At 63.4% G+C, this 110,145-nt stretch carries 112 protein-coding genes (1 of these 112 running past the window's edge); 56 read left to right on the forward strand and 56 right to left on the reverse strand.

Annotated features, from left to right (window positions below; genetic code table 11):
• From AC0QUY_RS23945 to AC0QUY_RS23955, 3 genes are all read right to left on the reverse strand, one after another.
• Positions 1-854: the 5' portion of a 4-(cytidine 5'-diphospho)-2-C-methyl-D-erythritol kinase gene (locus tag AC0QUY_RS23945; protein WP_475388686.1), read on the reverse strand. The gene continues 31 nt to the left of window position 1, outside the view; only the first 854 of its 885 coding nucleotides appear in the window; the start codon lies at positions 852-854; its stop codon lies off the left edge, out of view.
• 26 nt (positions 855-880) lie between these two features.
• Positions 881-2,662, reverse strand: coding sequence for a tetratricopeptide repeat protein (locus AC0QUY_RS23950; RefSeq protein ID WP_475388687.1), 1,782 nt, complete (start codon positions 2,660-2,662; stop codon positions 881-883).
• A 265-nt stretch (positions 2,663-2,927) separates the two neighbouring features.
• Positions 2,928-4,586, reverse strand: a complete 1,659-nt coding sequence (locus AC0QUY_RS23955) for an electron transfer flavoprotein-ubiquinone oxidoreductase (protein ID WP_475388688.1) — start codon at positions 4,584-4,586, stop codon at positions 2,928-2,930.
• A 128-nt stretch (positions 4,587-4,714) separates the two neighbouring features.
• Between AC0QUY_RS23955 and AC0QUY_RS23960 the strand changes: the two genes are divergently transcribed.
• Positions 4,715-5,542 (forward strand): uracil-DNA glycosylase, encoded by an 828-nt coding sequence (locus AC0QUY_RS23960; protein ID WP_475388690.1) that lies wholly within the window; start codon positions 4,715-4,717, stop codon positions 5,540-5,542.
• A gap of 104 nt (positions 5,543-5,646) precedes the next feature.
• Here the strand turns inward: AC0QUY_RS23960 and AC0QUY_RS23965 are convergent, their stop codons facing one another.
• The 5 genes from AC0QUY_RS23965 to AC0QUY_RS23985 all read right to left on the reverse strand — a co-directional run bounded on the left by AC0QUY_RS23965 (position 5,647) and on the right by AC0QUY_RS23985 (position 10,475).
• Positions 5,647-7,155, reverse strand: a complete 1,509-nt coding sequence (locus tag AC0QUY_RS23965) for a glycosyltransferase family 39 protein (RefSeq protein WP_475388691.1) — start codon at positions 7,153-7,155, stop codon at positions 5,647-5,649.
• 81 nt (positions 7,156-7,236) lie between these two features.
• Positions 7,237-8,010, reverse strand: coding sequence for a ribonuclease HII (locus tag AC0QUY_RS23970; protein ID WP_161852416.1), 774 nt, complete (start codon positions 8,008-8,010; stop codon positions 7,237-7,239).
• A gap of 59 nt (positions 8,011-8,069) precedes the next feature.
• The gene (locus tag AC0QUY_RS23975) at positions 8,070-8,693 is read right to left on the reverse strand and encodes a GNAT family N-acetyltransferase (protein WP_474416832.1); all 624 of its coding nucleotides are present in this window, start codon (positions 8,691-8,693) and stop codon (positions 8,070-8,072) included.
• Positions 8,694-8,705: 12 nt separating this feature from the next.
• Positions 8,706-9,161 (reverse strand): VOC family protein, encoded by a 456-nt coding sequence (locus tag AC0QUY_RS23980; protein ID WP_475388693.1) that lies wholly within the window; start codon positions 9,159-9,161, stop codon positions 8,706-8,708.
• A gap of 153 nt (positions 9,162-9,314) precedes the next feature.
• The gene (locus tag AC0QUY_RS23985) at positions 9,315-10,475 is read right to left on the reverse strand and encodes a PA0069 family radical SAM protein (RefSeq protein WP_475388694.1); all 1,161 of its coding nucleotides are present in this window, start codon (positions 10,473-10,475) and stop codon (positions 9,315-9,317) included.
• Between the two features lie 192 nt (positions 10,476-10,667).
• Between AC0QUY_RS23985 and AC0QUY_RS23990 the strand changes: the two genes are divergently transcribed.
• Together AC0QUY_RS23990 and AC0QUY_RS23995 are read left to right on the forward strand one after the other, a co-directional pair.
• Entirely contained in the window at positions 10,668-11,240 is a 573-nt protein-coding gene (locus AC0QUY_RS23990; protein ID WP_475388695.1) for a glycosyltransferase family protein, read from the forward strand.
• A 105-nt stretch (positions 11,241-11,345) separates the two neighbouring features.
• Complete coding sequence (locus AC0QUY_RS23995; protein WP_161852412.1) at positions 11,346-12,281, forward strand: bifunctional helix-turn-helix transcriptional regulator/GNAT family N-acetyltransferase; 936 nt, start codon at positions 11,346-11,348, stop codon at positions 12,279-12,281.
• A 126-nt stretch (positions 12,282-12,407) separates the two neighbouring features.
• Here AC0QUY_RS23995 and moaB read toward each other — a convergent pair whose 3' ends face one another.
• Both moaB and ypfJ read right to left on the reverse strand, forming a co-directional pair.
• Positions 12,408-12,971: a molybdenum cofactor biosynthesis protein B gene (gene moaB, locus AC0QUY_RS24000; RefSeq protein ID WP_475388697.1), complete on the reverse strand. Its 564-nt coding sequence runs from the start codon at positions 12,969-12,971 to the stop codon at positions 12,408-12,410.
• A 153-nt stretch (positions 12,972-13,124) separates the two neighbouring features.
• The gene (gene ypfJ / locus AC0QUY_RS24005; protein ID WP_475388698.1) at positions 13,125-14,063 is read right to left on the reverse strand and encodes a KPN_02809 family neutral zinc metallopeptidase; all 939 of its coding nucleotides are present in this window, start codon (positions 14,061-14,063) and stop codon (positions 13,125-13,127) included.
• Positions 14,064-14,342: 279 nt separating this feature from the next.
• Here ypfJ and AC0QUY_RS24010 point away from each other — a divergent pair, with 279 nt between their 5' ends.
• The 3 genes from AC0QUY_RS24010 (at position 14,343) to AC0QUY_RS24020 (ending at position 16,810) form a co-directional block, all read left to right on the forward strand.
• Positions 14,343-15,476: a DNA methyltransferase gene (locus AC0QUY_RS24010; RefSeq protein WP_475388699.1), complete on the forward strand. Its 1,134-nt coding sequence runs from the start codon at positions 14,343-14,345 to the stop codon at positions 15,474-15,476.
• Positions 15,477-15,655: 179 nt separating this feature from the next.
• Positions 15,656-15,982, forward strand: a complete 327-nt coding sequence (locus AC0QUY_RS24015; RefSeq protein ID WP_161852408.1) for a hypothetical protein — start codon at positions 15,656-15,658, stop codon at positions 15,980-15,982.
• A gap of 135 nt (positions 15,983-16,117) precedes the next feature.
• Entirely contained in the window at positions 16,118-16,810 is a 693-nt protein-coding gene (locus AC0QUY_RS24020) for a glutathione S-transferase family protein (RefSeq protein ID WP_475388700.1), read from the forward strand.
• A gap of 163 nt (positions 16,811-16,973) precedes the next feature.
• On the opposite strand, the gene AC0QUY_RS24025 is transcribed toward AC0QUY_RS24020, so the two are convergent.
• Positions 16,974-17,408, reverse strand: coding sequence for a nuclear transport factor 2 family protein (locus AC0QUY_RS24025; RefSeq protein ID WP_475388702.1), 435 nt, complete (start codon positions 17,406-17,408; stop codon positions 16,974-16,976).
• Positions 17,409-17,440: 32 nt separating this feature from the next.
• A complete protein-coding gene (locus AC0QUY_RS24030; RefSeq protein WP_475388703.1) occupies positions 17,441-17,998 on the reverse strand; it encodes a carboxymuconolactone decarboxylase family protein in 558 nt (185 codons plus the stop codon).
• Between the two features lie 90 nt (positions 17,999-18,088).
• On the opposite strand from AC0QUY_RS24030, the gene AC0QUY_RS24035 reads away from it, so the two are divergent.
• Positions 18,089-19,009, forward strand: coding sequence for a LysR family transcriptional regulator (locus tag AC0QUY_RS24035; RefSeq protein ID WP_475388704.1), 921 nt, complete (start codon positions 18,089-18,091; stop codon positions 19,007-19,009).
• Positions 19,010-19,142: 133 nt separating this feature from the next.
• On the opposite strand, the gene AC0QUY_RS24040 is transcribed toward AC0QUY_RS24035, so the two are convergent.
• From AC0QUY_RS24040 to AC0QUY_RS24050, 3 genes are all read right to left on the reverse strand, one after another.
• On the reverse strand, positions 19,143-19,760 hold the full coding sequence (locus tag AC0QUY_RS24040; protein WP_161852403.1) for a glutathione S-transferase family protein: 618 nt from the start codon (positions 19,758-19,760) through the stop codon (positions 19,143-19,145).
• An 83-nt stretch (positions 19,761-19,843) separates the two neighbouring features.
• A complete protein-coding gene (locus tag AC0QUY_RS24045; protein WP_161852402.1) occupies positions 19,844-20,320 on the reverse strand; it encodes a nuclear transport factor 2 family protein in 477 nt (158 codons plus the stop codon).
• 18 nt (positions 20,321-20,338) lie between these two features.
• Positions 20,339-21,163 (reverse strand): helix-turn-helix domain-containing protein, encoded by an 825-nt coding sequence (locus tag AC0QUY_RS24050; RefSeq protein ID WP_161852401.1) that lies wholly within the window; start codon positions 21,161-21,163, stop codon positions 20,339-20,341.
• Between the two features lie 114 nt (positions 21,164-21,277).
• On the opposite strand from AC0QUY_RS24050, the gene AC0QUY_RS24055 reads away from it, so the two are divergent.
• On the forward strand, positions 21,278-21,652 hold the full coding sequence (locus AC0QUY_RS24055) for a nuclear transport factor 2 family protein (protein ID WP_475388705.1): 375 nt from the start codon (positions 21,278-21,280) through the stop codon (positions 21,650-21,652).
• Positions 21,653-21,809: 157 nt separating this feature from the next.
• Here the strand turns inward: AC0QUY_RS24055 and AC0QUY_RS24060 are convergent, their stop codons facing one another.
• A complete protein-coding gene (locus AC0QUY_RS24060; RefSeq protein WP_475388707.1) occupies positions 21,810-22,223 on the reverse strand; it encodes a hypothetical protein in 414 nt (137 codons plus the stop codon).
• A 372-nt stretch (positions 22,224-22,595) separates the two neighbouring features.
• On the opposite strand from AC0QUY_RS24060, the gene AC0QUY_RS24065 reads away from it, so the two are divergent.
• The gene (locus tag AC0QUY_RS24065; protein WP_475388709.1) at positions 22,596-23,882 is read left to right on the forward strand and encodes a flavin-dependent oxidoreductase; all 1,287 of its coding nucleotides are present in this window, start codon (positions 22,596-22,598) and stop codon (positions 23,880-23,882) included.
• Here AC0QUY_RS24065 and AC0QUY_RS24070 read toward each other — a convergent pair.
• A complete protein-coding gene (locus AC0QUY_RS24070; RefSeq protein ID WP_475388710.1) occupies positions 23,851-24,303 on the reverse strand; it encodes a PaaI family thioesterase in 453 nt (150 codons plus the stop codon). The genes AC0QUY_RS24065 and AC0QUY_RS24070 overlap by 32 nt on opposite strands.
• 283 nt (positions 24,304-24,586) lie before the next feature.
• On the opposite strand from AC0QUY_RS24070, the gene AC0QUY_RS24075 reads away from it, so the two are divergent.
• Positions 24,587-24,856: a DUF2798 domain-containing protein gene (locus AC0QUY_RS24075; RefSeq protein ID WP_475388711.1), complete on the forward strand. Its 270-nt coding sequence runs from the start codon at positions 24,587-24,589 to the stop codon at positions 24,854-24,856.
• A gap of 39 nt (positions 24,857-24,895) precedes the next feature.
• Here the strand turns inward: AC0QUY_RS24075 and mutY are convergent, their stop codons facing one another.
• Positions 24,896-25,990 carry an A/G-specific adenine glycosylase gene (gene mutY, locus AC0QUY_RS24080; protein ID WP_475388713.1) on the reverse strand — a complete coding sequence of 365 codons (1,095 nt, stop codon included), beginning with the start codon at positions 25,988-25,990 and terminating at the stop codon, positions 24,896-24,898.
• Between the two features lie 170 nt (positions 25,991-26,160).
• Here mutY and AC0QUY_RS24085 point away from each other — a divergent pair, with 170 nt between their 5' ends.
• The 9 genes from AC0QUY_RS24085 to AC0QUY_RS24125 all read left to right on the forward strand — a co-directional run bounded on the left by AC0QUY_RS24085 (position 26,161) and on the right by AC0QUY_RS24125 (position 36,309).
• Entirely contained in the window at positions 26,161-26,640 is a 480-nt protein-coding gene (locus tag AC0QUY_RS24085) for a DUF721 domain-containing protein (protein WP_161852394.1), read from the forward strand.
• A 119-nt stretch (positions 26,641-26,759) separates the two neighbouring features.
• Positions 26,760-27,416 carry a DsbA family protein gene (locus AC0QUY_RS24090; protein WP_475388714.1) on the forward strand — a complete coding sequence of 219 codons (657 nt, stop codon included), beginning with the start codon at positions 26,760-26,762 and terminating at the stop codon, positions 27,414-27,416.
• Positions 27,417-27,646: 230 nt separating this feature from the next.
• Complete coding sequence (gene smc, locus AC0QUY_RS24095; RefSeq protein ID WP_475388715.1) at positions 27,647-31,111, forward strand: chromosome segregation protein SMC; 3,465 nt, start codon at positions 27,647-27,649, stop codon at positions 31,109-31,111.
• Between the two features lie 93 nt (positions 31,112-31,204).
• On the forward strand, positions 31,205-32,176 hold the full coding sequence (locus AC0QUY_RS24100; protein WP_475388716.1) for a small ribosomal subunit Rsm22 family protein: 972 nt from the start codon (positions 31,205-31,207) through the stop codon (positions 32,174-32,176).
• Positions 32,177-32,355: 179 nt separating this feature from the next.
• The gene (locus AC0QUY_RS24105) at positions 32,356-32,916 is read left to right on the forward strand and encodes a LemA family protein (RefSeq protein ID WP_161852390.1); all 561 of its coding nucleotides are present in this window, start codon (positions 32,356-32,358) and stop codon (positions 32,914-32,916) included.
• A 117-nt stretch (positions 32,917-33,033) separates the two neighbouring features.
• Complete coding sequence (locus AC0QUY_RS24110; protein ID WP_475388717.1) at positions 33,034-34,230, forward strand: M48 family metallopeptidase; 1,197 nt, start codon at positions 33,034-33,036, stop codon at positions 34,228-34,230.
• A gap of 166 nt (positions 34,231-34,396) precedes the next feature.
• Positions 34,397-35,146: a P-loop NTPase family protein gene (locus tag AC0QUY_RS24115; RefSeq protein ID WP_161852388.1), complete on the forward strand. Its 750-nt coding sequence runs from the start codon at positions 34,397-34,399 to the stop codon at positions 35,144-35,146.
• Between the two features lie 59 nt (positions 35,147-35,205).
• Complete coding sequence (locus AC0QUY_RS24120; protein WP_161852387.1) at positions 35,206-35,874, forward strand: P-loop NTPase family protein; 669 nt, start codon at positions 35,206-35,208, stop codon at positions 35,872-35,874.
• A 102-nt stretch (positions 35,875-35,976) separates the two neighbouring features.
• Complete coding sequence (locus tag AC0QUY_RS24125) at positions 35,977-36,309, forward strand: GIY-YIG nuclease family protein (protein ID WP_161852386.1); 333 nt, start codon at positions 35,977-35,979, stop codon at positions 36,307-36,309.
• A 163-nt stretch (positions 36,310-36,472) separates the two neighbouring features.
• Here the strand turns inward: AC0QUY_RS24125 and AC0QUY_RS24130 are convergent, their stop codons facing one another.
• Together AC0QUY_RS24130 and AC0QUY_RS24135 are read right to left on the reverse strand one after the other, a co-directional pair.
• A complete protein-coding gene (locus tag AC0QUY_RS24130; protein ID WP_065751573.1) occupies positions 36,473-37,012 on the reverse strand; it encodes an adenine phosphoribosyltransferase in 540 nt (179 codons plus the stop codon).
• 119 nt (positions 37,013-37,131) lie between these two features.
• The gene (locus AC0QUY_RS24135; protein ID WP_475388718.1) at positions 37,132-39,294 is read right to left on the reverse strand and encodes an anthranilate synthase component I; all 2,163 of its coding nucleotides are present in this window, start codon (positions 39,292-39,294) and stop codon (positions 37,132-37,134) included.
• A gap of 329 nt (positions 39,295-39,623) precedes the next feature.
• Between AC0QUY_RS24135 and AC0QUY_RS24140 the strand changes: the two genes are divergently transcribed.
• On the forward strand, positions 39,624-40,625 hold the full coding sequence (locus tag AC0QUY_RS24140; RefSeq protein ID WP_475388719.1) for a VOC family protein: 1,002 nt from the start codon (positions 39,624-39,626) through the stop codon (positions 40,623-40,625).
• A 61-nt stretch (positions 40,626-40,686) separates the two neighbouring features.
• On the opposite strand, the gene AC0QUY_RS24145 is transcribed toward AC0QUY_RS24140, so the two are convergent.
• The 4 genes from AC0QUY_RS24145 to petA all read right to left on the reverse strand — a co-directional run bounded on the left by AC0QUY_RS24145 (position 40,687) and on the right by petA (position 45,248).
• Entirely contained in the window at positions 40,687-41,586 is a 900-nt protein-coding gene (locus AC0QUY_RS24145; protein ID WP_475388720.1) for an NAD-dependent epimerase/dehydratase family protein, read from the reverse strand.
• A gap of 166 nt (positions 41,587-41,752) precedes the next feature.
• Entirely contained in the window at positions 41,753-42,427 is a 675-nt protein-coding gene (locus AC0QUY_RS24150; protein ID WP_475388721.1) for a dienelactone hydrolase family protein, read from the reverse strand.
• A 153-nt stretch (positions 42,428-42,580) separates the two neighbouring features.
• On the reverse strand, positions 42,581-44,653 hold the full coding sequence (locus tag AC0QUY_RS24155) for a cytochrome c1 (RefSeq protein ID WP_161852380.1): 2,073 nt from the start codon (positions 44,651-44,653) through the stop codon (positions 42,581-42,583).
• A 64-nt stretch (positions 44,654-44,717) separates the two neighbouring features.
• Positions 44,718-45,248, reverse strand: a complete 531-nt coding sequence (gene petA, locus AC0QUY_RS24160) for a ubiquinol-cytochrome c reductase iron-sulfur subunit (RefSeq protein ID WP_475388722.1) — start codon at positions 45,246-45,248, stop codon at positions 44,718-44,720.
• A 278-nt stretch (positions 45,249-45,526) separates the two neighbouring features.
• Between petA and AC0QUY_RS24165 the strand changes: the two genes are divergently transcribed.
• From AC0QUY_RS24165 to AC0QUY_RS24195, 7 genes are all read left to right on the forward strand, one after another.
• Positions 45,527-46,012: a tRNA (cytidine(34)-2'-O)-methyltransferase gene (locus tag AC0QUY_RS24165; RefSeq protein ID WP_475388784.1), complete on the forward strand. Its 486-nt coding sequence runs from the start codon at positions 45,527-45,529 to the stop codon at positions 46,010-46,012.
• Positions 46,009-46,641 (forward strand): 7-carboxy-7-deazaguanine synthase, encoded by a 633-nt coding sequence (gene queE / locus AC0QUY_RS24170; protein ID WP_161852378.1) that lies wholly within the window; start codon positions 46,009-46,011, stop codon positions 46,639-46,641. The genes AC0QUY_RS24165 and queE overlap by 4 nt, the downstream gene beginning before the upstream one ends.
• A 16-nt stretch (positions 46,642-46,657) precedes the next feature.
• A complete protein-coding gene (locus AC0QUY_RS24175; RefSeq protein ID WP_161852377.1) occupies positions 46,658-47,023 on the forward strand; it encodes a 6-pyruvoyl trahydropterin synthase family protein in 366 nt (121 codons plus the stop codon).
• Positions 47,024-47,170: 147 nt separating this feature from the next.
• Entirely contained in the window at positions 47,171-48,058 is an 888-nt protein-coding gene (gene hemF, locus AC0QUY_RS24180) for an oxygen-dependent coproporphyrinogen oxidase (protein ID WP_161852376.1), read from the forward strand.
• Between the two features lie 67 nt (positions 48,059-48,125).
• Positions 48,126-48,380, forward strand: coding sequence for a YodC family protein (locus AC0QUY_RS24185; protein ID WP_475388723.1), 255 nt, complete (start codon positions 48,126-48,128; stop codon positions 48,378-48,380).
• Between the two features lie 146 nt (positions 48,381-48,526).
• Positions 48,527-49,255, forward strand: coding sequence for an HAD family hydrolase (locus AC0QUY_RS24190; RefSeq protein ID WP_246738597.1), 729 nt, complete (start codon positions 48,527-48,529; stop codon positions 49,253-49,255).
• A gap of 137 nt (positions 49,256-49,392) precedes the next feature.
• Positions 49,393-50,454 carry a hypothetical protein gene (locus AC0QUY_RS24195; protein ID WP_475388724.1) on the forward strand — a complete coding sequence of 354 codons (1,062 nt, stop codon included), beginning with the start codon at positions 49,393-49,395 and terminating at the stop codon, positions 50,452-50,454.
• 5 nt (positions 50,455-50,459) lie between these two features.
• Here the strand turns inward: AC0QUY_RS24195 and AC0QUY_RS24200 are convergent, their stop codons facing one another.
• The 5 genes from AC0QUY_RS24200 to AC0QUY_RS24220 are packed head-to-tail and all read right to left on the reverse strand — an operon-like array spanning position 50,460 to position 54,046.
• On the reverse strand, positions 50,460-51,221 hold the full coding sequence (locus AC0QUY_RS24200) for a TSUP family transporter (protein WP_475388725.1): 762 nt from the start codon (positions 51,219-51,221) through the stop codon (positions 50,460-50,462).
• Positions 51,218-52,477: a CCA tRNA nucleotidyltransferase gene (locus tag AC0QUY_RS24205; RefSeq protein ID WP_475388726.1), complete on the reverse strand. Its 1,260-nt coding sequence runs from the start codon at positions 52,475-52,477 to the stop codon at positions 51,218-51,220. Before AC0QUY_RS24205 ends, AC0QUY_RS24200 begins: the two co-directional genes overlap by 4 nt.
• Positions 52,474-52,737 carry a DUF6111 family protein gene (locus tag AC0QUY_RS24210; protein ID WP_161852370.1) on the reverse strand — a complete coding sequence of 88 codons (264 nt, stop codon included), beginning with the start codon at positions 52,735-52,737 and terminating at the stop codon, positions 52,474-52,476. Before AC0QUY_RS24210 ends, AC0QUY_RS24205 begins: the two co-directional genes overlap by 4 nt.
• Positions 52,734-53,396, reverse strand: coding sequence for a CoA pyrophosphatase (locus AC0QUY_RS24215; RefSeq protein WP_371419428.1), 663 nt, complete (start codon positions 53,394-53,396; stop codon positions 52,734-52,736). The genes AC0QUY_RS24210 and AC0QUY_RS24215 overlap by 4 nt, the downstream gene beginning before the upstream one ends.
• 8 nt (positions 53,397-53,404) lie before the next feature.
• Positions 53,405-54,046, reverse strand: a complete 642-nt coding sequence (locus tag AC0QUY_RS24220) for a DUF1285 domain-containing protein (protein ID WP_161852368.1) — start codon at positions 54,044-54,046, stop codon at positions 53,405-53,407.
• Positions 54,047-54,349: 303 nt separating this feature from the next.
• Between AC0QUY_RS24220 and AC0QUY_RS24225 the strand changes: the two genes are divergently transcribed.
• The 5 genes from AC0QUY_RS24225 (at position 54,350) to AC0QUY_RS24245 (ending at position 62,083) form a co-directional block, all read left to right on the forward strand.
• Positions 54,350-55,351: an AAA family ATPase gene (locus AC0QUY_RS24225; RefSeq protein ID WP_161852367.1), complete on the forward strand. Its 1,002-nt coding sequence runs from the start codon at positions 54,350-54,352 to the stop codon at positions 55,349-55,351.
• Positions 55,351-56,295 carry a DUF58 domain-containing protein gene (locus AC0QUY_RS24230; RefSeq protein WP_161852366.1) on the forward strand — a complete coding sequence of 315 codons (945 nt, stop codon included), beginning with the start codon at positions 55,351-55,353 and terminating at the stop codon, positions 56,293-56,295. The genes AC0QUY_RS24225 and AC0QUY_RS24230 overlap by 1 nt, the downstream gene beginning before the upstream one ends.
• Complete coding sequence (locus tag AC0QUY_RS24235) at positions 56,295-59,105, forward strand: DUF4159 domain-containing protein (protein WP_475388786.1); 2,811 nt, start codon at positions 56,295-56,297, stop codon at positions 59,103-59,105. Before AC0QUY_RS24230 ends, AC0QUY_RS24235 begins: the two co-directional genes overlap by 1 nt.
• A 3-nt stretch (positions 59,106-59,108) precedes the next feature.
• The gene (locus AC0QUY_RS24240; protein ID WP_475388727.1) at positions 59,109-61,172 is read left to right on the forward strand and encodes a hypothetical protein; all 2,064 of its coding nucleotides are present in this window, start codon (positions 59,109-59,111) and stop codon (positions 61,170-61,172) included.
• A gap of 191 nt (positions 61,173-61,363) precedes the next feature.
• Complete coding sequence (locus AC0QUY_RS24245) at positions 61,364-62,083, forward strand: hypothetical protein (RefSeq protein WP_475388728.1); 720 nt, start codon at positions 61,364-61,366, stop codon at positions 62,081-62,083.
• A 97-nt stretch (positions 62,084-62,180) separates the two neighbouring features.
• On the opposite strand, the gene zigA is transcribed toward AC0QUY_RS24245, so the two are convergent.
• Complete coding sequence (zigA, locus tag AC0QUY_RS24250; RefSeq protein WP_475388729.1) at positions 62,181-63,386, reverse strand: zinc metallochaperone GTPase ZigA; 1,206 nt, start codon at positions 63,384-63,386, stop codon at positions 62,181-62,183.
• A 298-nt stretch (positions 63,387-63,684) separates the two neighbouring features.
• Between zigA and AC0QUY_RS24255 the strand changes: the two genes are divergently transcribed.
• The 3 genes from AC0QUY_RS24255 (at position 63,685) to AC0QUY_RS24265 (ending at position 68,540) form a co-directional block, all read left to right on the forward strand.
• The gene (locus AC0QUY_RS24255) at positions 63,685-64,107 is read left to right on the forward strand and encodes a DUF2946 family protein (protein ID WP_475388731.1); all 423 of its coding nucleotides are present in this window, start codon (positions 63,685-63,687) and stop codon (positions 64,105-64,107) included.
• A gap of 110 nt (positions 64,108-64,217) precedes the next feature.
• Complete coding sequence (locus tag AC0QUY_RS24260; protein WP_475388732.1) at positions 64,218-66,602, forward strand: TonB-dependent receptor; 2,385 nt, start codon at positions 64,218-64,220, stop codon at positions 66,600-66,602.
• A gap of 138 nt (positions 66,603-66,740) precedes the next feature.
• On the forward strand, positions 66,741-68,540 hold the full coding sequence (locus tag AC0QUY_RS24265) for a cation:proton antiporter domain-containing protein (RefSeq protein ID WP_161852361.1): 1,800 nt from the start codon (positions 66,741-66,743) through the stop codon (positions 68,538-68,540).
• 38 nt (positions 68,541-68,578) lie between these two features.
• On the opposite strand, the gene AC0QUY_RS24270 is transcribed toward AC0QUY_RS24265, so the two are convergent.
• The 4 genes from AC0QUY_RS24270 to AC0QUY_RS24285 all read right to left on the reverse strand — a co-directional run bounded on the left by AC0QUY_RS24270 (position 68,579) and on the right by AC0QUY_RS24285 (position 71,844).
• A complete protein-coding gene (locus tag AC0QUY_RS24270; RefSeq protein WP_161852360.1) occupies positions 68,579-69,091 on the reverse strand; it encodes a GNAT family N-acetyltransferase in 513 nt (170 codons plus the stop codon).
• A 67-nt stretch (positions 69,092-69,158) separates the two neighbouring features.
• The gene (locus AC0QUY_RS24275; protein ID WP_161852359.1) at positions 69,159-70,094 is read right to left on the reverse strand and encodes a glycosyltransferase family 2 protein; all 936 of its coding nucleotides are present in this window, start codon (positions 70,092-70,094) and stop codon (positions 69,159-69,161) included.
• Positions 70,095-70,141: 47 nt separating this feature from the next.
• A complete protein-coding gene (locus AC0QUY_RS24280) occupies positions 70,142-71,284 on the reverse strand; it encodes a hypothetical protein (RefSeq protein WP_475388734.1) in 1,143 nt (380 codons plus the stop codon).
• 71 nt (positions 71,285-71,355) lie between these two features.
• The gene (locus AC0QUY_RS24285; RefSeq protein WP_161852358.1) at positions 71,356-71,844 is read right to left on the reverse strand and encodes an NUDIX domain-containing protein; all 489 of its coding nucleotides are present in this window, start codon (positions 71,842-71,844) and stop codon (positions 71,356-71,358) included.
• A 95-nt stretch (positions 71,845-71,939) separates the two neighbouring features.
• On the opposite strand from AC0QUY_RS24285, the gene AC0QUY_RS24290 reads away from it, so the two are divergent.
• The gene (locus tag AC0QUY_RS24290) at positions 71,940-72,830 is read left to right on the forward strand and encodes a metallophosphoesterase family protein (RefSeq protein ID WP_475388735.1); all 891 of its coding nucleotides are present in this window, start codon (positions 71,940-71,942) and stop codon (positions 72,828-72,830) included.
• A 20-nt stretch (positions 72,831-72,850) separates the two neighbouring features.
• Here the strand turns inward: AC0QUY_RS24290 and AC0QUY_RS24295 are convergent, their stop codons facing one another.
• The 4 genes from AC0QUY_RS24295 to AC0QUY_RS24310 all read right to left on the reverse strand — a co-directional run bounded on the left by AC0QUY_RS24295 (position 72,851) and on the right by AC0QUY_RS24310 (position 76,288).
• The gene (locus tag AC0QUY_RS24295; protein WP_475388737.1) at positions 72,851-73,546 is read right to left on the reverse strand and encodes a glycine-rich domain-containing protein; all 696 of its coding nucleotides are present in this window, start codon (positions 73,544-73,546) and stop codon (positions 72,851-72,853) included.
• A 33-nt stretch (positions 73,547-73,579) separates the two neighbouring features.
• Positions 73,580-74,137 (reverse strand): hypothetical protein, encoded by a 558-nt coding sequence (locus AC0QUY_RS24300; protein ID WP_475388739.1) that lies wholly within the window; start codon positions 74,135-74,137, stop codon positions 73,580-73,582.
• 268 nt (positions 74,138-74,405) lie between these two features.
• Positions 74,406-74,615, reverse strand: a complete 210-nt coding sequence (locus tag AC0QUY_RS24305; protein ID WP_057838336.1) for a DUF4170 domain-containing protein — start codon at positions 74,613-74,615, stop codon at positions 74,406-74,408.
• Between the two features lie 41 nt (positions 74,616-74,656).
• Positions 74,657-76,288: an isocitrate lyase gene (locus AC0QUY_RS24310; RefSeq protein WP_475388742.1), complete on the reverse strand. Its 1,632-nt coding sequence runs from the start codon at positions 76,286-76,288 to the stop codon at positions 74,657-74,659.
• 337 nt (positions 76,289-76,625) lie between these two features.
• Here AC0QUY_RS24310 and AC0QUY_RS24315 point away from each other — a divergent pair, with 337 nt between their 5' ends.
• The 3 genes from AC0QUY_RS24315 (at position 76,626) to AC0QUY_RS24325 (ending at position 79,967) form a co-directional block, all read left to right on the forward strand.
• The gene (locus AC0QUY_RS24315; protein ID WP_475388743.1) at positions 76,626-78,071 is read left to right on the forward strand and encodes a helix-turn-helix domain-containing protein; all 1,446 of its coding nucleotides are present in this window, start codon (positions 76,626-76,628) and stop codon (positions 78,069-78,071) included.
• Positions 78,072-79,162: 1,091 nt separating this feature from the next.
• Positions 79,163-79,417, forward strand: a complete 255-nt coding sequence (locus AC0QUY_RS24320) for a hypothetical protein (protein ID WP_202639268.1) — start codon at positions 79,163-79,165, stop codon at positions 79,415-79,417.
• 268 nt (positions 79,418-79,685) lie between these two features.
• Positions 79,686-79,967, forward strand: coding sequence for a hypothetical protein (locus AC0QUY_RS24325; protein WP_161852352.1), 282 nt, complete (start codon positions 79,686-79,688; stop codon positions 79,965-79,967).
• Between the two features lie 120 nt (positions 79,968-80,087).
• On the opposite strand, the gene AC0QUY_RS24330 is transcribed toward AC0QUY_RS24325, so the two are convergent.
• Complete coding sequence (locus tag AC0QUY_RS24330) at positions 80,088-80,495, reverse strand: VOC family protein (protein WP_475388744.1); 408 nt, start codon at positions 80,493-80,495, stop codon at positions 80,088-80,090.
• Positions 80,496-81,141: 646 nt separating this feature from the next.
• Here AC0QUY_RS24330 and AC0QUY_RS24335 point away from each other — a divergent pair.
• Together AC0QUY_RS24335 and AC0QUY_RS24340 are read left to right on the forward strand one after the other, a co-directional pair.
• The gene (locus AC0QUY_RS24335; RefSeq protein ID WP_475388745.1) at positions 81,142-82,380 is read left to right on the forward strand and encodes a glycosyltransferase; all 1,239 of its coding nucleotides are present in this window, start codon (positions 81,142-81,144) and stop codon (positions 82,378-82,380) included.
• A gap of 109 nt (positions 82,381-82,489) precedes the next feature.
• On the forward strand, positions 82,490-83,548 hold the full coding sequence (locus AC0QUY_RS24340) for a glycosyltransferase family 4 protein (RefSeq protein WP_475388746.1): 1,059 nt from the start codon (positions 82,490-82,492) through the stop codon (positions 83,546-83,548).
• Between the two features lie 153 nt (positions 83,549-83,701).
• Here AC0QUY_RS24340 and AC0QUY_RS24345 read toward each other — a convergent pair whose 3' ends face one another.
• The 4 genes from AC0QUY_RS24345 to AC0QUY_RS24360 form a co-directional block, all read right to left on the reverse strand.
• Positions 83,702-84,265 carry a DinB family protein gene (locus AC0QUY_RS24345; protein WP_475388748.1) on the reverse strand — a complete coding sequence of 188 codons (564 nt, stop codon included), beginning with the start codon at positions 84,263-84,265 and terminating at the stop codon, positions 83,702-83,704.
• Between the two features lie 231 nt (positions 84,266-84,496).
• Entirely contained in the window at positions 84,497-86,770 is a 2,274-nt protein-coding gene (locus tag AC0QUY_RS24350) for a xanthine dehydrogenase family protein molybdopterin-binding subunit (protein WP_475388749.1), read from the reverse strand.
• Between the two features lie 18 nt (positions 86,771-86,788).
• The gene (locus AC0QUY_RS24355; RefSeq protein ID WP_161852347.1) at positions 86,789-87,265 is read right to left on the reverse strand and encodes a (2Fe-2S)-binding protein; all 477 of its coding nucleotides are present in this window, start codon (positions 87,263-87,265) and stop codon (positions 86,789-86,791) included.
• A gap of 17 nt (positions 87,266-87,282) precedes the next feature.
• Complete coding sequence (locus tag AC0QUY_RS24360) at positions 87,283-88,155, reverse strand: FAD binding domain-containing protein (RefSeq protein ID WP_475388750.1); 873 nt, start codon at positions 88,153-88,155, stop codon at positions 87,283-87,285.
• A 362-nt stretch (positions 88,156-88,517) separates the two neighbouring features.
• Here AC0QUY_RS24360 and AC0QUY_RS24365 point away from each other — a divergent pair, with 362 nt between their 5' ends.
• Both AC0QUY_RS24365 and AC0QUY_RS24370 read left to right on the forward strand, forming a co-directional pair.
• Entirely contained in the window at positions 88,518-89,867 is a 1,350-nt protein-coding gene (locus AC0QUY_RS24365) for a lytic murein transglycosylase (RefSeq protein WP_475388753.1), read from the forward strand.
• A 222-nt stretch (positions 89,868-90,089) separates the two neighbouring features.
• Positions 90,090-90,593 (forward strand): DUF1993 domain-containing protein, encoded by a 504-nt coding sequence (locus AC0QUY_RS24370; RefSeq protein WP_475388755.1) that lies wholly within the window; start codon positions 90,090-90,092, stop codon positions 90,591-90,593.
• Between the two features lie 3 nt (positions 90,594-90,596).
• On the opposite strand, the gene AC0QUY_RS24375 is transcribed toward AC0QUY_RS24370, so the two are convergent.
• Both AC0QUY_RS24375 and AC0QUY_RS24380 read right to left on the reverse strand, forming a co-directional pair.
• Entirely contained in the window at positions 90,597-91,142 is a 546-nt protein-coding gene (locus tag AC0QUY_RS24375; RefSeq protein WP_475388756.1) for an HD domain-containing protein, read from the reverse strand.
• A 145-nt stretch (positions 91,143-91,287) separates the two neighbouring features.
• Complete coding sequence (locus tag AC0QUY_RS24380; protein WP_161852342.1) at positions 91,288-91,728, reverse strand: hypothetical protein; 441 nt, start codon at positions 91,726-91,728, stop codon at positions 91,288-91,290.
• A 377-nt stretch (positions 91,729-92,105) separates the two neighbouring features.
• Here AC0QUY_RS24380 and AC0QUY_RS24385 point away from each other — a divergent pair, with 377 nt between their 5' ends.
• Positions 92,106-92,495: a RidA family protein gene (locus AC0QUY_RS24385; protein WP_161852341.1), complete on the forward strand. Its 390-nt coding sequence runs from the start codon at positions 92,106-92,108 to the stop codon at positions 92,493-92,495.
• Positions 92,496-92,498: 3 nt separating this feature from the next.
• Positions 92,499-93,191, forward strand: coding sequence for a glutathione S-transferase family protein (locus AC0QUY_RS24390; RefSeq protein ID WP_475388757.1), 693 nt, complete (start codon positions 92,499-92,501; stop codon positions 93,189-93,191).
• A 127-nt stretch (positions 93,192-93,318) separates the two neighbouring features.
• On the opposite strand, the gene AC0QUY_RS24395 is transcribed toward AC0QUY_RS24390, so the two are convergent.
• Complete coding sequence (locus AC0QUY_RS24395) at positions 93,319-93,858, reverse strand: DUF2380 domain-containing protein (RefSeq protein ID WP_475388760.1); 540 nt, start codon at positions 93,856-93,858, stop codon at positions 93,319-93,321.
• Positions 93,859-94,035: 177 nt separating this feature from the next.
• On the opposite strand from AC0QUY_RS24395, the gene AC0QUY_RS24400 reads away from it, so the two are divergent.
• The 4 genes from AC0QUY_RS24400 to AC0QUY_RS24415 all read left to right on the forward strand — a co-directional run bounded on the left by AC0QUY_RS24400 (position 94,036) and on the right by AC0QUY_RS24415 (position 97,111).
• Positions 94,036-94,290 (forward strand): hypothetical protein, encoded by a 255-nt coding sequence (locus tag AC0QUY_RS24400; RefSeq protein ID WP_475388762.1) that lies wholly within the window; start codon positions 94,036-94,038, stop codon positions 94,288-94,290.
• A gap of 266 nt (positions 94,291-94,556) precedes the next feature.
• Positions 94,557-94,808 carry a hypothetical protein gene (locus AC0QUY_RS24405; RefSeq protein WP_161852337.1) on the forward strand — a complete coding sequence of 84 codons (252 nt, stop codon included), beginning with the start codon at positions 94,557-94,559 and terminating at the stop codon, positions 94,806-94,808.
• Between the two features lie 185 nt (positions 94,809-94,993).
• Positions 94,994-95,752 (forward strand): SDR family NAD(P)-dependent oxidoreductase, encoded by a 759-nt coding sequence (locus AC0QUY_RS24410; protein WP_161852336.1) that lies wholly within the window; start codon positions 94,994-94,996, stop codon positions 95,750-95,752.
• A gap of 186 nt (positions 95,753-95,938) precedes the next feature.
• A complete protein-coding gene (locus AC0QUY_RS24415; RefSeq protein WP_475388764.1) occupies positions 95,939-97,111 on the forward strand; it encodes a cytochrome P450 in 1,173 nt (390 codons plus the stop codon).
• A 16-nt stretch (positions 97,112-97,127) separates the two neighbouring features.
• Here the strand turns inward: AC0QUY_RS24415 and AC0QUY_RS24420 are convergent, their stop codons facing one another.
• On the reverse strand, positions 97,128-97,355 hold the full coding sequence (locus tag AC0QUY_RS24420; RefSeq protein ID WP_475388765.1) for a hypothetical protein: 228 nt from the start codon (positions 97,353-97,355) through the stop codon (positions 97,128-97,130).
• Positions 97,356-97,445: 90 nt separating this feature from the next.
• A complete protein-coding gene (locus tag AC0QUY_RS24425; RefSeq protein WP_475388766.1) occupies positions 97,446-97,712 on the reverse strand; it encodes a DUF2277 domain-containing protein in 267 nt (88 codons plus the stop codon).
• Between the two features lie 130 nt (positions 97,713-97,842).
• Here AC0QUY_RS24425 and AC0QUY_RS24430 point away from each other — a divergent pair, with 130 nt between their 5' ends.
• Complete coding sequence (locus AC0QUY_RS24430) at positions 97,843-98,082, forward strand: DUF2188 domain-containing protein (RefSeq protein WP_057839295.1); 240 nt, start codon at positions 97,843-97,845, stop codon at positions 98,080-98,082.
• Positions 98,083-98,203: 121 nt separating this feature from the next.
• Positions 98,204-99,268 carry an alpha/beta fold hydrolase gene (locus tag AC0QUY_RS24435; RefSeq protein ID WP_475388768.1) on the forward strand — a complete coding sequence of 355 codons (1,065 nt, stop codon included), beginning with the start codon at positions 98,204-98,206 and terminating at the stop codon, positions 99,266-99,268.
• Positions 99,269-99,344: 76 nt separating this feature from the next.
• On the opposite strand, the gene AC0QUY_RS24440 is transcribed toward AC0QUY_RS24435, so the two are convergent.
• Positions 99,345-99,995, reverse strand: a complete 651-nt coding sequence (locus AC0QUY_RS24440; protein WP_475388769.1) for a hypothetical protein — start codon at positions 99,993-99,995, stop codon at positions 99,345-99,347.
• 257 nt (positions 99,996-100,252) lie between these two features.
• On the opposite strand from AC0QUY_RS24440, the gene AC0QUY_RS24445 reads away from it, so the two are divergent.
• Positions 100,253-100,855 carry an MSMEG_1061 family FMN-dependent PPOX-type flavoprotein gene (locus AC0QUY_RS24445; RefSeq protein ID WP_475388770.1) on the forward strand — a complete coding sequence of 201 codons (603 nt, stop codon included), beginning with the start codon at positions 100,253-100,255 and terminating at the stop codon, positions 100,853-100,855.
• Between the two features lie 164 nt (positions 100,856-101,019).
• Here the strand turns inward: AC0QUY_RS24445 and bfr are convergent, their stop codons facing one another.
• From bfr to AC0QUY_RS24460, 3 genes are all read right to left on the reverse strand, one after another.
• Positions 101,020-101,505, reverse strand: a complete 486-nt coding sequence (gene bfr / locus AC0QUY_RS24450) for a bacterioferritin (protein ID WP_475388772.1) — start codon at positions 101,503-101,505, stop codon at positions 101,020-101,022.
• A gap of 136 nt (positions 101,506-101,641) precedes the next feature.
• Positions 101,642-101,917 (reverse strand): (2Fe-2S)-binding protein, encoded by a 276-nt coding sequence (locus AC0QUY_RS24455; protein ID WP_475388773.1) that lies wholly within the window; start codon positions 101,915-101,917, stop codon positions 101,642-101,644.
• A 180-nt stretch (positions 101,918-102,097) separates the two neighbouring features.
• Entirely contained in the window at positions 102,098-102,364 is a 267-nt protein-coding gene (locus tag AC0QUY_RS24460; protein WP_475388775.1) for a hypothetical protein, read from the reverse strand.
• A gap of 181 nt (positions 102,365-102,545) precedes the next feature.
• Between AC0QUY_RS24460 and AC0QUY_RS24465 the strand changes: the two genes are divergently transcribed.
• Positions 102,546-102,863 carry a hypothetical protein gene (locus AC0QUY_RS24465; RefSeq protein WP_161852327.1) on the forward strand — a complete coding sequence of 106 codons (318 nt, stop codon included), beginning with the start codon at positions 102,546-102,548 and terminating at the stop codon, positions 102,861-102,863.
• A 230-nt stretch (positions 102,864-103,093) separates the two neighbouring features.
• Positions 103,094-103,366, forward strand: a complete 273-nt coding sequence (locus tag AC0QUY_RS24470; protein ID WP_065744450.1) for a hypothetical protein — start codon at positions 103,094-103,096, stop codon at positions 103,364-103,366.
• A 115-nt stretch (positions 103,367-103,481) separates the two neighbouring features.
• Here AC0QUY_RS24470 and AC0QUY_RS24475 read toward each other — a convergent pair whose 3' ends face one another.
• From AC0QUY_RS24475 to ettA, 3 genes are all read right to left on the reverse strand, one after another.
• Complete coding sequence (locus AC0QUY_RS24475) at positions 103,482-104,675, reverse strand: lytic murein transglycosylase (protein WP_475388776.1); 1,194 nt, start codon at positions 104,673-104,675, stop codon at positions 103,482-103,484.
• A 72-nt stretch (positions 104,676-104,747) separates the two neighbouring features.
• Positions 104,748-105,338, reverse strand: coding sequence for a TIGR00645 family protein (locus AC0QUY_RS24480; protein WP_161852325.1), 591 nt, complete (start codon positions 105,336-105,338; stop codon positions 104,748-104,750).
• A gap of 342 nt (positions 105,339-105,680) precedes the next feature.
• Positions 105,681-107,330 (reverse strand): energy-dependent translational throttle protein EttA, encoded by a 1,650-nt coding sequence (gene ettA, locus AC0QUY_RS24485; RefSeq protein WP_475388778.1) that lies wholly within the window; start codon positions 107,328-107,330, stop codon positions 105,681-105,683.
• Positions 107,331-107,560: 230 nt separating this feature from the next.
• Here ettA and AC0QUY_RS24490 point away from each other — a divergent pair, with 230 nt between their 5' ends.
• Together AC0QUY_RS24490 and AC0QUY_RS24495 are read left to right on the forward strand one after the other, a co-directional pair.
• Entirely contained in the window at positions 107,561-107,755 is a 195-nt protein-coding gene (locus tag AC0QUY_RS24490; protein ID WP_475388779.1) for a hypothetical protein, read from the forward strand.
• A 126-nt stretch (positions 107,756-107,881) separates the two neighbouring features.
• On the forward strand, positions 107,882-108,841 hold the full coding sequence (locus AC0QUY_RS24495) for a D-2-hydroxyacid dehydrogenase family protein (RefSeq protein ID WP_475388780.1): 960 nt from the start codon (positions 107,882-107,884) through the stop codon (positions 108,839-108,841).
• An 11-nt stretch (positions 108,842-108,852) separates the two neighbouring features.
• Here AC0QUY_RS24495 and AC0QUY_RS24500 read toward each other — a convergent pair whose 3' ends face one another.
• On the reverse strand, positions 108,853-109,821 hold the full coding sequence (locus AC0QUY_RS24500) for an NAD-dependent epimerase/dehydratase family protein (RefSeq protein WP_475388782.1): 969 nt from the start codon (positions 109,819-109,821) through the stop codon (positions 108,853-108,855).
• Positions 109,822-110,145: the final 324 nt, after the last annotated feature.

A 110,145-nucleotide genomic window follows, 5' to 3' on the forward strand; every position in this document is an offset into this window, starting at 1 on the left:
CCCGGGTGATCGCGGCGGATCTTCTCTGCCGCACGGCCGGCTTCGGCGGTGTTCTCGTAGATCGCAAAGCAGGTGGCGCCCGATCCGGACATCCGCGCCAGCCAGGCGCCGTTGGTGGCGTTGAGCGCCGCGATGACGTCGCCGATCACGGGCTGGACGCGCATGGCCGGCGCCTCCAGATCGTTGGAGTTGGCGGCGAGCGCTTCGACCCATTCTTCCAGCGACGCCTTGTCGTCGGGCCAGCGGTCCCGCAGCAGCACGTCGGTGACGCCGACCAATAGTTCGCCATTGCGTAAGCCCAGCGCGTTGAACACGTCGCGGGTCGCAACGGGAACGCCGGGATTGACCATCACGCAGGGCATTTTCGGCAGGCTGAGCGGCTGCAGCGCTTCGCCGACGCCGGTCATGACGCAGCCGCGCGAGTTGACGCAGACCGGCACGTCGGCGCCGGTCAGTTGCGCGACCTCGATGATGCGGGGATCTTCGAGCGAGAGCCCGTTCACCTGCGCAAGCAGCCGCAGCGCTGCCGCGGCATCGGCCGAACCGCCGCCGATGCCAGCCGCTACCGGCAGGACCTTGTCGAGCGTGAAGCTGCCCGCCTTCATGCCGGGCACGCGTTCAGCCAACAGACGCGCGGCCTTGATTACCAGATTGTCCGAGGTGTCGCCGCAGGCCTGCGCTAGCGGTCCGGACATCTTCAAATCCAGATCGGAGCCCGGCGACAGCGTCAGGCGGTCGGCGCAATCGGCGAATGCCACCACGCTTTCGAGATCGTGATAGCCGTCGGCGCGGCGTCCATTCACCCGCAAGGTCAGGTTGACCTTGGCGCGTCCCTCGTCACTCAATAGCGGCATTGCCGAACAGCCCCCAAACTCTTCCGTCAGCCGCCCTTGCCGTCTTCTTTCTTCTTGTCGGCAGAAGCCGCAGAAGAAGTGTCTTCGGGCAGGCCATTGGCAATCTTGGCTTCGATCTTCGGCAGCTCTTCCGCCTCGGGCTTGAGGTCGCGGGCATGGGCCCACTGGAATTTTGCTTCCAGCGTCCGGCCGACGCGCCAATAGGCATCGCCGAGATGGTCGTTGATAGTCGGATCCTCGGGCTTGAGATCGATCGCGCGCTCGAGATGCTTCACCGCGTCTTCGAAATTGCCGATCCGGTAGAACGCCCAGCCCAGCGAATCGACGATGTAGCCGTCATCCGGGCGCTGATCGACGGCGCGGCGGATCATCTTCATGCCTTCGTCGAGATTGATGCCCTGGTCGATCCAGGAATAGCCGAGATAGTTCAGGACATGCGGCTGCTCGGGCTGCAGTTCGAGCGCCTTGCGCATGTCGGCCTCGGCCTTGTTCCACTGCTTGGAACGCTCCTCGCAGATGCCGCGATAATAGTAGGTGACCCAGGTATTCTTGTCGGTCACGCCGGGCTGCGCGTCGATCGCCAGCGAATAGGTGTTGGCGCAATCGTTGAATTTCTTGCGGCCGCGCTCAATATTGCCGAGCGCCATGATCGCCTCGATGTCCTTCGGAGCCTCTGCGGTGACGCCCTTCAGGATCTTGATCGCCTCGTCGCTGCGGTCGGCGGCGTCGAGATTGGTGGCAAGCTGGATCTGCGCGTTGCGCTTGAGCGGCGAAGTGGCCGGCATGCGCTCGTAGACCTTGATCGCCATCTTCGGCTTCTTGACCGATTCATAGAGATCGGCGAGCGAGAGCAGCGCCAGCGGATGATTGGGCTGCAGGTAGAGCGCGAGCTGCAGATAGACCAGCGCCAGATCCTCGCCGCCGCGGCGGGTCAGCGTGGCGCCGATGCCGTAGAGCGCCTCGGCCGCGCCGGCTTGCGCCGAATCCACCAGCGGCGGCAGTTTCTTGCCGGCCCGGGTGTCGCGCAGGCCTTCCTGCACCAGCGGGTGCCGCGGCAATTTCTTGTCGAAGGCTTCGTAGATGCCGGCCGCCGCCGCACCATCCTTGTTGCGCGACAGCCAACGCGCATAAGCGTCGGAAACGCGCAGCATCGAATCGTCGAGCTTGTAGGCGCGCTCGAACCGCGTGCCGGCTTCCTTGTCCTTGCCCGAGATCTCCATGATCATGCCGGTGTGGAGATCCTTGAAGATCGGATACCATTCGGGGCCGGTCAGCTTGTCGATGTTGGCAACCGCGGCCTTGGCGTCGCCGGCGCCGTAGCTCGCCCATCCCGACAGCAACGTCGCCACCAGGTCCGTGATCGGTCCGCGGATCGACTGGTTGATGTTGAGCTGCGCGGCCGGATATTTCTTCTGCTTGAGGTCGCGGACGCCGACCACCAGCCGCGCGACGCGGTTGGCCTTGTCCATCGTCAGGATGCGATCGGCAAGCTTGACCGCTTCGTCGATGTCGCCATCGGCGAGCGAGGAAATGAAGGCGCGATCCAAGAGCTCGTTATTCTTCGGATCGGTGCGCAGTGCGGAGCGATAGAATGCCGCAGCCGAGGCCGCGTCGCGCTCGACACTGGCATGCCGCGCGGCAAGATAGCTACCTGCCGTGGTCAGCGATTTCAGGTCGGCCTTGGTGGGAAATTGCGCAGCGCTATCGGCCGGATGGTCGGGCGTCTGCGCCGAGACCGCAGCCGGTGCGGCCAGTGCGGCGAAAGTGATTGCGGCGATGGTCCAACGATTCATACGGGTGGAAAGCATCACGGTTCGCCTAGCTCCAGGATGATGGCGGGATCGTTACGATCGGTCTCGAATGCGAGCCCAAGCGGCGGCATCTCGGGCAGCGACAATGCCGCGTTTGGCCCTCAACCGCAAGGATACGGGCTGGCGAATCGATTGGCAGATGAGGCCCTTAGGGCTCCGATTTCGCCAGCCTAACCCGGAAACGCTCTTACTGTGGCGGTATCGTGGCTGGAGGCGGTATCACCCTCCTCCATCTCACGCAATCGTGGTTGATCCGGGCTCTCTACATGCCCTGGTAGTTGGGCCCGCCGCCACCTTCCGGCGGAACCCAGGTGATATTTCCGTTCGGGTCTTTCACGTCGCAGGTTTTGCAGTGGACGCAGTTCTGGGCGTTGATCTGGAAGCGCGGACCGGAGGTCTCCTCGACCCATTCATAGACGCCGGCCGGGCAATAGCGGTTCGACGGACCGGCATAGACGTCGTGCTCCGACGTCTTCTGCAGGTTCATGTCGGCGACCTTGAGATGAACCGGCTGGTCCTCTTCGTGGTTGGTGTTGGAAAGGAACACCGAGGACAGTTTGTCGAAGGTCAGCTTGCCATCCGGCTTCGGGTAGGCGATCGGGGTGTGCGCCTTCGCCGCATCCAGCGTCTTGCGGTCGGGCTTGGCGTGCGACTGGGTTCCGAACAGTGAGAAGCCCAGCGTGTTGCACCACATGTCGAAGCCGCCGAGCGCCACTCCGATGATGGTGCCAAACTTCGACCACAGCGGCTTGACGTTGCGTACCCGGTGCAAATCCTTGCCGACGGCGGAATCACGCCAAGCGTTTTCGTAACTGACCAGTTCGTCATTGGCGCGGCCCGCGCCGAGCGCTTCCGCGACATGTTCGGCCGCGAGCATGCCGCTGCCCATCGCGTTGTGCACGCCCTTGATACGCGGCACGTTCACAAAACCCGCCGCGCAGCCGATCAGCGCGCCGCCCGGGAAACTCAGGCGCGGCACCGACTGATAGCCGCCCTCGGTGATGGCGCGCGCGCCATAGGAGATGCGCTTACCGCCTTCGAACACGGTGCGAATGGCGGGATGCGTCTTGAAGCGCTGGAATTCGTCAAACGGCGACAGATACGGATCGTCGTAATTGAGATGCACGACGAAACCTACCGCCACCTTGTTGTCGTCGTAATGGTAGAGGAACGAGCCGCCGCCGGTCTTATTGTTCAGCGGCCAGCCGAACGAGTGCTGGATCAGCCCCTTCTGGTGTTTGGCGGGATCGATCTCCCAGACTTCCTTGAGCCCGATGCCGAATTTCGACGGCTCGCTGTTGGCATCGAGCGAGTATTTCGCGATCAATTGCTTGCTCAGGCTGCCGCGCGCGCCTTCAGCAAACAGCGTGTACTTGCCGAGCAGCTCCATGCCGCGCGTGAAAGAATCCTTGAGGCTGCCATCCCTGGCGATGCCCATGTCGCCGGTCGCGATACCCCGCACCGCGCCCTTGTCGTCATAAAGTACCTCGGCGGCAGCAAAGCCCGGATAGATTTCGACGCCGAGCGCCTCCGCCTTCGGCCCCAGCCAGCGGCAGACATCGCCGAGCGAGCCGATATAGCAGTGATGATTGTCCATCAGCGGCGGCATCGCGAAGTTCGGCAGCCGGATCGCGCTGGTCGCGGTGGTCCAGTAGAAACGGTCGTCCTTGACCTGCGTCTTCAGCGGACAATCGGCGTCCTCACGCCAATCCGGGATCAGTTTGTCGAGCGACACCGGGTCGATCACCGCGCCCGACAGGATGTGCGCGCCAACCTCGGAACCCTTCTCCACCACCACGATGCTGAGGTCGGCATTGAGCTGCTTCAGCCGGATCGCCGCGGCGAGGCCGGACGGCCCGGCGCCGACGATCACGACGTCGAATTCCATGGATTCGCGGGGAGGGAGTTCTTCTGCGCTCATGATCTGATCTCAGCCCAATTGAGAACGGCTCTAAGGCGTCCTTGTTTACGATTTTTGGAGGGAGGACAACCATGGAAATGCAATGTGAGGCGGTTTCCCATCCGCCCGATCCATCCTAGATTGGCATAATGGATTTCATCCCCGAACCTGCACCGAATGTCAGGCAATTGCTGGCCTTTTATCTGGAGGCCGGGGTCGATTGCACACTGGCGGAGGATCCGGTCGACCGCCTTGCCGAAGCGGATGCGCCCGCCCCCGCGGTCGTGGCGCGTGAGACTGCGCCACCTCCTCCGGTCCGGGAAATGCCGGCGGCGATGCCGGCTGTTCCGCGCAGCGAAATCGCGCCCGCTCCGGAAGTCGCGATTGCTTCCGCCCGCGAAGCGGCACGAAGCGCGCCGACGCTGGAAGCGCTGCGCGCGCTCCTGGAAAAATTCGAAGGCTGCGCGCTGAGGAACACCGCGACGCGGCTGGTATTTGCCGACGGCAATCCCAAGGCGCGGATCATGTTCGTCGGCGAGGCGCCCGGGCGCGACGAGGACATCGAGGGCCTGCCATTCGTCGGCCGCTCGGGAAAATTGCTCGACCGGATGATCGCGGCGATCGGGCTCGACCGCAGCAAGGCCTACATCGCCAACGTGATCCCCTGGCGTCCGCCGGGCAACCGAACGCCGACGCCGCAGGAAACCCAAATCTGCCTGCCCTTCATCCAGCGGCAGATCGAGCTGGTGAATCCCGACGTGCTGGTGACGCTCGGCAATCCCTCGACGCAGACGCTGCTGTCGACCCGCGAGGGCATCATGAGAACCCGCGGAAAATGGTTCGATTACGACACCGGCACCCGCACCATCCGCGCCATGGCGACGTTCCATCCGGCCTATCTGCTGCGCTCGCCATCCTACAAGCGAATGTCGTGGCAAGATTTGCGCATGATCGCGAAGGTGTTGGAGGCTTCGTAGCCTCGTAGGGTAGGCAAAGGCGCGAACGCGCCGTGCCCCCGCTCCCATCGGTACCGTGATGGTGGGCACGCTTCGCTGTGCCCACCCTTGTCACCGCAGAGACGCTACGGCGTCTTCGGCCGCACGATCGCCCAGCCGACCCGCAGCAAAGGCTGGCGACCGTTCACCATCCACTCGAAGACGCGCGGCACTTCCGGCACCAGGCCGGGAAAGCGTTGGGCGATGTCGGGCGGCGGCGTGCCTGACGTGTCGGAGGCGCGCCAGACCACGACGCCGCCGGTTTCGTTGAATTTCGCAACCGACAGCCACGGGGTTTTTTCCGGCGTGGCATCGAGCAACAGATGCGGACGTCCGCGGTTCATGGCGATGAAGCTCGCCAGTTGCGGATCGCCGGCCACCGCGCGCAGGCGCTGGTTGGTGCGCCGCTCGAAGCTGTCGCCGAAGAAACTCGCGATCGCCTTCGCCGGCAGCGCGGTCGGCACTTCGTTGTCCCCGGTCCAGGGCAGGAACAGGCTCGTCGCAATCGTCGCCACAGCCGGCGCGATAACCGCCGCTGCCCATACCGTTCGCAACAGGCGCTGGCGCCGCAGATGAAGCAGATCGCCGGTCGCCACGATCACGGCCAGTCCGGACATCAGCAGGGCGACGCCGGCCCCGCCCACCACATGATCGAGGTTGAAGATACCCGCAATCAGGCTTCCGAGCAGCGCGGGCGCCAATGCGAAGAAATAGACGAAGTCGCGCGCCAACGGATCGACCGGCGGCCGGTAGATGATCGGCGCCTCCTCGGCGTGACGGGCGAACCAGCCGGAGTTGAGGAGCGCCAGCAGCACGATGGCGGACATTGCGAGCACCAGGCCGACGAGCAGCCAGCCCCATTGCATCACGCGCGCGCCAAGGTCGGAGAACGCCGGCCATGGCGGCATCGCGAGCGCATCGGCGCGGATCAGCCAGATCAGATAGGGCAAGACCAGGACGGCGATCACGAGCAGCGCATAGAGCGGATCGAGCGACATCAAGACGCGCCGCCTCCGCTCCGTGGCCACGGCAAATCCGGCGAGCAGCAGCAATAATCCGAGCGCCGCCGGCGTCGTCAGCAGCAACAGCCCGGCCTCGATCGACCAGGCGAACCAGGCGTTGCGCCGGTTCTGGCCGATCAATTGCCAGGAATGGAGGAGCAGCAGTGCCCATAGCGGACGCGCCAGCACCATGGGCCCGAATTCGACGCCGGGCGAGCTGAAGGCCACGACCGTCATCGACAGCAGCACCGCGAGCACCGCCTGCTGCCCGCCGACCATCGAGCGCGCCAGTTGATAGTAGATCCAGAAAGTGACGACCGCGCAGACCTGCGCCAGGAGATAGACGCCGAACATGCTGTTGCCGGCGGCGCGAAAGGCGATGTCGGCGAGCCAGAACGCCAGCGGCGGACCGAGCGAGGTTCCGACCTGATATTCCCGGCCGAAGGCCAGCACGGTCGCGAGGTCGCCCGGCGGGCTGCGATAGAGCAGCATCGGCAGGAACAACCAGAGTCCGGCCTGGACCAGCACCACGAGCAAGACCACCAGCCGCGGCCGGGCGCGGATCAGTTCGACAACGAGCGAGGTGAAACGCATGAAACGTCCGAATGCCCGGGCCTGGCGGCCCTGTCCCCCAAGACGTTTGATAGAGCGCAGGACGCGCCGAAGCAACCGATCTTAGATCGTGATGGAGATATCGGAAGCGATCTCCCCATCCACCGTGAAAAGATCGGGCTCGACTTCGACCGTCTCCGGAAAATGCTTCTGCCGCGCGGCAATGACCGGGGCGAAAAAGCGGCGGTGATGGATGCTCGGACCGAGCCGGTCCAGCGCCTCGCGATGCTCCGGCACGGCGTAGCCCTTGTGGGTCTCGAAGCCGTAGCCCGGGCAATCCAGCGCCAAGGCGCTCATCAGGCGGTCGCGCGTCACCTTGGCGATGATCGAGGCGGCTGCGATCGACATCACGATGCCGTCGCCGCCGATCACGGCGTCACAGTCGCAGGGCGCATCGATCTTGTCGCGGCCATCGACGAATACGTGCTTCGGCAGTTCCGGCAACGCGCGCACGGAGCGCGCCAGCGCCCAGAGCGAGGCGCGCAGGATATTGTCGCGATCGATCCGCGCCGGCGAAGCGAAGGCAACCGCGAAGGACGAGGTCGCGCAGATCTCCTCGAACAGCTCCTCGCGGCGCTCCGCCGTCAGCCGCTTGGAATCGTCGATGCCTTTGGGGATTCGCTTGGGATCGAGGATGACGGCGGCGGCCACCACCGGGCCCGCCAGCGGCCCGCGTCCGGCCTCGTCGCAGCCGGCGACCGGCCAGACCCCGCGCTTGATCAGTGCCCGCTCCCGGCGAAAGCTCGGCGGCGCGACCGCGATCACGCCCTTGGGGAGCTCGGCCTGTTCCTTGCCGGCTTTCTTGTCAGTTTTCTTGGCGGACTTGTCCCGAATCATGGCCGGGATCCTGCGAAAGCGTGCGCCCGCGCGCAACCGGGAACCGTGCACAATACCCGTTATTCAGCGCGCCGTCGCCGCCATTCCCCAACCTCAATCACATAAACGCTCCGGCTTCCGCGCTTGGGGTCGGCTATCGTCTCCAGATAGCACATTCCGAGCTTCTGGAGCGCGTGAATGGACGGTGCATTTCGCGGATCGACAAGCCCGAGCAATCTGCCGCATTTGAGTTGCTCGAACCCGAAAGCGAGCTGCGCCTCGCCGATTTCGGTGGCTATCCCCCTCCCCCACGCCCGGCGCGCAAGGACAAACCCGATCTCAAAATCGTCGGCTCCCAGCGCGTCACATGGCGACAAGCCGGCAAAGCCGATAACTTCGAGGGTGGGCTTTTCGGTCAGAACCGCAATCCCCGTGAGGCTTCCGCCGAAGGTGAATGATCTCCGGATGAAGTCTTCGGCGGCGTCCTCTGCCATCGGCGCTCCGGAAAATGCAAAGCGCATCACGTCGCTGTCGCCAAGGATAAGATTCTGCAGAATCGATATATCCTCGTCGGCCGCAGCGCGCAGAACGAGACGCGGCGTCGTCAAAATGACGAGCGGCTGCTTCTCCGATGCTGGCGTGGGCTTCCGGTCCATCGAGCCGCAATACGGCAATTCGCCGCCAGAGAGAAGCGGCGCCGCCATAACACCACCGGTTTAATCAGGCAGATGAACCCGCCGGTCGTCGCCGACCTCGATGCCGGGCGCGACCACGACTTCCCAGGCGTGGTTGTCGGGGTCGCCGAAATAGCCGGAGTAACCGCCATATTCGGTCTTGTGCGCAGGCTTCAATAGCGATGCGCCGCAGGCAATTGCGAAATCCAGCACTGCGTCGACCTCCTCGGCGGAGCCGCAATTCCAGGCGAGAGTCGTTCCGCGAAAGGTTTTCGACCGCGGCTGGTCCGGCAGCGTGGCGTCGCGCGCGAGTTGATCCCATGGGAAAAGCGCGATGACAGTGCCGCCGGTGTCGAAGAAAGCGACCGCCTCGCCGGTCTCGCTCATTTTTCGGGCAAAGCCGAGCGCTTCATAAAAGGCGATGCTGGCGCGCATGTCCGTTACGCCGAGCGTGATGACTGTGAACCGGGGGACGGGTTTCGGGGATTTTCCGTTCATCTTACTCTCCAACGTCATTGCCTGCGACAAACGCGAAGCGTTTGCGCAAGGCGTAAGCGACGAAGCAATCCATTGTTCCATGGCGAGGATTGGCTTCCGCCTTCACTCTTCGAGCTACGGCGGACAAGTCACTTGCGCTCGCAAGGCCGGTTCTCAGAACAAACTCAGTTGCTGCCCGCTGCGCTTCGGTTTGACGAAATGATCGGTCGTCAGTTTGGAGCGCCGCTTGTTGAGGCCGAGCTTCTCGCAGGCGATTTCGAAGCGGCGTCCGATCATCCAGGCCATCGGGCCTGTTCCCTTCATCCGCGTTCCCCATTGCGAATCGTAGTCGCGCCCGCCGCGCATGTCGCGGATCAGGGTGAAGACGTGGCGGTGGCGGTCGGGGTAGTTCGCCATCAGCCATTCGCAAAAGAGGTCGCGCACCTCCAGCGGCAGCCGCAGCAGCACGTAGCTCGCTTCCTTGACACCGGCATGGGCCGCGGCATCGAGAATGCGCTCGATCTCGGAATCGTTCAGCGCTGGGATGACCGGCGCGACCATCACGGTCGCGGGGATTCCGGCATCCGACAATTGCCGCAGCGCCTCCAGCCGCTTCGGCGGCGTTGAGGCGCGCGGCTCCATGGTGCGGGCGAGCTTGGGATCGAGCGTGGTCACTGAAATCGCGACCTTGGCCAGGTTGCGCTTCGCCATCCGCTGCAGAATGTCGATGTCGCGCGTTACCAGCGCCGATTTGGTGACGATGCCGACGGGATGGCCGGCGCGATCCAGCACTTCGAGAATGCCGCGCATGATTTTGTGCTCGCGCTCGATCGGCTGATACGGATCGGTATTGGTGCCGATCGCGATCATGCGCGGCTCGTAGCCTGGTGCGGCCAACTCCTTTTCGAGCAGCTCCGGCGCGTCGGGCTTGGCGAGCAGTTTGGATTCGAAATCGAGCCCGGGCGAAAGGCCGAGAAAGGCGTGGGTCGGCCGCGCGAAGCAATAGACACAGCCATGCTCACAGCCGCGATAGGGATTGATCGAGCGATCGAAGCCGATGTCGGGCGAGTCGTTGCGGGTAATGACCTTGCGCGAGGTATCGATCGACACCGTCGTCTTGAATGGCGGCAGATCGTCGAGGCTCTGCCAGCCATCGTCGAAGGCAACCCGCGCCTCGGCCTCAAATCGGCCGCTCTGGTTCGACTGCGCGCCGCGGCCGCGCCGCCGCTGGCGTTCGATGCCGACCGCAAGCTCAGAAAAAGGTGTCGCACCCGCCGGCTCGGAGGGCGGCGTGCCCGGCGGGTGCTTGAGGGCATGAGAGGATGCTCGGCTCATAAAGCGAACATAGCACGAGATAAGAACAAATCAAGAACATCATCGACAACAATTCGCAGTGATGCCCGTGTGCCGGAAAGGACACCAGCGCCGCATGCCTTAAAAAAACTGCACGCAAACGGCTGTTTTGATTGTGACAAGGTGATAACAGTGCGGCGTTTTTCACCGTTTGAGCCAGCGAAGCCTCATCCCATGTTGAGCGTGATCGTTCCGACCGAAGGAATAGAACAGCCGGCCGTCGCAACGCTGGCGGCGCTGGTGCCGGGCGCCGCAGCCGGCGTCATCAGCGAGGTGCTGCTGGTCGACGGGGCCGGCAATGGCGTGATCGAGCGGGTGGCCGACGTAGCCGGTTGCCGCTTTCTGAAGTTCGAGGGAACACGCGCCGCGGCGCTGGCCGCCGGCGCGCGCGCGGCGCGTTCGCCATGGCTGATGTTCCTGCACGCCGGCGCGGTGCTCGACAGCGGCTGGATCGACGAGACCACACAGTTCATCCAGACCGTATCGGCCAGCGGCCGACCGCGCGCCGGGGTCTTTCGCTATGCCCGCTCGCCCTATTCGGACGCGCGGCTGCGCGACGGCTTCAAATTCGTCGCCCGCATGATTGCCGGCCCGTCGGCAGAACAGGGGCTCCTGATCGCGCGCGATCATTACGAGCGGCTTGGCGGCTACCGGCCGGATTCCCGCCGCTCCGAGACAAGGCTGTTGCGCCAGCTCGGCCGCTCGGCACGCACCCAGTTGCGCAGCCGGATCATGGTCGTCGCCTGACGGCCTGAGTCAGACGGCCTGAGTCGATCGACCTGCAACAAAAAGGGGCCCAAGCGACGCCGCAACGGGCTTGCAATTTACTTGATTCCGTCAAATAATAATTTGATGAAATCAAATAACGCCCTGGACGGCCAGATCGACGCTATCCGCGGATTCAGCCGCTTCTATACCCGAAAGCTCGGAATCATCGAGCCGAAGCTCCTGCACAGCGCCTTCACGCTGCAGGAAGCGCGCGTCATTTACGAGATCGCGCATCGCCCGACCTGCACCGCCACCGACCTCGCCCGCGACCTCGGCCTCGATCCCGGCTTCCTGAGCCGGACCTTGCAGGCGCTGCAACGCCGCCAGATCCTGACGCGAAAGCCGTCAAAGGACGATGGCCGCATCAACGAGCTCTCGCTGACCGCCAAAGGCCGTGCCACCTCTGTCGAGCTTGAGCGCCGCGCGCGCGAGGAGGTCGGAAGCCTGCTCGTCTCGCTCGAAGACAGTCAGCGCGCCGCCGTCGTGCAGGCGATGACGACGATCGAGCAGGCGCTGGAACGGCCTACGGAGAAGAAGCCGGCCGCTTTTCTCTTGCGCAGCCACCGTCCCGGCGACATCGGCTGGGTGATCTCGAGCCAGGCAAAAGCCTATGCCGCGGAGTATGGCTGGGACATCAGCTACGAGGCATTGGTCGCCGAGATCTGCGCGGAGTTCATCAAGAACTATGACGCCTCGCGCGAGCATTGCTGGATTGCGGAAGCAGGCGGCGAGCCGCTCGGCTCGATCTTTCTGGTGAAGGGGAGTGACGACGTCGCAAAGCTGCGGCTGTTGCTGGTGGAGAAAAAAGCGCGCGGGCTCGGCGTCGGCCACGCACTCGTCGAGCAATGCATCCGCGCGGCGCGTGAGAAAGGCTACAAGAAAATGACGCTCTGGACCCAGAGCATCCTCGTCGCCGCCCGCAAGATCTATCAGGAAGCCGGCTTCAAGCTGGTCGCCACCGAGCCACACCGCAGTTTCGGCCAAAGCCTGATCGGCGAAACCTGGGAAATGGAACTGTGAAGCCCGGGCGTCGCGACAGTACGCGGCGCATCACGCCAGAACTCCTCGACTTCCATATCGGGCGCGCGCATCAATTGCGCATTGAGGCCTGGCGCAACATGTGGCGTGGGCTGTGGACGCTGCTGGTCAGGCTGAAGCGCCTTGTGCTTTAGGCCGCCGCAGGTGCTCGTCCAGCCGTGGCATGATCTCGACGAAATTGCAGGGGCGTGTGCGGTAGTCGAGCTGGGCGGCGAGAATACCGTCCCAGGCGTCGCGGCAGGCGCCCGGCGATCCCGGCAGGCAGAAGATAAATGTCGCGCCCGCTACGCCCGCGGTGGCGCGGCTTTGCACTGTCGAGGTTCCGATCTTGGCGTGGCTCAGCATGTGGAAGGCGATGGAAAAACCATCCATCCGCTTTTCGAACAGCGGCTCGATCGCTTCCGGTGTGACGTCGCGGCCGGTGAAGCCGGTGCCGCCGGTAGTGATGATCGCATCGATGCCCTCGTCGGCGATCCACCGCTTGATGATGACGCGGATCGCATCGACGTCGTCGACGATAATCTCGCGCGCGGCAAGATGATGACCCGCCGCCGTCAGCCGGTCCGCCAGCGTGGCGCCGGATTTGTCGTCGGCCAGCGAACGGGTATCCGAGACCGTCAGCACCGCGATGTTGAGCGGCACGAATTGTTTTGACTCGTCGATGGAGGACATGACTGCTTCTTCCCCTCATGCCCCGGCAAAAGCGCGAAGCGCTTCTTCGCGCAGATGTCCCGGGCATCCACGTCTTCGAACTCACTTGAAAGTATAGACGTGGATGGCCGGGACAAGCCCGGCCATGACGGCAAAATACTTCCTGGCTTCAATTCACAATGCGCCGGCGGCAAACGTGTTGCAGGCCTGCACCGTGCCCTGCTGGTAGCCGGTCATGAACCATTGCTTGCGCTGCGCCGCGGAGCCGTGGGTGAAGCTGTCGGGCACCACCCTGCCCGTCGACTGCCGCTGCAGCGTGTCGTCGCCAATCGCCGTCGCCGTCCTCAGTGCTGCATCGATGTCGCCGGGTTCGATGAAGCCCGGACGTTTCTTCTCCTCGCGGTTGACCCAGACGCCCGAAAGACAATCCGCCTGCAGCTCGACCTTGACCTGCAGCGCGTTGGCTTCCGCCTTGCTGCCGGCCTGCTGTTGCAGCCGCTGCACGCGCGGCAGGATGCCGAGCAGGTTCTGGATGTGATGCCCCGCTTCATGCGCGATGATATAGGCCGTCGTGAATTTGCAGGCACTGCCCGAGCAGCCGCGAAACCGCGTTTCGACTTCGCGGAAGAAAGAAGTGTCGAGGAAGATCTGCTTATCCGGCGGACAGTAGAACGGTCCCATCGCCGACTGCGCCATGCCGCAGCGGCCGCCATTGGTGGCGTTGCGGAACAGCACGATGCGCGGCCCGGTGTAATTCTGACCGCTGGATTGGAAGATCTCGCTCCAGCGATCGTCGATCTCGCCAAGGATGCCGGCGATCATGCTGCCGACTTCGTCCTTCGGCGCACCGGTCTTGGCCGGGCCTGAGCGGCGATCGGTCTGGTAGGTCGGCGCCTGCTGGCCGCCGGTCAGGATTTCGGCGCCGCCGATCAGGATGCGCGGATCAATGCCAAAGGCGTAGCCGACGAGGCCGAGCACGATGATGGTGCCGATGCCGAGCCCACCACCGCCCATCGGCAGGCCAAAACCACCGCCGCCGCCACCCATTCCGCCGCCGCCGTCGTCGCGACGGTCGTCGATACTATCGCTGCGGCGGAAATCATCGTAACGCATGGCGCTGCTTCCTCATCCCCGGCTGTTGGCCCGAATTACCCAACGCGGCAATCACGTAAAATTTCCATTCCATTAATCAATAGCCCGCCCGGCAAAAATTGCCTAGTGCGCAAGCGGCCGCAATCTCTGCTGGCAATGTTGCCGATGAACTCTCTTCGCATTCTGCGTCGATAACATTCTTGGTTAAGTCGATTTTTACTTTGGCGGGTCAATGTATCGCCAGTCGGTTGTTTAGTCCCGCGTCGCCGACAGCGTCGCCTGAGTCAGAGTAATTGAGTCATGGTTGTGTCGCGTCGCGGGGCGTCTGTAAGGGCGCCCCGCACTAAATTTGAGTCTGATTCCAGCGTGCGTATCGTCGTCGGCGATTGCGTCGCCGAGATGTCGAAGCTACCGGCCGGTTCGGTCGATCTGGTGTTCGCAGACCCTCCATATAACCTGCAGCTCAAGGGCGATCTCAAGCGCCCTGACGAATCCCATGTCGATGCCGTCAACAACGACTGGGACAAGTTTTCATCGTTCGCTGCGTACGACGATTTCACCCGCGCCTGGCTGCTTGCCTGCCGCCGCGTCATGAAACCGTCGGCCACGCTATGGGTGATCGGATCCTATCACAACATCTTCCGCGTCGGCGCGATCATGCAGGACCTCGGCTTCTGGGTCCTCAATGATATTGTGTGGCGCAAGACCAATCCAATGCCGAATTTCCGCGGCCGCCGCTTCACCAATGCGCATGAAACCATGATCTGGGCGGCGCGCGACGAGAAGGCCAAGGGCTATACGTTCAATTACGATGCCCTGAAGGCCGCCAACGAGGACGTGCAGGCGCGTTCCGACTGGCTGATCCCGCTTTGCACCGGTGACGAGCGCCTCAAGGGCGCTGACGGCAAGAAGGTTCACCCGACCCAGAAGCCGGAAGGGCTGCTGGCGCGCGTGCTGCTGTCGTCGTCAAAGCCCGGCGACCTCGTGATCGATCCCTTCAACGGCACCGGCACGACGGGCGCCGTGGCAAAACGTCTCGGCCGCCGCTACATCGGCTTCGAGCGCGACAAGACCTATGCGGCTGCGGCGGAAGCGCGCATCTCCGCGGTTGAGCCGCTGCCCGAGGCGACGCTGGCGCCGTTCATGACCGCGCGCGACGCTCCGCGTGTGGCATTCTCCGAACTGATCGAGCGTGGCATGATTCCGCCCGGCACCAAGCTGGTCGACTCCAAAAAACGTCACGGCGCCCTTGTCCGCGCTGACGGCGCCATCATGCTCGGCGACAAGGTCGGCTCGATCCACCGCATCGGCGCGGTGGCGCAGGGCTCCGGCGCCTGCAACGGCTGGACCTTCTGGCATGTCGAGACCAAGCACGGCCTCAAGCTGATCGACGAGCTGCGCGCCGAAATCCGCTCGGAAATGGCGGCGGGCTAAGAGGCAGCTTACCTCAGCACGAGAAGTCCGGACTGCGCGGGCTTTCTGGCCGCCGCAACGCACGACAGCGTGCGTATGCGGCATGGCAGCCGTGTCAGGCGCGCGGGTTGTCGTGCGACTTTTGGTCCATATCTCAGCGAATACTTGCTACATTCATTATCCCATATGAGACTAGTGCCATGCGCACCCGAGGCTCCGAGTCCTTCATTGTGCTGCCACTGCTGCCGATCTTCCTGATCGGCATATTTCCGATGCTGCTGTTGAGTCTGCTGGGCCCCGCCGGACTGATCATCCTCGGCATCCTGGTCGCCTGCGCAGGGCTGACCGACATTCTCGATGCCAGCGGCACCTTCAGCGAGCAGATCATCGTCCACGGCTACGCGAAAGGATCGGAACGTGCGGGACAGCGCACGGCGCTGCGTACGGAAATGCGTTTCGCATCCGTCATGATCGCTGCCGGTGCGGGCCTGGCGGTCGCCGGCATCGGCGGTCTGGCCCTGTCGTAAGCGCCTCCCGGACCGGTCACAAACTCGTCCCTTGTGCATCCGGCAAAAATTTGAGCATGGACGTGGCACCCGGTGGCAATGCCGCCGCGTGCCGCAACAGTTTCCTTGCAAGAAAGCAATGGGGAGAATTCCAAAATGCTCAAATTCTACTTCAACGGATCGCCCAACCCGACCAAGGTCGCCCTCTTCCTCGAGGAAGCCGGCATCGCCTACGAGCCGGTCGCGGTCGATACCCGCAAGGGCGACCAGTTCAAGCCGGAATATCTCGCCATCAATCCGAACGCCAAGGTGCCCGCGATCGACGATGACGGCGTCACCGTGTTCGACAGCAACGCCATCCTGCTCTATCTCGCCGAAAAGACCGGCAAGTTTCTCCCGGCGAACACGCCGCAAAATCGCGCGCAGATGCTGTCCTGGCTGATGTTCGTGGCGACCGGCATCGGGCCATATTCGGGACAGGCGGTGCACTTCAAACATTTCGCGCCGAAGGACCAGAACCACGACTATTCCAATAACCGCTATCAGTTCGAGGCGCAGCGCCACTACACCGTCCTCAACGATCATCTCGCCGGTCGCAAATATATGGTGGGCGACACCTACACCATCGTCGACATGGGGCTGTGGGGCTGGGCGCGGATGGCCGCGTTCGTGATGAGCGAGGACGCCGCCACCAAATATCCCAACGTCAAGCGGCTGGTCGACGAGATCTCGGCCCGTCCCGCGGCCGCCAAGGCGATCGCGCTGAAGGATAACTTCAAGTTCAAAGCCGAAATGGACGACGAAGCCCGCAGCAACATGTTCAAGCACATGTCGGTGAAGGCCGCCTGACCAACATTCCGCAGTTCTCGTCATGGCCGGGCTTGTCCCGGCCATCCACGCCTTAATGCTCCTCAGCACGTAACAAAGACGTGGATGCCCGGCACAAGGCGCCGGGCATGACGGTTTCCATCAGCGCGTCCCGAGACATCCCCGCTCCAAGACTGCCCTTTTCCTAAACTGCGGCCGCCAACTTCAGTTCGGCGGGAAACGGCCCGAGCACGCGCTCGACCAGCGCGGAGTCGCAATATTCCTTGATCTCCTTGATCTTGCCGTTCTCGATGCGCCAGACCATGCAGTATTGGTTATCGTAGCGGTCTCCGGTCTTCGTCACATTGTCGCCGCGCCCTTCGACGACGACGTAGTCGCCTTCCGCGATAAAATTGAACGCGAGCGTGCGCGGGCGCCCGGAGGCGAGGAGCGAGCGCAAGTGACCCATCAGCCCATTGTTGATCGCCTCGCGGCCCTTGAATTCACCGGACCATGAATACTGGCCGGTAACGACCCAGGTCACATCCTCCGCTATGTTGTCGAGGAAGGTCGTCCCGCTCCGGTTGGCGGAATCGGCATAGACCTGTTGCACGAGTTTCTTGTTCGCTGCTGCGCTCATGGCGGCTTCTCCTTTGATAAGCACTCTGTTGATCAAGCTTTGGGAAACGGTCGGCCCACTTCGGGTTCGAGAGGCAGTCGCAAGGCATTCGCCACGTAGCCGACCGTCCGGTAGTAGCCGGCCATCACCAGCAGTTCGACAATCGTCTCATCGTCGAACACGGGACGCAGCGCGCTCCATAGGTCGTCGCTGACGTCGCAACGCTCATGCAATTCGTCGGCAAGCCGGATCAGGAGGGCGTCAGCCGCATCCCAGCACGCGCTCGCGGCGTTGCCCTGCACGGTGGCGCTGACTTGCGCCTCGGTCAGCCGCGCCTCCTCGGCAAAGTAATGCACGCGCATGCCCCATTCGTACTCGCAGCCGCACCGCGCCGTGACCCGCTGCAGGAAGACTTCCCGTTGCCTTAAGCTGACGTGCGAATCCCTGAGATAGGCAGGCGCGCCATTGATGAAGCGCTCGAGCAGCGTCGGATGACGTGCCAGCGTCGTGAACAGCCGGAACGGTGGCATCCAGGATCGCGGCAAGCGGTCGAAGATGGCCTGCACTCGTGCGTCGTAGGGTTCGGTGGCAGGCTTCAGGCGATCGATCATACAGGTCCAGCTTCGTTGTTTGCTGGATCAAATCTCGCGCATCCATCGCCATTCTTCCAATCGATGGAGAATATGATATATATTCACTGAATGAATTTGAATTCGCTTGACCTCAACCTGCTGGTCGCACTCGACGCACTGCTGAAGGAAACCAGCGTCAGCCGCGCCGCGATGCGGATCGGGTTGTCGCAGCCGGCGGCGAGCCACGCGCTGCAGCGCCTGCGCGATTTGATCGGCGATCCCCTGCTGGTGCGAACCGGGGCGCGCATGGAGCTGACGCCGCGGGCGCAAGCCTTGCGCGCGCCGCTGGCGCAGGCGCTCGACCAGGTACGCTCGCTGTTCGTCGCCGACGAGTTCGATGCTGCGAGAAGCGAACGTCAATTTCGCCTGATGATGCCGGACCTGGCGGTCGAACTCTTGATGCCGCCGCTGATGGAGAGGATCACGAAAGCCGCGCCGAACGTCCGGATCGACGTTGTGCCATGGCGGGGTCCGGCGATCTTCACCGCCGAATTCGCCCGCACCATCGATCTCGTGATCTCGATCGGCAACGCTTTCACCGGATTCCACCGGCAACGGCTTTACACCGACAGCGATGCGCTAGCCGTCCGCCGCGGCCACCCCGCCGGCACGCGGCTGAAGCGGATAGAAACCTTTCTCGATGCGCGCCACGTCGCGGTCGTGATCCGCGGCCAGAGCGAGGACCTGATCGACATGTGGTTGCGCCCCAGGGGCATCGAGCGGCGGATCGCGCTGGTCGTGCCCGGCTATATCGAGGCGCTGCACGTTGCTGCGCGCACCGATCTCGTCGCCTTCGTGCCGCGGCGGCTTATCGGCGCGCTGTCGAAGCAATTGTCGCTTTCGACCGTCACGCCGCCGCTCGATCCCGGGATCGACGAGCAGTTCATGTTCTATCCGACCCGCGCCCAGATGGATCCCGGCTCGATCTGGCTGCGCAACATCATGCTCGGCATCGGCCGCGAGATGGAGCGCGGCAAAAAGGCTGCGTAGGGTGGGCAAAGGCGCGTTTGCGCCGTGCCCACCATCTATCCACAAACTCATCGTGAATGGTGGGCACGCGGAGCCTGTCATCGGGCGCGCGTACGCGCGACCCGTTGGCTTTGCCCCCTACGCGTTTTGAATCCTACGCCTTGTGGTCGACCATGACCTTCTGCACGGCCGGCCGCTCCGACATCCGCTGGCGGTGAGCCGCCACCTTGGGCAGCGTCGCGAGATCGACGCCGTCGGCTTCGAGCCAGAGCCCGATCGTGTAGAGATAGGAATCGCAGACCGTGTACTGCTCACCCATCACCCACGGCCCCTTCAGCATGTCGCGCTCGATCAGCGCAAAACTCGCGGCCATGGTTTCCGGCACCTTGCGCTTCATGTCGGCGAACGAGGACTCCTCGACGGCCCAGCGATAGCCGCGCATCTTGTGGGCATGATTGATGTGCACCGTCGAGCAGAGATAGCTGTTGAAGGACTGCGCCTGCGCGAACGCGAAGGGGTCTTCCGGCACGAGCTTCGCTTTCGGAAAGCTGCTCGCGACGAAGGCGAGGATCGCCGGCGTCTCGGTCAAGGTGCCGCGGTCCGTCACCAGCGCGGGCACGCGCCCCTTCGGGTTGATGGCGAGATATTCCGGGGTGGTCTGCTGGCTTTTCTTGAAGTCGAGCCGTTCCGCCGTGTAGGGCGCGCCGGCCTCTTCCAGGGCGATATGCGAAGCCAGTGCACAGGTGCCGGGGGCGTAGTAAAGCTTGAACATGGCGGTCCTCATGGGGAAAGCCGGACGTTACCGGCATGCCCCTGCGCCGTCCACCCCCGGTAGGTGGAGTAACCTTTGGCGGTTCAACTCGCCCGCGGCTGAAGCTTGCCCTCGATGTAAACGCTGACGATCGTATCGTCAGCGGGATAGTGCTCGGGCGCCACCGCCGTGAGCTGCGCCTGGATGCATTTCCACGCGCCGTTCTCGAACAGATAGGTGTCGGTATACGTGGTCATGCCGGTTACTTCGCTGCCGTCGCGGCGTCGTATGTATTTGTTGGTGGAACGCACGAGCGCGACATCGCCGACCACCGTGATCAGTTCGTCGCGGACGTCCCAGTAGACGATGACATCAGGGTCGAAGGCGGTCGCCCAGTATTTCAGGTAAGTTGCACGGTCCCAGCGCTGGCCGGTGGGCCAGATGTTGATGAAACTGGGATGCAGAATGGCGTCGTGCGAGGGCACGTCGCTAGTCACGAAATTATGGATGAAGCGGGCATTTAACGCACGCAGCTCATTCATTGTCTCGGCCGATTGATGATCACGCAAAGCTGGCTGCATCTCGATCTCCCGGGGTTGTCAAAGGGCCATCTGGCGCGCCTTCTCGGCGGTCGCATCGTCAGCCGGAAAGAAGCACTCGATCTTGATCTGTTGCAGCGCAGCGTCCGTCGGCATCGCCAGCGTCGTGAAGGTGGAAAAGAACGCCAGGCGGTAGTCGCCTTTCGCGAGCTGCATCGTCATGACCGGCGACGACGCCGATGAATGGCGCGGCAGCCGCCATTCGGCCGACAGCCCGGGATAGACCATGATCTCATCGAGCAGTTGCGCCGCGGCCCGGCTGCCTTGCGCAACGTCGCGATGCAGGATCTGGATCAACTGCCGCGCGAACTCGTCCCAGTTCAGCATGAACTGCCGCAGGCCCTTTGGATGAAAGACGACGTGCATGGCATTGTCGGCAAGACCGTTTTCCATCTCGTACGAATCGCGAAACGGCTTGAGCAAACGCGCCGAGGCCTGATTGCGGATGCGAACGTCCCAGTGCCCGTCGATCACGATGCCCGGATAGGGCTCCTGCTGCCGCAGGATGAAATCCAGCGCCTGCCGCACCGGCTGCAGGTTTTCGGCCGCCAACCCCTTGTCGCCATAGGGCGGCACGAAGCCCGCCGCGACATGCAGGGCATTGCGCTCCTCGAGCGGCAGGTCGAGGGCGCTGCCGAGCAATTGCACCATCTCGCGGCTCGGCTGCGAGCGGCCGGTTTCCAGAAAGCACAGATGGCGGGCCGAGACATTTGCATCCGCCGCGAGTTCGATCTGGGTCAGCCGGCGAACGCCGCGCCAGTGCTTCAAGAGGCGGCTGAAATGTCCAGCCGGGATTTCGTGCGCGTTCGTGTCTGGAGCAGCCATGCCGGCAATCTAGACCATCGCATCAGAACGGCAATTACCTCCGATGTAAGTGACCAGCCCCGCAATTCCTTGCAGAGTGAGCCCCTTGGAGACCGAAGCTCGAGGGGAGCATTGATGGACAAGAACGCAATCTCGACAACCGTCACGCAATATATGGCGGCATGGAACGAGCCTGATGATACGGCCCGACACGCCTTGCTCGAGCAATGCTGGAGCGAGGCCGGCGTCTATCTCGATCCGAACGTCTCGCTGGCCGGGCGTGACGCGCTGGCGACGAAGATCGGCGAGGTGCTGGCCGGCCGGCCCGGCGCGCGGCTCGAGTTCATGAGCGGCATCGATATCCACCACAATATGGTCCGCTTCCTCTGGCGCCTGGTGCGCGCGGACGGAACCTGCGGCGATACGTCAATCGACTTCGGCGAGGTCGGTCCCGACGGCCGGCTGGTCAAAATCGTCGGATTCTTCGGCCCGGCCCCGCCTCTCCCCTGAACTAGGCCGTGTATCCGCAAACTTGGTTGCGTGAAGCGCTGAAGTCTATGTCCGCTTTACTCACAAAGCGACCTGAATCGTGCGGCGATGCAATATGTCGCGATGGGCCAGCAGCAGACACTCCAGTCTCTGTAACACCGCGGTGTTGTGCGGCGGCCTACCCAGGGCTTGTTTTGGTTGAGTATTGGAGATCATCCGGTTTCCAGAACGCAAAGCGGCCGGCCGCAATCTCAAATCTCGGTTCAAGGCCAATCGCGTGGAACTTGGTTTGTACTTCAGACCGGTCATAGCAGTCAGCGAATTGCAGTATATGCTCGGTCCTCAATACATCATCATAGTGTTTCCGGGTGTTCTCGGACGCGAGCACGAGAAGGTCATCGGGCTTGCCATCAACTTGGTGCGTGTGGATGTCATGGTCGATCGCATATGTCCGAATGCGCCAAGTGCCGGTCGCCGCAATCCACCACTGCAACGTGTCCGGAACCTCCTCGCGGTCCCCCAAAGGCACCTCGATCTGTTGTGCATAGCTACTTCGAATGGCCAATACGGCGAGAACTAATGTGCCCTGCATGCGATGAACTGTGTTGTCCCGGTGAACCTAATCAGTGTAATCCGACGGAGGCTGCAGTCTCAAGGCCGAGCGACACTTTCTCGCGCTGCAGGCTGATCGGTCACTTGGAGCGGCTCCTCATGTGAATGTGTTCGCCTGTTGGGCGAATGTCTCAAATGGGTCATTTTCAACCGATCCAGCGGAGCGTGTCTGCTGGTCGACGTCCGCTTTGCCCCGAAAGCGTCAGTGCCGTGACCGAGCCGGGAGAATTGTGTTTGGCCGGACGCCCGCGAGCATTAATGAGCCCACACCCTACCGGGACTTACCGGCCCTTCGCAGTTGCCCCCTGCCCTCCCTCATGCCATGACGCCCGGGAAGCAACAGGGGCGTACCATGACTGTTCTCATCGCTGGCGGCGGTATCGGCGGGCTGACGCTGGCGCTCAGCCTGCACCAGATCGGCGTTAAGGCCAAAGTGTTCGAGAGCGTGCCGGAGCTGCGGCCGCTCGGCGTCGGCATCAACGTGCTGCCGCATGCGGTGCGCGAATTGATCGAGCTCGGCCTGCACGACAAGCTCGATGCGGCCGCCGTGCGCACGAAGGAGCTCGCCTATTTCTCCAAGCACGGCAAGCCGATCTGGAGCGAGCCGCGCGGCATCGAGGCCGGTTACAAATGGCCGCAATTCTCGATCCACCGCGGCACGCTGCAGCAGATCCTGCTCGATGCGGCGATCGAGCGGCTGGGGAAAGAGAACATCCTGACCAGCCATCACCTCTCCGGCTGGACCGAAACCGACAATGGCGTGCGCGCCGAATTCATCGACAAGGCGACCGGCAAATCGAAAAGCAGTCACGACGGCGTGCTGCTGATCGCGGCCGACGGCATCCATTCAGCGGTCCGCGACAAGCTTTATCCCAACGAAGGCCCGCCGATCTGGAACGGCCGCATCCTGTGGCGCGGCATCACCGACAGCGATGCGTTCCTGTCCGGCCGCACCATGATCATGGCCGGCCACGAAATCCTGAAATTCGTCTGCTACCCGATTTCAAAGCAGGCTGATAGCGCCGGCAAGTTCAGGATCAACTGGGTGGCCGAGCGGCACATGCCGCCGACCTACCAGTGGCGGCGCGAAGACTATAACCGCACCGCAAAACTCGAAGAGTTTCTGCCCTGGTTCAAGGACTGGAAGTTCGACTGGCTCGACGTGCCCGGCCTGATCGAGAACTGCCCGCACGCCTACGAATATCCGCTGGTCGATCGCGATCCCGTTGCGCAATGGACATTCGGCCGCGTCACGTTGATGGGCGATGCCGCGCATCCGATGTACCCGATCGGCTCCAACGGCGCATCGCAGGCGATTCTGGACGCCCGCGTCATCACCCGCGAGATTCTGGCGCATGGCCCGACCAATGCGGCGCTTGTGGCATATGAAGCCGAGCGCCGTCCGGCAACGACCGACCTCGTGATGCTCAACCGCCGCAATGGTCCCGAGCAGGTGATGCAGATGGTCGAGGAGCGCGCGCCCAGCGGCTACAATGTCGTCACCGATGTGCTGTCGCTGAAAGAGCTGGAAGACATCGCCGCCAATTACAAGCGCGTGGCCGGCTTCCAGGTCGAGGGCCTCAACGCCAAGCCGCCGATCGTCCAGCTCACGCGGGAAGCGCCGCGGACTGCAGGCTAGCCGACGCAATCGCCTTCGCCGTCTCGACCAGCCGCGCGCTGGTCGTGGCGGTCGCCAGCACGGTGCCATCCTCGGCCATCAGCCGCCCTTCCACAAAGGCAACGGTCTTGCCGAGTTGGGTGACATTGGCCTCGCCTGTGATCGGCCCCGGCCTGGCGGGGCTGAGAAAATTCACCGTCATGGTGATGGTCGCCGTATAGAGTTTCCCCTCGGTCATGACGAACACGGCTGGCCCCATCGTGTCGTCGAGCATCGCCGAGAGAATGCCGCCTTGCACGAAGCCGGCCGGATTGCAGAAATCCCGCTTGCCGTCGAAGCCGATGCGGATCCAGCCGTCCTTCGGACGCGCGTCGAGCAGGTGCCAGCCGAGCAGCCTTGAGGACGGCGGGGGCTTAAGATTATCGAGAGCGGTCGCGACCATGGGAACCTCCGTGAGGCTCCGTCCTAGCGCAGCTCTGCTGCCAGCATGGTGTCAGCAGAATGAGCATCGTCCGCGGAACGGCTGTCGGTCTTGACAGTTTCCAGGTCGGAGCCGTGAATTTGGCTGGTACCCGTCCACTGCCGCGGCTATGAAGCCGGTGCTGCGCGCCCTGCGCACCGTAAGCGTCTCACGTCAGGCAACGCATTCAACCGGTCGGCTCGACCGAGGTGGAATGCATCATACGCGCCCGTGATTGACCGACCGAAATTCAAAGAGTGATATCATGATCCCCTCTCCTGCTCCGCGCCGGCGCGGAAAATTGCCCGCGCGTTATGCGGCGATCGTCATGCCGCTGGTGCTATCGGTGCTGATGACGTTCGTCGTATCGGCGATTTCGACACTGAGAAGTCTCGGTCCGACGCCCGCTTTTGTCACGACATGGCCCGCCGCATGGGCGATCTCGTGGCTGGTCGCGTTTCCGACCCTGCTTGCGGTGCTGCCGCTCGTGCGAAGGATCGTGGCGTTCGCCGTCGAGACGCAGCGTTCCAACTAGTCCCATACCAACGTGCGTCGCCAAGCGGTGGCGCACGCGTCATTCCTCCAACCCGTGCGCGATGGCCTTGCGCATCACGTTGGGTAGCGCTTCGTCGGCCAGCGTCGCGATCGGTACCCAGCGCATGCCCGCCGGTGGCCGCGTGCACGCAACGACATCCGCGGTGTAAATCACAAGCTCGAGCGGAAAATGCGTGAACACGTGGCTGACGACGCCGGCCTTGCGGTGCCAGCGCGTCACGCCTTTCAACTCCGGCGCCTGCTTGAGCGCCGCCTTGTCGTCCTGCCCCGCGAGCCAGTCCGAGCCTGGCACTTCGGTCATGCCGCCGAGCAGGCCCTTTTCCGCCCGGGTGCGGACCAGGAGTTCGTCGCCACGCGTGACGATGAAGGCGGCCCCGCGGCGCAGCGTCCCCGATTTCTTCGGCGCCTTGCGCGGAAAGGTCTCCTGATCGCCGCGCAGGCGGGCGGCGCAGTCCTCATTCAGCGGACACAGCGCACAGGCCGGCTTTTTTGGCGTACAGATCGAGGAGCCCAGATCCATCAGCGCCTGCGCGCTGTCGCCGGCGCGGGTATCGCCCAGCAGCGTTGCCGCCAGTTCCCCGATGCGCGGCTTGGCCTGCGGCAGCGGCTCATCCACCGCGTAAAGCCGCGACACCACGCGCTCGATATTGCCGTCGACCGGCATGGTCTGGATATCGAAAGCGATCGCCGCGATGGCCCTTGCCGTGTAGGGGCCGATGCCCGGCAATGTGCGCAGGCCTTCCTCGCTATCGGGAAACACCCCGCCATGGTCGCGCAACACCGCGACCGCGCAGGCATGCAGATTGCGTGCGCGTGAATAATAGCCGAGCCCCGCCCACATCCGCAGCACATCGTCCTGCGAGGCGCGGCCGAGCGACGCGACATCCGGCCAGCGCGCCAGAAATCTTTCGAAATACGGCCCGACCGTTTTGACGCCGGTCTGCTGCAGCATGATTTCCGACAGCCACACCCGGTACGGATCAACCCGCTCGCCCGCCGCCGCCCGCCACGGCAGCCGCCTGCGATGGCGGTCGTACCAGTCGAGGAGCAACGCGGGGCGCGCACTCGTTGCGGGCACTTCTCGTTGTTTGGCTTTGGCGGCCACGGAACTCATAGGCGCACTCTAGTGTGGGGATACGAATCTCTCCACGTCATGCCCGGGCTTGTCCCGGGCATCCACGTCTTTCTTCACGTAAGCCTCGAAGACGTGGATGGCCGGGACAAGCCCGGCCATGACGCTGGAGGTGAATTCCGCCTCTCACGCGAAGTGATATATAGAGCCCCATGTCCAAACCTGGCCCGATCAGCGCAAAACCGCTCTCTGTCCTGCTCAGCGACGTCTTTTCCGACGCCTACGCCAAACAGGGGTTTGCCGCGCGCGAGCTGGTGACGCGTTGGGCCGACATTGCGGGAGCCGAAATCGCCGCCCACTCCGAGCCCTTGAAGATGCAATGGCCGCGGCCAGTGGAGGGACAGCCGCAGGAACCGGCCACGCTGGTACTGCGGGTCGAGGGCCCGATGGCGCTGGAGATCCAGCATTCCTCCGACGTCATCCTGCAGCGGGTCAACCGCTTCTTCGGCTGGAGCGCGGTCGGCCGGCTGGCATTGCGGCAGGCGCCGCTGTCGCGCCGAAACCGCTCCGCGCCGCGGCGCGCGCCGGACCCGAAATCGGTGGCGAAAGTGGCCGAAACGCTGTCGGCGGTCGAGGACGAGGAACTGCGCGCCGCGCTGGCGCGGCTTGGCGCCGCGATCAAGCGAAATTGAGCCTTTTGCACGGCGCGGCCGGCGCAAGGCGCCATTGCCACAACCGGCGTTTCAAGCTAGCGAAGGCTTCTTTTTTCGGAACTTCTTTCGGGCGTGAATGCGCCATTCGGGAGCAGACTTTGATGATCACGCGCCGCGCCTTCACCGCCGCTCTTTCGCTGACCGGGTTTGGCCTGCTCGCCGGCTTCTCGCCGCTGCAGTTGATCACGGACGCGATGGCGCAAAGCCCCGCCGACGTTGCCAAACCGCAATCGCTGCCCGACATGGCGCTTGGACCGGCCAACGCCACCGTGACCATCACCGAATACGCCTCGATGACCTGCCCGCATTGCGCGGCCTTTACCGAAAAGGTGTTTCCGAAGATCAAGTCGGAATTCATCGACTCGGGCAAGATCCGGTTCGTGTTCCGCGAATTCCCTCTCGACATCAAGGCGGCCGCCGGATCGATGCTGGCACGCTGCATCGCCAAGGACGATGCGCCGAAATATTTCGCCGTCATCGACCTCTTGTTCAAGCAGCAGAACGACTGGGTGGTGAAGAACACCACGGAGACGCTGACCCGGATCGGCAAGCAGGCCGGCCTCACCCAGACGCAGGTCGAGGACTGCCTGAAGGATCAGGCGCTGCTCGACAAGATCGCGGCCGACCAGAAATATGCCGCCGAGGTGCTGAAGGTGCAGTCGACGCCGACCTTCTTCATCAACGGCGAGATGCTCAAGGGCGAGCAGAGCTTCGAAGAGTTCGCAAAGCGCATCAACGCGATGCTGAAAAGCTGATTCGCGCGGGGCCTGATTCGTTTGAGCCGATAAGTCCAGCAAAAGGCGCCACACAAGCGTCTCAAATCCCTTGGGAAAAGCGTCGCGGGGGCGTTGCCCTGTAGCCCCAGCCTCGCCATTGTCGCGGGCCATAAGGGCCGCCACAAGCTGTTCGTCCACACACCGACATTGCCTTCCATGGTATTGTCACGGCAGGGAGATTCGCGCCCGGCCAACAGAGATTTGTGTTCATGAAACTCACGCGCCTCCGCCTCCACGGTTTCAAGTCGTTCGTCGAACCCACTGATTTCATGATCGAACCCGGCCTCACCGGGGTGGTCGGGCCGAACGGCTGCGGCAAATCCAATCTGGTCGAGGCGCTGCGCTGGGCGATGGGTGAAACCTCGCACAAATCTCTACGCGCCGCCGACATGGATGCGGTGATCTTTGCCGGTTCCGGCAACCGTCCCGCGCGCAACCACGCCGAAGTCACCATGACGATCGACAATGCAGATCGTACGGCGCCGGCTGCCGTCAATGACAGCCAGGTTCTCGAAATCTCCCGCCGTATCGAGCGCGAGGCCGGTTCCGTCTATCGCATCAACGGCCGCGATGTTCGCGCGCGCGACGTGCAGATCCTGTTTGCGGATGCCGCCACCGGCGCGCGTTCGCCGGCACTGGTTCACCAGGGCAAGATCGGCGAAATCATTCAGGCCAAGCCCGAGCAGCGCCGTCGCGTGCTGGAAGATGCCGCCGGCGTCGCCGGCCTGCACGCCCGCCGCCACGAGGCCGAACTGCGGCTGAAGGCTGCCGAAACCAACCTCACCCGCGTCGAGGACGTGATCGGCCAGCTCACCGGCCAGATGGACGGACTGAAGAAGCAGGCCCGCCAGGCGATCCGGTTCCGCGAAGTCGCCGCCAAGGTGCGCAAGGCCGAGGCCACGCTGTTCCATCTGCGCTGGCTGGAAGCCAATGCCGACGTCGCGGAAGCCGCGCATACCCACGACATCAACGTGCGCGAGATGGCCGAACGCACCCGCGAGCAAGCCGAGGCCTCGCGCATCCAGGCGATCCGCGCCTCCGAGCTGCCGGCACTGCGCGAAGGCGAAGCCCGCGCCGCGGCAGGGCTGCAGCGCCTCACCAATGCGCGCGAGCTGCTCGACCGCGAGGAAGAGCGCGCCAAGGAGCGTGTCGCTGAACTCGACCGCCGGCTGAACCAGTTCGTTGCCGACATCGCCCGCGAACAGCAGCAGACGTCGGACGCCGAGATCGCATTGCAGCGCCTCGACACCGAAGACGCAGAGATCAAGGAAGAGATCAAGTCGCGCGTCGAAAAGCGCTCCGGCGTTGATGAACGTGTTTCTGAAGCGGAAGCGACACTGGCCTCGGCCGAGCGCATGTTCGGCGAACTTACTACCGCACTTGCCGACCTCACCGCCAAGCGCAACCAGCTCGAGGCCGGCGTGCGCACCCACCGCGACCGGCTGGCCAGGCTTGACCAGGAAATCGCCACCGTCCAGGCCGACGAGGAAAAGCTCGCGCAGGAAACCGGCAATCTCGGCGACATCGACGCGCTCGCCGCCGCGATGGAGACCGCGCAGGAAACGCTGGCCGCCTCCGAAGCGGCGGCGCAAGCCAGCGAGACCGGCCACATCGCCGCGCGACAGAAGCTCGAGGCTTCCCGCGCCCCGCTCACCGACGCCGAAAAGCGCGTACAGCGGCTGGAGACCGAGGCGCGCACGATTTCAAAGCTCGTCAATGTCGAAACCAAGAATCTGTGGCCGCCGATCATCGACGGCGTCACTGTCGCCAAGGGTTACGAAAAGGCGCTTGGCGCCGTGCTCGGCGACGATCTCGACGCGCCGGTCGATCCCTCGGCGCCGATGCGTTGGACCAATGCCGGCGCGAGTTTTGACGATCCGGCGCTGCCCGATGGTGTCGAATCCCTTGCCGCGCATGTCGAAGCCCCGGCCGAACTGGCGCGCCGCCTGGCGCAGATCGGCGTCGTGGCGAAGGAGCGCGGCGCGGAGTTCGTCTCGCAATTGAAGACCGGCCAGCGGCTGGTGTCGCTCGAAGGCGACGTCTGGCGCTGGGACGGCTTTGTCGCCGCCGCGCATGCGCCGACCGGCGCCGCCCGGCGTCTCGCCGAGCGCGCGCGCCTGGTCGATATCGAACACGAGCTGGAACAGGCTCGTATTGACGCCACCACCAAGCGGCAGGCGCTGGAAGACGCCGAGGCCGAACTGAAGGCGGCATCATCAGCCGAATCCGCCGGCCGCGAAGCCTGGCGGGCCGCGCAACGCGAGGCCGATGCCGCGCGCGAACGCCATGCCGTGACCGAGCGCGAGATCAACCGCCACGCCGCGCGCAAGTCAGCGCTGACCGAAGCCCATACCCGCCTTGCCGCCGACCGCAGCGAGGCTGAAGCAGCGCATGAGAGTGCGACCGCCGCGCTGACCGACCTGCCGCCGACGGATGAGACGGAAGCGAAACTCAGCACCGTTCGCACCGACATCGAGGGCCATCGCCGCTTCGCAGCGCAAGTGCGCGCCGAGGCCCAGGCACTCGCACGCGAAGCCGAACTCGCCGACCGCCGCGTGCAGGCCATTATCGCCGAACGCACCGAGTGGCAGAACCGCAAGCAGAGCTCGGCCTCGCAGGTCGCGACCGTCGAGGCGCGCATCACCGAAGTGACCGCCGAGCGTGCCGAGCTTGACAACGCGCCCGCTCTGTTTGCCGAGAAGCGCCGTTCGCTGATCAACGAAATCGAGTCCGCCGAAGGCGCCCGCCGCGTCGCCGCCGACGCACTGGCGGCCGCCGAAAGCCTGATGGCGGAGACCGACCGTGCCGCCAAGACCTCGCTCGAAGCGCTTTCCTCTGCCCGCGAGGCCTGCGGCCGCGCTGAAGAGCGCATGGAAGGCACCAAGCGCCGGCTTTCCGACATCGAGCGCGAAATCCACGACATGCTCGAAGTCGAGCCGCACGCGGTAGCAGCGCTCGCCGAGATCGAGCCGGGCGCGGAACTGCCGCCGCTCGGCGAGATCGAGGAAAACCTCGAAAAGCTGCGCCGCGACCGCGAGCGCCTGGGCGCCGTCAACCTGCGCGCCGAGGAAGAACTGAAAGAGGTCGAGACCCAGCACACCGCGCTCACCACCGAGCGTGACGACCTCGTCGAAGCCATCAAGCGGCTGCGCCAGGGCATCCAGAGCCTCAACAAGGAAGCCCGCGAGCGGCTGCTCGTCTCGTTCGAAACCGTCAACGCGCACTTCAAGCGGCTGTTCGTCGAGCTGTTCGGTGGCGGCGAAGCTGCGCTTCATCTGATCGAAAGCGACGATCCGCTGGAAGCCGGCCTCGAAATCATCGCCAAACCGCCCGGCAAGAAGCCACAGACGCTGTCGCTGCTTTCAGGCGGCGAGCAGGCGCTGACGGCGCTGGCGCTGATCTTCGCGGTGTTCCTCACCAACCCGTCGCCGATCTGCGTGCTGGACGAAGTCGACGCGCCGCTCGACGACCATAACGTCGAACGGTTCTGCAACCTGCTGCATGAGATGACGTCGTCGACCGAAACCCGCTTCATCATCATCACGCATAACCCGATCACGATGGCGCGGATGAACCGCCTGTTCGGCGTCACCATGGCCGAACGCGGCGTCTCGCAACTGGTCTCGGTCGGCCTCGACGACGCCGTGAAGATTTTGGACCAGAACGTGGCGTGATTTCTTGTCATTCCGGGGCTATGCGAAGCATAGACCCGGAATCTCGAGATTCCGGGTTCGGTCCTGCGGACCGCCCCGGAATGACGGCATGCCATGACCTCACCCGACCTCCCCGCTGAGCTGAAAGCCGCGCTCGACGGCAAGCTGCGCGGCTTTTCCCGCAGCGACGCCGCCGGCCGTGCGGCCGCCATCTCGAAGACCTATCGCGATGGCGGCGGCTCCGGCACGATCCGCTCGGAGACGGACGCACTCGCCTATGCGCTGGCGCGGATGCCAGCGACCTATGCCGCGGTCACGGCCAGCCTCAACGCGCTCATCGAGATCAGGCGGGATTTCATGCCCAACAGCCTGCTCGATGTTGGCGCCGGTCCGGGAACGGCGACGTGGGCAGCAGCGCAAACCTTCTTGTCGCTGACGGAGTTCACTCTGCTGGACGCCAACGACGCGCTGCGCACGCTGGCGCTGGATCTGGCGCGGGACAGCACGCGGCTGCGCGACGTCGGCTACGAGCGCGGCGAAGCCCGCGTGGCGCTTGCTAAAGCAGATGCGGCCGATCTCGTCGTGGCGAGCTACATGATCGGCGAGATCGGCGACGCTGAACAGCGGGCGCTCGCTGAGCAGATGTGGACCAAGACCCGCGACACGCTGCTCGTGGTCGAACCCGGTACGCCCGCCGGCTATGCCCGGATCATCGCGCTGCGTGCGCAATTGATCGCGCTGGGCGCGCATGTCGCCGCCCCCTGTCCGCATGACGGCCAATGTCCCTTGCTGGCGCCCGACTGGTGCCATTTCACCCAGCGCCTGCAGCGCTCGCGCGCGCACAAGCAGGTCAAGGGCGCCGAGCTGCCATTCGAGGATGAACGATTCTCTTATGTCGCGCTGACGCGCACGCCAGTTGGAGGTCGGCGCCCTTCCCGCGTGCTGGCGCAGCCGGCTGTCAGCAAGGTCGAAATCACAGCGAAGCTCTGTACGCCGGAAGGGCTCGATCTCACCAAGGTGCCCCGCCGCGCGAAGGCCGACTACGCCATCGCCCGCCGCTGGCGGTGGGGCGATGCCGTTAGCTGACGCGTCATTCCGGGATGGTCCGAAGGACCATCCCGGAATGACGGGAGAGCGTTGCGCCTTGAACTTATCCCGCCCCACTTCCGACTAAAGCCATGCCCCACCTCTCGGGCGGGCTGCCGCACGCCCCGGTTTTCGTCTAGGTTCCACTGTCTTTCGTCCCCCTTCAGGAGTTGTCCGTCATGTCGACCGGCTGGATCGTTCTCGGCGTCATCGTCATCATCGTGCTGTTTGCGTTCGGCGCGTATAACCGCCTGGTCGCGCTCAGCCAGCGCGTCAGCCAGGCCTTCGCCGACATCGACGTCCAGCTCAAGCAGCGCCACGACCTGATCCCGAACCTGGTCGAGACCGTGAAGGGCTACGCCCAGCATGAGCGCGGCACGCTCGACGACGTCATCAAGGCGCGCAATTCGGCGATGTCGGCGCAGGGGCCGGCGCAGGTGTCGGCCGCGGAAAACCAGCTCAGCGGCGCCCTCGGCCGCCTGATCGCGCTGTCGGAGGCCTATCCGGACCTCAAGGCCAACGCCAATTTCCAGCAGCTCGCCGGCGAACTCTCCGACCTCGAAAACAAGATCGCAGCCAGCCGCCGCTTCTTCAACAACGCAGTCCAGGAATACAACACCGGCATCCAGCAGCTTCCCGCCGCGCTGTTCGCCGGCATGTTCGGCTTCACCCGCAAGGAATTCTTCGACCTCGGCGCCAGCCGCACCGAAGTCGAGACGGTGCCGAGCGTGAAGTTCTAAGGGCTATCCATGTCTCTCTTTCGTCATTCCGGGGCACGCCAACGGCGTGAACCCGGAATCTCGAGATTCCGGGTTCGCCGCTTCGCGGCGCCCCGGAATGACATGTGGTGACGCATCATGGCCGCGTACGGTCTCTACACGCATATCGCGTCGAACAAGTTTCGTTCGATGCTGCTGCTCGCCGGCCTGTTTCTGCTGATCTATGTGCTGGTCTTCGCCGGCGCGCTGGTTGCGGAAGTCGTGCTCAACAGCGGTGCATCACTCAACTATTATCTGACACGCGCCTCGCGCGACCTGATCGCGGCCTCTCCCTATGCCACGATCATCGCGGCCTTGTGGATTGTGATCGCCTATTTCTTCCACCAGAACATGATCGACGCCGTGACCGGCGGCGAGAGCGTGACGCGGCAACAGCAGCCGCGGCTCTACAATCTCCTGGAAAATCTCTGCATCTCGCGCGGCATCCCGATGCCGAAGCTGAAGGTGATGGACAGCCCGGCGCTGAACGCCTTCGCCACCGGCCTCAACCGGCGGCAATATTCCATCACGGTGACGTCGGGCCTTCTCAAGGCGCTCAACGACCAGGAGATCGAGGCCGTGCTTGGCCACGAGCTCACGCATATCCGCAACGGCGACGTGCAGTTGATGGTGGTCGCCGTAATCATCACCGGCGTGGTAGGCTTTTTCGGCGAATTGTTCTTTCGCATGTTCACCAACCTGTCGTGGAATTCCTCCGGAAGCGGCTGGTCGTCTTCGTCGTCATCGTCATCGTCGTCCTCTTCTTCGTCATCCGACCGCGGCAAGGGCGGCGGCGGCGCGATCATGGCGATCATTATCGCGGTGGTGCTGATCATGCTGGCGTGGCTGTTGTCGCAGGTCGTCAAGCTCGCGCTGTCGCGGTCGCGCGAACTATTGGCCGATGCGGGCTCGGTCGAGCTGACCAAGAATCCGGACGCCATGATCACGGCGCTGCGCAAGATCGAGAACCGCGGCGAGCTGCCCGGCGCGACGTCGGCGGTGATGGAGCTCTGTGTCGACAATCCGCGCGAAGGGTTTGCCGATCTGTTCGCGACCCATCCCTCGGTCGATGCGCGCGTCAAGGCGCTGGTGCAGTTTGCCGGCGGCCATGACCCCGGCCCGCTGGCCTTGCCGTCCGAGACGGCGGACGAAGCCGATGAGGTCCAAGAATCGGCCAGCGAGCAGCTTCCGCCGCCGCCGGTTCCCCGCGGCCCCTGGAGCGACGCCGGCGAACCTGCCGGCGTCCCGGGCACCCGTTCCGGGGCCTCGGACGGCCCTTGGGGCCCGCACCGGTAGGCGGTCGCCCCTTTCGCCGCCGCCGATTAACGAATTCGGTATGAATAATGGCGATGGCCCTCCAAGAGATTGAATTATCCCTTGTTTCTGCCATGTTCGCGCCCAAAGCAGGGATTGGGGCCTCCCGGTCGCTCCCGCGGTCGGAACTGCTGTTCAAGGGAATTTCATGGGAAAGCCAGTCGTGATTGTGGTGGGCGCGGACAAGGGCGGGGTCGGCAAGACGACCGTGTCCCGGACGCTCCTGGATTACTTCAGCGCCAATAACGTGCCGACCCGGGCATTCGACACCGAATCCCCGCGCGGCACCCTGAAGCGCTTCCACCCCGACATCACCGAGATCGTCGACATGACGACGACCTCGGACCAGATGAAGATCTTCGATACGCTGAGCGCGGGACCCTCGGTGACCGTCATCGACGTCCGCGCCGGACTGCTGTCGCCGGCGCTGGCTTCGCTGCGCGACATCGGCTTCCTCGATGCGGCGAAGGCAGGGCAGATCACCTTTGCCGTGTTCCATATACTCGGCCCTTCGATCGCCTCGCTGGACGAAATCGCCGAGACCGCAGGCTTCATGCAGGGCGCCAAATATTACCTGGTGAAGAACTTCATCAACGACACCCAGTTTTTCCAGTGGGACCAGTCGACCTACAACTCCTACTTTCACCGTATCAAGGACGCCACCGACCTTGTAATCCCCAAGCTCAACGAAATGGCCTATGAGCAGGTCGAGGTTTCCTCGGTGCCGTTCCTCAAATTCGTCGCCAACAAGGGCAAGGACGACGAGGCCGCGAACTATTCGTTCGTGCTGCGCGGCTATGTGCGGCACTGGCTTGCCAACGTCTGGAGCGAGTTCGACCGCATCAAGCTGACTGATCTCGTCGGCGCCAAATCGAGCACGCGCGGCGGCGAAAAATAGTCGCGCAGCCGCCGCGACGGGGCTGGATTAGCCGAGAAAATCCTTTGATATAGCAGGTGATGAGTGCCACGCCTGTCTACATCATCTGCTCGCCTCGGCCGCTGGTCGGCAAGACGCTGCTCGCGCGTCTGTTGAGCGAGTTCCTGCTTTTGAAGAACGGTTCGGTGTGCTCCTTCGACATCAACCTGAAGGAACCATCGCTGCTCGAATATCTGCCGCGGCTCACCGAGACGGCGGATGTCATGGACACCTATGGCAAGATGCAGCTGATGGACCGCCTGATCGTCAACGACGATATCGCCAAGGTCATCGACCTCGGCTTTCATGCGTTCGACGAGTTCTTCAAGATGATCCACGAGATCGGCTTCCTGAAGGAAGCCGCGCGGCGGGGCGTGGCGCCGACCATCCTGTTCATCGCCGATACCGACCGCGTTTCCGCCCGCAGCTATCCGATGTTGCAGGAACAGATTCCGCCGAAAGCGCTGATTACGATCGACAATGAATATGTGGTGCGCGGCGAACTGCCGCCCGAAATGGACACCGGTCGGGTGCTGCGGATAACGGCGCTGCCCTCGTTCCTGAAGACCTATATCGGCCGGCTGACCTTCTCCTTCACCGACTACCTGCGCAACGAGCGGGACTCCTCGACCGAGTTGCACCAGTGGATCCGCCGGAACTACACCAGCTTTCGCGAGCTGGAGTTCAGCCTGAACCCGCAGCGGCCGTGAGGCCGCTCACAACGTCGATAATTTTACCCGGGTAATATTGACGGCGAGCGGTTGGCCTGTTAGGGCCTTGTCAGACCCTGACCACCGTCCCGCGAGACTCCAATGACATCAGCCAGAAAGGCCGCCATCGCCGCCTACAAGGAGCGGAAAACCTATGCGGGGATTTTCCTGATCCGCTGCGCGGTGACCGCCGAGACCTGGGTCGGCCAGACGCCCAATCTCGAAAAAATCCAGAACCGGATCTGGTTCTCGCTGCGCCAGGGCAGCCACCCCTGCCACAGCCTGCAGGCCGCATGGACCGCGCATGGCTCCGACAGCTTCACGTTCGAAGAATGCGAGCGGCTGGAAGAGGAAGAGACGTCGTATGTTCGCGACGGGCTCTTGAAGGAGCGCGCGCTACACTGGCGGTCGCAGCTCGGCGCCGAGGCGGTTTGATCAGGCTCTATGTTATTGCGAGCGAAGCGAAGCAATCCATTGTCACCGCATACGCGGAAAGATGGATTGCTTCGGTCGCTTCGCTCCTCGCAATGACGGAGAGAGCTTTGCGAAGTTGAAAGTTGTCGGTCGCTCACCTCGCGGCCGTCGCGAGCAAAGAACTCTAATGCCCCTCGAACGCCATCAGCGTGCGCACTGGCACTTCCATCGCGCGCAGTTTGGCGGCGCCGCCCAAATCCGGCAGGTCGATGATGAAGCAGGCCGCGACCACGTTGGCGCCGATCTGACGCAGCAGTTTTACCGCGCCCTCCGCGGTGCCGCCGGTGGCGATGAGATCGTCGACCAGGATGACGCGTTCACCGGGCTGGATCGCATCGACATGCATTTCCATTTCGTCGATGCCGTATTCCAGCGAATAGGCGATCCGCACCGTCGTGTGTGGCAGCTTGCCTTTTTTCCGGATCGGCACGAAGCCGGCGGAGACCTGATGCGCCACCGCGCCGCCGAGGATGAAGCCCCGCGCCTCGATGCCGGCCACCTTGTCGATCTTCAATCCCGCCCACGGCTGCACCAGTTCGTCGACCGCGCGGCGGAACGCGCGCGCATCCGCCAGCAGCGTGGTGATGTCGCGAAACAGGATGCCCTTCTTCGGGTAGTCCGGAATGGTACGGACGGTGGCCTTGATGTCGTGATCGAATGTCATTGATATCAATCTCGCTTTCGATTTTTCCTACGTCATTGCGAGCGTAGCGAAGCAATCCATCGTGCCACGCACCGGGTATGGATTGCTTCGTCGCTTCGCTCCTCGCAATGACGATCCAATCAGTTTGCTCCAACGTTCAGTCGAAACGCGTTTTCGACGATCCGTAGCCCCACCTCGCCGCCGAGCGACATCAACGATTCCGGATGAAACTGCACGCCGCCGACCGGCAGGGTCTTGTGCTCGATCGCCATCGCAACACCGTCCTCGGTGGTCGCGGTGACTTCGAGTACATCTGGCACGCTGTCGCGCTCGACATAGAGCGAATGATAGCGGCCGATCACGATCTCGTTCGGCAGGTTCTGCATCAAGCGCCCGCCGCGCACCTGGATCCGCGACGGCCTACCATGCGCGGGTTGGGTGAGCTGGCCGAGCTGACCGCCGAAATATTCGCCGATCGCCTGCACGCCGAGGCAGACGCCGAAGATCGGCAGTTTTCGGTCAAGAGCAGTTCCAATGGTCTTGGAGATTCCAAAGTCCTCTGGCCGGCCCGGGCCCGGTGACAGTACCAGCAGGTCCCAGTTCTTCTTCAGCATCTCCTGCGCGTGCACGTGCCGGACCACCGTTACATTGGCGCCGACCTGACGGAAATAATCCGCCAGCATATGCACAAAGCTGTCGTCGTGATCGATCAGCAGCACCTTGCGGCCCGAACCTGTTGCGTCGGGCGCAAACGTCGAGAGCGGCTTTGGCGCATCGCCGCGCAGCGCCTGGAACAGCGCGGCCGCCTTGACCTGGCACTCGCGATCTTCCGCGGCGGGATCGGAATCGAACAGGCAGGTCGCGCCGACGCGCACTTCGGCAAGCCCATCCTTCATGCGGATGGTGCGGATGGTGAGCCCGGTATTGATGCTGCCGTCGAAATTCACAGCGCCGATCGCACCGGCGTACCAGCGCCGCGACGAACGCTCATTGTCCTCGACGAACTGCATCGCCCACAATTTCGGCGCGCCTGTCACCGTCACCGCCCAGGCGTGGGTCAGGAAGGCGTCGAGCGCATCGAAGCCCGGGCGCAGCATGCCCTCGACGTGATCGACGGTATGAAACAGCTTTGAATAGGTCTCGATCTGCCGCCGTGCCAGCACCTTGATCGTACCGGGAATGCAAACCCGCGCCTTGTCGTTGCGGTCGACATCGGTGCACATGTTGAGTTCGAACTCGTCCTTTTCCGAGTTCAGCAATTGCCTGATCTGCTCGGCATCGCCGATCGCGTCGACGCCGCGCGCGATCGTGCCTGAAATCGGGCAGGTCTCGACGCGGCGCCCGTCCGAGCGCACGAACATTTCCGGCGAGGCCGAGACCAGAAATTCGCCGTCGCCGAGATTCATCAGCGCGCCATAGGGCGACGGGTTGATGCGGCACAGCCGCTGGAACACTTCCGCCGGCGAACGCTCGCAGGGCTCGGCGAACAATTGCCCCGGCACCGCCTCGAACAAATCACCGCGCGCAAACGCTGCGCGCGCGACCTCTACTGTCGCCTGATATTCGCCGGGCGCGTGATCGGCAAAGCCCTGCCGCGGCGTCTTGGCGTAGACGCTCTCGGCGGTGTCGCGCGGCAAACCTTGCGTGGATTTTTCCTTCCAGGAGAAATCATAGCTCAGCACCACGCCGCGGCCGGTGGCGCGGTCATAGGCCAGCAGGCGGTCCGGCACGTAGAGCACGATGTCGCGCTGGTCGGCCTCGCGGGCGCGCTTCTGCACGAGGTCCTCGATCTGGAACACGAGGTCGTAGGCAAAGGCCCCGAACAGGCCGAGCAGCGGGTCGTCGTTGGCCGACAAGGCAGCGATGAGATCGCGCACCAGCGACATCACGCTGGCGCGGCGGGTGCGCTGGTCTTCCTCGACCGGCGCGGCGCCGCGGATGATGTGCCCGGCCAGCCGCGTCGGGCTTCTTTCTGAAATGACGACGCAAGGCTCACGCAGCACGTCGCCGAGGAAGCCGATCAGCACCTCGCCGCGTGCATTCAACGCGGTCAGCGAAAAATTCGAGCCGGCGGTTTCCAGCACCAGCGGTGGATCGGCAAAGCCGAGGTCAAAGCTCTCGTAGCGGCCCGGCACCGTGGTGCCGGAGGACAACACGACGCCACGGCGGCGGTCGAGCAGTTCGATCAGGTCGTCGAGGCGCTTGGCATTGCCGGTGAACTGTTCGACGGCGCGCGAAATCGCCAGACCGCCGCTGGTCCGGTATTCGCTGTGCTCGGGCAGGGAGAAGGCTGTCCTGTTCATGTGATCCTCTTACGAAACTTCGCCAGGGAGCGCCACACAGGACAAACGAAGGGACCGTCGCACTGCGATGGCGACCTTCGACGATTAAGAAAATGAAATCGCACCGGCCACCTCTTTAGGAGGTGCGCCACCAGAGACGGGAGGGGGTAACGACGGTGCTCATGGGAACCTAATCACCATCCGGCGGGGGCGATGTCAAGGGAGGGACGGGCCGGGACAGCCGGTCCGGAGCCCATCCTGGGGTGTCGGACGGCGTAAAACTTGCGTAGGATTTAAGCAAAGCAGCGGCGCATTTGATGCGCAAAGATTGCAGATGACGGAGGCAAGCGATGACATTGCTGGGTCTGGGATATGCCGGCTTCGGATCAGCGGACCTCGAGAACTGGCGGCAGTTCGGGACCAACCTGGTCGGCCTGCAGGCGGTCGAACGCGGCAATTCGCTGCTGGCGTTCCGGATGGACGACCGCAAGCAGCGCATCGTCATCGACCGCGCGATGGGTGAAGGCACGCGCTTCTTCGGCTGGGAGGTCGCAGACGCTGCGGCGCTGGACGCGCTGGCGGCGCGGCTGGAGACGGCCGACGTGCATGTCACGGCAGAGCCGCAGACACTGGCCGACGCGCGGCGCGTTCGCCGCCTGATTTCGTTCCACGATCCCGCCGGCAACCGGCTGGAGGCATTTTACGGTGCCGAGATCGACGACACGCCGTTCGTGCCGGGCCGCTCGATCTCGGGCTTCCGCACCGGTCCGCTCGGCCTCGGGCACGCCGTGCTGACGGTCGAGAATATCGAGCCTGTCATGGCGTTCTATGTCGGCGTGCTCGGCTTCGGCCTCTCTGACTACATCTCAAAGCCGTTCCGCGCCTATTTCTTCCACGTCAACGCGCGGCATCACAGCCTCGCACTGATCGAGACCGGCAGGAACGGCATGCATCATCTGATGGTGGAGTTGTTCTCGCTCGACGATGTCGGCCAGTGCTACGACATCGCGCAGACGGAGGAAGGCCGCGTCAGCGTCACGCTCGGCCGCCACACCAACGATTTCATGACCTCGTTCTACGCCAAGACGCCGTCGTCCTTCATGATCGAATGCGGCTGGGGCGGTCGCGAGATCGATCCCGCGACCTGGCAGCCGGTGGAGATGCATGACGGCCCGAGCCTGTGGGGCCATGAACGCGTCTGGCTACCGCCGGAAGACCGCGCGGTCGCCCGCGAGATGCGCCTGCGCGCGGCGGCTTCGGGCTTGCGCGCGCCGGTGCAGGTGATGGAGGGGAATTACAAGCTGATGTCGGGCACGTGCGCGTGGTGGGACGGGGTGCGCGGCAAGAGGTAGTCAGAAGTGTCGCACAACAACCGGAGTCGTCCCTGCGAGCATTTGGGAACGATCCGCTCGCCTACTCTCGGTAACACCCGCGCTCGATCTCCTCAATCAGGCCGCGCGCCGTCGGATGCCAGCCGAGTTCCCGCGCACGTTTGGCCCGCACGCGGCTGTTGGAGGCCATCGTGTCCTCAGCCGTGCCCTCGCCCCATTCGGCGGCGGCTTCTGCCATCGACATCGCCGTCGGCGGTCCGGCAAAACCCAGCATGCGGTTGATGGCCTCGCACGCCTCGCGCATCGAATTCTCGCCATTCTCGGCGAAATAGAAGCTGCCTGCCGGCGCCTTCTCGATCGCCAGCGCGTAGAGCGTCACGAGATCGTCGATATGTACGTTCGACCAGATGTTCTCGCCTGGTCCGGCATGGGCCGCGTTGCCGCGCTTTTTGGCGAGGTTGATCAGCAGCGGCACCTGGACGCTGTCGCGCCCTGCCCCGTGGCCGATGCCGTAGATCAGGCTCGGACAAATGATGACCGGGCGGCAGCCCTTGTCGCGGTGGGAGCGAATGAATTCGTTGAGCGCAACGCGCGCTGCGCGCGCGGGCGATGGCGAAATCGGCGTGTCCTCATCGAACACCGCGTCGGAGCGCTCGCCGCGGGAACGATTGCCGACGATGCTCGATCCCGATGTGTGGATCAGCGGCTTGCCGCTTCCGCTGAGCGCATCGAGCAGCGCGACGACGGCGTCTCTGTGATCGGCGCTCGCAGCGTTGACCACGATGTCGGCGGCCCATGCCGCTTGCGCCAGAATTTCCCCGTCGTCGAGCGTTCCCAGCACGGGCTGGATGCCCAGCGCGCGAACCGCGTCGGCCTTTTCAGGCGAACGAACCAAGCCCGTCACCAGATGACCGGCGGCCGCAAGATGGGCGGCAACCGACCCGCCGATGTAGCCCGATGCGCCCGTGCAGAAGATTTTCATTCACGGCCTCCACTGTCATTGCCTGCGACAAACGCGAAGCGTTTGCGCAAGGGAGCGAAGCGGACGAAGCAATCCATCGCGCCGCAGGTGAAAACATGGATTGCTTCGCGGAGCCTGTCATCCGGCGGCGCTTCGCGCCGACCGGGTGGCTCGCAATGACGGCATCTCACCCCAGATGCTTCGCGAAAAACGCGGTCGCCCTGCCCCAAGCCAGTTCGGCGGCCTGACGGTCATGGACGGATTGGCGCTGCTCGTTGACGAAGGCGTGCTCGGCGTCATAGCGGAACAGTTCGAGCGACTTGCCGGCGGCCTTCATGCCCTGCTCGAAGGCATCGACCACCTGCGGCGTGCACCAGTCGTCCTTGTTGGCGAAATGCGCCTGCAGCGGAATCTTTACATCCGCGGGCTTCGCCGCCTGCTCCGGCGGAATGCCGTAGAACACGACGCCGGCCGCAAGCTCCGGAATCTTGGTGGCACCGATGATCGTCACCGCGCCGCCGAGACAGAAGCCGGTCAGCCCGACCTTGGCGCCGTTGCGCGACAGATATTGCGCGGCGCCCCGCACCGTCTGCGTGGTGGCGTCCATGAAATCCAGCGAGTTCATCTCTTTGCCGGCCGCATCCGTATCGTGATACGGCACCACGGTGCCGTTGTAGAGATCCGGCGCCAGCGCATCGAAGCCCGCAACCGCAAAACGGTCGCACAGGCCCTTGATCTGGTCCTGCAGGCCCCACCATTCCTGGATCACGACCACGCCCGGCGCATTGCCGCGCGCCGCATTGGCAAGATAGCCGCTGGCATCCTTGCCGTCCGGGCGCTTGAAGGTGATGCTGGTACCCATGAGTTCCTCCGGAATGATGTTGGGCCGAGTTGGTGGCCATCTTGTCCGCAGTGAGGTCAGGAAGCAATCGGCTGCGCCGCCGCCCCCACGCCCATTTGAAGACAACAAAAAAGCCCCCGCAGGGGCTTTTCCGGAATTGCGTGCAACGTGAGATCAGTGGGCGTTGGCCCAGACCTTCTTCTTGGTGAAGTACAGCAGCACGGTGAGCAGGATCAGGAACACGAACACCTGCAGGCCGAGTTGCTTGCGCGCCTCCATGTGCGGCTCCGCAGCCCACATCAGGAACGTGGTGACGTCCTTGGCATACTGTGCGACCGTGGCCGGCGCGCCATCGTCATAGGTGACCTGGCCGTCGCTCAGCGGCTTCGGCATCTTGATGGCGTGGCCGGGAAAGTAATTGTTGTAGAAGGAACCTGACGGCAGATTGAAGCCAGCCGGCGGCTTGTCCTCATAGCCCTGCAGCAGAGCGACAAGGTAATCCGGACCCTGCTCCTGATACTGGGTGAAGAAGTCGATCAGGAACATCGGGAAGCCGCGGCCGTAGCTGCGCGCCTTGGTGATCAGCGAGAGATCAGGCGGAAAGGCGCCGCCATTGGCCGCACGGGCTGCCTGCTCGTTCGGGAATGGCGACGGGAAATAATCGGCGGGCCGGCCCGGCCGCTCGAACATCTCGCCCTGGTCGTTGGGGCCATCCTTGACCTTGTACTCCGAGGCGAACGCCTGGGCCTGCGCCACCGAGTAGCCGGGGCCGCCGGCTTCAGCCAGGTTGCGGAAGGCAACGAAGGACAGGCCGTGGCAGGCCGCGCAGACCTCCTTGTAGACCTTGAGGCCGCGCTGCATTGCGCCGCGGTCGAACTTGCCGAACGGGCCTGCAAACGACCACGTCTGCGCCGGCGGCTTGGTGCCGCCTTCGGCGGCCCGGGCGCTCTCGGCGCCACCCAGCAGCAAACCACCCGCAACCATCAGTGCGATCACGGTCGACACCATCGGCGCGGCCTTGCCGCCGGTCTTCGCCAGCACGTCGTCGGCGATCGAGTTCGGCACCGGACGCGGCTTCTCGATCCGCGACAGCAACGGCAGCAGGATCAGGAAATAGGCGAAGTAGAGCACGGTCAGGATACGGCCGACGATCACATAGATACCTTCCGGCGGCTGCGCGCCGAGGTAGCCGAGACCGATGCAGACGAGGACGAAGATCCAGAAGAACTGCTTGGCCAGCGGCCGATACTTCGACGACCGCGTCTTGGCGCTATCGAGCCAGGGCAGGAACGCCAGCACGACGATCGCGCCGAACATCGCGACGACGCCGGCGAGTTTGTTCGGGATCGAGCGCAGGATGGCGTAGAACGGCAGGTAGTACCATTCCGGCACGATGTGCGCGGGCGTCACGGCCGGATTGGCCGGAATGTAGTTCTCGGCGTCGCCGAGATAGTTCGGCATGTAGAAAATGAACCAGGAGAAGAACAGCAGGAAGCAGGAAACGCCGAACATGTCCTTCATGGTCGCGTAGGGCGTGAACGGCACCGTGTCCTTTTCGGTCTTCGGCTCGACGCCGGCCGGGTTGTTCTGGCCCGCCACATGCAGCGCCCAGATGTGCAGCACGACGACGCCTGCGATCACGAACGGCAGCAGGTAGTGCAGCGAGAAGAAGCGGTTCAGCGTCGGATTGCCGACGGCGTAGCCGCCCCACAGCAGCGTCACGATGCTCTCGCCGAAATACGGCACGGCCGAGAACAGGTTGGTGATGACGGTGGCGCCCCAGAAGCTCATCTGGCCCCACGGCAGCACGTAACCCATGAAGCCGGTCGCCATCATCAGGAGATAGATAATGACGCCGAGGATCCACAGCACTTCACGCGGCTCCTTGTACGACCCGTAGTAGAGGCCGCGGAACATGTGGATGTAGACGGCGAAGAAGAACATCGAGGCGCCGCAGGCGTGGATGTTGCGAAGCAGCCAGCCGTAGTTGACGTCGCGGACGATCAGTTCGACCGATTTGAACGCGAGATCGGCGTGCGGCGTGTAATGCATCGCCAGGATCACACCGGTCAGGATCTGCACGCCCAGCATGAACGAAAGGATGGCGCCGAAGGTCCACCAGTAGTTCAGGTTACGCGGCGTCGGATAAGCCACGAACGAGGAGTGCATGAGTCCCATGATCGGGAGGCGCCGTTCGATCCACTTCAAGGCGGGATTGGTCGGCTGGAAATCGGATGGTCCGCTCATTGATGCGATCCTGAGGAAGTAAAACGACGCGACGGGTAAGGGGTCTCGGACTGGCGTCCGAGCCTTAGCCGATCTGGATTTTGGTGTCGGAAACGAATGTGTAGGGCGGCACCGGCAGGTTCGTCGGCGCGGGTCCCTGCCGGATGCGGCCCGAGGTGTCGTAGACCGAACCGTGGCATGGGCAGAAGAAGCCGTCGTAGGCGCCCTCATGGGCGATCGGGATGCAGCCGAGATGGGTGCAAATGCCGACCACCACCAGCCACTGGTCATGGCCCGGCTTCACCCGGGATTCATCGCTCTGCGGATCGGGCAGGCTCGCTACCGGCACCTTGCGGGCCTCTTCGATCTGCTTCTTGGTCCGGTGGCTGATGTAGATCGGCTTGCCGCGCCAGAACACCTTGATGTCCTGTCCTTCGGCGATCGGGGTCAGGTCGACCTCAATCGGCGCACCGGCCGCGATCGTCGAGGCGTCCGGGTTCATCTGGGAAACCAGCGGCCACACCGTGGCAGCCGCGCCTACGGCGGCGACGGCTCCCGTTGCAACATAGAGGAAATCACGGCGTGTCGGATGGTCCGCCGAAGACGCTGTCGTCACGATTCCAAGCCCTTTCTTGTCTGCAGCCAACCGAACCGCCCCAGGAGGCGCCAAAGGCGTCCCGGAACGGGCTGCCGGCGCCCGCGGCCCCCGCGGCGGCAGAAAACCGCCATTCCTCCCCCATTCCGGCGGAACAAGCAGTCCAGAATCGTTCTATTGGCACCCTTGCCGTGAGAGCGCAAGCCCGCTATCGGCTCGCAAGCGTGCAATGCACTAAATCCGCCCGCGGCCGTGATTTATTCGAGACATTTCATTCGCGCCAGCAAAGCCTCGACCCCATGCAGATTGCGCTTTTCCAGCCTGATATCCCCCAGAACACCGGAACGATTCTGCGCCTGTGTGCCTGCCTGGGCGTGGCCGCCCACATTATAGAACCGGCGGGATTTCCGACCTCGGACCGGCATTTCCGCCGGGCGGGAATGGACTATCTTGATCATGTCGCCCTCACGCGCCACGACTCATGGTCAAAATTCGCGCAATGGCGTAACGAGATAGGTTTTCGGCTGGTATTGTTTACGACCAGGGCGGCTGGTTCCTATCTGGATTTCCGCTACGAGAAGGACGACGTCCTGTTGTTCGGGCGGGAATCCGCAGGGGTTACCGACGAGGTCGCCGCCGCGGCCGATGCGCGGCTTCTGATCCCGATCCGGCCGAGCTTGCGCTCGCTCAATGTGGCCATGGCGGCCGCCATGGCATTGGGCGAGGCGATGCGGCAGACCGGCTCAGCGATCGAGCCCGATACGGTTCTCAAGGAGAGACGGTGAGTTACGCGGTCAAAGAGATATTCCTGACCCTACAGGGCGAAGGCGCGCATGCCGGCCGCGCGGCGGTGTTTTGCCGCTTTGCCGGCTGCAACCTCTGGACCGGCCGCGAACAGGACCGCGCCAGTGCTACCTGCCAGTTCTGCGACACCGATTTTGTCGGCACCGACGGCACGCTGGGCGGCCGCTACGCCACGGCGGACGAACTCGCCGACACCATCGCCGGGCAATGGACCGGGGACGACACCAACCGCTATGTGGTCCTGACCGGCGGCGAGCCCCTCTTGCAGGTGGACAGTGCCTTCATCGATGCGCTGCATGCGCGCGGCTTTTCGATCGGCATCGAGACCAACGGCACGATCGAGCCGCCCGCAGGAATGGACTGGGTCTGCGTCAGCCCGAAGGCCGGCGCCGGTCTCGTGGTGCGCCACGGCCATGAATTGAAGCTGGTCTATCCGCAGTCAGGTGCCGAGCCGGAAGATTTCGCTGGCCTCGATTTCGAGCGCTTCTCGCTGCAGCCGATGGATGGACCCGACGTGATCGACAACACCGCGCGCGCGATCGACTACTGCCTGCGCCATCCGCAATGGCGCCTCAGCCTGCAAACGCACAAGACACTCGGCATCAGATAGGACCTAGACTTTCAAGATGTGGGAACTGACCAAATCATTTCGCTTCGAGGCCGCGCATTCGCTGAAGGGGACGACCTTCGGCGCGGCCAGCGAGGAAATTCACGGCCACTCGTTTCGCGCCGAGGTGAGCGTGCGCGGCACGCCCGATCCGGAAACCGGCATGGTGCTCGATCTCGGTGTGCTCGAACGCAGCATGGAAGAGGTCCGGAAAGCACTCGACCACAAGCTCCTCAACAAGGTCGAGGCGCTGGGGACGCCGACGCTGGAAAACATATCGCGCTACATCTTCGAGCGGGTCCAGCACGCCGGCAAGATCACCCGCGTCAGCGTCCACCGCGACAGTTGCAACGAGAGCTGCACGTATTTTGGACCGCAAAGTTAAATTTGATAGCCGTCATTGCGAGGAGCAAAAGCGACGACTTGTCCGCCGTAGCCCAGAGAGCGTAGGCGGAAGCAATCCATTTTTTGTTGTGGCACGATGGATTGCTTCGCTACGCTCGCAATGACGCCGGAAAACTCGGAATCGCATATGGACATATCTGTCATCGAGGATCGTAAGAGGCGCGCAAGAGCCTGGTTCGAAACGTTGCGCAACAACATCTGCGCGTCGTTCGAACGGCTTGAGGACGACGCGCCCCCTGCCCTCTATCCCGGTGACGCCGGACGTTTCGTGCGGACGCCATGGGACCGCACCGATCATACCGGCAAGCCCGGCGGCGGCGGCGTGATGTCGATCATGCGCGGGCGGCTGTTCGAGAAGGTCGGCGTGCATTGCTCGACCGTGCATGGCGAATTCGCCCCCGAGTTCCGCGCGCAGATTCCGGGCGCAGCCGACGACCCCAGGTTCTGGGCATCGGGCATTTCGCTGATCGCGCACATGCACAACCCGCATGTGCCGGCGGTGCACATGAACACCCGTTTCGTCGTCACCACCAAGGCCTGGTTCGGCGGCGGCGCCGATCTGACGCCGGTGCTCGACCGCCGGCGCACCCAGGAAGACCCCGACACGCTGGCTTTCCATCAGGCGATGAAGGAAGCCTGCGACGGATCGAACGGCGTGGCCGACTACGACAAATACAAGAAATGGTGCGACGAATATTTCTACTTGCCGCATCGCAAGGAAGCGCGCGGTATCGGCGGGATCTTCTACGACTGGCATGACTCGGGCGACTGGGATGCCGACCTCGCCTTCACGCAGGAGGTGGGCCGCGCCTTCCTGAAAATCTATCCCGAACTCGTCCGGCGCAATTTTGCGCTGGCGTGGAACGCCGCCGACCGCGAGGAACAGTTGATCCGACGCGGACGCTATGTCGAGTTCAACCTGCTCTACGACCGCGGCACGATCTTTGGGCTGAAAACCGGCGGCAATGTGGATTCCATCCTCTCGTCGATGCCACCGGAGGTAAAGTGGCCATGATCGCATGATCAGCTTGTCATGACTGATCGCTAGGGTGCGATTCGTCATGTAATCCAAGGAGCAGATCATGGACTTGAAACCGGGCGACGTCGTCATTCTTAAATCGGGCGGCCATCCTCTCAGCGTGGTGGAGGTCAAGGACGGCAACGTCGTGTGCGTATGGATGGGCAATGAAGGCGATCTGTTTCGCGAGACGCTGCCGCTTGCCGTCCTAGAACTCGCCGAAACCGATACATCCGACGATGAGGAAGAGGACGAAGACGAGGACGACGAGGAAGAGGAAGACGAGGAAGAAGGCGACCGCCGCAACAAGGTTGCGTAAGGGACCTTGACGCCGCCGGCATAAATGGCCCGGCGGCGTCGTTTTTGCGGGATTGGACCCGGTGCGGCCGATCTGATATTCGCGGGCAGATCGGCCACCGCTTCCGGCGGCCGATGGCTCTCGAAGCGAGAACACCTGCGAAAACGATGACCGAACTCCCCCGCGCGATGCTTATCGACATGGACGACACCATCCTGTCGGCCTATGGACGCCCCGAGATCGCCTGGCACAACGTCGCGGCGGAATTTGCCGCCGAGTTCGGACCGCTGACGTCGCAGCAGGTTGCCACTGCCGTTCTGGATTCCGCGCGCAAATTCTGGGCGGTTGCCGAGGCCGAATGGCGGCTGAAACTGGACGAAGCGCGGCGCATCACCGTCAGGAACGGATTTGCCGCATTGACCGCCCGTGGCCACGCATTGCCGGAGGAACTGGCGACACGGCTCGCCGACCGCTTCACCGCCTACCGTGAAGAGGAAATGTTCGTCTTCCCCGGCGCGCATGACGCCATCGACGCGTTGAAGGCACGCGGCGTGAAGCTGGCGCTGGTGACGAACGGCGCCGCCGGCACCCAGCGCGCCAAGGTCGAACGCTTCGCGTTGTCGCACCGCTTCGATCACATCCAGATCGAGGGCGAGCACGGTTTCGGCAAGCCGGACGAGCGCGCCTATCTGCACGCCATGCAGACGCTCGGCGTCACCGCGTCCGAGACCTGGATGATCGGTGACAATCTGGAATGGGAAGTCGTGGCGCCGCAGCGACTCGGCATCTACGCCATCTGGATCGACGTGCACGGCGACGGCCTGCCGCCGGATTCCACCGTGAAGCCCGACCGCATCATCCGCTCGCTCACGGAACTGCTGCCCGGCGAGCGCTGACAGAGCGCCTGAAGTTCCCTGGGCGAGCCGTCACACGATAGCGTGTAGTGTGAGTTGGCTCACAGTGCGAAGACTGGCAATCCCAGATTGTGCTGACGTTGGTTCAAGGTTGAAGTCCGAGGTTGGGGAGTTCACCGATGCCGAACGACGACATGCACAAGCCGCCACCTGTGGCGAACGACATTGCACCGAAATCCGCCCCGCTGAGGTGGCTCTGGACCACCGTCAAAGGGCTGTCGCTGTTCACCGTGCTGAGCGGCCTGTTCACCGTGCTGAGCAGTCTCGCGGTCGGCTATTTCCAGTATCTCAACGCCTATCAGGAGAAGGTGAGCAGCCAGGCCAAGGAAGACATGACTTTGGCGGCGGCAACTTTCACCGATATCTCACACCCATTCTCCGAAATGCAGGCGCTGCAGCAGACGCTTTATACGGATTTCGCGCGCGCCGTCGGCGAGAAATCCGAGGCGAGCGACAAGACGCTGACCACCAGGAACGCGCGGGCGATTTCGGAGCGTTATGAGAAAGCGCGGATCGAGCTCCGTGAAAATATCGACCTGCTGACGCGAAAGGCCGAAATCTACATCGACTGGGCGAGCGATACCTATCGCGATCCGGCCGAGAAGCGGAACGTCGACGGCGATCCGCTGTCACGACGGGTGTTGCGCGACTACGGGTTCGACTGTTCCGACAAGTTCAATTTTCCGGCCTTCGGAAACGTGCATGCGCCGAACGGCGGCATGCAGCCCAAGGAAGTCGCCGACGACAAATATTGCGCGATCGCCGAAAAACGTGGCGTTGACGAGACGACCAAACCGGAAGACGCGTTCATCCGGATCTGCGCCGGCCCCAACGACAAGGCTGCCAAGAGAATCAACTGGTACAGCGCCAAACACCACGTCCTGACGATGCACTACTGCCTTGAAGTCGCACACAACAAGCTGGCGGCGGCGCGGCAATGGGCCGCCGGGAGCGACCGCTACGCCGCGAAGGAAAGCGATCTCCAGGGAGAGAAGGAGATCAACGCCCAATTGGATGATCTGGCCGGCCGGCTCAACGCGTTCAACAGTCTGGCGCTGTATCAGATGGAGCAAATTCGGGTGAAATATCGCCCGGCCGGCCTTTGGTGCAAGGTGCCGTTTGTCTGGAACATAGCAAGCTTGAATTGCTTCCCGATCCGCACGGCCTCGCTCACCCGTTGACCCGATCAGTGCCGCAGCGCTGCGGTGATCATGACGAGGCCGCCAACCATCACGGCGGCATCGAGGATCGCGGTGTGGATATGCACCGGCATGCGCTCGACGAAAGCCTTGGCGAAGAATGCGCCGGGGATCGCGATGGCGCCGATCAAGAGGGCAAGGGCCAGCACCTGCGCCGTGACGACACCGGCCATGCCGAACACGGAAATCTTGATGAGACCGGTCACGACCGAGATGACTGCATCGGTGGCGATCACCGCGGCCCCTTCGAGACCGGACGCCATCAGCAGCGACAGCAGGATCACGCCGGAACCTGACGTACCGCCGACCAGCACGCCATAACCGAGAGCGCTGACGCCGAGACCGGTATCGCCGATCCTGACCTCGCGGCGCTTGGCTAACCGGCGCAGCGGCACGCTCAGGATCAGCATGCTGCCGATCACGAGCGCCGCGCCGGCGCTGGTCAGCCGCGTATACCCATAGGCGCCGAGCGCGGTGGTCAGCATGGCCGCACCGATCACGATCAGCGCACGGCGTCGATCGGCGTAGCGAAAATACGCCACGAAGCGGCTGATATTGGTGAAGATCGCAGAGATCGCGATGATCGGCACCACCGGCTCGGCACCGACCATTGGCACCAGCACCAGCGGCATCAACGCACCGGTGCCGTAGCCGGCCAGACCGCCGATGACGGAGGCCAGCAACGCCATGCTTCCAACCAGCACGAGCTGGCCGAGCGAAATGTCGGCGAAGCCGGCCAGAATGTTCATAGCCGGTGGTCGCGGGTGAAACGGGCGGCGGCCTGATCGGCGATCGCGGCCAGTGCCGATGGTTCAAGCGGAAAATCCGCGGCCAGCCAGGCGTCTTCCGCAAGCGTCAGCACGTGGCCGAGCGCGGGGCCTTCGGCAATGCCGCGGGAGATGAAATCGGCCGCCTTCAGCGGAAATTTCGGCGCGCTCCAGCGCTGCGGCAAGGTTGCGAGGTCGTGCCAGCGCGTCGCGCCATTACCGATGCCGCCTGCCCGCGCCCACGCCAGCATCAGCCGGTCGCGATAGGGATCCTCGCCGAGCCGATAGAGAAGCTGCCGGGCCCGCGCCTCATCCTTGCTGGCGAACCGCCACCAGCGATGGCCCATTGAGTCCAGCGCCTTGGTTTCCGCGTTGGATAGCCGAAGCCGTGCCGAGAGACGCCTGGCGTCCTCCGTGACCGCGACTGTGAGCGCGGCAAGCCGGCGCACGGCGTTCGGCGGCAGCCCCAGCGCCCGTTCCGCCGCGATCATCGCCGCGAATGTTCTTGTGTAGGCAACGCCACCGAAGATTGCCAGCAGCAGGCCGGCATCCGCCATCGCCTGCACCGCGACCGCAGCCCCCTCCGCGATCACCAGCTTCAGCATCTCCATGCGCACGCGTTCGGCGGAGAGGGTCGAAAGCCCGGCGCGTCCGTCGATGCAGGCGAGATAGCCGGCACGATCCGGCTCGCCCGCGCCATAGGCGGCATGCATGCGAAAGAAGCGCAGGATGCGCAGGTAATCCTCGGCAATGCGCTGGCTGGCATCGCCGATGAAACGCACGCGCTTGGCTTCGATATCGGCAAGCCCGCCGACATGGTCGTGCACCACACCGCCGGCATCGACGGACAGCCCGTTGATGGTGAAGTCGCGCCGTTCCGCGTCGCGGACCCAGTCGCGCCCGAACGCCACCTTGGCCTTGCGGCCGAAGGTCTCGGTATCCTCGCGCAGGGTCGTGACCTCGAAGGGGTGGGATTCGACGACCAGCGTGACCGTGCCGTGGTCGATCCCGGTCGGCACGCTCTTGATACCGGCCGCCTTGGCGCGGCGGACCACCTCGTCGGGCAGCGCGGTGGTCGCAATGTCGATATCGCCGAGGGGAATTTTCAAGAGCGCATTGCGCACGGCGCCGCCGATCACGCGGGCTTCCTCGCCGTCGCCATTGAGCAAAGCGAGCACGCGCGCGGCCGGGCCCGACCTGAGCCAGGGCGCCTCCGACAGCACGCGTGCCTCGCTCATTTCTCGTCCCCGTGAACCAATTTGCCGTCCTCGATATGCGCGGGAACGTAGGTCGAACCCGGCGGCGCGCCGGAGAACTGCGCCAGCAGGACGAAGCTGATTGCGACCAGGAGCAACGATCCCAGCACCAGTTTGGCGACGAGATGGGCCGGCCAGGAGGAGGACACGAAGACGCCGGAACGGGTGGCAATCAGGAACAGCGCATAGGCCACGAACGGGATCAGGAAAATTCCGATTTCGGTCAGAATCGGACGGATCATGCGAGATATATCCGCTCATACAGCACGCGCAGGATTCCTGCGGTCGCGCCCCAGATGTAACGCTCAGCGAACGGCATGGCGTAATAAGAGCGCTCCATGCCGCGGAATTCCTTGGAATGGACCTGATGGTTCTCGGGATTCATCAGGAACGCCAGTGGCACCTCGAAGGCATCGACCACCTCGCCTTCGTTGATCTCGAGCTTGAAGCCGGGCTTCACGCGCGCCACCGTCGGCAGGATGCGAAAGCCGAATGCGGTCCCGTACAGATCGAGATAGCCGATCGGCTCGATAAACTCGCGCTTGAGGCCGACTTCCTCCTCCGCCTCGCGAAGTGCGGCGTCGAGCGGTGATTCATCGGTCGCGTCGATCTTGCCGCCGGGAAAGGAAATCTGGCCGGCATGGCTGGACAGATGCGGCGAACGCTGCGTCAGCAACACGGTCGGCTCGCGGTGATCGACGACCGGGATCAAGACCGCCGCCGGGCGCACCGGCTGCTCTTGCGCCACGATCTCGAGCATGCGGTCGTTGCCCGCGTCGCCGGTCTTCGGAACGATATTGGGATCGACCAGGCCGGGCGGCACGTCGAAGTTCAGCCGGGTCTTGCTCCGGGCGAAGAACTCTGCCGAGTTGATCGGCGCCGCCTCCATCTTTTTCAGCATCGGCTCGTTCAAACCGCGTCCCTCACCTGCTTCGCATCCGCCATCGCAAAGAACTCGCCGCCCGACTCGACGCCGAACATCGGCTGGCCATCGACCATTCGCTCTTCGCCCATGTCAACCAGATCGTAATAGAGCGCGCGGGTTACTTTCGCCCACAAATCGGCGCGGACGTGCAGGTAGGGCGTGAGCCCGCCATCGGCGGCCATCTCGAACCGCAGGCGATGGTCAGAATCGCACGGCACCCAGTCGTCGACATTGGTGCGAAAGCGCAGCAGCCGGCCATGATCGCCAGCCTCGTTTTGCATCTCCACCGCCAGGAACGGTGCATCATCGACGCGGATGCCGACCTTCTCGACGGGGGTCACGAGAAAGTGCTTGCCGTCCTCGCGCTTGAGGATGGTCGAGAACAGCCGCACCAGCGCCGGCCGCCCGATCGGCGTCCCCATATAGAACCACGTTCCATCGCTGCCGATTCGCATGTCGAGATCGCCGCAGAACGGCGGATTCCACAGATGGACCGGGGGTAGCCCCTTCCCGGCCGGAGTGCGATTGACGGCTTCGCTGGCGGCGACCGTCAGCCCTTCGAGACCCTTGCCGTCATGGCTCTTGCCTTCGTGCCGCTGGCCGCTGGTTTGCCCTTGCTTCGCCATTGTTTGCCCTGAGTGTCGGCGCCTCATCTGGCACGATTGGTGCATTTGTACCGATAGGTACCAACATTCGTATAGTTACCAACATTCGTACAGATGGGTACCGATATGTGTTCCTGACGATCTGGCAATTCTGCGGATCAAGTCGCCATATCGTGATGCAGTTCATACCCCGAAATACCGATAATGTGGGGATAGTTTAATTCAACGAATGCATGGCCTTTGCACCGGTTTAGCATGAGGTTCGTGACATGACGACGCAACCAGCGGTGTCATGAGCGGTTAGGTTGGTTGAAGGAGATAGACATGGCGAGTGCAGACGGTGTCGAGAAACTCGAGGATGCGATCGTCCGGTCGGCGGAGCAGGTCGCCGGCCAGATTCGCGCCGCGAAAGAGGCTATCTCCACCGTCATTTTCGGCCAGGACCGGGTGATCGAAAACACCCTGGTGACGATCCTGTCCGGCGGCCACGCCCTTCTGATCGGTGTTCCCGGCCTCGCCAAGACCAAGCTGGTCGAAACCCTGGGCATCACGCTCGGGCTGGACGCCAAGCGCATCCAGTTCACGCCGGACCTGATGCCGTCGGACATTCTCGGCGCCGAGGTGCTGGATGAGAGCCAATCCGGCAAGCGGTCGTTCCGTTTCATCTCGGGACCGGTGTTTGCGCAACTCCTGATGGCAGACGAAATCAACCGCGCCAGCCCGCGTACGCAATCCGCGCTGCTGCAAGCCATGCAGGAACAGCACATCACCGTTGCAGGCGCCCGGCATGATCTTCCAAAACCGTTCCACGTGCTCGCCACGCAAAACCCGCTGGAGCAGGAAGGCACCTATCCGCTGCCCGAGGCGCAGCTCGACCGCTTCCTGATGGAGATCGATGTCGATTATCCCGACCGCGACGCCGAGCGCCGCATCCTGTTCGAAACCACCGGCGCGGAAGAGACGCTCGCCAAGGCCGCGATGGACGCCGAAATCCTGATCGCGGCACAGCGGCTGGTACGGCGCCTGCCGGTCGGCGACAGCGTGGTCGAGGCGATCCTGTCGCTGGTGCGCGCCGCGCGTCCCAATCCGGAAGACGGCAGCGACAAGCTGATCGCCTGGGGACCCGGCCCGCGCGCCAGCCAGTCGCTGATGCTGGCGGTCCGCGCCCGCGCGCTGCTCGACGGCCGCCTCGCGCCCTCGATCGACGACGTGCTCGATCTCGCCGAACCCATTCTCAAGCACCGCATGGCGCTGACCTTCTCGGCGCGCGCGGAAGGCCGCACCATTCCCGACGTAATCAGGCAATTGAAGACGCGGATCGGTTGATGGCCGCAGAGACCAGTCACGAGACCAGGGAGCTTCTAGCAATCCGACGTGCCGATGGCGAAAGCCGAACGCTCGCCGCTTCGCTCCCCCGTCTCGTGCTCGAAGCCCGCCGCATCGCCGCCAACGTCATCCATGGCCTGCATGGCCGGCGTCGCGCCGGCGCCGGCGAAAGCTTCTGGCAGTATCGCCGCTTCGTCTCCGGCGAGCCGTCGCAGAACGTCGACTGGCGCCGCTCGGCGCGCGACGATCATCTCTATGTCCGCGAGCAGGAATGGGAGGCAGCGCATACGGTGTGGGTGTGGCCCGACCGTTCGCCGTCGATGGCGTTCGCTTCCAAGGGCGCACGCGACTCCAAGCTGGAGCGCGGCCTGATCGTGACATTTGCGCTCGCCGAACTCTTGGTCTCGGGCGGCGAGCGCGTCGGCATTCCCGGCCTGATGAACCCGACCGCGAGCCGCAACGTGATCGACAAGATGGCGCAGGCGATGCTGCACGACGATACGGCGCGCGCCAGCCTGCCGCCGTCCTTTGTCCCGTCGGCGCTGGCCGAAATTGTCGTGCTGTCCGACTTCTGGTCGCCGATGAGCGAAATCAGGACGATGCTCGCAGGGCTTTCGGCTTCCGGCGCGCATGGCACGCTGATCCAGGTCGTCGATCCCGCAGAGGAAACCTTTCCCTACGCCGGCCGGGTCGAATTCGTCGAGCCGGAAGGTTTTGGCGTCATCACCGCCGGCCGCGCCGAGAGCTGGGCCAGCGACTATGTTGCGCGCGTCGCCCTGCATCGCGACGAGATCCGAAGCGAGACCAACAAGCTCGACTGGCTGTTCTCGACCCACACCACCAGCCGTTCCGCCGCCGAACTCCTGCTGTTCCTGCATTCGGGCATGATGGTAGCCAAGGGCAGCGCGCGCGGTTCAACCGTCAAGGCGGGGCGTAGCGCATGATCGCAGGGCTTCCCTTAACCTTTGCGCAACCGCTGCTGCTGCTGGGCCTGTTGAGCCTACCGGTATTGTGGTGGCTGTTGCGCGTGATGCCGCCGCGGCCGCGGCGGATCGAATTTCCGCCGACGCGGCTGTTGTTCGACATCAAGCCGAAGGAAGAAACCCCGTCGCGGACGCCTTGGTGGCTGACCTTGCTGCGCCTCGCCGCCGCCGCGCTGGTCATTCTGGCCGCCGCAGGCCCGATCTGGAATCCGCAGACCGGCGTCGGCGGCAGCAACGCGCCATTGGTGATCCTGCTCGACGACGGCTGGAGCGCGGCGGCAAGCTGGGACACGCGGGTCAAGGCCGCTGACGAGCTGATCGCCAACGCCGACAACGATCGTCGCGGCGTTGCGCTGGTTCCGCTCTCCGAGCCGGCGCGCGACATCACGCTGATGCCAGCCGGCACCGCGCGCGTCGCGCTGCGTCAGATTTCGCCAAAACCCTATTCGGTCGACCGCGTCGACACGCTCGGCGCGCTCGACCGCTTCCTGAAGGCGACCGGCGATGCCGAGATCGCGTGGCTGTCCGACGGCGTCGACACCGGACGCGGCGCCGAATTCGTCGAAAATCTCGCCAAGACCCTTGGGGACCGCAAGCTGACGGTGTTCGAAGGCGGCGCGGCGCCGACGCAGGCATTGGTCGCCGCCGAAAACGCCGCGGCGAAGATGACGGTCAAGGTGCTGCGCACCACCGGCGGCGTCGCAGCCGGCGTGGTTCGCGCAATCGATGCCAAGGGCTCGCCGATCGGCGAGGCACGCTACGCTTTCGGCATGCAGGATCGCGAGAGCGAAGCCGCGTTCGACCTGCCGGTCGAGCTGCGCAACGACATTTCGCGGCTGGAAATATCCGGCGAGCGATCGGCCGGCGCCGTGCAACTGCTCGACAAAAGATGGCGGCGACGCGCCGTGGGCGTCGTCACCGGCGCGACCAGCGACACCGCCCAGCCGCTATTGGCATCGACCTTCTATCTGACGCGCGCGCTATCGCCGTTTGCCGACGTGCGGCTCGGCGACCGCGGCGCGGCGCAGCAGGTGATCGCGCAGTTCCTCGATCAGCGGCTGCCGATGATCGTGCTCGCCGATGTCGGCACGCTGTCGCCGGAAATCCGGGAACGGCTGAATGCATGGATCGATCAGGGCGGCGTGCTGGTGCGTTTCGCAGGTCCCCGCCTGGCGCAGGCCGATGACGATCTGGTGCCGGTGAAACTGCGCCGCGGCGGCCGCATCCTTGGCGGCAGCCTGACCTGGGAGAAGCCGCAGCATCTGGCGTCCTTCGCCGCCGACGGCCCGTTCTCGGGCCTCGCTGTCCCCAAGGACATCACCGTGAACCGGCAGGTTCTGGCCGAGCCGGATGCGGTGCTTGCCACCAAGACCTGGGCGTCGCTGGAAGACGGCACGCCGCTGGTAACCGGCGAGCATCGCGGCAGGGGCATTGTCAGCCTGTTCCATGTCGGCGCCGACTCGCGCTGGTCGGACCTGCCGATGTCCGGCAGCTTCGTCGAGATGCTGCGGCGGCTGGTCGACATGTCCGGCTATACATCGAAGCCCGGTGCCGGCGTTGCGAGCGAGGCGACCAATGTCGAGACGGTGGCGCCGCTGCGCACCCTCGACGGTTTCGGCGCCTTCGGACCGCCGCCCTCGACGGCGAAACCGATGCCGGCGGATTATCGCGACCGCGCCACGGCCGAGCATCCGCCGGGCTTCTACGGTCCGGCCGACGGCCCGATCGCGGTCAACACGCTGGCCGCGGCCGATCGCATCGCGCCGCTCGATACAGCTTCCTTGCGCGCGCAGCGCGCCAGCTACACCAACGCCGAACCGCGCGATCTGCGCGGTATTCTGTTGTCGTCGTCGCTGGTGCTGTTCCTGATCGACGCGGTCGTGGTCGCGATGCTCGGCGCAGGCCTTGCCGCGCTGTGGCGACGGCGCACGGCGGCTGCCACGGTTCTGCTGGCTGCGATCCTGGCAACAGCCCCGATCACGCCTTCGCCGACGCGCGCCCAGGGTAACGATGACTTCGCCATCAAGTCGGTGTCGCAGACGCGCCTTGCCTATGTCGTCACCGGAAATGCCGACGTCGATTCCATCGTCAAGGCCGGCATGGCCGGGCTCACGCTGTTCCTGGCGCAGCGCACGGCGCTGGAGGCCGGCGATCCCGTCGGCGTCGATCCCGCGCGCGATGAACTCGCGTTCTTTCCGCTGATCTACTGGCCGGTGGTGCCGGGCGCGCCGAAGCCGCCGCAGGACGCCATCAACCGCATCGACGCCTACATGAAACAGGGCGGCACGGTGCTGTTCGACACCCGCGATGCCGTCGAGGCGCCACCCGGCGAGAACGGCGCGTCGCAGACGCCGGGCATGCGCACCTTGCGCGAAATTCTCTCCTCCCTCGACGTGCCTGAGCTCGAGCCGGTGCCGCGCGAGCACGTGCTGACCAAGACGTTTTACCTGCTGCGCGACTTCCCCGGCCGCTTCACCTCGGGCCAGACCTGGGTCGAGACCCTGCCGCGCGAGGATGACGACGACGCGGCCTCGCGCCCGGCGCGCGGCGGCGATGGCGTGTCGCCCATCATCATCACCTCGAACGATCTCGCCGGCGCCTGGGCACATCGCCCCGACGGGCAGGCCATGCTGCCGCTGACGCCGAACGAGCCGCGGCAGCGCGAATTCGCATTCCGCTCCGGCGTCAACATCGTGATGTACACGCTGACCGGCAACTACAAGGCCGATCAGGTCCATGCACCCGCCCTGATCGAACGGCTGGGGCAATAGAGCATGCAGTACGGTATCGCGTTCACTCCTCTCGTTCCGACCATCGTGCTCTGGGTCGCACTGGCTGCGATCGTCGCGATCGCGGTGCTGCTGCTGCTCGGACGTTCGCGCGGCGCCGCGGTGCGTGTCGCGGCGCTGGCGCTGATCCTGCTCGCGCTCGCCAATCCCTCCTTCACGCGCGAGGACCGTGAGCCGTTGTCCTCGGTCGCCGCCGTGGTGGTCGACAAGAGCCCGAGCCAGAATTTCGGCACCCGCAGCCAGGAAACGGCAAAGGCCCAGGAAGCCCTCGTCGACACGCTGAAGAAGATCAAGGGGCTGGAAGTCCGCGTTGTCGACGCCGGACAGGCCGACGGCGAAACCGATGGCACCAAACTGTTCGGCGCGCTGTCCTCGGCGCTGTCGGACGTCCCGGTCGATCGCGTTGCCGGCGCATTCCTGATCACCGATGGCCGGGTGCATGACATCCCCGCCAACGCCGCGGCCGTCGGTTTCCAGGCGCCGGTGCACGCGCTCGTCACCGGGCGCAAGGATGAGCGCGATCGCCGCATTGCGATCTCGGCCGCGCCGCGCTTCGGCATCGTCGGACAGCCCCAGACCATCACCTACCGGCTGGACGACCAGGGCGTCACCGGCCAGCGCGCCAAGATCGTGGTGCGCCGCGACGGCGAGGTGATCAGCGAACGCAATCTCGTCAGCGGCCAGACTGCCAATGTCGAAGTCGACATCAAGCATGCCGGCGCAAACATCGTCGAGATCGAGGCTTCGCCGCTCGAGAACGAACTGACGCTGGTGAATAATCGTGCCGTGGTCGCGATCGAAGGCGTGCGCGACAAGCTCCGCGTGCTGCTGGTGTCAGGCGAGCCGCATTCCGGCGAACGCACCTGGCGCAATCTCCTGAAGTCCGACGCCAGCATCGATCTCGTGCATTTCACGATCCTGCGTCCGCCGGAGAAGCAGGACGGCACGCCGATCAACGAATTGTCGCTGATCGCGTTTCCGACGCGCGAGCTGTTCCAGCAGAAGATCAACGAATTCCAGTTGATCATCTTCGACCGATACGCGCGCCAGGGCGTGCTGCCGATCGCCTATTTCGACAACATCGCGCGCTATGTCCGCGCCGGCGGCGCGGTACTGGTGTCGGCCGGGCCGGATTATGCTTCCACGACCAGCATCTGGCGCACGCCGCTGGACACGGTGTTGCCGGCCGAGCCCGTCGGCGTCAGCGAGAAACCGTTCTACGCGCATCTGAGCGATGCCGGTAAGCGCCATCCAGTGACGCGCGGCCTCGAAGGCTCCGCCAGCGAGCCGCCGCGTTGGAGCCGCTTCTTCCGCACGGTGGAAACGCGCAACGCGATCGGCTCGCCTGTTATGACCGGCGCCGACGGCAAGCCGCTGCTGCTGCTGTCGCGCTTCGGCGAAGGCCGCGTTGCGCTGCTGCTGACGGACCACATCTGGCTGTGGGCACGCGGCTACGAAGGCGGCGGACCGCATCTCGATCTGTTGCGGCGGACCTCGCACTGGCTGATGAAGCAGCCTGATCTGGACGAGGAAGCGCTGCGCCTGCAGATCCAGGGCAAAGACCTCGTGGTGCTGCGCCAGACGATGGCCGACAATGTGCCGCCGGTGACGGTGACCTCGCCGAGCGGGGCCACGAAGGAACTCACGCTGACGGCCAGCGAGCCCGGCACCTGGCGCTCCACCCTTCCGGCCAACGAGCTTGGCCTGTGGCAGGCAACCGACGGCGCGCTGAAAGCGCTGATCAATGTCGGACCCACCAACCCGAAGGAATTTTCGGAAGTCACCTCCACCACGGAGATGCTCAAACCGCTGACGCAGGCCACCGGCGGCGATGCGCGCCGTGTGTCCGATGGCGGAAGCGTCGATCTACCCCGCGTCGTGCCGGTCCGGGCTTCCGGCATCTTCCACGGCGACGGCTGGATGGGCGTCAAGATGCGCGACGCCAGCGTCGTTAAGGGCGTCGGCGTGCTGCCGATGTTCGCCGGGCTTGTCGGGCTGTTGCTGCTGCTCGGTGCGTTCGCGGCAACCTGGGTACGCGAGGGGCGCTAGGCGCGACGCGTTGTCGACTCGACGAAGCCTCGTAGCCCGGATGAAGCGAAGCGCAATCCGGGGCTCTTTCCCGGATCGACGGACTTATCCCGGATTACGCTCCGCTTCATCCGGGCTACGATCGCTAGGAATTCTTAAGTCCGGATAAGCGACAATGCGCGCCGCGGCAGGTGCCGCTTCGGAAACCGCACGTGCAACCTCTGAAACCTCTCCTGGCACCGGCTGCTTTAGCCCTTGCGGTCGTGGTTCTGCTTGGCTGGGGCTGGATCTATCTCGCCCGGCCCGAACATAAATACCGGCTGACGATCGAGGTGCAGACACCTGGCGGAGTAAGGTCCGCTTCGGGTGTCATGGCGGTCCATATGGGCAAGGACGGTGGCATCCTTCCGGAGGCCGGCGGTAGGAGTAGCACGAAGGGCGACGCGATATTCGTCGATCTCGGCGACGGGCGAAATCTCATCGCCACACTTACGCATGGCAAGAACGGGTTATACTTCGATGGTATGAACTTTCTCGCGATGAATGCGTTCGCGGCGGCGGGTCAGAAGGTCCAGTTCAAGGAAGTGAGCCGGTTAACCGGCCAGGCCCAATTGTATGTGTATGGCAACTTGATTCCTACGCTCGTGACATTCGGAAATGTGACTGATCCCAATACCGTACGCGTGCTTGATCCTGGCGACATCGAAACGGTCTTTGGCAGCGGCTTCCGTTTGAATCGCGTCATTCTTGAAATGGTGCCCGTGGGCTTTTGGCCGCTCGATTTCGGCGGCCGGCTCGGCGAGCCCGTGACACGCGGGATAGAGAAGAGGCTGCCTTGGATCGCTCAATGGACGTCGCGGGGATTGGAAGGACGCATTAACAGTCATCCGGATCGTTTCACGGTGAACGTGCCTTATTTCGTGAGGAGGTGACTGTGCCGATCTTCGGGCTCTTGCTGCTGCTCGGCGCGTTCGCGGCGACCTAGGTGCACGAGGCGCGATAGGCGGCGTTGGTCCCGTAGATTCGGCCCTATGCAGCCTCGTCTGCGCGTCGCCACCTCGGAAATGGATCGGCAAGCCCGGACCATTCCGCAACGCGCATTCCCGGTTTTCCCGAAACAAGGCACGCATCAAGCCGTGCCGTTATCGCGTCCTGATCCATATTCGTGCCGATGAAAACGATCTCCTGCCGGCGATCGCCATACACCTCGCTCCAGTTCTTCTTGAGTGATTGTCGCCAGAACGGATCGTTCGGCCAGCGATCTGCCGGCACGTTTGCCCACCAAAATCCCAACCCTTCGGTTCTGACGATCGCGCCGGCCTGGCTCAACTCACCAAGCCATTGCGGGCGAGTTGCGATCCAGAAATGTCCCTTGGCGCGGATGACGCCCGGCCAGCTTTCATTCAGGAATTGATGAAATTTCGCGGGATCGAACGGCCGGCGCGCGCGATAGACGAAATTCTTGACGCCATATTCTTCGGATTCGGGCTTATGGTCTGCAAAACCATAAAGCTCCTTGAACCACAGTGGGTGTTGCTGCGCGCGTTCGAAGTCGAAGCGACCGGTATTGAGAATGCGCTCCAGCGGCGCATTGGAGAAATTGGTCTCGATGATATCGGCCTCGGAATTCAGAGACCGGATAATCATTCGGGCGGCGTCGCGTTCTCCCTGCGAAGCAGAATCGACCTTGTTGAGCACGATCACATCGGCAAATTCGATCTGCTCGACCAGCAGATCCACCAGTGTGCGTCTGTCGCCTTCGAGCCACTCGCCGCGATCCTTCAGGAAAACGGTAGACGAATAGTTTTTCAGCAGGTTGACGGCATCGACGACCGTGACCATCGTGTCTAGCCTGGACACGTCGGACAGGCTTTTACCCTCTTCCGAGCGAAAATCGAAGGTCGCAGCCACCGGCAGCGGCTCGGAAATGCCGGTCGACTCCACCAGCAGGTAATCGAACCGCTCACTTTCGGCCAATGCGCGAACTTCCTTGAGCAGATCATCGCGCAACGTGCAGCAGATGCAGCCGTTGGTCATCTCGACCAGCTTTTCGTCCGTCCTAGAGAGGTTCGCACCGCCATCTCGCACCAGGTCGGCATCGATGTTGACCTCGCTCATGTCGTTCACAATCACCGCCACCTTCAGGCCTTGGCGATTGTTGAGCACGTGATTGAGCAAAGTTGTCTTTCCAGCCCCGAGGAAGCCGGACAAGACGGTGACGGGGAGTTTGCGCATGGAGATCAAAAAGCCTCTTCAGCTTGCGGGGCCCTAACCGGGAGAGACGACGCATCGGGGTCCATCATGTTATGTTATAACATAACATATACCTTCAAGACAGTTGTCAACCGATGCCCACACCACTCGCGAGGCGGGAATGCAGATGTTGCGCGAATCCCACACCCGACTGAATTGTCGGGCGATCAGACGGACAAGCGGGAATGACGATTGACACTCCACCGCCTTTGCCGATGTTATAATGTAACATCGGCTGCCACGATGCTTTGGGCTACCGAGGGACAAGGCGTAAGGCGTCGTGAACTGGTTCCGGAAACACCTCAAGCACGGCTCGCGGTTGGTGCTGTTGGCGCTCGCGATCCAGTTTGCGCTGTCGTTTGGGCATTTTCACGGGACGGCCGCCGCGCAGGCGGCGCCGGCCGTTCAGAGCGGGGTCGCCGACGCCGATCTTGCGATCGCCGCAACTCTCGCCGCACAAGTTGCGCATTCCGAGCCCACGCAGCCGCAACAGCCTGCCGGCCATGACGACGACCAGCATACGGCCAATGTCTGCGCGGTTTGTGCCGTCCTCTCGCTGGCCAATAATTTCCTGTTCGCCGCGCCGCCGCTGCTGAAACTGCCGGAAGCGGTCGAACTACTGCACCTGACCACCGGCGCCGAGTTCGCGCATCTCGGCTCGCTTCATCCCGCCTTCCAGTCCCGCGCACCTCCCATCTCCTGAACTCGATTGATTGATGCACTTCCCGAGGGGATCGCCGCGCCGCGCGGCCGATCCGCCGAGGGAAAATCGGAATCGATCCGTCGCACATCGACGGGATCAGGATCGGGACAATGACATTCAAGAAGAAACGAGCGTTCCATTACGGTGGAGCAAGCTGGCTATTGCTGTGCGCGATGGCCGATGGGGCGATGGCCCAGGGCACGTCAGCCGCCTCGACGCAACTGCCTGAAATCACCGTGACGGCGCCAAGCCCGATTGTGCGGCGAAAGCCCGCGCCGTCACCGGCGCCGGCACGCGTCGTCCGTGCGGCGCCAGGCCAAAACCGGCAACCCGCGGCAGAGCCGCAGACCGCACCGGTTGCAGCCGCGCCCCAACAGGGCGTGCTGCCCGTCGTGACCGACCAGTTCGCAACGGTTACCGTGGTGCCCAACGAGGAGATCCGCCGGCAAGGCACCGCCCAGCTTGGCGATCTCCTGTTCTCGAAGCCCGGCATTACCGGCTCCACCTTCGCGCCCGGTGCCGCGAGCCGGCCGATCATCCGGGGCCTCGACGTCAATCGCGTCGGCATCCTCGAGAACGGCACCAACGCTGGCGGTGCGTCCGATCTCGGCGAAGACCATTTCGTGCCGGTCGATCCACTGGCGACAAACCAGGTTGAAGTCATCCGTGGTCCGGCGGCGCTGCGCTACGGATCGACATCGATCGGCGGCGTCGTCAGCGCAACCAACAATCGCATCCCGGACGCCCTGCCTTCATGCGCGGCCACACCGTTCCAGAGCTACGGACTGCCGGCGAAAGCGCCGCTCGCAAATGTGGGATCACCTTCCTGCGTCACGGTCGAAACCCGAACGGCCGTCAATTCCGTCGACCGCGGTGTCGATGGCGGCATCCTGATCGATGCCGGCGGTGGCAATTTCGCTGTTCATGCCGACGCCTATGGCCGCAAGGCCAGCGATTACAGCATTCCGAGCTATCCGTATTTGTTCGACCAGACACGCCCGGTCAACGGCCGGCAGCCCAATTCGGCGATGCAGGCGGCTGGTGCATCGATTGGCGGCTCCTACATCTTCCATGGCGGCTTTATCGGCGCGGCGATCACGCAGAACGACACGCTGTACCGCATTCCCGGAATTGAGCCCTCCGATCACCAGTCCCGGATCGACGCGCGCCAAACCAAATTCACGGCCAAGGGCGAATACCGGCCGGATGCGGCGGCGATCGACGCCATCAGGTTCTGGGCGGGCGCCACCGATTACAAGCACAACGAGATCGCGCTCGCCGATCCCGCCGACTTCTCGTCCCTTGGCGTGCGGCAGACCTTTACCAACAAGGAGCAGGAAGGGCGCGTCGAGGTCCAGATGACGCCGTTCAACGCGCGCTTTGCCGCCGTCACGACCGCCTTCGGCCTGCAGGCCGGGCATCAGGAGCTGACGGCGTCGAGCCCGGACGATCCAACCAGCCCGCTCAACGGGTTGTTTGATCCTAACAAGAATAACAGGGTCGCCGGCTACGTCTTCAACGAAATCAAATTCACCGAGACCACCAAGGCGCAGATCGCCGGCCGGGTCGAGCATGTTAATCTCAGCGGAACGACGCCGGCATTCATTCCGGAGCTGTTCGACCTCAATGCCAATCCCGGCGATATAGGCCCGCCTACGGCGCGCAATCCAAGCTTCACGCCGAAGAGCGCGAGCATCGGCTTGATCCAGGATCTTCCAGGTCAACTGGTCGCCAGCATCACCGCTCAATACGTCGAACGCGCGCCCAAGCCGGCGGAATTGTTTTCGCGCGGACCGCACGAAGCAACTATCACCTTCGATATCGGCAATCCCAATCTCGGCATCGAAACCGCCAAATCGATCGAGATCGGACTACGACGCGCCACCGGCCCCTTCCGATTCGAAGCAACTGCGTACTACACCAAGTTCAATGGCTTCATTTACCGTCGCCTCACGGGCAACACCTGCGAAGATGTCGCCTGTGTCGGCCCCGCCGATCCGGCTTTTCCCCTTGAGCTGAACCAGGCGGTCTATTCGCAGCGTGACGCCACCTTCCGTGGCGGCGAATTCCAAAGCCAGTTGGATGTCGGGCCGCTCTATGGCGGCATCTGGGGCGTCGAGAACCAGTTCGATGTCGTGCGCGCGACCTTTGACGATGGCACCAATGTTCCGCGAATTCCGCCGGTGCGAGTCGGCGGCGGGCTGTTCTGGCGCGATGCCAACTGGCTGACACGGATCAACCTGCTGCACGCCTTCGCCCAGAACGACATCGCCCCGATCGGCGAGACGCCAACCGCAGGCTACAACCTGTTGAAGGCGGAGGTCAGCTACAAGACGAAGCTCGATCCTTCCTGGTTCGGCGCACGCGAGATGATGGTCGGCCTCGTTGGCAACAACCTGCTGAACGAGAACATCCGCAATTCGACGTCCTTCAACAAGGACCAGGTTCTCCTGCCGGGCATCGGCGTGCGGGCGTTTGCCAACCTCAAGTTTTGAAGTCCGCGAGTGCAGCGGTCCGCGGGGTGGCGTTAGCTGGTGGTACCAGCTAACGTCCAAATGGGAATGACGGGAGATACCAGGCGCAATCTCCCGTCAGACGTCCCTTGCCCCCGGAAGCGAGTGCACAAGGAATAGATGACTTCGTCCATCAATGTTCACGTCTACAGCGACGCGCTCGTTCTGCTCGGCACCGCGGGCGTCGTCATTCCCTTGGTGCGGCGGTTCGGCTTCAACCCTGTTCTCGGCTATCTAGGAGCCGGCGCGATCCTGGGACCTCTTGGGCTGGGATCGTTCATCGACAGGTTTCCGTTTCTCTACTGGTTTACCGTCGTCGACCCGGCAAATGTCTCGGGCTTTGCGAACCTCGGCGTAGTGTTCCTGCTCTTCCTCATCGGCATGGAGTTGTCCTACGACCGATTGAAGGCGATGCACCGCCTGATTTTCGGGTTGGGCAGCCTGCAGATCATCCTCTCGACGGTAGTGATCAGCCTCGTCGCCGCGCTGGCGGGCAGCAAGGCTCCGGTAGCGCTCATCCTCGGTGCGTGTCTCGCTTTGTCCTCGACCGCCATTGTCATCGAGATTCTTTCCAGGCAGAAACGGCTCAATACGAGCGCGGGACGGGCAAGCTTCGCGGTCCTCCTGGCGCAGGACCTGGCAGTCGCTCCCCTTCTGCTCTTCATCTCGATCTTCGGCGCGGGAGACTCCGGATCGATCGTCGCGTCACTATTGCTCGCGCTCACGAATGCCGCCCTCGCGCTCGGCGTGATCGTCGTCGTTGGCCGTGTGGTGATGCGTCCCCTGTTCCGTCTTGTGGCGTCGGTCGGCATGAGCGACCTGTTCGTCGCCACGACGCTGTTCGTGATCGTCGCGACCGGGGTAGCCGCCGCCGTGGCGGGCTTCTCCATGGCGCTTGGCGCCTTTGTCGCAGGCCTGTTGCTGGCCGAGACGGAATTCCGCAAGGCGATCGAGACTGCGATCGATCCCTTCAAGGGCCTCCTGCTCGGCCTGTTCTTCTTCACGGTCGGCATGAACATCGATTTTGCTCAGATTGCGCGCGATCCGGTCTGGCTGATTGCAGGTGCGGCCGGGCTGATTTTCGTAAAGTCCACCATCCTCGTCTTCCTGGCCCGGATGTTTCGCCTCTCCTGGCCTGCGTCGGTCGAGGTCGGGCTGCTGCTTGGTCCCGGCGGCGAGTTCGCTTTCGTTGCCATTGGGATGGCGACGACCCTTAGCCTGATTGACGCCAACGTATCGAGCTTCGCTGTCGCGCTGACCACGCTGACCATGATGCTCACCCCGGCACTGTCTCATGTCGCGCGGCGGCTGGCGCCGATGGTGCGCCAGGAAAAACCGCTTGATCCTGAGCTCACCGTCGCACCGAGCGGCGGCAGTGGCCACGCCATTGTCGTCGGACACGGCCGGGTTGGACAAGTCGTCTGTACGATGCTCGATCGCCATCAATTTAAATACACTGCCGTCGACAACGATGCCGCAGCCGTTCCGGAGCAGCGCAGGCAGGGCCGCACCGTCTTCTACGGTGACGCGACAAACCCGGAGTTCCTGAAGAGCTGCGGCCTCATGGAGGCTGCCGCGGTCATCGTCACGATCAACGAACCCAAAGGCATTGACGAAATTGTCGCGCAGGTCCGCGGGCTACGGAAAGACGTACTGATCGTTTCCCGCGCCCGCGACGCCGACCACGCGCGACATCTTTACGGAATTGGGGTGACCGACGCCGTGCCGGAAACCATCGAGGCAAGCCTGCTGTTATCAGAGGCAGCCCTGATCGGCATGGGAGTGGCGATGGGCCTGGTGGTTGCTTCCATCCACGAGAAGCGCGAGGAGTTTCGGCACAAACTGCAACAGGCAGCCGGAAGCGCGGGGTCCGCGTCGAAGCCGGTGGCCGGCACCAAAAGGCGGCGACTTTTTCGATAGCGACGAGGCCGCGGAACCACGCCTTCGCGCCGGCGGCGCTACCGCGCCTTGCTCCAGTCGGGGCGGATTTCGCCGGAGACGCCATCGAAGGCCCCCTCGACGAGCTCGGCCACCAGGAGGCGGCTGTAGTCGACGGGCCCCGGCATGGTCGCCCGTCCCTTCGGTATGACCTTGAAGCCGACGCGGCTGTAATAGGGCTCGTCGCCGACCAGAACGACCAGACGATGGCCCTTGGCCTTGGCGTCCTGTAGCGAGCGGTCGAGCAGCATGCGGCCAACGCCTCGCTTCCGGAACGGCGGCTCGACCGTCAGCGGCCCGAGCATCAGGGCCGGCGTGTCGCCGATGCAGATCGGCAACTGGCGCACCGAGCCGACCAGCAACGTGCCGATCCGCGCCGTGAATGAGAGGTCCAGCACGTGATCGACATGCTCGCGCAGGCGGTAGGCGCTCAGCACGAAACGGCCGGGTCCGAACGTGCGCTCGTGCAGGCGTTCGATCGCCTGCGCGTCTTTTGGTGTTTCGGCCAGGATGGTAACGTCAAGTTCGCTCATGATGGGCGCGGGATAGCATCTGGCGGCGGCGCGGTCCATCGCTGGAAGCGGCAATCCCCGTATTGCCTCAATCCTTGCCGATCGATGGCTGGGACAAATAAGCCAAAAGCTTCATCTCGCGGCGGCCGCGCGTCACTGTGTCCAGCACCAGCCCCGACGACACCGACAGCACCGCCACGATCATCAGCCCCATCGACAGCACCGCGGTCGGCAGCCGGGGCACGATGCCCTCTTCGAGAAAGGTGATGATGATGGGAATCGCAAGGCCGATCGAGACCAGCATCAGGAAGACGCCGATCAGCGTGAAGAACCGCAGCGGCTTTTCTGACCGATAGAGCTTCAGGATGGTGCCGAGAATCCGAAAACCGTCGCGCCAGGTGTTGAGCTTGCTGAACGATCCCTCGGGACGGGCATAGTACGGCGTCTCGACCTCCATCACCGGCAGCGCCAGTTCGAGCGCGTGCACGCTGAGTTCGGTTTCGATCTCGAAACCGTCCGATAGTACCGGAAAGGATTTGACGAAGCGGCGCGAGAACACGCGGTAGCCGGACAGGATGTCCTTGAACGCCTGTCCGAACACTACGGACAGGAAGCTCGTCAGCATCCAGTTGCCGGTACGATGGCCGGGCCGGTAGGCGGCAACCGATTGATCGACGCGAAAGCCCACCACCATATCGAGGCGTTCGTTGATCAGCTTATCGACCATATGCGGCGCGCTCGGCGCATCGTAGGTCGCGTCGCCATCGACCAGCACATAGACGTCGGCATCGATGTCGGCGAACATGCGCCGCACCACATGTCCCTTGCCCTGGCGGCGCTCGCTGCGCACGATCGCGTCCGCTGCGCGCGCCACCTCAATGGTGCGGTCCCTGGAATTGTTATCGTAGACGAAAATCTGAGCGGTCGGCAGCGCCTTGCGGAAATCCGAGACGACGGTCGCAACCGCGGCCTCCTCATTGTAGCACGGCACCAGAACCGCAATCCGCAAGCCTGGCCCCGTCATTGCACGCTCGCCCGAATTAAGTCCGTCCATGGCGCGTCATACCGCAATCAGGCGTTGGTCGGTTGAGGGAAGGCCGCACTGCCGGCGGCCCGTTCGCCGCGCAGGTCGAGCGTTGCGAACAGCAAAGTCCAGAGGGAAATCATCTCGATGGGAATAATATAATATGGCGTAAAAATCGGATGGGTCATGAAGAAAATCAGGTTTACCGCAAGGTTTACGGCAACCAGGAGGGCAGCCTGTCGGGCGCGATCCCGATCGAAGCGCCAGAGCCAGGCGGTCCACGCGGCCGATATCGCCAGCAAGGTGAATTGAACGTCAACGAGATAGCTCAAGAGTACCGTCGGATTCAGTTCGGGCGGCGTAACGTCGACGCTGCCATAGGTGGTCGAGAACGGACTACCGGCGTTGATCGCGTTCGCGATCAAGGTCGGCGCCATCCCGATCAGGAAAGCGACACCGAATGAGGCTCCCTGCAGAAAAGTCTCCCTGCTGCGCGTCAGCAGGAACGCGCCGGCAAGATAGAGGCAATAGCCCATGGCGAGAAACAGGTTGGGCAGACGGAAATTGACGGAGATACCGACCAGCAGCCCCACCAGCGCAATCAGCAGCAGGTGGCGCCGCGGTCCTTCAACGAAATACCTCGCCGTCAGGAATCCCGCAGCCGCGCACAACATCATTGTCGGCGGCACCGAATAGCTCGCCTTGCTCGGGTTGATCATCAGATAGAGCGCGGCGAAGCCGAATATCGCCGCCAGCGCCAGCGAGGCCGGATCGCGCGCGCGAAACAATGCAAGCAGCGCGAAGGCAAGGATCGTCACGTTCGCCAGCACGTAGAGCGGGATTACCTGAAACCCCTCGCGAAACAGCGCCAGTGCGAAGCCGGTGCCTGGCGGGTATTGCATCACGTATTTGTCCGCGGATGGAATGAAGGTGTGGCAGGGTATCCGTGCCACAACGTTCCATTCCGCATAGCCGATCGCCTTCAACTTGTTCTTCAGATAGTCGTCGTCGTCAAAAATGATGTTGGTATCGATGCCGCCGAGGCCATGTTTCTGGAACAGATGCGCCTGACGCAGATAGCAGACGTCGTCATAGACCCCGCGGCTTTCGCTCCAGCGCGACATCGTCCAGACATTGCTCGCGAGCATCGCGAGCAGGCCGATGCCGCAGAGAAGCCTGAAAATTTTCATCCTGCCCACGCCGAACCCCGTTTGTCAGCTTCTAGGCGCTGCAAGCGCGCGAAGCAACAACCGGCCCTGCATCAGCGCCAGGTCGCAATCCGGGTCGCGCCGTCGAGCACTTCGGCGATCCGGAGCCGCGTACCCCTGGTCGTTTCCGCCGGCAGCGCCCCTGCCGCATAGAACCCGCATTCAACGATCTCATGATTGGGCTCGGGCAAGCGATCCTGCCGGAACTGCCTGACGACATAGACTGCGACGTGGTCGCGGCGGGAGACGTGGCTGTTGAAGAACAGGCCATGCAGCGCCGGCTCTCCGGTCAACTCGATCCGCCCCTCTTCCACGAGCTCCCTTCGCAAGGCTTCGAGGAAGGTTTCGCCGACCTCGACCCCGCCGCCCGGCAGGTGCCAGCCGGCGACATAGCTGTGCCTGACCAGGAACACCTTGTCATCGCCGTCGAGCACGACGCCGCGGACCCCGAGCGTCATGCCGCGGGCCATCCGCCAATACAGATGAAATACGCGCCGCAATTGCGGCCCCAGACGTTTTCGCAGGTACTGCAGCGCCGTCACGCAAACCTCGGATGGACAGCTATCACGTTTGATCCTTATATCGCCGACATGATCGTGCGACGGCTCTATATCACAGGGAACGCGGCGGAGCGCGAATGACCGATACCTTCACGCTGGCGCACCTGTCCGATCCGCATCTGCCGCCGCTGCCCGCGGCGCGGCTTCGCGATCTCGCGGGCAAGCGCGCGCTCGGTTATCTCAACTGGACCCGCAACCGCCACAAATATCACCGCCGCGAGGTGCTGGACGCGCTGGTCGCCGACATGCAGGCGCAGCGACCGGACCACATTGCGGTGACCGGCGATCTCGTCAACCTGGCGCTGGAAGCAGAATTCACCCCGGCCCAGGCTTGGCTCGAGAGCATCGGCACGCCGCAACAGGTGACCGTCGTTCCCGGCAATCACGACGCCTATGTGCGGGCGACGCGGCATCACTTCACCGGCACGTTCGAGCAATATCTGCGCGGCGATGCCGCCGCCGACGGCGCGTCGTTTCCGTTCCTGCGCCGGCGCGGCCCGCTGGCGCTGATCGGCGTCTCCTCGGCGGTGCCGACGCTGCCCTTGATGGCAACCGGCCGGCTCGGCCGCGCGCAGCTCGACGCGCTCGACCGCGAGCTTGCGCAGTTGCCGCCGGACGAGGCATTCCGGGTGCTGCTGGTCCATCACCCCCTGTACTCGACGTCGCGGATGAAGCAGCTGACCGACTCGAAGGCGCTGCGCGCCGTGCTGAAGCGGCGTGGCGCCGAACTGGTCCTGCACGGCCATGACCATATCCACTCGACGATGTGGCTCGAAGGCGCCGGCCACCAGATCCCCGCGGTCGGCGTGCCGTCGGCGTCGGCGCTGGCACACCGGCATTATCCAGCCGCGGCCTACAACCTGTTTTCGATCGCGCGCGAGGGCGAAAAATGGCGCTGCGTGCAGACCGTGCGCGCTGTCGACGCCGACTTCCGCGTCAAGCAGATCAAGCAGGCGACGCTGCTCTAAGTTCTTCAGAGGCGAATTTCTCAATCCCCGCCGCCACCGCAGCCGCCGCCCCCGTCGCCACCACCGCCTCCATCACCGCCTGAGTCGCTGCCGGCGTCGCCAAACCCGTCCGTACTGCCATCGACCGAGCCATCGGCGAAATCGCCGCCGCAATGCGCAGCACCGCTGCCGTTCTTGCGCAGTTCGTCGCAATCGGGGTGATAGACGAAGCCGTTTGCGATGTTGAGCTTGCTGTCGAGCGCAAACAACAGCGGCAGGCGCGTCGGCCTCACCGGATCGATGTTCTCGTATTTGCAGCAATACCACCAGACGCGGCGCAGGCCTTCATTGCTCTTGCGATGCTCGCTGAGGACGACGGCGGGCGTGTGGTGGAGGAAGCCGCCGAAGGCGCGGCGGCAGAACGCGTCGTAATCGCGCGTGTACAGGATGAATTCGTGCCAGAGATCGTCGGCGACTTGCGAGGGCATCGAGACATAGCGCTTGCCGCTCATGAGATAGGCGAGGAAGAACTGCCGCAGTCCGCGCGAGACCAGCGCGCTGTCCTTGCGCTGAAAGCCGGGGTGATGCTTCTCCAGCCGCTCGAGCAGCCCGCGCGGCCAGCGGAAGGTGCGGATGAATTCGGCACGGCGCAGCGTGCGCCACTTGCCGTAGATATAGGAGGTTCCGAACAGCGCGCCGACAAGCAGCACCACCAACGGTACCGACGAAACTGCCACGATGCCCCCGAATGCCCGAGCCGTCGGTTCAAGCTATAGATTCTTCAGGCTCGCATACAGCGCCAGTCCGAACAGCGCCACCGCGCCCAGCACGAAGCCAAGCACGAACATGCCGAAGCCGCGCCCGCGCGGCTTTTTTTCCACGACCGGCTCGGCGGCCGCGGGCGTTGCCACCATCGCATGCTCGCGCTCGATCATGCGGCGCGCGACATAGCCGGTGACGGCGTCGACGATAACAGGCACGTCATGCGACTCGGCGATCACGATGCGGCCGAAGCGCGTGTCCTGCACGAAGCGGTAGATGCGCTTGTCGCGTCCCATCACGATATGCGCGACCACGTCGATCCACAGCCGCGGCGTCTCGCCCTGGCTGACGCCGCGATCGAACAGGTCGATCTGCTCCGGCACCTCGGCGAACAAGGGATCGAGCGCCTCGTTCAGAATCTCGAGCCGGGCGACCTCGGCATCGCGCAGTTCGACCACGACGCCGGTGCGGTCGGCAGCTTCGATGCGGGCCTGGCGCAGCGCGTCGCGCAGCCTGGTCGGTCGCATGTCTCGGGCTTCGTTGCCGGTATTTTGCGCGTTTGACATCGGGAGCCGCCTTTATCCTGCGAGGGTTAGCCCGATTAACCTAGCAGTAACCATGCCTTGCGCAATGGTTGTTTGTTTTCAATAGCTTACCACTCCACAGAGTTCAGAGCCCCCGGCGAGAGCCCTCACCCCGACCCTCTCCCCGCAAGCGCGGGGAGAGGGAGACGAGCCCAGGGCACCCCTTTGCGAACGCAAACGGCCCCACCCGGTTTTCCGGATGGGGCCGCCTGTCCTTGGCGTTTCCCTAGGCGTTATTGGCAGCAGCCGCTCAGGCCGAGATGCGCGAGGGCTCTTCCACGATGGAGAAGCGTACGCCGGCCTTGTGACGGTTCTCTTCCGACACGACGCGCCAGGCGTCCTCGGCTTCCTTGCGGGTCTTGAACGGACCCTGAACCTGGGCGGAGCCTTCCACAAGCTTGTGGAAGTTCATCGAGCCGAACTCGCCGCCAATCACCCAGAAATTGCTGCCTTTGGTCATGGTAGTCTCCTGTTGTCCAAGTAGCGTGATCAATTCCAGCGTTAGCCGAACTGGTTCATCGTATTGTGGGCGCCGCCCGCCTTCAGAGCGGCTTCACCGGCGAAATATTCCTTGTGCTCGTCGCCGATATCGGAGCCCGCCATGTTCTGATGCTTGACGCAGGCGATACCCTGACGGATCTCCTGGCGCTGAACATTCTTCACATAGCCCAGCATGCCCTGCTCGCCGAAATACTCTCTTGCCAGATTGTCAGTCGACAGAGCTGCCGTGTGATAGGTCGGCAACGTGATCAGATGGTGGAAGATACCAGCACGCTTTGCCGAATCGGCCTGGAAGGTGCGGATGCGCTCGTCGGCTTCAATGGCCAGCGGCGTATCGTCGTATTCCCGCTTCATCAGGTCGGCGCGGTTGTACTTGCTGACATCCTTGCCGGCTTCCTTCATCGCGTCGTAGACCTGCCAACGGAAGTTGAGCGTCCAGTTGAACGACGGCGAGTTGTTGTAGGCCAGCTTCGCATTCGGAATCACCTCGCGGATGCGGTCGACCATCTTGGCGATCTGCTCGATATGCGGCTTCTCAGTCTCGATCCACAGCAAGTCGGCACCGTTCTGCAGCGAGGTGATGCAGTCGAGCACGCAGCGATCTTCGCCAGTGCCGGGGCGGAACTGGTAGAGGTTGCTGGCAAGCCGCTTCGGACGCATCATCTTGCCGTTACGGTTGATGATGACATCGCCATTCCTGGCGTTGGCGGCCGTCACTTCCTCGCAATCCAGGAAGCTGTTGTACTGGTCGCCGATGTCGCCGGGCTTGTGGCTGACGGCGATCTGCTGCGTGAGACCGGCGCCGAGCGAGTCGGTGCGGGTCACGACGACGCCGTCTTCGATGCCCAGTTCAAGGAAGGCATGACGGCAGGCGCGGATCTTTGCCAGGAACACCTCGTGCGGCACCGTCACCTTGCCGTCCTGGTGACCGCACTGCTTTTCGTCGGAGACCTGATTCTCGATCTGCAGGGCACAGGCGCCCGCTTCGATCATCTTCTTGGCGAGCAGATAGGTCGCCTCGGCATTGCCGAAGCCGGCATCGATGTCGGCGATGACGGGCACGACATGGGTCTGGAAGTTGTCGACCTTTTCAATCAGTTCCTTTTCCTTCGCCTTGTCGCCTGCCTTGCGGGCGACGTCGATAGCGCGGAAGATGTCGTTGAGTTCACGGGAGTCCGCCTGACGCAGGAAGGTGTAGAGCTCTTCGATCAGCGCCGGCACCGAGGTCTTCTCGTGCATCGACTGGTCGGGCAGCGGTCCGAACTCGGAGCGCAGCGCCGCGATCATCCAGCCGGACAGATACAGGTAGCGGCGATCGGTCTTGCCGCCGAAGTGCTTCTTGACCGAGATCAGCTTCTGCTGCGCGATGAAGCCGTGCCAGCAACCCAGCGACTGGGTGTACTTGGTGGGATCGGCGTCATAGGCCGCCATATCGGCGCGCATCAGCGCCGCGGTGTAGCGGGCGATGTCGAGGCCGGTCTTGAAGCGGTTCTGCAGACGCATCCGTGCCACGGCTTCGGCGGTAACACCGTTCCAGGTCGGCTTGGTCTTGAGGAGCGCTTGAGCAGCTTCAATCTCGCTGAGATAGGAAGCCGGTCCCTGGACGCTGATCCCACGTGGCTGGTAGTTCATGTGCTGTTCCTTCAATCGACATTCTTGACAGTGCGTTGCGAAACGTCCCGAGAGATAAACGCCAAAATCTCCAATTCGCATAGACTGCTTGATTTCGAATGGTGATGTCATGTAACATATGAACTTGTCACGTTTGTTATATTGTAAATTTTGTCACAAAATGGGTAAGGGAACTGCCTATTCTCCCTCGCCCCGCTCTTGCGGGGAAAGGGTCGGGGTGAGCGCTCTCTCCGCGCATTCGGACTCGCGGAGAGAGCCCCTCACCCGTCGCCGCGCGCCGGCCTCTCCCCGCGCGCGGGGAGAGGCGGAACCCGCTGCAAGAGCTAGGAACAACGTCATGGCCATCGACTCCGGAAAGAAGCTTTTCGTCGGACCCCGCTTTCGGCGGATCCGCCAGCAGCTCGGGCTGTCGCAGACCCAGATCGCCGAGGGTCTGGGCATTTCTCCGAGCTATATCAACCTGATAGAGCGGAACCAGCGCCCGGTAACGGCGCAGATCCTGCTCCGGCTGGCCGAGACCTATGACCTCGATCTGCGCGATCTCGCGACCGCCGATGAGGACCGGTTCTTTGCCGAACTGAACGAGATCTTTTCCGATCCGCTGTTCCGGCAGATTGACCTGCCGAAGCAGGAACTGCGCGACCTCGCGGAACTCTGCCCCGGCGTGACCCATTCGCTGCAACGACTCTATGCGGCCTACACCGAGGCCCGCCGCGGCGAGACGCTGGTCGCGGCGCAAATGGCCGACCGCGACGAGGGCGCGCGGTTCGAGGCCAACCCGATCGAGCGCGTGCGCGACCTGATCGAGGCCAACCGCAACTATTTTCCCGAACTCGAACAGGCCGCGGAAAATCTGCGCGATGAGCTCAACGTCTCCGCCGAGGACCTGTTCGCCGCGCTGGCGGCGCGCCTGCGCGAAAAGCATTCGATCGTTACCCGCATCATGCCTGTTGACGTGATGCGCGAGACGCTGCGGCGCTTCGACCGCCACCGTCGGCAGCTTCTGATCTCCGAACTGGTCGACGGCTCGGGCCGCGCCTTCCAGCTCGCGCTGCAGATCGGGCTTGCCGAATGCAGCGCTGCCATCGACGCCATCGTCAACCGCGCCGGTCCGCTCGACGACACCCCGCGGCGGCTCTATCGCATCACGCTCGCGAACTATTTCGCCGCCGCTGTGATGATGCCCTATCAGCCGTTCCACAGCGCGGCGGAAATGCTGAACTACGACGTGCACGTGCTGGCGCAGCGCTTCAATGCCGGCTTCGAGCAGGTCTGCCACCGTCTCACCACGCTGCAGCGGCCGAACGCACGCGGCGTGCCGTTCTTCCTGCTGCGCGTCGACAATGCCGGCAATGTCTCCAAGCGGTTTTCCTCCGGCACGTTTCCGTTCTCGAAATTCGGCGGCACCTGCCCCCTCTGGAACGTGCATTCGACCTTCGACACACCGGACCGCCTGCTCAAGCAGGTGATCGAACTGCCCGACGGCACACGCTATTTTTCGATCGCGCAGATGGTGCGCCGGCCCATCGCCCCGCACCCGCAGCCGCAGCCGCGCTTTGCTATCGGCTTGGGTTGCGAGATCCGTCATGCTTCCAAGCTGGTCTATGCGGCGGGCATGGACCTGGAGAAGGCCGAGGGCACGCCGATCGGCGTCAACTGCCGTCTCTGCGAACGCGAAAACTGCAGCCAGCGCGCCGAGCCGCCGATCACGCGGACCTTGATTTTGGACGAGAACACGCGGCGCGTGTCGTCGTTTGCCTTCTCGAATGCGCGGGAGTTGTGATGGCGTCGCCCGCCCACAAGTCGTCATACCCCGCGAATGCGGGGCATCCAGTACGCCGCGACCTATCGTTTCAATCATCGACGTCTCTGGAATACTGGGTCGCCCGGTCAAGCCGGGCGATGACAGTTGGGAATGGGCCAACGAGGAGTAGCTCGTCTTGCGGGGAGCGGAGTGACGAAGCATCCACCTCTCGGCACGCGGCGGTATGGATTGCTTCGCTGCGTTCGCAATGACGTGGATGGATATGGCTTCGCGATCTCGCGACATAATCCGCCCGAGGTTTGCAAGAACTTTCAGCCCCCAAAAAATCAGAGGGCGCAGGGAAGGCCGGGTGCTGGCTGGCACCCGCGGTCTCGTGTGCAACAAGCGCTAAAGAAAACGCACACGAGCATACAGGTATCAGCCGAAACAACCGGCCTTCCCTGCGCAATGGTTTTACGGCTTATGCCGTGCTCTCCCCGGAGCCGAATTCCTCTGGCCTCCGTCGCCGGCGAATTGGCGGCTCGCATCGCCCGGTTGAGCTTTGCAAACCTCCGCCAGCTTGACACCAGCCACGGGTGCCAGGACCACACGGTTTTGCCGTACGCAACTGCGTCATTCGTCTGGCGTGCCAGAGATCGCTCACGGGAAAACCCGCCCTGCAATCCGCATCGCTCGCCCGGCGCTGTCGCGTCCATCGCAGCCCGGCCCAACGTTCGTGACGATCGCGATACGCCCCTCTTGCGGGCCGGGATGTCGGGAGTTCTAGGACTGATTTGGGTCTCGCGCGAAGGAGTTTCTTTTTTCGCGCACGACTGGACAGGGCAAATCAGCTTGAAAGGATTGAGAAACTTTCTGTTTTCGCGCAACGGCCTTGGCCTGTAGGGCGGGTTAGCGAAGCGTAACCCGCCGATTCCGCACAGGCGGCGGATTACGCTAGCGCTAATCCGTCCTACGTCGCAGGCTTCATCGCGCCTCGTCAGGATGAGGTCTTCGGGTGCGAAGATGAAGATCTGTTCATCAGCATTGCATCGCGCTGTCGCGATCGGGAAAAAGTGGAACCATCGCCGCCAGCGCAGCGTTGCTCGGGTCACCTGCAAGAGGAGAGACCAATGCTGAAGACACTGATCACCGTTTCGACCGTGCTGCTCGCCACCACGGCGTTTGCGCAGACCGGCACGAAGTCTCCGGGTTCTTCTGAATACGCCCCGGGACAGAAGATGCAGAAGGCCAAGACATCGACCGCGCCGGGTGCGTCGGAATACGCGCCGGGACATCAGAAGAAATCGGCGAAGGCCAAGGGCCATTCGGGAAGCGCACCGGGTCAGCAGACCACGACCGGAATGGCTACGAAGAAGAAGAACTAGTTCTACTTGGTCAGCGCGGCCCGGCATCGATGCCGGGCCGTTTTGCGTTCGCGTGTCCGCAGGTTCGATCTTTCTACAGGTCTCCAGCGTCATTGGCGCAGCGCATCAATATACCGCCTTCTCCCACCCGGAGTGCCACGTCTGTGTCCCGCTGGTGACGATCACATTTAAAACGTGGGTATTCCGCAATTTTGCGATGGAACGGCCAAGCCGATTCGCTAGTTTTGAAAACAGCGATTCCCAGAACTCGCGGATGGATGCAGGCCCGATGTTGCGACGCGTCAAGCTGATGAACCCGTTCGAAATCGTCCAGGACCGGATCGCGCCGGAACGGCCGCAGCCGCAACCGGTCGAGCCGAAAGTCGTCAACCGCACGGCCCGTGCCACGCCGGTCTGCGCCGCCTGCGGTTCCGACGACATCATTTGCCACGCCACGGCGCAATGGAGCAACGAGGCGCAGGAATGGCAGCTCGCCAACACCTTCAATCAGCCAGCGCGCTGCAACACCTGCCACAGCGACTGCAATCTGGTGTGGCTGACGCTGAACTAGGGCGCGGCAACGCCTAGAGTAGCCCGGATGGAGCGCAGCGCAATCCGGGGACCACCTCTCCGCTGAGCGACCTGTCCCGGATTGCGCTGCGCTCCATCCGGGCTACAGTTCGTGCCCGCCTCAAATCTCCGCATACACCTCCAGCAGGTTTCCATCGGGATCCCTGAAGAACAGCGTGCGATGGCCGAAGCTCTGGTCCTTCGGCGGCTCGAGCAGATCGACGCCGTGCCGCACCAGTTCGCCGGCGCAGCGATCGACATCCTCGGCGGCAACCTTGAACGCGAGCTGCAGCGACGCACTCCCCGTTGGCGTCGGCGCATCCTTTGCGGTGCGGCTCGGACGCGCGAGCGCGAGCGTGTTGCCGCCGATCTGATATTCGATCCATCCCGCCGACAATTCACGCATCAGCGGAAAGCGGAGCACGCCCTCATAGAAGCTGCGCATCGCCGCCATGTCGCGGACGAAGATGATCGTATAGTCGATGGCGCGGATGGATTGGAAGGGAGATGGCACTTGTGGTTCGCTCACGGCCGGTTTTCCGTCGATGCTTTGATGATTGGGCGATTGTCGCATGGCTGAAGACGCATCGACAATGCCTTGATCGCGTTCTGCGTAGGGCGGATTAGCGTCAGCGTAATCCGCCGAATGGTGGTGAGGCGGCGGATTACGCTGCGCTAATCCGCCCTACATTCCGTTCGCCTTATCACGACGTTAATCTCGCACAACATCGGTTGCCCAACCGCATGGAAGCTGGGTGACGTGCTGTGGACCCTCTTGAAGGCGTTATCCGTCTCGTCGGCCTGTTCCTCAGGTGGCTGTTTGGCTGGCCGCTGCATCTCTTCCGCCGCTGGGGTGGATCGTCAGCCGGATCGTGATCCTTCGCAGATGCGGTACTTGAGAGATTCGGGCGGCTCTCGCTCGGCGTATTTTTGACGCCCTGCGTTCTGCCGCCGCTGGGTTGCTGATCTTTAGGTGACGACAACAGCGGTCAGCTCGTAGCCCAGATGAACAAGTCGTTCATCCAGACGACACTTGCCACAATTTCCCGACCACTAGCCGAACGAACAATGGTCCTTCGGGAACGCAGCCCGGCAAGCGCGGTTAGTGACGAGCGCAGCGTCCAGGCGTCAAGCGCCGATGGAATGGCAGCGCGGTGGAAACGACAGGAGGCCCCATGTCGCTGGCAGCTCCAGACATTGACCGGTCGACGCTCGGCCTGCATTCGCTCGCGCAATACGAGCCGATCATCGGCCGGAAAGCGGCCGACCGGATTGCGGGGAAAGCCGAGCGGGTGGGCACGCTTCGAATCGCCCATGTGAGTTCCACGTTCTATGGCGGCGGCGTCACCGAGATTCTCACCCCGCTGACCCTGATGATGAACGCGATCGGCATCGAAACCGACTGGCACCTGATCCAGGGCACGCCGGCGTTCTTCGGCTGCACCAAGAAACTGCACAACATGCTGCAGGGCGCCGATATCGACTTTCCCGAAGTCGACCGAAAGATCTACGAACAGGTGGTGTTCGAGAACGCCACACGGATTCACCTCGAAGAATGCGATGCGGTGATCGTGCACGATCCGCAGCCGCTGCCGCTGGTGCGCTATATTGCGGAACGGCGGATGCCGTGGTTCTGGCAGTGCCACGTCGATCTTTCCTCACCGCATCCGCCGACATGGAAGTACCTGCGGCAATTCGTCGAGCAGTATGACGCGGCGATCTTCTCGTTGCCGGAATATACGCAGAACCTTGGCATCGATGAACTGTTCGTCACGCCCGCGATCAATCCGTTCGCCGCCAAGAACGTCGAATTGTCCGACCGGGAGATTGACGATTGCCTGTCGCAGCACGGCATTCCGCCCGATCGCCCGCTGGTGGCCCAGGTCTCGCGGTTCGACGTGTGGAAGGATCCCAAGGGTGTGATCGAGGCGTTTCGCAAGGCGCGCAAGGAAGCGGACTGCACGCTGGTCCTGATCGGCAATAATGCGAGCGACGATCCCGAAGGCGAAACCATCCTTGAAGATATCAAGCGCTCGATCGACGACAGCATCATCGTGCTCGCCGTCGACGATCCGATCCTGGTGAACGCGCTGCAGCGCCGCGCCGCCGTGGTCCTGCAGAAGTCGACCCGCGAGGGGTTCGGCCTCACCGTCACCGAGGCGATGTGGAAGGGCGCCGCCGTGATCGGCGGCAATGTCGGCGGCATCCGCCGGCAGATCGTCGACGGCGAGAACGGATTTCTGGTCGACAGCGTGGATCAGGCGGCGGAACGGATCGTGCAGATCCTGAAGGATCCCGCGTTGCGCCAACAGCTCGGTGACCGGGCCAAGGAAAGCGTGCGCGAAAAATTCCTGATGAGCCGTCTCCTGGAAGATTGGCTGGATATCCTCGCGCGCTATCAGCGGCCGGTATGACGATCGTGCGACGAAAATTCCCGCAAGAGAAGCGGAACGCCTCGCGGCAGAGACACGTTCAACTCCCGGCGCAGGACCGGAGCCTACTTGCTGAAGGGTGAACACCAACATGCGGATCGCGCAGGTCGCTCCCCTCGCCGAAAGCATTCCCCCCAAACTCTATGGCGGCACCGAACGCGTCGTGGCGTGGCTGATCGAGGAACTGGTGAAGCTCGGTCACGAGGTGACGCTGTTTGCGAGCGGCGATTCCAAAACCCGCGCCGAGCTCGAGCCGGTCTGGCCGCGGGCGCTGCGACTCGGGCGGCCGCGGTCGGACCCGATGGCAGCGCAGGCGGCGCTGCTCGACGCCGTCGCGCGACGCGCCAGCGAGTTCGATGTGATCCACGTCCATATCGACTGGCTGCATCTGCCGTTGCTGAGCCGGCTCGGCGTCCCCTTCGTCACCACCACGCACGGACGGCTCGACTTGCCGGGATTTCCCGAGGTCGCGCTGCGCTTTCCCGATGCGCCCTATGTCTCGATCTCCAATAACCAGCGCGAAGCGCTGCCGGAGGCGAAATGGATCGGCACCGTTTATCACGGCCTTCCTGCGACTTCGCTCCGTCCCTCATTGGAGCGTGGGCGCTATCTTGCCTTTCTCGGCCGGCTCACCGCCGAGAAAGGACCCGAGGCCGCCATCCGCATCGCGCGCGCGGCAAAGATGCCGCTGCATATCGCAGCCAAGCTGCCGCGCGGCGAGCGTGCTTTTTTCAAGGAAAAGCTGGAGCCGCAGATCGATGGCGAGCAGGTGCGGCTGACCGGCGAGGTCAACGACAAGACCAAGGAGGAATTTCTCGCCGGCGCCACGGCCCTGCTGTTTCCGATTGATTGGCCCGAGCCGTTCGGCCTTGTGATGATCGAGGCGATGGCGTGCGGCACGCCTGTGATCGCGTTCCGCTCGGGCTCGGTGCCCGAGGTGATCGACGACGGGATCACCGGTTTTGTCGTGGAGAGCGAAGAGCAGGCGATCGAGGCGCTCGGACGTATCGGGGAGCTGGATCGCGGCCGCGTGCGCGCGCATTTCGAGAAGCGGTTCACGTCGGAACGGATGGCGCGGGAGTATGTGCGGCACTATGAGGCGCTGCGGCAGACGAGAAGCGAAAACGTCTTGGAGCGTGCGCGGGTGTAGCCGCCGTAGCCCGCATGAGCCAACGGGTCGCGCGAACGCGCCGATGACAGGCTCCGCGATATGCGGGGACGAGTGGTCCCGGATATCGCTTCCGCCTACGCTCGTTGAGCTACGGCGGACAAGTCGCTCATCCGGGCTACGCTTGTTCAAGCCTCAGTTCGCTCCACCCCATATCTTCTCCTCTGTCCAACCCAACTCCGCGAACTCTGCCGCCCGCAGCGGCGCTTCGCCGACCGCGAAGAACTCGTCGAGCTGCGGCGGGCTCACCGACGTGCCGCTGAGCATGGCGTGGGCCTGGCCGCGATGATGCACGTCGTGCTGGAACAGGTGTAGCAGCAAACGGTCCATCCGCTCGCGCTGGATCGAGGTGCCGCGATGCACGGAGACGATGAGCTGCAGTCCGGCGCTATCGAGCGCCTCGACGACCTTGAGTAGACGTTGGTCTACCGCGGCCTGGGCCTTCTTTAGCGCGGTAACTGTCGCACAAGGCTCCTGATCCGCAAAGGCCGCCGGCCCCAGCGTACCTCCTTCCATCGCATCGACGTAAAAGTGGTCGATGATCAGGATGTGGTTGAGCGTGGCGCGCAGGCTCGGAAAGAAGCCGGTTCGTTTCGCGGTGAATTCATCCTGCGACAGCCGCGCACAGGCGGTGAGCAGCCGGTGGTTTGCCCAGGCGTTGTTGTACGCCATGGCGCGGAAGGGAAGCACGTCATTCATGGGCGTTGCCAACCAGTAGCCCGCATGAGCGCAGCGATATGCGGAGAGCGATAATGAAGGTCCCGGATTGCGCTGCGCTCCATCCGGGCTACGCTCGCTAACTCACCCCACGATTTCCCCGCCGTCATTGCGAGGAGCGATAGCGACGAAGCAATCCACCTTCTCGATGCCGTGCTATGGATTGCTTCGCTTCGCTCGCAATGACGGTTTGGTCACATACCGTCGTGCTCCCTACTCCGCCGCCTCTCGCGTCGGCGCTTCCAGCACTTCCAGCACCTTCGGCGGCGACATCGGCAGCGCATAGAACCGCTTGCCCAGCGCGTTGTAGATCGCGTTCGCCACCGCCGCCATCACGGGGACCAGCGGCACTTCGCCGACGCCCTTGACGCCTTGCGGATGTTTTGGATTCGGGATCTCGACCATGATGCAGTCGATCATCGGCAAATCAGAGCAGACCGGCATGCGATAGTCGAGGAAGCCGGGGTTATCGACCTTGCCCTCCTTCGTGTAGATGTATTCCTCGTTCAGCGCCCACCCGATGCCCTGGGCGACGCCGCCCTGGAGCTGGCCCTCGACATAGCCGGGATGAATGGCGCGGCCGACATCCTGCACGGCGGTGTAGCGGATCACGCGCGCGATGCCGAGATCGACGTCGACCTCGACGTCGCAGACATGCGTGCCGAAACCGCCGTCGGCGCCTTGGGTATTGAGCTGCACACCGGCGCCGATCGGTCCGCCCATCGCGGGCGCCTTCTCGGCGAGTTGTTGCAGCGTCAGCGGCTCGAACTGGCCGGCGTTCGGGCTCACGGGATGCGCCGCGCCCTGCTCCCACTTCACCGCTTCAGGATCGATCTCCCAGATCTTTGCCGCGCGCTCACGCAGCGTCTGGATGATCTTTTCGGTCGACTGCGTCACCACCATGGAAGAGGCGAACAGCACGCGGCTACCGCCGGTCAGGTTGGAGAAGCCGACCGTTTGCGTATCGCCGATGATGACGGAGACGCGGCGGTAGTCGATGCCGAGCAATTCGGCGCAGATGTTGGCAATGCCGGCGCGCGAGCCGCCAATGTCAGGATGCCCTGTGGTGACGACGACGTTGCCGTCCTCGGTGATGTTGACTTGCGCCGAGGATTCGCCGCCGGCGTTGAACCAGAAGCCGGAAGCGACGCCCCTGCCCCTCAACTTGCCCTGTACGTCGCCGAGCGGCGCGGCATAATGCGGCGAGTTCTTGGCGGCTTCCACGGTCTCGACATAGCCGATGCGCGGGAAGGTCGGGCCGTGCGCGGCTTTGGTGCCTTCCCTCGCGGCGTTCTTCAGGCGGAAGTCGAGCGGGTCCATCTTCAGGGCCTCTGCGACTTCGTCGAGTACGCATTCGACCGCGTAGGCGCCGATCGGCGCGCCCGGCGCCCGATAGGCCGCGACCTTGGAGCGGTTGGAGCAGACGTCAAAACCTTCGGAGAGCAGGTTCGGGATGTCGTAGGGCGTGAAGCTGCAGCCCGCGGCACCGCGGATCGGCGAGCCCGGAAAGGCGCCGGCCTGCAGATAGAAGGTACCATGCGCGGCGACGATCTTGCCGTCTTTGGTCGCGCCGATCTTCACCGTGCTCTTCGAGCCTGACGTGGGGCCGGTCGCGCGCATCACTTCCTCGCGCGTCATCACCATCTTCACCGGGCGGCCGGATTTTTTCGCGAGCAGGGTCGCGAGCGGTTCGAGATAGACGATGGTCTTGCCGCCAAAACCGCCGCCGATCTCGGCGGGGATGGCGCGGATGTCGCTCTGCGGGATGCCCGTGAGCATCGACGTCATCGCGCGCACCATGAACTGGCCCTGGCTGGAGCTCCAGATCGTGGTCTTGCCGTCGGGCGCCACCGAGATCAGGCAGGCATGCGGCTCGATATAGCCCTGGTGCACCGGGCGCGTGGTGAAGGTGCGCTCGATGACGACATCGGCCCTCTTGAAACCTTCCGCGATGTCACCCTTCTTGTGCTCGAGGCGGCCGGCGATGTTGGAGGGCTTGCCATCGAACTTGTTGAACTCGTGCAGAATGGGCGCATCAGGCTTGATCGCGTCGTCGATCTCGATCGACCACGGCAGCACTTCGTAATCGACCTCGATCAGCTTGCAGGCTTCCGCCGCGATCGCTTCCGTGGTCGCGGCAACCGCCGCGACGGGATGGCCGGGGAACAGCGCCTTGTCGCGCGCCATCACGTTGCGGCACATCCAGCGCATGTCCTGGATGCCGAGCATGACCGCGCCCTTCTCGATCGGGAAATCGACGATGTCCTTCGAGGTGACGACGGCCTTTACGCCGGGCAGCGCTTCCGCTTTGGCCGTGTTGATCGATCTGATGCGCGCATGCGGATGCGGGCTGCGCAAAACCTTGCCCCAGATCATGCCTGGCATGGTGGTGTCGGCGGCGAACTGGGCGCGGCCGGTGACCTTGTCCATGCCATCAGGCCTGATGGTGCGCTGGCCGATCCACTTGTTGTTGGTGACGACGTTCATTGGGCTGTCTCCCGCGATCTATTGCGCGCGCATTTCGGCAGCGGTTTCCATCACCGCACGGACGATCTTGTCATAGCCGGTGCATCGGCAGAGGTTGCCGGCAAGCCAGAAGCGGACCTCCTCCTCGCTCGGGTCAGGATTCTTCTTCAGCAGCGCATCGGAGGCGACCAGCATGCCCGAGGTGCAGATGCCGCATTGCAGCGCGGCCATTTCCAGAAACTTCTGCTGCAGCGGATGCAGTCTGTCGCCCTGCGCCATGCCCTCGATGGTCCTGATTTCGTGGCCCTCGGACTCGACCGCGAGCATCAGGCAGGAGCAGACCAGCCGATCGTCAAGCGTGATCGAGCAGGCGCCGCAATCGCCGGAGGCGCAGCCTTCCTTGGAGCCGGTGAGATTCAAGGTTCCGCGCAGCGCGTCGAGCATGGTGTCTGATGGCTCGCACAGAAATTCCATCGGCTCGCCGTTGATTGACGTGGTGACGTGAACTTTGGCCATGAAAGTTATTTCCCGATTCAATTTTTCTGGGTCGCGCGTTGGGCAGCGATCGCGGCGGTGCGCCTGAGCAGCACGCCGGCCACCTTGGTGCGGTAGGCGATGGTGCCGCGCTTGTCGTCGATTGGACGGCAGGCGGCGGAGCAGGCAGCGGCGGCCTTTGCCAACGCGGCGTCGTCGAGCTTGGAGCCGATCAGCGCCCTGGCGGCGTCTTCTACCAGCAGCACGGTGGGCGCCACCGCGCCGAGGCCGACGCGGGCTGACGTGACGGTGCCGTCCTTGATCGTGAGGCTGACGCCGACACCGACGACGGCAATGTCCATTTCGGTGCGCGGAATCATGCGCAAGTAAGCGTCGCTCGATCCGGGCGGGCGCGGCGGCAAGGTGAAACTCACCAGGATCTCACCAGGTTTCAGATTGGTGCGGCCGGGACCGGCGGGGACGTCCTCCACCTTCATCTCGCGGCGGCCATTCGGGCCCTGCACGGTGACGACGGCGCCGGCCGCAACCATCGCGGGCACGCTGTCGCCGGCGGGCGAGCCGTTGCAGAGATTGCCGCCCGCGGAAGCACGGCCCTGCACCTGCTTGGAACCGATCAGGTTGACGGCCTCCAGCACGCCGGGCCAGACCTTGCCGAATTTGCCGTGCTCGGCGAGCGCCATGCCGGAGACGGCCGCGCCGATGCGAAAGCCGCCATCGGCGGTCTGCTCGATCGCCGTCATCTCGGGAATTTTCTTGATGTCGACGATCACGCCGGGCTTGAGCACGCCGGACCGCATCTGCACCAGAAGATCGGTGCCGCCGGCCAGGATGCGCGCCGCGCTGCCGGCCTTCGCGAATGCACCGACCGCTTCGTCAAGCGTGTCAGGCGCCAGGTATCGGAGTTCCGTCATGGTCTTCCGCCATCTCCCTCGTTCCGCCCGCCCCGGTGATTGTCGGCTCACCTTCAAAAGTCGGGCAGACGGCAAGCCTACACGGGGAAACGCGGTTGGAACAGCCTGCGAGATCAGGTTGTTACGGCAGGCTCCTATGCGCAAGACGGGCTTGCGCGGCAGATTGCTCCGAGGCGGGGATCGATCTCCGGCATTGTGAAATTTGTAGGGTGGGCGAAGGCGCCCTTGCGCCGTGCCCACCATCTTGGTTGAACTGGCCACCTTGCTTTGAGATGGTGGGCACGCTTCCGCCTTCGCTCTTCGAGCTACGGCGGACAAGTCGCTTTGCCCAACCTACGGTCCCTTTCCAACCGGTGACATTGATGCCGCTTTTCCGATTCCTCGTTGCTGCCACGGCGTCCCTGTTCCTTTCATCCCTCGCCATCGCCCAACCGGTCCTTGCTCCATCCCGTCCCGCGCCGAGGCCCGCTGTCGCACCGCTGCCCGGTCAGCAGCCACCGGCCGCCGCTCCGCGCACGCCGCGCGCAGCTTCCTGCCACAACGGCCTGTCGTTCGACCGCTTCCTGGCGGACCTCAAACAGCAGGCCGCCGCGGAGGGCGTGTCGCAGCGCGCGTTGGCCGAAGCCGCGCCCTATCTCGTCTACGACCAGGGCATCGTCAATCGCGACCGCGGCCAGCGCGTGTTTGGCCAGGTGTTCACCGAGTTCGCGCGGAACCGGGCGTCCGACGGCGCGGCAAAAAATGCGCAGGCGCGAATCCGGATGCATGCGGCAGCGTTCAACCGCGCCGAGAAGGAATATGGCGTGCCCCCGGCCGTGATCGCCGCGTTCTGGGGACTGGAGAGCAGCTTTGGCGCCGAGCTCGGCAATCTGTCTACGCTGCGCTCGCTGGTGTCGCTGGCGTATGACTGCCGCCGCTCGGAGATGTTCAGCAAGGAAACCATCGCGGCGCTCAAGATCGTCGACCGCGGCGACCTCACGGCAAGCGAGATGATCGGCGCATGGGCCGGCGAGCTCGGGCAAACGCAATTTTTGCCGACGCATTATTTCACCTATGCGGTGGACTATGACGGCGACGGCCATCGCAACCTGCTGCGCAGCGCGCCCGACGTGATCGGCTCGACGGCGAACTACATCGCCACCGGTTTAAAATGGCGGCGCGGCGAGCCATGGCTGCAGGAAGTCCGCGCGCCTGCGAATTTTCCATGGGACCAGGCTGATCTGACGACCAAGCTGCCGCGCGCAAAATTCGCGCAGCTCGGCGTCACCTATCCCGACGGCAGGGCGTTGCCGAACGACGACTTGCCGGCGTCGCTGCTGATTCCGATGGGCCGCACCGGACCGGCGTTTCTGGCCTATGCGAATTTCGCCGCCTACACCGAGTGGAATAACTCGCTGATCTATTCGACCACCGCAGCCTATCTCGCCACCCGCATCGCCGGCGCCCCGCCGATGCGCCAGCCGTCGGCGCCGGTCGCGCAACTGCCGCTCAACGAGCTGAAGGAGCTGCAGCAGCTTCTGGTGCGCGCGGGCTTCAATGTCGGCAAGGTCGACGGCGTGATGGGACAGTTGAGCCGCACGGCGGTGAAGGCGATGCAGATCAAGTACGGGCTCCCGGCGGATTCCTGGCCGACGGCGGAATTGCTGGCGCGGATGCGCGGGCCGAGCGCCCAGGCGCAGCCCGCCGGCATGGTAATGCCCGCAGCGCGATGAACTGACTCCTCGTAGCCCGGATGGAGCGCAGCGAAATCCGGGACAGTGCCCGCGTGCACAGAACCCCGGATTGCGCTTCGCTCCATCCGGGCTACGGGTTCGGAGCGGGAATAATTGACTGTGATCCGCAGGCTGCAGGAGTTGTATTTCCTTCGCAGCTCCCCATCTCGCAAAGCACCTCATCCTCCCGAGGCCTATTCCACATCACGAAAAGAGCATCGCATGTCTTTCCACGACGCCACCGTGCCCGCCTTCCTGCAGATTCTCGGCGGCCTTTCCGGTCTGCTCACCAAGGCGGAAGCACATTGCAAGGCGAAGAACATCCAGCCCGAGGTGCTGCTCAATGCGCAGCTCTATCCGGACATGTATCCGCTGACGCGGCAGGTGCAGATCGTCTGCGATTTCGCCGCGAAGACCTGCGCGCGGCTGACGGGAAGCGAAGTGCCGTCGACGCCGGACACCGAAAAGAGTTTTGAGGAACTGCAGCAGCGGATTGCGAAAGCGACCGACTATGTGAAGTCGTTCAAGCCGGCGCAATTCGACGGCGGCGACACGCGCGAGGTGACCTTCCCCGTCGGCCTGGGCAGCACCCGGACGCTGACGGGCCAGCAATATCTCGTCAATTTTGCGTTTCCGAATTTCTATTTCCATGCCGCCACCGCGCACGGCATCCTGCGCCACAACGGCGTCGAGATCGGCAAGCGGGACTTTCTCGGGGGTAAGTAACCGTCAGCGCAAGGACGCCAGTTCGCGCGCGAGGTTTTCGCGGGCCTGCCGGTCATATCTCGCGGCAAAAACCGCATCGGGAAAGATGACCGGCCGGCCTGCGAACTGGCTGAGCATCCTGGCGCGGCCGGCGCGATAGTCGCCCTCCGGCACATGGATGAACTCCTGCCGGATCGCGGCGGCGTAAGCGTCGTATCGCGCCGGCTCCGCGCCCAAAATGCTGAGGTCGATCGAGATCAGGATGGCGCCCAGGCGATCATCTGATTGAACCGCGTGGGTCTTGGTCAGACGGATGAGGCGGCCGACTTCCTGGCGAATATCCTCGCGCACGTGCTGCTCGGCCAATTGCGCGCTGAGCTCTTCGTTGTCCGAGCGGGTCGCGTCGTAGATGACATCGTGCCACCAGATCGCCTCTGACAGGATTTCGCGCTCGAGCGCCGAAAGGTTTTCCACGCGTGCGAGCACGGCGAGGCAGTCTTCGATATGCGCGAGGTTGTGATAGTGGCGGCTTGGCGCAGAGTAAGCGGCAACCAGCTCGTCGCGGTTCATGCGAGGTGCTCACCATTTCGAGCAGCGTCATTGCCTGCGACAAACGCGGAGGGTTTGCGCAAGGGAGCGAAGCGACGAAGCAATCCATCTCTCCGCAAGTGGCGGCATGGATTGCTTCGCTCCGCTCGCAATGACGTCGGGGAAATTACCGCATCGTGATCGCGAGGCCGCTGAGATCGGCATTCGCCATCAAGCCAACCTGGTGCCCGGTCAATTCCAGCACTGCGCCCTTCTGGTTGGTGAGCACGATCGCGCGCGCGCCGCGGCCGACCGCAATGCCCGCGCCGGCCGCTCCGTAGACGCCGGCGACATCGGAGGCGCGCCAGATGTTGCTGACGCGGCCGCGCAGGATCGTCTTCGAGCCGCCGAACACAAAGCCGTAGTCGAGGCCGCCGGTCGAAAGCGCGTATCGCCGCCCGCGGAAATCCAAGACGCCACTGCCGCCGGAACCGCCGATCACCCAGCCCGCCTTGTAGATCGTGAGCTGCACGAAACCTTCGTCGGCACGCGCGGCGGAAGACAACGTAACGCCCGCGAAAGCCGCAAGCGCGAGCATGGCGGCACGGAGGGCGGATGGCATCTTCATGGATATTTTCTCCAGGGAATTGGCGGCCTGAGGCGCCGCTTGAGTCGTGACCGGCTGATTGTACCCCATCGAGGTAATCCGGAAAGCGCATTGATGGCCCGCACGGGAACGCAGGCGCGACACAATTTCATCAAAATCTGCCGGTCCCGTACGAAAGATTTCTGCGCAGGCGCATGATAATCGTCGCGCCTGTGAACTGCATTACCTTTGCCGCGATCATCTTGCGCTAGTAATCCGCGCGGCAATTTGCTTCCGCGATCCTATCGCATCGCACCTTTCCAAAGCTATCGGCGGGTCGTAAGCGCCGCGCCGCTGCCTTTCCAGCGAGGCAGCGGCGCGTTAGGCTCAAAGCACCGAACCGTTCTTGGAGGTGTCCCTTGCCCCCGATCCAGCACTTCGCTCCGCCCGCCGGCATCAAGGCCCCGCCGCTCTCGTTCGCCACACGCGTTGGCGACCTGCTGTTCGTCTCGGGCATTCCGGGTTTTGACGACAAGGGCGTGCTGGCCGACGGCTTTGAGGCGCAGTTCGGCTTCGTCGTTGCCAACATCAAGCGCGTGCTCGACGAAGCAGGCAGCTCGTTTCGCGATCTCGTCAAGGTCAACGTGCTGCTGACGCGCGCATCCGACGTCGCCACGATGAACGTGCTGTATGCATCCGCCTTCGGGCCTGCGCCCTACCCGGCCCGCACCACCTGCGTGGTGCAGGCACTGCCCGATCCGAAGATGCTGATCGAGATCGAATGCGTCGCACAGATTTCCGGGCGGTAATCGATGCTGACCCTCTACTCCTATCCCGAGCTGTTCGGCGTCGCCGACAACAACGGCTATGGGCTGAAGGTTTACGCCTTCCTCAAACTCACCGGCGTGCCGTTCGTCCATGAACACATCTTCGACGCCTCGTCCGCGCCGCGCGGACAACTGCCTTATGTCGTCGACGATGGCGAAACGATCGGCGATAGCGAGACCATCATCGCCCACCTCGTCAGCAAGTATGGCCTGACCATCGACGCCGATCTCACGCCCGCGCAGCGCATGACCAACCATCTCGTCACGCGGATGCTGGACGACCTCTACTGGGTGATGTCGTATTCGCGCTGGAAGGACGAGCGTTATTTCCCGGCGTTTCGCGACAGCTTCATGGCGCAACATTCGCGGATCGACGAAGCCGGCATGAACAAGGCCAGGGAATACAACGCCAAGCGCTATTATTTTCAGGGCATCGGCCGTTATGCCCCCGATCAGGCCTATGCGCGCGGACTGGCTGATCTGCAGGTGTTGGCCGATCTGGTTCCTGCTGATGGCTATGTGCATGGCGCGAAGCCGACCAGCATTGATGCCGGCATCTACGGCTTCATCGCCAACATCCACTTCTTCCCGATCCCGACGCCGCTGAAAGCTTTCGTCACGGCCCATCCCAATCTCGCGCGCCATTGCGAAGCCATTCACGCCGCGGTCAGCCGCTGAAGGTTTGTGCCGGATCGTCAGCCAGAAGACGTAGGGCGGATTAGCGCGAGCGTAATCCGCCGCTTTTCCGCGCGGAGGGACCGCGGTGGGTTACGGCTTCGCCTAACCCACCCTACGGACCTGCGACTCACGGTTTCGGCATCGTTTCCTTCAACGTATTGCTGACGAAATCGGCGGCGTGCCGATAGGCGGCGTCGTTGTCGCCGCGGAACGTCACCGTTCGCCGCATCAGAAGTTTCTCGGCTTCGAGATCGAGCAGCTGGATTTCGCCCCATTGCACCAGCGTGCTCATCTTGCGGATGCCGCCATAGACCACGAGCCGCGCGCCGGCCTTGCGCGCAGCGGCGATGAACACGTCCTGCGACATGCTGGTGGCGGTGCAGGGATGATCGCGGCATTCGATCGTCACCACGCGATAATCGCCCTGCGCCGCCAGATTGTCGCGCAGCATTTTTGCAAACGACGCCACCCGGTCGCGATGCTCCGCGGTCTGATCCACGACCTCGCCGGATGTGTCGAAATAATCGAAATCCGCCACCGCCACCGCGATCGGCGCGGCGGCGGACGATCCGCCCGATGCAAACGACAATGCCGCTGCCACGCACAGCATCGTCAGCACATGGCCGGCGCGGTGGCGTCTGCACCACGGCATTATCGTCGGAATCATGCTTCGTATCCTCACCACCAGGACGTTGCCATCGCCCCACCGCCCGCGGTTCGAACCATAACAGGGGTTCAGGATTTCGCTAACCCATCGCGCATCCAGCTTTGAACCTTCTCGCGTGTCCCGCAACTCACTCGGGTAGCCGGGCCAAAGCCCCGTGATCCAAACAGGAGATTGAAGATGCGTCGTATTTTCGCCCTTTGCGCCGTTGCCGCTATTGGTTTCACCGCACTTGCCGCGTCGAGCCCGGCTGAGGCCTCATACCATTTGATCCGTTGGCAGGACACCGGCTTCTGCCAGATCTGGGACCAGAGCATCCCGACCGCGCCGTATCCCGGCAATTACACCGTGATCGTCGGCTCTGAAGTGCCGACCTTCAGCCACGCGCTGGCGTTCAAGGACGGCCTGCTGCGCAACGGTACCTGCGCGTTCTGACTTCTTTCGTAGCCCGGATGGAGCGCAGCGCAATCCGGGGAAGCCTATCCGAGTGAGATGGTCCCCGGATTTCGCGGCGCTCCATCCGGGCTACATTAACGGGCCGGTGCGAGGATGACGCGCCGGCCCTTTTTCATAAGCTTCGTTGAACCAATCACGCATCGGTTACAACAAAGGGATGCCCGGTCATCCCCGACCGGGAGCCGGCTCCCTCACTTCCGTTGCGGAGCGCGGCCACGCATTTCCACGACAGGAGTATTTTTCCCATGCTTCGATTGACCGCTCTTGCTGCCACCGCCGGTCTCGCCTTCACTGCGCTTGCCGCTACCAGCCCCGCCGAGGCCGCCTTTCATCTGATCCGCTGGGAAGGCACCGGCGTCTGCCAGGTCTGGGACCAGAGCATTCCGACCAAGCCGATCCCGTCGAACTACAAGACCGTCAGCAAGCCGGTCCCGACATTTGTCGCCGCGCTGGCGGTGAAGGACGGCATGCTCAAGAAGGGTACCTGCAAGCTGTAAGCTGCGCATTTGTAGGGTAGGCAAAGCGTAGCGTGCCCACCATTCAATCGATGACGTGCATAGTATGGTGGGCACGGCGCAAGAGCGCCTTTGCCCACCCTACGAAACCGCCGCCTTTCTTACCACCTTGTGCAAGCGGGCTCACTTGCTATCCTCTGGCAAAACCAAGCAAGAGGAAACGCCCCATGCCCCTTCTCCAAGATCACATCGCAGTCGTCACCGGCGCAGGTTCCGGCATCGGGCGCGCCATCGCGATCGGCTATGCACGGGAGGGCGCGCGCGTCGTGCTGCTCGACAGGGACGAAAAGGCGGCAGCGGAAGCCGCCAAGGAAATCGGCGACAAGGCAATAAGCTTTGTGCTCGATGTCGCCAGGCGCGAGGACTGCGTCGCGATGGCGAAGCAGATCGCCGACAAGGTCGGACAGGTCTCGGTCCTCGTCAATAATGCCGGCATCGTGCGCCGCAACGGCATGCTGGGCGCGGCGGAGGCTGTCATCAGCGACTGGGAAGACATCATCGCGATCAATCTCACCGGCGTGTTCAACGTGACGCATGCGTTCCTCTCCGCCTTGCGCGCCAGCAAGGGACGCATCGTCAATATTGGATCGATCCAGTCCTTCGTGCATGTGCGCACGCCAAGCTCGCCGGCCTATACCGCCTCCAAGCATGGCGTGCTCGGCTTCACCAAGGCGCTCGCCGCCGAACTCGGCAAGGAAGGCGTGCGCGTCAACGCGATCGGCCCCGGCTTCATCGCAACGCCGCTGAACGCCAATGCCCGCGCCAACAATCCGGAGCTGGTGAAGACATTCATGGACCACACCCCGCTCGGCCGCGCCGGCACCGCAGAGGACATCGTCGGCCCCGCAATCTTCCTCGCCTCCGATCTTTCGGCTTACGTCTCCGGCTCGATCGTGATGGTCGATGGCGGCTATCGGGCGGTGTGATAGTGCACCTGCTCCACCCGTCATACACGGGCTTAACCCGCGTATCCATCGCGCTTCACGAGAGTCTATGCGAAGAAGGTGGATTGCCGGGCATAGGCGAGCGGAAGCGACGCCGTCCTTCGGACGGCTATGCCCGGCAATGACATACTTGTCTGCTCATACCTGACACCACAACGAACCAAGCCCATGTCCAACGCCCCGCATTTCGAAATCGACGTCCCCTCGTTCTGGGCCGATCCCTATCCCGCACTTGCGAAGATGCGCAAAGAGGTGCCGATTGCCTTCGTGCCGCAGCTCGGCTCGACGGTGTTCACCCGGCGCGACGACATCTTCACCCAGGAGAAGCGTATCGACGTGTTCTCGTCGCATCAGCCGAACGGGCTGATGAACGTGCTGATGGGCCACAACATGATGCGCAAGGATGGCGATGCGCATATGAGCGAGCGGCAGGCGATGTTTCCGGCGGTGTCGCCGCGCACGGTGCGCGACACCTGGGTCCGACAGTTTCAGGCCCATGCCGATCGCATCCTTGATGAGCTGGCGCCGAGAGGCGCCGCCGATCTCTGCAAGGCGCTGGCGCTGCCGCTGTCGGCCGAATGCCTGAAGGACGTCACCGGGCTGACCAACATGCGCTACCAGGACATGGACGCATGGTCGCAGGCGATGATCGACGGCATCGCCAATTACATCGGCAACAAGGAGGTCGAGGCGCGTTGCCATGCGGCGACCGCTGGCATCGATGCCGCCATCGACGACATGATTCCGGTGGTGAAGAAACACCCGAACACCTCGATCCTCAGCGTGCTCTTGGCTTCCGGCCAGAACATGGACAGCATCCGCGCCAACATCAAGCTTGCGATCTCCGGCGGCCAGAACGAGCCGCGCGATGCGATTGCAGGGGCGACCTGGGCGCTGCTGACGCATCCCGAGCAGCTCGCGATGGTGCGCGAGGGAAAAGCAAAGTGGATCGACGTGTTCGAGGAATATGCGCGCTGGATTGCGCCGATCCAGATGTCGCCGCGCCGCGTCGCAAAACCGTGGACCTATGGCGGCATCGACTTCGAGCCGGAAGACCGCGTGTTCTTCATGTTCGGCTCCGCCAACCGCGACGAAGCCTGCTTTGCCGATCCGGATCGTTTCGACATCACCCGCGATACGCAAAAGAGCATTGCCTTCGGCGCCGGGCCACATTACTGCGCCGGCGCGTTCGCCTCGCGCGCGATGGTGGCCGACGTCGCGCTGCCGAGCCTGTTCGCGCGGCTGAAGGGGCTGCGGCTGGACGACAACGAGCCGGTGCGGATCGGCGGCTGGGCATTTCGCGGTCTGCTGAATCTGCCGGTGAAGTGGGACGCGGGCTGATCGATCGGCGAAGGCGTCACGGCGTCTCGTTGCCGGCGCCGTGATCGCCGTTTCGTGTCAGCAGGTGCATGTGGCGAAAAACCCAGCGCATCGCGAGGTACCACAGGTAGCCTCCGAGGGTCCCGCAAACAGCAAGTAGGATGATGTAGGCGGGATGATACTCGCCGCTCCACCACAGCATCCCGCCGATCCAGAAAATGGCGAAGAAGATGGCGGCGAGCTTCAGCCGCTTTCCCTGATCCATGACATCCCTCCGATGGCTAAACGCAGGATGCCATCATGGACGCTGCGGCCTCGTCGCACCGTGAGGCGCATCACGCGCAGCCGGAACCAGCTAGCCAAACCGCCGGCGCGAGCGCTCCTTCGCCTTCTCGGCTTCGATCTCGCGGTCGCGCGGTGGCGCGTTGGTCTCAAGCGAAGCCAGCAAGCGTCGCGCGCTGTCGGAGACTTCGGACACCGCGCGGTTGAACGCCTCCGCATTGGCCTGCGACGGCGAGTTGAAGCCGGAGAGCTTTCGCACGAATTGCAGCGCGGAAGCATGGATCTCCGCATGCGTGGCCGGGGGCTCGAAGTTGAACAGGGTCTTGATGTTGCGGCACATGGTTCTCTCTTCTGCAGGGGTCGTCGATCAAGGACGAACGGCCGGTGCAAAATCCGACGGCGTGCCCTATTCTGTCATGAATCTAGTGGCACGTTCACCCCTGTCGGTACCTGCAGACGGCGAGTTCCCGATGACCCACGTGACCTACAAGATCGTCGAACATGACGGCGGCTGGGCCTACACCGTCAACGGCGTGTTTTCCGAGCCGTTTCCGAACCGCGCCACGGCGCTGGCCGCCGCCCGGCGCGCCGCGGCGGAGCAACGGGTGCCGGGCCGCACGGAGGTGATCGAGTACGAAACCGCTGACGGACGATGGCTCTCGGAGACCGCCGCCGGCAATGACCGGCCGGAGACCGAGGTGGAGGGCTAGGCAGCGCCGCGCGTCGGATCGCGCGGAAATCGCCGGTGTGATAAGGTTTTGCGCAAGCGGCGCACGAGACAGCCGCAGAAGACGGCCACGAGTCACGGCCACGAATCTTGGGGAGACCATCATGAATCTGTCGCACGCCGCGCTGTCCGCCGCCGCACTGGCGCTCAGCACCCTCACCGCTTTTGCCGCCGATTATCCCGCGCCGAAACAGGGCGAGTGGATCGCCAGGGACTTCAAGTTCCACACCGGCGAGTCGATGCCGGCGCTGCGGCTGGCCTACACCACGATCGGCGAGCCGACCGGGCAGCCGGTGCTGGTGCTGCACGGCTCGGGCGGCTCGGCGGCGAGCATGCTGACGGCAACTTTCGGCGGCGAATTGTTCGGCCCCGGCCAGCCGCTCGATGCAACGAAATACTACATCATCATTCCTGACAGCGTCGGCCATGGCAAATCGTCAAAACCCTCCGACGGCATGAAGACCGCGTTTCCGAAATACAATTACGACGACATGGTCGATGCGCAGTATCGCCTGGTCACGGAGGGGCTCGGCATCAAGCATCTGCGGCTCGTGATCGGCAATTCGATGGGCGGCATGCATACCTGGATCTGGGGCGGCAAATATCCGCAATTCATGGACGCGCTGGTGCCGATGGCCTCGCAGCCGACCGAGATGGCGGCGCGCAACTGGATGCTGCGGCGCATGATGCTCGAGACCATCAAGAACGATCCCGACTACGTCAGCGGCAATTACATCACTCAGCCGCGCATGATGAAATTCGCCATCAACGCCTATGGCATTGCGACCGGCGGCGGAACGCTGGCCTATCAGGCGCTGGCGCCGACGGCAGCGAAGGCCGACAAGATGGTCGACGACCGGCTGGCCACCGCAATCACCACCGATGCCAACGACTTCATCTACCAGTGGGAAGCCTCGCACGATTACAATCCGGCACCCGCGCTCGAGAAGATCGAGGCCACCCTGCTTTTGATCAACGCCGCGGATGACGAGCGCAATCCGCCGGAAACCGGCGTCACGGATGCTGCGATGAAGCGCGTCAAGAACGGCCGCCTGCTTTTGATCCCAGCCTCCAGCGACACGCGCGGCCATCTCACGACGGGGAACGCAAAGTTCTACAAGAAGGAGCTGCAGGAATTGCTGCAGACCGCGCCGCAGCGGGCGATGTGAGCTGGTGAAGCGAGCGCGAGCCCGCGGGTTGCGTTGCGATGTCCATTGCTCAATCCAACCGTCCATTGCGAAAGGATCATCGAAACTTAGGGCAACTACCCCACGGGACGTTGCGCGCGCGCTCTTTGTCGGGAGTGCCTTTCTGCCCTGCGTGCAGAACGGTCACTCCCTGCAACTCGTATCGGTCGGTGGCGGGGTCATGAGAAAAGATCACGTCAATGGTCGTGTACCACCATATCAGGCAAAGAACACACGCAGGCGCGAACCGAACCTGCGGCAAGTAGTATGTGAAACGGACGTGCGAACCGGCGCGATCCCGACGCACATCAGGCACTTCCTGAGTCTGGACGTATTCTGCGCCCATGCTGCGCATAACGGCATGGCCGGAAGCCAGTTGGCGATCAATGGACGCCTCGGGTCCAGCAAGCTCTCTGACATGCGAGAGAAGCTGATCATTGAGATTGCTGGTGAAAGATGCTGTCGGGCCTCGGAAGCCATTGTCCGACGGCCAAAACACCCCATTCGACAGACCGGGCCATACTGTCCAGCGTTGCGCGCCGGCCCGAGACAGGATGCGCGCGTATTCGACGTCGCTAATGGAGCCGATGCTGCATCTCTCCTGCCCCAAGAGTTCAGTGAAGCTGAAAGCCCAAAGCAATATGGGCAGCGCAAACAGCAATCCCACGGGTGAAAGCAGGCCGATCGCAATCTTCGTGTTCGTGCTCAACGCGTTTCCAATCGTGAAGATGACCGTAGAGCGGCTCCGCGGGCGGTTAAACCGCATGTTGGGCGCATGCTGCGACGGCACCTCACCCCGAACCACCCGCAAGATCGATAGCACGTTCGTGCCGCCCTTCCGCCTTCGCTAAAGCTGCGGCGGACAAATCGTTTCGCTCGCAAGGACGGAGCTGGAAGCCTTCCAACCTGGGGATGACGTAAAATTGGCGGGATGCTAGTCTGACAAAAACCGACCGGAGGATTCCCTTGTCCGATCTTGCCCCTGGCGACCTCGCCACGATCTATCCTGCCCCCTCGCCGCGCGTGATCGCCAAGGCGCGGCCGGAGATTGACGCTCATGCGAAGAAATTCATCGGCATGTCGCCGTTCTGCGTGCTGGCGACCTCAGGCTCGGACGGCAGCGTCGACGCCTCGCCGCGCGGTGGCAATCCCGGCTTCATCCACGTTGCGGGGCCGAACGAGCTGCTGATGCCGGACCGCTCGGGCAACAACCGCATCGACAGCTTTCGCAACATCGTCGAGGGCTCGGGCTTCGTGCAGCTGATCTTCTTCGTGCCCGGGATCGACGAGACGCTGCGGGTCGGCGGCAAGGGCAAAGTGTCGGCAGACCCGGAGCTGATGGCCTCGATGATCGAATTCGGCAAGCCGCCGCGCGCGATACTGCGGATCGAGGTCAGGGAATCCTATTTCCACTGCGGCAAAGCGCTGATGCGCTCGAAACTGTGGGGCGGCGAGCGGGTCGAGCGCTCGGTGATGCCGAGCATCGGCGAGGTGATCCACGACCAGACCGGCCTCGGCGAGCGGGAAAGCCAGGACGTGATTTACGAGCGTTACAAGACGCAGCTTTGAGCTTGCTTTCTCGCCGTCATGCCCGGGCTCGAACCGGGCATCCACGACTTACTTGCATGCCATGCCCAAGACGTGGATGGCCGGGACATCTAGCGCGAAGACGCGCTTCGCGCTTTTGCCCGGCATGACGAAGTCGATAGAGTCGCGTGCCAGAGATCCGGCGCTCAATCCCCGTTCTCGAGGCCACCGACGTGCTTCTGGGTGTAGAGCTCGAGGCCGATGCGCTGGATCAGATCGAGCTGGGTCTCGAGGAAATCGATGTGGTGTTCCTCGTCCTTCATCAGCTGCTCGAACAGGTCGCGGGAAACGTAGTCCTTGACGCTGTGGCAGTAGGTTGCGGCCTCCTGGTAGAGCGTGCGCGCGGCAATCTCGGAAGCCAGATCGCATTCGATGATTTCCTTGACGTTCTGACCAATGCGGAGCGGATCGAGCACCTGCATGTTGGGGAAGCCGTCCAGGAACAGGATCCGGTCGGTGAACTTGTCGGCGTGCTCCATCTCCTCGATGGATTCCTTGCGCCAGACCTTGGCCATGTCCAAAAGGCCCCAATTGTTCAGGAGCCGGTAGTGCAGCCAGTACTGGTTGATCGCGGTGAGCTCGCTGCGCAGGCCCTTGTTGAGATAGTCGATGACTTTGGGATCGCCCTGCATGGTCCACTCCGATTTCTCAGGCCAAGGCGGCCTGACACTGAATTTAGAACGCTTCTAAATCAGTTTGGAGCCAAGAGCAACCGTTCCGCAAAAAAAGCGGTGGAAACGGCGAAAAATCAGGGGATTCAGAGAGCTTTCAGCAGGCCGCGAGGGCGAACGCCGGGGCGGTTTCCTGCGCAGGCTCGTCGTTGGCGGCGTGGCGGCTGTGCGGGCAGCCGGAGCAGCATTCCTTGGCGCAGGCGCCCAGTGCTTCGTCGATGATGGTCTTGATGGTGCGCGCGCAGCGGCCGCATTCGGCACTGCAGCCGAGGCAGCCGTAAATCTGCTTGGGATTTCGCGGCAGGTCCGAAGCTGCACTCACGGCATTACGGACATCGTGGTCGCTCAGGACGTTGCAGGAACAGACAATCATGAAACCGCTAGAACCCTTAGTGATGCGACCTCATCGTTATTTAAGGGAGCGAAGAGATGCAAAAGGAAAAGCCGCATTTTCAAGCAATTCCAAACTGATGCCGGGGAAACTCTGGAATGAATCTAAAAAGGCAGAGTTGCGGTAAATCAATCCGGCGCTGATTTGCCGGTGTTTCCGCGATCAATCGCCGCCACCACCTCCGCCGTCGCCACCGCCTCCTCCGCTGTCGCTGGATGAAGCGGAATCATGGGACGAAGAACTGTCGCTGCCGCCCCAGGAAAACAGGCTCCAGCCATCGCCGCCGGAACTGGCGCTAGAAGTCGTGCCATAGCTGTCGCCACCCGCGCTCTCGCGCCGCGGCTTGCGGTTTTGCACCCGGTTCATCAGCAGGTAGCAGATCAGCGAGGTGCCGCCGACCGCTGCCATGAATGCCGCCATTCCGCTCATCGTCGTCGCATCCTTCGTTCAAGGACCAAGAACAGCCGTCGGTATCTTCGCACCGTGACGTGCTCCACCTCCCGTTTTCGTCATCGCCGGAGCCTTCTGCGTTCATTGATCATTCAAGCGAAATGTGGAACTTTTGCCGCGGCAAAACCGTGATGCTCTTCACGTTGAGAAAGGTGAGCCCATGAAGAAGACATTGATCGCGCTCGGCGCCGCCGCTGCGTTAACCGTTTCGGCCGTGGCTGTTCCCGCGCCGGCCCATGCGCAGCGCGGCGTGGCCGCGGGCGTCGCAGCCGGCTTGATCGGCGGCGCCATTGTCGGCGGCGCGATTGCCTCCCAGAACGGCTATTATTACGGCGGCCCGGGTTATTATGCGCCTGGCTATTACGGCGGCCCGGCCTATGTCGCCGATCCCGGCTACGGCGAATCCTGCATCTGGCAGCGGCAGCGGTTCTGGGACGGCTATGGCTGGCGGGTCCGCAGCGTCAGGGTTTGCGATTAACCGCCGTTCATCTTCATTAAATTACGGCCCAAACATCCCGGAAAAGCACTGCTGTTCCGGGATGTCTGCCATCTCTGGCGCAAAAATACCGTTTTTTTCGGCCACCCATTGCGAACGTTTACTTTCGATTGACCCATGTGCGCTTTTTTAGCGAAGCGGCAGTTCGAAACAGCGTGTGAGTCATCCCTAAACCCGGCGCCCGAAGGCGTCACTCCAGGAGAGCCCAGGACATGAAGAAGACATTTGCTGCCTTCGTCGCGGTCGCAACAATTGCCGGTTCGCTTGCCTCGACGCCCGCAAGCGCACAGCGCGGCGTTGCCGCAGGTGTGGCGGCCGGCCTGCTCGGCGGCGCGATCATCGGTGGCGCGATTGCCTCCAGCCGCCCGGCCTATGGCGGTCCGGTGTATGTGGAAGAAGCGCCCTACCCGGCGTGCCGCATGGTTCGCGAGCGCTTCTGGGACGGCTACGACTGGCGCTATCGCCGCGTCGAAGTCTGCAACTGATCTGATCGATCGGCGCGCGACCCGCGCGTCCTGATCCGAAGCCCGGCCGAAATCTCGGCCGGGCTTTTTGTTTGCTTCGACCTGCAGCCCGGATGGGGCTACGTGATGAACGACGTCAGCGCCCCGCGCTCATCGAGCGCAGCACCGCTTCGCTCGGCCAGCAATCGACCTTCAGGCCGGCGGACTTCTGATACGCCCCCAGCGCCGCGCGGGTCTGCATGCCGGCCTTGCCGTCGAGCTTGTCCTTGTAGAGACCGATGCGCGTCAGGTGACGCTGCATGGCCTCGACATCGGCCGAGCGCAGTTGCGTCGAGGCCGACCATGGCGTTGCGAACGGCCGCGGGTTCGTCATGCGGTCGGCGAGATGGCCGACGAACAACACATAGAGATCGGAGAAATTGTATTCCTTGATGACGAAGTAGTTCTTCGTCGTCAGGAACGCCGGGCCGTAGATGCCCTCCACCTGCAACAGCGAGGCCGGCTGCGCCTGCTCGGCCGCGCTCAATTTCTGTCCGCGCACCGGCACGAAGCCCGCGCGCAGCCATTCGGCGATCGGCTTGGTCACCTCGGGCACGCCCATGGTGCAATCGACATTGGCGGGCGCCTTCACCTCATAGGCCCAGCGCACACCCGCCTGCCAGCCCTTGTTGACGAGCTGCTGCGCGGCCGCTGCCAGCGCATCAGGAACTGAATTCCAGATGTCGACTTTGCCGTCGCCGTCCAGATCGACGCCGTGCTTGTAGTACTCGGACGGCAGGAATTGCGTGAGACCGGTCGCGCCGGCCCAGGACGAGCGAAAATCCCTGCGCGCCACCGCGCCCTCGCCGAGCAGCTTCAGCGCCAGGATGAACTCGCCGCGGTACTGCTCCTTGCGCCGGCCGACATAGGCCTGGGTGGCGACCACACGTAGCGTGTCGTAAGGCAGGCGGTAGCGGCCGTAGTCGGTCTCACGGCCCCAGATCGCGAGCACGACGCTTGAAGGAACGCCAAAACGCTTTTCGATCTCGCTGAGCGCCGCGCGATGCTTCTGCATCAGCTTCTGCCCCTCGGCCGCCAGCCGCGCGATCGACGCTTCCTTCACGTAGTCGGCGGGCACCTGCACGAACTCGGCCTGCGCCGGCGCGCCGGTGGCGGGCCGCCCGGGCAGCAGGAGATCGGGCAATTTGTAGTCAGGCTCGAGCCCGCTTGTCTCACGATCGAACGTCGCGCGCGACACGCCCGCCGCCTGCGCCTCCGGCCACAGCGAGGCAATGAACTGGGTGAAGGCGGCATCGGCGGAGAACGCCGGATGCGCCGTTCCAAGAGTCATCGCAGCTCCGATCAGAATTGCGACGATCGCTCCCGTTCGCAAAGCCGAAACTCCAATTGATTTACACGCCCGTCAATGCGAGGCGGCGTGTTTGGCATTCTCCGTGGAAACATTCGACAGCTTATCGACATAGGCAATGCCGATCGCTGACAGAATGAAAACCGTGTGGATGATGGTCTGCCACATCACGCCGGTTTCGGTATAGCCGCTCTTGCCCGATGCCAATCCGCCGGCCTCGATGAAGGTGCGCAACAGATGGATCGACGAGATGCCGATGATGGCCATCGCGAGCTTGATCTTGAGCACGCTGGCGTTGACGTGACTGAGCCATTCCGGCTGATCGGGATGTCCTTGCAGATTGAGCCGGGAGACGAACGTCTCATAACCGCCGACAATGACCATCACCAGCAGGTTGGAAATCATCACCACGTCGATCAGGCCCAGCACCGCCAGCATGATCTGCTGCTCGCTGAAATCGAAGGCGTGGGCGAACAGGTGCCACAACTCCTTCAGAAACAACACCACATAGACGCCCTGCGCGACGATCAGGCCGATATAGAGCGGCAACTGCAGCCAGCGGGAGCTGAAGATCAGCAGCGGAATCGGGCGCAATGCCTTCCGCTGAACTTCGGGCGGCAACGGCGTTTCGGGAGCAAGGGACATCAGGGAGGGCTCGGCTGGAGGATTCGAATTGCGGAAGGCGGCTTATATCTACGCAATCTGACCGCGCTGTGAAGCGACAACTGGCCGCAGCGCATATTACGGGAACGTCACGTTATGCCGAGTTTCAAGGCAAAATTAGCGGTCTTTATGATTGCGCCTAGAAATTACCGGGCTCGTTCCACGCTGGCAGATTTCCGATGGGCGATAAGGCTGCAGCTTTCGTTCGCGCTTCACCAAGGGGGCGCGAAAATGTTGGGCGGAGCGCCGCAGCAAATCAGCCACCGCAGTTCAAACAAAAACGCCCGTGGCTCGAGCCACGGGCGTTGCCTCGGGAGTGCCGTCTCACCGCGTCAGCTTCTTGTACTTCACGCGGTGCGGAATGATGCTGTCCTGGCCGAGCCGGCGCATCTTGTCCTTTTCGTAATCCTGGAAGTTGCCTTCGAACCATTCGACATGGCTGTCGCCTTCGAAGGCCAGGATGTGGGTGGCGATGCGGTCGAGGAACCAGCGATCATGGCTGATGATGACGGCGCAGCCGGCAAAATCCTCCAGCGCCTCTTCCAGCGCGCGTAGCGTGTCGACGTCGAGGTCGTTGGTCGGTTCGTCGAGCAGCAGCACGTTGGCGCCGGACTTGAGCATCTTGGCCAGATGCACGCGGTTGCGCTCACCGCCTGACAGCGCGCCGACCTTCTTCTGCTGATCGGCGCCCTTGAAGTTGAACGACGAGCAATAGCCGCGCGAATTGACTTCCTTCTTGCCGAGCAGGATCAGCTCGTTATTGCCGGAAATCTCCTCCCACACCGTCTTCTTGCCATCGAGCGCGTCGCGTGACTGATCGACATAACCGAGATGCACGGTCTCGCCGACCGTGATGGTGCCCTTATCAGGCTTTTCCTGCCCGGTGATCATGCGGAACAGCGTGGTCTTGCCGGCGCCGTTGGCGCCGATGACGCCGACGATGCCGCCCGGCGGCAGCTTGAAGGTGAGATCGTCGATCAGTTCGCGATCGCCATAACCTTTGCTTAAGCCCTCGAAGTCGACGACGTTGGCGCCGAGCCGCTCGGCGACGGGGATGATGATCTGCGCGGTCTGGGTCTGCTTCTCGCTGGCCTGCTTCAAGAGCTCTTCATAGCGCTGGTAGCGGGCCTTCGACTTGGCCTGGCGCGCCTTCGGCGAGGACGCGATCCACTCCTGCTCGCGGGCCAGCGTCTTCTGGTGCGCGGCGTCCTCGCGGCCCTCCTGCTCGAGGCGCTTCTGCTTCTGCACCAGCCAGGACGAATAATTGCCCTCGTAGGGAATGCCGCGGCCGCGGTCGAGCTCGAGGATCCAGCCCGTGACGTTGTCGAGGAAGTAGCGGTCGTGGGTCACGATCAGGATCGCGCCGGGATAGTTGCGCAAATGGCCTTCCAGCCAGGACACCGACTCGGCGTCGAGATGGTTGGTCGGTTCGTCCAGCAGCAACAGTTCCGGCTGGTCCAGCAGAAGGCGGCACAATGCGACGCGGCGGCGCTCACCGCCGGAAAGTTTCGTGACGTCGGCATCGTCGGGCGGACAGCGCAGCGCATCCATCGCCTGGTCGACCTTGCTGTCGAGATCCCAGAGGCCCTGGGCCTCGATCTCGTCCTGCAATTTGGTCATCTCGTCGGCGGTTTCGTCCGAATAGTTCATCGCCAGCTCGTTGTAGCGATCGAGGATCGCCTTCTGCTTGGCGACGCCCTGCATGACGTTTTCACGGACGTTGAGGGCGGGGTCGAGGTGCGGTTCCTGCTCGAGATAGCCGACGCGGGCGCCCTCGGCGACCCAGGCCTCGCCGGTATATTCCTTGTCGAGGCCGGCCATGATCTTGAGCAGGGTCGATTTGCCCGAGCCGTTGACGCCGAGCACGCCGATCTTGGCGTCCGGGTAGAAGCTCAGATGGATGTTATCGAGCACCTTGCGGGTCGGGTAGCTCTTTGTCAGACCCTGCATGAAATAGACGAACTGGCGAGCCATCGCGATCCTTGGAAATGGTTGGATTTTACGGAGATTTGCTGCCGCTGATGTAGCGGCGTGGCCGCCAAAGGGCAACCGCGGGAACCCGTTTTCCAGCCGTTCACCACGGGTGAATACGGGTTGGTCACCATGTGGGCCGATATCCCGACAATTGAAACTATCTTTTAATAAATCGGGCGAAAAATCGTCTTCAACGCCGAAAAAGGCGTTCTGAAAACAAGGCCCGCGTCATGGCTACGATCAGCTCGGCATCCCTTCACGCCCCGGCTCATGCAAGCGCCGGACTGGCAAAACCGCTGGCAGAACTCCGCGCCTTCTGGCGGAAGTTTATAGCCATGGCGTTCAACCCCTACCGCCCGGAACAGCACTATATGCGCGGCCCCGGTCCGGCCTGGCGGGCCAAGCATCTCGGCCGTTCAAACTGAGCTATCCGGTTATTTGAGGCAGCCCCTCGTTTAAGTCCGCTTGCGCCGCTCCTGATTGCGCGCAACCATGGCGATCTTCCCGGACGGCCATCCCGCCGTCATCTTCGCCATCAACGGACCTTCCCCATGACGCGGCTGCGCTGTGCAATCCTCGACGACTATCTCAATGTGGCGCTCTCGGTCGCCGACTGGTCCAAAGTCTCCGACCGCGTCGACATCACGGTGTTCAACCAGCCGTTCACGAACGCGGAAACGGCGGCCAGCGCACTCAAGGATTTCGAGATCATCTGCGCGATGCGCGAACGTACCCCATTCCCGCGCACCATGTTTGCCGCGCTGCCGAATTTGAAACTGCTGATCACCTCGGGCCTGCGCAATGCCGCCATCGACATGGAGGCCGCCAAGGACCACAAGGTGGTGCTATGCGGTACGCAATGGGGCCGCGATCCGACCGCGCCGCTGACCATGGGCCTGATCCTGGAACTGACCCGCAATATCGGCCGCGAAAACGCCCGCATGCATGCCGGCGAGCCCTTGCAGAAGCACGTCGGCATGGAGATCGAGGGCCGCACGCTCGGCGTCATCGGCCTCGGCAAGCTCGGCACCAAAGTATCGAAGCTGGCGCAGGCGTTCGGCATGCACGTGATCGCCTGGAGCCCGAATTTGACGCCGGAAAAATGCAAGGAAGTCGGCGTCACCTATGTCAGCAAGGACGAGCTGTTCTCGACCGCCGACATCGTCACCATCCATGTGGTGCTGAGCCAGCGCTCGCGCGGGCTGGTCGGCGCCGCCGAGCTGGCGCGGATGAAGCCCACCGCCTATCTCGTCAACACCGCGCGCGGGCCGATCGTCGATGAGGGCGCGCTGCTGGAAGCGCTGACCCAAAAGAAGATCGCCGGCGCCGGCGTCGACGTGTTCTCGGTCGAGCCCCTGCCGGTCGACCATCCGTTCCGCAAGCTCGACAACATGGTGCTGACGCCCCATCTCGGCTACGTCACCGAGGACAGCTTCCGCAACCACTATCAGCAGATGGTCGAGGGCATCGACGCCTGGTTCAAGGGCGAGCCGAAGCAGCGGCTGGCCTGAGGCGGCAAACCTCAGGCCGCCGCTCTCTGCTCGCCGGACTGCCTGACAGCTTCCGCAAATCCCTCTCGCCAGGATACGTGCGCCGGCTGCCAGCCAAGTTCCCGCCTCGCCTTGGTGTTGGAGCCCGCCCGCACCTCGGTCATCATCGAAACCAGGTGTTCGCCGGCGAACAACCGGCCAAGCCAGGCCGGAACGCGAATGGGCGGCCTCGCTCCAACCAGCGTGGCAAGCGCAGGCAGCCATTCGCTGACATCAGCCGGTTCATCGTCGACGATGTTGTAGATTTCGCCTGGCTTGCCGCGCTCGATTGCAGCAACGGTAGCAGCAGCGGCATCATCGACGTGGATGAACGACCACCGTCCGCCACCGCCGCCGATCAGCGGCACGCGGCGGCGGCGCACCTGATCGATCATCGCGCCCGAGAGCATACCGGTATCCGGACCGTAGAATGATCCATATCGCAGGACAATCCCTTCAGGGCTTGCCGAACCGGCGACAGCGCCTTCCAGATATTGAATTGCTTGCAGCGTGCGGCGCAGTTCCTCCGGCGGATCGGGGTCCAGCGCATCGGCCTCCGTCTTGATCGCTTCGCCGCCGTGACCGTAGGTCCATCCACAGAAGCTCTGGGCTATGAAACGCCGCACGCCGGCTTCGCGTGCAGCCGCCAGCAGGAAATCGGTGCCTTGCGTGCGCAACTTGTTGGTGGTGGCGAAGGCGCGGTCGAAATGCCTGAGATCGGTGACCCCTGCGAGATCAGTCATCTGATCGACGATGACATCCGGCCTCGCCGCGATCACAGCAGTGCGAATGGCCTGTGCGTCGAGCCCATCGGCGATCGCGGGTTCCGCGCCCATCCGCCTGATGATTTCGACCTTCGCTGCCGTTCGGGTCGTGCCGACAACGGAATGACCGGCCTCAATCAGCTGCGGAACGAGCTTAAGGCCGACGGCGCCAGTGGCACCCGCAACAAGAATTCGCATGGCGTGATCCTCATGTTCGTTGCGACTGGCGGCAGTTAGTCGGAGCGAACGTGAAATCAAGCGGGCGAATATCGCGACGGTGAAAATCTGTGCGAGCCGCGGAACTCAGATCGGGCCGCCCGCTGTCCCGGCAAAGACGACCCAACAAAAAAGGCGCGCCCTCGGCGCGCCTCAAATGCTTGTTCGACAACCGTCCTATCAGCGAATCGTGACCGGTGCGGGCAGCGGCGGCACCGCCGTCGGCTGCGCGCCGGGAACGGGCGCCAACTGAGCCTGTGCCGGTCCGGGGGCTGCGGCGGCGGCCGGGCCCGCGGCGGGCGGCGG

The sequence above is a fragment of the Bradyrhizobium sp. WYCCWR15520 genome (assembly GCF_056174665.1).

Excerpts from the sequence above, each read along its gene's own strand:
- AC0QUY_RS24145 (WP_475388720.1), bottom strand. The coding sequence starts at position 41,586 with ATGAAAATCTTCTGCACGGGCGCATCGGGCTACATCGGCGGGTCGGTT.
- AC0QUY_RS23990 (WP_475388695.1), top strand. The coding sequence starts at position 10,668 with ATGTTGAGCGTGATCGTTCCGACCGAAGGAATAGAACAGCCGGCCGTC.
- hemF (WP_161852376.1), top strand. The coding sequence starts at position 47,171 with ATGGACATATCTGTCATCGAGGATCGTAAGAGGCGCGCAAGAGCCTGG.
- AC0QUY_RS24230 (WP_161852366.1), top strand. The coding sequence starts at position 55,351 with ATGGCCGCAGAGACCAGTCACGAGACCAGGGAGCTTCTAGCAATCCGA.
- AC0QUY_RS24415 (WP_475388764.1), top strand. The coding sequence starts at position 95,939 with ATGTCCAACGCCCCGCATTTCGAAATCGACGTCCCCTCGTTCTGGGCC.
- AC0QUY_RS24275 (WP_161852359.1), bottom strand. The coding sequence starts at position 70,094 with ATGACGGGGCCAGGCTTGCGGATTGCGGTTCTGGTGCCGTGCTACAAT.
- ypfJ (WP_475388698.1), bottom strand. The coding sequence starts at position 14,063 with ATGCGTTACGATGATTTCCGCCGCAGCGATAGTATCGACGACCGTCGC.
- AC0QUY_RS24365 (WP_475388753.1), top strand. The coding sequence starts at position 88,518 with ATGCCGCTTTTCCGATTCCTCGTTGCTGCCACGGCGTCCCTGTTCCTT.
- bfr (WP_475388772.1), bottom strand. The coding sequence starts at position 101,505 with ATGCAGGGCGATCCCAAAGTCATCGACTATCTCAACAAGGGCCTGCGC.
- AC0QUY_RS24395 (WP_475388760.1), bottom strand. The coding sequence starts at position 93,858 with ATGATTCCGACGATAATGCCGTGGTGCAGACGCCACCGCGCCGGCCAT.
- AC0QUY_RS24490 (WP_475388779.1), top strand. The coding sequence starts at position 107,561 with ATGGCTACGATCAGCTCGGCATCCCTTCACGCCCCGGCTCATGCAAGC.
- AC0QUY_RS24040 (WP_161852403.1), bottom strand. The coding sequence starts at position 19,760 with ATGTTCAAGCTTTACTACGCCCCCGGCACCTGTGCACTGGCTTCGCAT.
- AC0QUY_RS24355 (WP_161852347.1), bottom strand. The coding sequence starts at position 87,265 with ATGGCCAAAGTTCACGTCACCACGTCAATCAACGGCGAGCCGATGGAA.
- AC0QUY_RS24500 (WP_475388782.1), bottom strand. The coding sequence starts at position 109,821 with ATGCGAATTCTTGTTGCGGGTGCCACTGGCGCCGTCGGCCTTAAGCTC.
- AC0QUY_RS24460 (WP_475388775.1), bottom strand. The coding sequence starts at position 102,364 with ATGAGCGGAATGGCGGCATTCATGGCAGCGGTCGGCGGCACCTCGCTG.
- AC0QUY_RS24055 (WP_475388705.1), top strand. The coding sequence starts at position 21,278 with ATGGACAAGAACGCAATCTCGACAACCGTCACGCAATATATGGCGGCA.
- AC0QUY_RS24060 (WP_475388707.1), bottom strand. The coding sequence starts at position 22,223 with ATGCAGGGCACATTAGTTCTCGCCGTATTGGCCATTCGAAGTAGCTAT.
- AC0QUY_RS23995 (WP_161852412.1), top strand. The coding sequence starts at position 11,346 with ATGAAATCAAATAACGCCCTGGACGGCCAGATCGACGCTATCCGCGGA.
- AC0QUY_RS24465 (WP_161852327.1), top strand. The coding sequence starts at position 102,546 with ATGAAGAAGACATTGATCGCGCTCGGCGCCGCCGCTGCGTTAACCGTT.
- AC0QUY_RS24015 (WP_161852408.1), top strand. The coding sequence starts at position 15,656 with ATGCGCACCCGAGGCTCCGAGTCCTTCATTGTGCTGCCACTGCTGCCG.
- AC0QUY_RS24075 (WP_475388711.1), top strand. The coding sequence starts at position 24,587 with ATGATCCCCTCTCCTGCTCCGCGCCGGCGCGGAAAATTGCCCGCGCGT.
- moaB (WP_475388697.1), bottom strand. The coding sequence starts at position 12,971 with ATGTCCTCCATCGACGAGTCAAAACAATTCGTGCCGCTCAACATCGCG.
- zigA (WP_475388729.1), bottom strand. The coding sequence starts at position 63,386 with ATGCGCAAACTCCCCGTCACCGTCTTGTCCGGCTTCCTCGGGGCTGGA.
- AC0QUY_RS24185 (WP_475388723.1), top strand. The coding sequence starts at position 48,126 with ATGGACTTGAAACCGGGCGACGTCGTCATTCTTAAATCGGGCGGCCAT.
- AC0QUY_RS24125 (WP_161852386.1), top strand. The coding sequence starts at position 35,977 with ATGACATCAGCCAGAAAGGCCGCCATCGCCGCCTACAAGGAGCGGAAA.
- AC0QUY_RS24220 (WP_161852368.1), bottom strand. The coding sequence starts at position 54,046 with ATGGCGAAGCAAGGGCAAACCAGCGGCCAGCGGCACGAAGGCAAGAGC.
- AC0QUY_RS23980 (WP_475388693.1), bottom strand. The coding sequence starts at position 9,161 with ATGAACGGAAAATCCCCGAAACCCGTCCCCCGGTTCACAGTCATCACG.
- AC0QUY_RS24215 (WP_371419428.1), bottom strand. The coding sequence starts at position 53,396 with ATGCTGAAAAAGATGGAGGCGGCGCCGATCAACTCGGCAGAGTTCTTC.
- AC0QUY_RS24360 (WP_475388750.1), bottom strand. The coding sequence starts at position 88,155 with ATGACGGAACTCCGATACCTGGCGCCTGACACGCTTGACGAAGCGGTC.
- AC0QUY_RS24375 (WP_475388756.1), bottom strand. The coding sequence starts at position 91,142 with ATGAACCGCGACGAGCTGGTTGCCGCTTACTCTGCGCCAAGCCGCCAC.
- AC0QUY_RS24305 (WP_057838336.1), bottom strand. The coding sequence starts at position 74,615 with ATGACCAAAGGCAGCAATTTCTGGGTGATTGGCGGCGAGTTCGGCTCG.
- AC0QUY_RS24020 (WP_475388700.1), top strand. The coding sequence starts at position 16,118 with ATGCTCAAATTCTACTTCAACGGATCGCCCAACCCGACCAAGGTCGCC.
- ettA (WP_475388778.1), bottom strand. The coding sequence starts at position 107,330 with ATGGCTCGCCAGTTCGTCTATTTCATGCAGGGTCTGACAAAGAGCTAC.
- AC0QUY_RS23960 (WP_475388690.1), top strand. The coding sequence starts at position 4,715 with ATGGATTTCATCCCCGAACCTGCACCGAATGTCAGGCAATTGCTGGCC.
- AC0QUY_RS24290 (WP_475388735.1), top strand. The coding sequence starts at position 71,940 with ATGACCGATACCTTCACGCTGGCGCACCTGTCCGATCCGCATCTGCCG.
- AC0QUY_RS24435 (WP_475388768.1), top strand. The coding sequence starts at position 98,204 with ATGAATCTGTCGCACGCCGCGCTGTCCGCCGCCGCACTGGCGCTCAGC.
- AC0QUY_RS24320 (WP_202639268.1), top strand. The coding sequence starts at position 79,163 with ATGCTGAAGACACTGATCACCGTTTCGACCGTGCTGCTCGCCACCACG.
- AC0QUY_RS24315 (WP_475388743.1), top strand. The coding sequence starts at position 76,626 with ATGGCCATCGACTCCGGAAAGAAGCTTTTCGTCGGACCCCGCTTTCGG.
- AC0QUY_RS24495 (WP_475388780.1), top strand. The coding sequence starts at position 107,882 with ATGACGCGGCTGCGCTGTGCAATCCTCGACGACTATCTCAATGTGGCG.
- AC0QUY_RS24480 (WP_161852325.1), bottom strand. The coding sequence starts at position 105,338 with ATGTCCCTTGCTCCCGAAACGCCGTTGCCGCCCGAAGTTCAGCGGAAG.
- AC0QUY_RS24210 (WP_161852370.1), bottom strand. The coding sequence starts at position 52,737 with ATGATCCGTCCGATTCTGACCGAAATCGGAATTTTCCTGATCCCGTTC.
- AC0QUY_RS24270 (WP_161852360.1), bottom strand. The coding sequence starts at position 69,091 with ATGAGCGAACTTGACGTTACCATCCTGGCCGAAACACCAAAAGACGCG.
- AC0QUY_RS24455 (WP_475388773.1), bottom strand. The coding sequence starts at position 101,917 with ATGATTGTCTGTTCCTGCAACGTCCTGAGCGACCACGATGTCCGTAAT.
- AC0QUY_RS24425 (WP_475388766.1), bottom strand. The coding sequence starts at position 97,712 with ATGTGCCGCAACATCAAGACCCTGTTCAACTTCGAGCCCCCGGCCACG.
- AC0QUY_RS24205 (WP_475388726.1), bottom strand. The coding sequence starts at position 52,477 with ATGAGCGAGGCACGCGTGCTGTCGGAGGCGCCCTGGCTCAGGTCGGGC.
- mutY (WP_475388713.1), bottom strand. The coding sequence starts at position 25,990 with ATGAGTTCCGTGGCCGCCAAAGCCAAACAACGAGAAGTGCCCGCAACG.
- AC0QUY_RS24070 (WP_475388710.1), bottom strand. The coding sequence starts at position 24,303 with ATGGTCGCGACCGCTCTCGATAATCTTAAGCCCCCGCCGTCCTCAAGG.
- AC0QUY_RS24025 (WP_475388702.1), bottom strand. The coding sequence starts at position 17,408 with ATGAGCGCAGCAGCGAACAAGAAACTCGTGCAACAGGTCTATGCCGAT.
- AC0QUY_RS24345 (WP_475388748.1), bottom strand. The coding sequence starts at position 84,265 with ATGAATGACGTGCTTCCCTTCCGCGCCATGGCGTACAACAACGCCTGG.
- AC0QUY_RS23975 (WP_474416832.1), bottom strand. The coding sequence starts at position 8,693 with ATGGCGGCGCCGCTTCTCTCTGGCGGCGAATTGCCGTATTGCGGCTCG.
- AC0QUY_RS24390 (WP_475388757.1), top strand. The coding sequence starts at position 92,499 with ATGCTGACCCTCTACTCCTATCCCGAGCTGTTCGGCGTCGCCGACAAC.
- AC0QUY_RS24300 (WP_475388739.1), bottom strand. The coding sequence starts at position 74,137 with ATGTCAAACGCGCAAAATACCGGCAACGAAGCCCGAGACATGCGACCG.
- AC0QUY_RS24410 (WP_161852336.1), top strand. The coding sequence starts at position 94,994 with ATGCCCCTTCTCCAAGATCACATCGCAGTCGTCACCGGCGCAGGTTCC.
- AC0QUY_RS24050 (WP_161852401.1), bottom strand. The coding sequence starts at position 21,163 with ATGGCTGCTCCAGACACGAACGCGCACGAAATCCCGGCTGGACATTTC.
- smc (WP_475388715.1), top strand. The coding sequence starts at position 27,647 with ATGAAACTCACGCGCCTCCGCCTCCACGGTTTCAAGTCGTTCGTCGAA.
- AC0QUY_RS24335 (WP_475388745.1), top strand. The coding sequence starts at position 81,142 with ATGTCGCTGGCAGCTCCAGACATTGACCGGTCGACGCTCGGCCTGCAT.
- AC0QUY_RS24370 (WP_475388755.1), top strand. The coding sequence starts at position 90,090 with ATGTCTTTCCACGACGCCACCGTGCCCGCCTTCCTGCAGATTCTCGGC.
- AC0QUY_RS24030 (WP_475388703.1), bottom strand. The coding sequence starts at position 17,998 with ATGATCGATCGCCTGAAGCCTGCCACCGAACCCTACGACGCACGAGTG.
- AC0QUY_RS24225 (WP_161852367.1), top strand. The coding sequence starts at position 54,350 with ATGGCGAGTGCAGACGGTGTCGAGAAACTCGAGGATGCGATCGTCCGG.
- AC0QUY_RS24265 (WP_161852361.1), top strand. The coding sequence starts at position 66,741 with ATGACTTCGTCCATCAATGTTCACGTCTACAGCGACGCGCTCGTTCTG.
- AC0QUY_RS23955 (WP_475388688.1), bottom strand. The coding sequence starts at position 4,586 with ATGAGCGCAGAAGAACTCCCTCCCCGCGAATCCATGGAATTCGACGTC.
- AC0QUY_RS24475 (WP_475388776.1), bottom strand. The coding sequence starts at position 104,675 with ATGACTCTTGGAACGGCGCATCCGGCGTTCTCCGCCGATGCCGCCTTC.
- AC0QUY_RS24240 (WP_475388727.1), top strand. The coding sequence starts at position 59,109 with ATGCAGTACGGTATCGCGTTCACTCCTCTCGTTCCGACCATCGTGCTC.
- AC0QUY_RS24035 (WP_475388704.1), top strand. The coding sequence starts at position 18,089 with ATGAATTTGAATTCGCTTGACCTCAACCTGCTGGTCGCACTCGACGCA.
- AC0QUY_RS24085 (WP_161852394.1), top strand. The coding sequence starts at position 26,161 with ATGTCCAAACCTGGCCCGATCAGCGCAAAACCGCTCTCTGTCCTGCTC.
- AC0QUY_RS23965 (WP_475388691.1), bottom strand. The coding sequence starts at position 7,155 with ATGCGTTTCACCTCGCTCGTTGTCGAACTGATCCGCGCCCGGCCGCGG.
- AC0QUY_RS24190 (WP_246738597.1), top strand. The coding sequence starts at position 48,527 with ATGACCGAACTCCCCCGCGCGATGCTTATCGACATGGACGACACCATC.
- AC0QUY_RS24045 (WP_161852402.1), bottom strand. The coding sequence starts at position 20,320 with ATGCAGCCAGCTTTGCGTGATCATCAATCGGCCGAGACAATGAATGAG.
- AC0QUY_RS24110 (WP_475388717.1), top strand. The coding sequence starts at position 33,034 with ATGGCCGCGTACGGTCTCTACACGCATATCGCGTCGAACAAGTTTCGT.
- AC0QUY_RS24105 (WP_161852390.1), top strand. The coding sequence starts at position 32,356 with ATGTCGACCGGCTGGATCGTTCTCGGCGTCATCGTCATCATCGTGCTG.
- AC0QUY_RS24420 (WP_475388765.1), bottom strand. The coding sequence starts at position 97,355 with ATGGATCAGGGAAAGCGGCTGAAGCTCGCCGCCATCTTCTTCGCCATT.
- AC0QUY_RS23970 (WP_161852416.1), bottom strand. The coding sequence starts at position 8,010 with ATGATTCGGGACAAGTCCGCCAAGAAAACTGACAAGAAAGCCGGCAAG.
- AC0QUY_RS24430 (WP_057839295.1), top strand. The coding sequence starts at position 97,843 with ATGACCCACGTGACCTACAAGATCGTCGAACATGACGGCGGCTGGGCC.
- AC0QUY_RS24135 (WP_475388718.1), bottom strand. The coding sequence starts at position 39,294 with ATGAACAGGACAGCCTTCTCCCTGCCCGAGCACAGCGAATACCGGACC.
- AC0QUY_RS24195 (WP_475388724.1), top strand. The coding sequence starts at position 49,393 with ATGCCGAACGACGACATGCACAAGCCGCCACCTGTGGCGAACGACATT.
- AC0QUY_RS24165 (WP_475388784.1), top strand. The coding sequence starts at position 45,527 with ATGCAGATTGCGCTTTTCCAGCCTGATATCCCCCAGAACACCGGAACG.
- AC0QUY_RS24065 (WP_475388709.1), top strand. The coding sequence starts at position 22,596 with ATGACTGTTCTCATCGCTGGCGGCGGTATCGGCGGGCTGACGCTGGCG.
- AC0QUY_RS24310 (WP_475388742.1), bottom strand. The coding sequence starts at position 76,288 with ATGAACTACCAGCCACGTGGGATCAGCGTCCAGGGACCGGCTTCCTAT.
- AC0QUY_RS24130 (WP_065751573.1), bottom strand. The coding sequence starts at position 37,012 with ATGACATTCGATCACGACATCAAGGCCACCGTCCGTACCATTCCGGAC.
- AC0QUY_RS24115 (WP_161852388.1), top strand. The coding sequence starts at position 34,397 with ATGGGAAAGCCAGTCGTGATTGTGGTGGGCGCGGACAAGGGCGGGGTC.
- AC0QUY_RS23950 (WP_475388687.1), bottom strand. The coding sequence starts at position 2,662 with ATGCTTTCCACCCGTATGAATCGTTGGACCATCGCCGCAATCACTTTC.
- AC0QUY_RS24100 (WP_475388716.1), top strand. The coding sequence starts at position 31,205 with ATGACCTCACCCGACCTCCCCGCTGAGCTGAAAGCCGCGCTCGACGGC.
- AC0QUY_RS24155 (WP_161852380.1), bottom strand. The coding sequence starts at position 44,653 with ATGAGCGGACCATCCGATTTCCAGCCGACCAATCCCGCCTTGAAGTGG.
- AC0QUY_RS24140 (WP_475388719.1), top strand. The coding sequence starts at position 39,624 with ATGACATTGCTGGGTCTGGGATATGCCGGCTTCGGATCAGCGGACCTC.
- AC0QUY_RS24405 (WP_161852337.1), top strand. The coding sequence starts at position 94,557 with ATGCTTCGATTGACCGCTCTTGCTGCCACCGCCGGTCTCGCCTTCACT.
- AC0QUY_RS24010 (WP_475388699.1), top strand. The coding sequence starts at position 14,343 with ATGGTTGTGTCGCGTCGCGGGGCGTCTGTAAGGGCGCCCCGCACTAAA.
- AC0QUY_RS24325 (WP_161852352.1), top strand. The coding sequence starts at position 79,686 with ATGTTGCGACGCGTCAAGCTGATGAACCCGTTCGAAATCGTCCAGGAC.
- AC0QUY_RS24400 (WP_475388762.1), top strand. The coding sequence starts at position 94,036 with ATGCGTCGTATTTTCGCCCTTTGCGCCGTTGCCGCTATTGGTTTCACC.
- AC0QUY_RS24280 (WP_475388734.1), bottom strand. The coding sequence starts at position 71,284 with ATGAAAATTTTCAGGCTTCTCTGCGGCATCGGCCTGCTCGCGATGCTC.
- AC0QUY_RS24260 (WP_475388732.1), top strand. The coding sequence starts at position 64,218 with ATGACATTCAAGAAGAAACGAGCGTTCCATTACGGTGGAGCAAGCTGG.
- AC0QUY_RS24120 (WP_161852387.1), top strand. The coding sequence starts at position 35,206 with ATGAGTGCCACGCCTGTCTACATCATCTGCTCGCCTCGGCCGCTGGTC.
- AC0QUY_RS24340 (WP_475388746.1), top strand. The coding sequence starts at position 82,490 with ATGCGGATCGCGCAGGTCGCTCCCCTCGCCGAAAGCATTCCCCCCAAA.
- AC0QUY_RS23985 (WP_475388694.1), bottom strand. The coding sequence starts at position 10,475 with ATGAGCCGAGCATCCTCTCATGCCCTCAAGCACCCGCCGGGCACGCCG.
- AC0QUY_RS24200 (WP_475388725.1), bottom strand. The coding sequence starts at position 51,221 with ATGAACATTCTGGCCGGCTTCGCCGACATTTCGCTCGGCCAGCTCGTG.
- AC0QUY_RS24470 (WP_065744450.1), top strand. The coding sequence starts at position 103,094 with ATGAAGAAGACATTTGCTGCCTTCGTCGCGGTCGCAACAATTGCCGGT.
- AC0QUY_RS24150 (WP_475388721.1), bottom strand. The coding sequence starts at position 42,427 with ATGGGTACCAGCATCACCTTCAAGCGCCCGGACGGCAAGGATGCCAGC.
- AC0QUY_RS24350 (WP_475388749.1), bottom strand. The coding sequence starts at position 86,770 with ATGAACGTCGTCACCAACAACAAGTGGATCGGCCAGCGCACCATCAGG.
- AC0QUY_RS24175 (WP_161852377.1), top strand. The coding sequence starts at position 46,658 with ATGTGGGAACTGACCAAATCATTTCGCTTCGAGGCCGCGCATTCGCTG.
- AC0QUY_RS24380 (WP_161852342.1), bottom strand. The coding sequence starts at position 91,728 with ATGAAGATGCCATCCGCCCTCCGTGCCGCCATGCTCGCGCTTGCGGCT.